Here is a 115,343-nt window from a genome sequence, read left to right on the forward strand (position 1 = left end):
CCGCTCCCACAGGCCGGTCGACCCCGGCGCGCCCCCCGCCGCCCCGGGCGCGGGCCGGCCGCGGGGGGCGGCGGGGCCGGGGGGGGGGGGGCGGGGGCCGGGGGGGGCCCCCCCCCCCCACCCCGGACCTCTTGCGTACCGAGTGCGTCCGAGCGGGACCGGCCGTTCGAGGACGGCTCGCGGGTGCGGGGTCCGGTGGACCTTGGATGATGGAGGGCGTGCCGCACACGCCCGCCACCCTCGCGCTGCGCCGCGCCGTCGCCGCGGTGCGCAGGTACGCGGACCGCGCTGCGGTGTCGTCGCGCGCCGTCGACGCCGTGACGGCGCTGAGCTGTTTCGCGCTGATGCTGCTCGACGTCCCCGGGGTCGCGGAGGCGGACAACTCACTGAGCCGGCTGAGCGCGACCACCGTTCTGGCGGCGGGGGCGGCGACGCTGCTGCTGCGGCGCCGGCTGCCATGGGCGCCGTACCTGGTCGGGCTGGCCTTCCTGGGCTGGCTGCACGAGCTGACGCTGATCCAGTTCGCGCTGTACTCGCTGGGACGCTTCCGGGGCCGCGCCGCGGGCATCGTGGGCACGCTGGGTTATGCGGCCCTCGCGTACACCCTGTTCAGCACGCCCCTGTGGCCGGCCCACCGAGGTGACTCGCTGAGCGACTTCCTGAGCCTCGTCCTACCCATCGGCGTGCTCGCGTCGGGCGTCGGGATCGCCGCGCACCGGCAGGACCTGCTGAGGGAGCTGGACGCGCGGCAGGCCGAGACGGCGGCGCTCCAGGCCGTGCAGCAGGAGCGCACCTCGGTGGCCCGGGACGTGCACGACCTGGTGGGCAGGGAGCTGACGGTGCTCGCGGTGCGCGCCGAGGTGCTGGCGTCCCGGGCACGTGGCGAGCGGCACGGTGCGGACTTCGAGGAACTGGCGGACACGGCGCGGCGGGCCCATCACACACTGAACGAGATCATCGTGCGGCGGGCCGACGAGCGGAACGCGACGCCCGGTCTCGAAGGGCTGCGGGCGCTCGCGGAGGAGGGCGCGCGGATCGGCAGCCCGGTGGAGCTGACGCTCGCCGACGAGGCCCGGGGCATCTCGCCGCTGCGGCAGACGGCGGTGTACCGGGTGGTGCAGGAGTGTCTGACGAACGCCGCGAAGCACGCGCCGGGGGAGACGGTGAGCGTGCGGATCGGCGTGGAGGGGCCCCGGCTGCGGATCGAGGTGCGCAATCCGCTGGGGGACGAGGACCCGGACCGGGAGCCCGTGTCCAGCGGTACGGGCACGCTCTCGATGAGGGAGCGGGTGGAGAGCATGGGCGGCACGCTGACGGCCGGCCCGCGGGACGGCTCGTACCACGTACGGGCGTTGCTCCCCGCCGGGCTCTGAGCCGGCGCGGCTCCCACGGGGCTCCGGCGGTCTCCCGCGGCAGTCCGGCCGGGTCTCGGTCAGGCTGTCGGCGGCGCTCCGTAAACTGGCATCGTGAGTGACCAGCAGCCAGAGCCCTTCGACGAGCGCGACGACGAGTTCGAAGCGATCGTCGACGCCGAGACCGACCGTGACCCCGATCTGGCGGTGATCGAGGCCGGGAGCCGTACGCTGCGCACCCAGGCCGGATCGCCGCTCGGCGACCAGGTGCCGAGCCGGCCCGCCGACCCGGAGGTGGACAAGGCACTCCGCGAGGTCGAGCAGGAGCTCGCCGGCCGCTGGGGCGAGACGAAGCTGGAGCCGTCCGTCAGCCGGATCGCCGCGCTGATGGACGTGCTGGGCGAGCCCCAGCGGGCCTATCCGTCGATCCACATCACCGGCACCAACGGCAAGACGTCCACGGCCCGCATGATCGAGGCGCTGCTCGGCGCCTTCGAGCTGCGCACCGGTCGGTACACCTCGCCCCACGTCCAGTCGATCACCGAGCGGATCAGCCTGGACGGCGCCCCCATCGACGCCGAGCGCTTCATCGAGACGTACCAGGACGTCAAGCCGTACGTGGAGATGGTCGACGCCGCCCAGGAGTTCCGGCTCTCCTTCTTCGAGGTGCTCACGGGCATGGCGTACGCCGCGTTCGCCGACGCGCCCGTGGACGTGGCCGTGGTCGAGGTCGGCATGGGCGGCAGCTGGGACGCGACCAACGTGATCGACGGCTCGGTGGCCGTGATCACCCCGATCGACCTGGACCACACCGACCGGCTCGGTACCACGCCCGCCGAGATCGCGGGCGAGAAGGCCGGCGTCATCAAGCAGGGCGCGACGGTGATCCTCGCGCAGCAGCCGGTGGACGCGGCGCAGGTGATGCTGAAGAAGGCCGTCGAGGTGGACGCGACGGTGGCCCGTGAGGGCATGGAGTTCGGCATCGGCTCGCGGGAGGTCGCGGTCGGCGGGCAGCTGCTGACGCTGCGCGGACTCGGCGGGGAGTACGAAGGAATCTTCCTTCCGCTGTACGGCGCCCATCAGGCGCACAACGCCGCGGTGGCCCTGGCCGCGGTGGAGGCCTTCTTCGGGATCGGCGCGCAGCACGCGCGGACGCTGGACCTGGAGACGGTGCGTACCGCGTTCGCGTCCGTCGTGTCCCCGGGCAGGCTGGAGGTCGTGCGCCGCAGCCCGACCGTCGTCCTGGACGCCGCGCACAACCCGGCGGGAGCGCGGGCGGCCGCCGAGGGCATCACGGAGGCGTTCGGGTTCTCGCGGCTCGTCGGTGTGGTGGGCGCGAGTGCCGACAAGGACGTGAAGGCGCTTCTCGAAGCCTTCGAGCCGATCTTCACGGAGATCGTCGTCACGCAGAACTCCAGCCATCGCGCGATGGACGCCGATGAGCTGGCCGCGATCGCCGTGGAGGTCTTCGGCGACGACGAGCGGGTGGTCGTCGAGCCGCGGCTCGACGACGCGCTGGAGGCGGCGATCACGCTCGCCGAGGAGGAGGCGGAGTACTCGGGCGCGGGCGTCCTGGTGACCGGCTCCGTGATCACGGTCGGCGAGGCCCGGCTGCTGCTGGGGAGGGGCTGAATCCCATGCGTACGCTCTGTGCGTCCACACTGATCGGCGAGTTCTTCGTGATCGGCTTCGCCGGCCTGGTGGCGATGAAGGATCCCGGTCTGTCGACGGCCACGGTCTGGACCGTGAGCGGTGTCGCGATGCTGCTGTCGGTCCTGTTGTGCGGGATGATCACCCGTCCCGGCGGGGTGCAGCTCGGCTGGGCCCTGCAGATCGGCCTGATCGCCAGCGGTTTCGTGGTGCCCACGATGTTCTTCCTCGGCGCGGTCTTCGCGGGCCTGTGGTGGGCGTCGGTCCACTACGGCCGCAAGGTCGACGAGGCGAAGGCGCGCTGGGCGGAGCAGCAGGCCGAGGAGGGTCCCGCAGAGCCTGACGCTGCGTGACAGACGACGCGGGACGCCCTGTAGCCTCTGGGACCAGTACGACCCGCTTTTCCTCCACACTTTCCCCACCCCACGATCTCGGGACCGGTCCCGGGAACGTGTCCCGAGACCCGCACTCGAAGGAGCCCCGCACGTGAGCCAGCGCACGCTCGTCCTGCTCAAGCCCGACGCCGTACGCCGCGGCCTGATCGGCGAGATCATCGGCCGTATCGAGCGCAAGGCCGGCTGGCAGATCACCGCTCTGGAGCTGCGCGAGCTGGACCAGGACACCCTGGAGCAGCACTACGGCGAGCACAAGGGCAAGCCCTTCTACGAGCCGCTCGTCGGCTTCATGGCCTCCGGTCCCGTCGTCGCCCTGGTCGTCGAGGGTGAGCGCGTCATCGAGGGAGTGCGCGCCCTGGCCGGCCCGACCGACCCGATCGCGGCCGCCCCCGGCTCCATCCGCGGCGACTACGGCACGATCGTCCGGGAGAACCTGATCCACGCCTCGGACTCCGAGGAGTCCGCGGCCCGTGAGCTGAAGATTTTCTTCCCCGGTCTTTCCTGATCGGCCATCAGCCATACAGCGCTCGTACCCTGGGGCGACCGAAGGAATTTCGGTCGCCCTTCGGCATACGTGTCGCGATATCGGGAACGCATCGCTCCGACTCGTCGTCACCCTTACTGAGGCGGGGCCCAGCGCGCGGAGTCCGTGCAGGCAGCACTACGATGAAAGCCTTCACGCCACAGCACCCGCGCAGCACCCTCCTCGCCGACCTAATAAGCCATCAAAGCTCGATTTGGGAAGGCCCGACGCATCCTCATGGGACACAAGGGGAACTCTATGTCGTTCATCGGCCGTGACATGGCTGTCGACCTCGGGACCGCCAACACGCTGGTGTACGTCAGGGGTCGGGGGATCGTCCTCAACGAGCCGTCCGTGGTCGCCATCAACACCAACACCGGCGGCATCCTCGCGGTGGGTGCCGAGGCCAAGAAGATGATCGGCCGCACTCCCGGCAACATCGTGGCGGTCCGCCCGCTGAAGGACGGCGTCATCGCCGACTTCGAGATCACCGAGCGGATGCTCCGCTACTTCATCCTCAAGATCCACAAGCGTCGCTGGGCGGCCCGCCCGCGCATCGTCGTGTGTGTGCCCTCCGGTATCACCGGGGTCGAGCGCCGCGCGGTCATCGAGGCATCCACCCAGGCCGGCGCGCGCCAGGTGCACATCATCGAGGAGCCGATGGCGGCCGCCATCGGAGCCGGCCTCCCGGTCCACGAGGCCACCGGCAACATGGTGGTGGACATCGGCGGCGGCACCACCGAGGTCGCCGTCATCTCCCTCGGAGGAATCGTCACGGCACAGTCGATCCGGGTCGCCGGCGACGAGCTGGACAACGCGATCATCCAGCACATCAAGAAGGAGTACAGCCTCCTCCTCGGTGAGCGGACCGCCGAGAACATCAAGCTCACCATCGGTTCGGCGTACGCGCTGGACAAGGAGGAGCACACCGAGATCCGCGGCCGCGACCTGGTCTCCGGCCTGCCGAAGACCGTCGTCGTCTCCGCCGCCGAGGTCCGCAAGGCCATCGAGGAGCCGGTCAACGCGATCGTCGACGCCGTGAAGACCACCCTCGACAAGTGCCCGCCGGAGCTGTCCGGTGACGTCATGGACCGGGGCATCGTCCTCACGGGCGGTGGCGCCCTGCTGCGCGGCCTCGACGAGCGGCTGCGTCGTGAGACCGGTATGCCCATCCATATCGCCGAGGACCCGCTGGACTCGGTGGCGCTCGGTTCGGGCAAGTGCGTCGAGGAGTTCGAGGCGCTCCAGCAGGTGCTGGACGCCCAGCCCCGCCGATAGCGCAGGGGTCGGCATCGGCCGTCCGGGTCACTCCGCCCCGTACGGCCGAGCGTTGGTATAACGGCACAAAGCAACGCAACAACAGGCAGCAACACGCACCACAGAGCACGGCATTCACATTCCGACGAGGAAGGCACGGCCGCCGCACGTGAGGGACACGAAAGAGAGCCGGCTGCTCCTGGTCCTGCTGGTCGCCATCGCGTTCGCGCTGATCACGGTGGACATCCGCGGAGGCGAGGAGTCACCGGTCGACGGCGCCCGGCAGGCCGCCGCCGCCGTCTTCGGACCGGTCGAGAACGGTGTCGCGGCCGCGGTGGACCCGGTCGGGAACGCCATAGGGGCGGTGCGTGACTCGGGCGAGCGCCACGACCGTATCGCCGTCCTGGAGCGGGAGAACGCGGCCCTCAAGGCGAGACTCGGCAGCGACGACCGCAACCGCAGCCGGCTCCGTCAGCTCGACGGCATGCTCAAGAAGGCGGCGACCGGCCAGTACGGGATCAAGGGTGCGGAGGTCATCGGGATAGGAGCCGCCCAGGGCTTCTCCTGGACGGTGACCATCGACGCCGGCTCCCGTGACGGCATCCAGCGCGACATGACCGTCCTCAACGGCGACGGCCTGGTCGGCCGCGTCACCACCGTCGGCCCGGGCACCTCGACCGTGCTCCTCGCCAACGACCCCGACTTCACGGTCGGTACGCGCATGGAGCGGACCGACGAGCTGGGCTTCGCCACCGGTCAGGGCGACCGGCCGCTGTCCGTGCAGCTCCTCAACGGCAAGGCCAAGGTGCGCAAGGGCGACCGGCTGGTCACCTTCGGCTCTCAGGGCGACAAGCCGTTCGTGCCCGGGGTGCCGGTCGGCGAGGTCGTCCGGGTCGACCCCGCGGGCGGCGCCCTCACGCGGAACATCTACGTCCGTCCGTACGCCGCCTTCACCAAGCTGGACATCGTCGGCGTCGTCGTCCAGGCGCCCCGTACGGACCCGCGCGACACGGTCCTGCCGGCGAAGCCGAAGCCGACGCCCACGCCCACGGTGACCGTCACGGTCACCCCGTCGGCGAACGGCGAAGGCCAGGCGCAGGGCGAGGACCAGACCGGGGATCAGACCCGGGACCAGCCCCAGGACCAGACCCGGGACCAGGCGCAGGATCAGGACCAGGATCAGGGCCAGGGCGATCCCCAGGCCACCAGCACCGCCGCCGTCACCGGCCGCGACGACGAGTAGCAGGAGGAGCTGAACCCATGCGCTTCAACCGGATGCTGCTCTCCACCACGCTCATCGTGGTCGCCCTCGTCATCCAGGTCACCGTCCTCGCCCGCCTCCAGCTCCCCGGAGCCGTACCCGATCTGCTGCTCCTCACCGTGCTGGCGCTCGCACTCGTGTACGGGCACACCAGCGGCGCCCTCATCGGCTTCGGCGCGGGACTGCTCGCCGACCTCGCCCCGCCCGCCGACCACGCCGCCGGCCGCTACGCCCTGGTGCTGTGCGTCATCGGCTATCTGGCCGGACTCGCCAAGCCCGAGAACGGCCGGCTGACGTCCGCGACCGGCCCCATGGTCGTGGTCGTCGCGGCGGCCATCGGTTCGACCCTGCTGTACGCGGGCGTCGGCGCCCTCGTCGGGGACACCGCCGCCCGCCATGTCGGCCTCGGCTCGCTGCTGTTCACCGCCGCCGTCTACGACCTGCTGCTCGCGCCGTTCACCGTGCCGCTGATCATGGCGCTGGCGAGACGGGCCGAGAACGATCCGCTCGCCGAGTCCCAGGGCGGCGGCACCGATGTCTCCAGCGGCTGGGCATCGACCGGCACCGGACTGCGCATCGGCCGCCAGCGCGGCGGGCTGCGGATCAAGGCGGCAAAGACGCGGGCCTCGCGTGCCGGCCGCATCAGGGGAGTCAAGCGACTGTGACCGAGGGGGTATCGGCAGCGTGAGCAACATTCCCGAGACCGGGCGGACTCCCCGCGTCCAGATCCGGCTCATCGTCATCCAGGTCCTGGTCTTCTCCCTCTTCGCCACGCTCGGCGGACGTCTGTGGTATCTCCAGATCCGCAACGGCGACGAGTACACCGACGAGGCGAAGAGCAACCACGTACAGCAGGTCGTCCAGCCCGCCGTGCGCGGCTCGATCCTGGACGCCCGTGGCGTCCCGCTCGCCGACAACGAGACCCGGCTCGTCGTCTCCGCGTCCCGCACCGAGCTGATGAAGATGAAGGACGACGGCAAGGGCGTCCTCACCCGGCTCGCCGCCGTCCTCGGCATGAAGCCGAAGGACGTCACGGACAAGGTCCGCCTCTGCGACTCCAAGACCCCGCAGCCCTGCTGGAACGGCTCGCCGTACCAGCCGATCCCCGTCACCGACGAGGCCACCACCCAGCAGGCCCTGAAGATCCGCGAGAGCGCCGAGGACTTCCCCGGCATCACCGCGGAGCCCACCGCCGTGCGCCGCTACGCCGCTCCCGGCAAGGCCAACACCTCGCAGGTCCTCGGCTATCTCTCGCCCGTCACGGACGAGGAGATCGAGAAGGCCAAGGACACGGACTCGCCGTTCCTGCGCTCCGACCAGGTCGGCCGCTCCGGACTCGAGCGCACGTACGACAAGGACCTGCGCGGCAAGGCCGGCGTCACCCGCTACGAGGTGGACAACCTCGGCCGGGTCATCGGCCTGGCCCAGGCCGACAAGGCCGAGCCCGGCGCCAACGTCGTCACCTCCATCGACGCCCGCGTCCAGGCGGTCGCCGAGTGGGAGCTCAACAACGCGATGAAGGAAGCCCGCAAGGTCTTCGACGACAACACCAACACCAACTACAAGGCCGACTCGGGCGCCGTCGTCGTCATGGAGGCGAAGACCGGGCGTGTCGTCGCCATGGCCTCCCAGCCCACCTACGACCCGAACGCCTGGGTCGGCGGCATCTCCGCCAAGGACTACGCGCGGCTCACCGGCAAGAAGTCCAACTTCCCCCTGCTGAACCGGGCCATCCAGGGACAGGCCGCCCCCGGCTCCATCTTCAAGGTCGTCCCCACCACCGCCGCGGTCAACGCCGGATACGACTTCAAGGGCCGCTACCCCTGCCCCAGCTCGTACTCCATCGGCAACCAGGTCTTCAAGAACTTCGAGTCCCAGGGCCACGGCAGCATCACCCTCGGCCAGGCCCTCGAGGTCTCCTGCGACACCGTCTACTACGCCCTCGCCCACCAGCAGTGGCGCAAGGACGGCGGCCTCAAGCCGAAGAAGAACGCGGCCGACTGGTTCTACCGCACCGCCCACCAGTTCGGCCTCGGCGCCGAGACCGGCATCGACCTGCCCAACGAGGTCACCGGCCGCATCCCGGACCGCCGCTGGAAGCAGAAGTTCTGGGAGGCGAACAAGGACTACTGGTGCAAGATCGGCAAGAAGGGCGGCGACTACATCCAGCAGCTCTCCTACGAGAACTGCCTCGAAGGCAATCTGATGCGCGCCGGTGACTCGGTCAACTACTCCATCGGCCAGGGCGACACGCTCGTCACCCCGATCCAGATGGCGACCATCTACGCGGCCATCTCCAACGGCGGCACGCTCTACAACCCGACCGTCGGCAAGGCCGTCATCGGTGCGGACGGCAAGAACGTCCGCGAGATCAAGCCGAAGTCGCACGGCAAGCTGCCGATGAACGCCAAGACGCGCGCGCTCATGAACGAGGCCCTCGCGGGCGTCGCCACCCGCGGTACCGCCGCCTGGCGATTCGGCGGCTGGCCGCAGGACAAGATCCCCATGCACGCCAAGACCGGTACGGCCGAGGTCCACGGCAAGCAGACGACCTCGTGGTTCGCCACGTACACCAAGGACTACTCGATCGTCATGACGATCTCCCAGGGTGGTACGGGTTCCGGCGCGTCCGGCCCCGCGGTGCGCAACATCTACAACGCGCTCTACGGACTGGACATGGAAGGCAAGCAGGACCTGAAGAAGGCCCTGCTGCCGCAGCCGGAGAAGGCGCTGCCGAAGATCCAGCCCGACGGCTCCATCGACGCGCCGCAGATCACGCCGTACGAGCCGGTGAAGCCGGAGCCGGAAGAGGACAAGACCCTCGCGGGCCCGCCCGCCGCCACGGGGCGGAGGGACTGACCCATGGCAGGGCCTCATGGCTTCTCGGTCTCGCGGTACGCACCCGAGCGCGGCGCCCTCGCGAAGCTCTTCGCCCGCGACTCGATGGTGCGCCGGCTGGACTGGCCGATGCTGGGCTCGGCGATCGCGCTGTCGCTCATCGGCTCACTGCTCGTCTGGTCCGCGACCCGCAACCGCACCGAGCTCAACCACGGCGATCCGTACTACTTCTTCTTCCGCCACCTCCTCAACACCGGCATCGGCTTCGCCCTGATGGTGGGCACCGTCTGGCTCGGGCACCGCACGCTGCGCGGCGCCGTACCGGTGCTGTACGGCATCTCCGTCGTTCTGGTGTCGCTGGTGCTCACCCCGCTCGGCGCGACCATCAACGGCGCCCACGCCTGGATCGTCATCGGCGGCGGATTCTCGCTCCAGCCCTCCGAGTTCGTGAAGATCACGATCATCCTGGGCATGGCGATGCTGCTGGCCTCCCAGGTCGACGCCGGCGACCATGCCCATCCGGACCACGGCACCGTCGCGAAGTCGCTCGGCCTGGCGGCCCTGCCGATGGCGATCGTCATGCTGATGCCGGACCTCGGCTCGGTCATGGTGATGGTGGTGATCGTGCTGGGCGTACTGCTCGCCTCCGGCGCCTCCAACCGCTGGATCTTCGGGCTGATCGGGGCGGGCGTCGGCGGCGCCGTACTGGTCACGGCGCTCGGACTCCTCGACGAGTACCAGCTCAACCGCTTCGCCGCGTTCGCCAACCCCGAACTCGACCCGGCCGGCGTCGGCTACAACACCAACCAGGCGCGCATCGCGATCGGCTCGGGCGGGCTGCTCGGCACCGGACTGTTCAAGGGATCCCAGACCACCGGCCAGTTCGTGCCCGAACAGCAGACCGACTTCGTCTTCACCGTCGCCGGTGAGGAACTCGGCTTCGTCGGAGCGGGCCTCATCCTCTTCCTGCTCGGCGTCGTGCTGTGGCGGGCCTGCCGCATCGCCCGCGAGACGACCGAGCTGTACGGCACGATCGTCGCCGCCGGGATCATCGCCTGGTTCGCGTTCCAGTCGTTCGAGAACGTCGGCATGACCCTCGGCATCATGCCGGTCGCCGGGCTGCCACTGCCGTTCGTGTCGTACGGCGGCTCGTCGATGTTCGCGGTGTGGGTGGCGGTCGGACTGCTCCAGTCGATCAAGGTGCAGCGGCCGATGTCGGCCTGAGCCGGCTCCGGCGGACTGACGTACGGTCGCCGGGGCGACTAGATTCGGTTCATGGCGGACACGAAGCGAGAGATCGAGCGGAAGTACGAAGCCACCACCGACACGAAGGTGCCCGACCTGACCCGCGTGGCCGGGGTCACGGACGTCATCGCCGAAGGCGTGACGGAGCTGGACGCCGTCTACTACGACACCACCGACCTGCGTCTCGCCGCCGACAGCATCACGCTGCGGCGGCGTACCGGCGGCGACGACGAGGGCTGGCACCTGAAGTTCCCGGTCTCCACCGGCATCCGGGACGAGATCCAGGCCCCTCTCAGCGACACCCTGCCCCGCGCCCTCGCCGGCCTCGTCCGCTCCCGCGTCCGTGACGCCTCGCTCGTCCCCGTCGTCCGGCTGTGGTCCTCCCGGGACGTGAGCCATCTCGTCGACGACAGCGGCGAACTCCTCGCCGAACTGTCCGTCGACTCCGTACGGGCGGAACGGCTGACACCGGGCGGCCGTACGGCGGAGTGGACCGAGATCGAGGTCGAGCTCGCCGACGACGCCGACCCCGCCCTGCTCGACGCGGTCGGCAAGCGCCTCCGCAAGGCGGGCATCAGCCCGTCGTCGTCCTCGTCGAAACTCGCACGGGCGCTCGGGGAGACGACGCCCGAGTACCCCGCACCCGGAGCGGCCGCGGCCGCCGGGACGGACGGCAAGCGCGGGAAGCGGGCGGCGACCGACGGTTCCGTGGAGAGCGTCGACGGATCGGCCCGCCCGGGCCGTGACACCGGTCCCGACGCGGAACAAGGCTCCTCGCGGTACGCCGATGCCTTCGGGCACCCCGGTGGCGAGCGTGCCCCGAAGGCGCCGCAGGCCGCGAAGGGCGTCAGGTCCCGCGGTGCACGACCCCGGAGCGAGGACGCGGGCGCGCACGTCCTCGCCTATCTGCGCGAGCAGCGGGACGCCATCGTCGCCCTCGATCCCGCCGTACGGCGCGACCTGCCCGACGCCGTGCACCAGATGCGCGTCGCGACCCGCCGGATGCGCAGTGCCTTCAAGACGTTCCGGAAGATCATCGACCGGCAGGTCACCGACCCGCTCGGCGACGAGCTGAAGTGGCTGGCCGGGGAGCTGGGCGTCGCACGCGACCAGGAAGTGCTCGCCGAGCGGCTGCGCGGCCGCATCGACGACCTGCCGAGGCCGGTGATCCTCGGCCCGGTCCGCAGCCGGCTGCGGATCTGGGCGACCGCGCACCGGGCCGACGCACGGCGCCGCTCCGTCGCCGTGCTCGACACCAAGCGCTATCTCGCGCTCCTCGACGCCCTCGACGCACTCCTCGACCAGCCGCCGTTGCTGGGTGCCGCCACCGCGAAGCCCGGCGACACCCTGCCCAAGGCCGTGATCAAGGACTACGGCCGGCTCGCGGGACGTGTCGGGCACGCGCTCGGCCTCCCCGCCGGGCATGACCGCGACCTCGCCATGCACGAGGCCCGCAAGGCCGCCAAGCGCGCCCGCTACGCGGCGGAGGCCGTCACCCCCGCCCTCGGCAAGCCCGCCAAGAAGTTCGCCAAGCGCATGAAGGCCGTCCAGACGGTCCTCGGCGACCACCAGGACAGCGTCGTCGCCCGCGACACCCTGCGGGACATCGGGATCCAGGCCCATGCCGCGGGGGAGACCTCGTTCACCTGGGGACTGCTGTTCGGGCACGAGGAGGCTTCGGCCGCCGAGCGCGAGCGTGAACTGCCGGGAGTCTGGGCCGAGGCCGCCGACCCCCGGCTGCGCGCCGCGCTCGCCGGCTGACCGCCGTCCGGACCTCTCCCGGGCGGGCGGGGGGTGCCTTCCGATCGGGTTACGCTTGAGAGTCGCTCCCTGCCCGCCCACAAAGGTTCCTGATGTCTGCCGAGTCGGTCTTCCCACAGCTCGAAGCTCTTCTCCCGCATGTGCAGAAGCCCATCCAGTACGTCGGTGGTGAGCTGAATTCCACGGTCAAGCCGTGGGAGAGCTGCGACGTGCGCTGGGCGCTCATGTACCCGGACGCGTACGAGGTCGGACTGCCCAACCAGGGCGTCATGATCCTCTACGAGGTACTGAACGAACGCGAGGGCGTGCTCGCCGAGCGCACGTACAGCGTCTGGCCGGACCTCGAGGCGCTCATGCGCGAGCACGACGTCCCGCAGTTCACCGTCGACAGCCACCGCCCGGTCAAGGCCTTCGACGTCCTCGGCCTGAGCTTCTCCACCGAGCTCGGCTACACGAACATGCTCACGGCCCTCGACCTCTCCGGCATCCCGCTGGAGGCCAAGGACCGCACGATCGACGACCCGATCGTCCTCGCGGGCGGCCACGCCGCGTTCAACCCCGAGCCGATCGCGGACTTCATCGACTGCGCGGTCATCGGCGACGGCGAGCAGGCCGTCCTGGAGATCACCGAGATCATCCGGGCCTGGAAGGCGGAGGGCCGCCCCGGCGGCCGCGAGGAGCTGCTGTTCCGCCTCGCGAAGACCGGCGGCGTGTACGTCCCGGGCTTCTACGACGTCGAGTACCTCCCCGACGGCCGCATCGGCCGGGTCGTCCCGAACAGGTCGGGCGTGCCGTGGCGGGTGTCCAAGCACACCGTCATGGACCTCGACGAGTGGCCGTACCCCAAGCAGCCCCTCGTGCCGCTCGCCGAGACCGTCCACGAGCGGATGTCCGTCGAGATCTTCCGCGGCTGCACCCGCGGCTGCCGCTTCTGCCAGGCCGGCATGATCACGCGCCCCGTGCGGGAGCGGAGCATCACCGGTATCGGTGACATGGTCGAGAAGGGCCTCAAGGCGACCGGCTTCGAGGAGGTCGGCCTGCTGTCGCTGTCCTCCGCGGACCACAGCGAGATCGGCGACATCGCCAAGGGCCTCGCCGACCGCTACGAGGAGGACAAGATCGGTCTGTCCCTCCCCTCCACCCGCGTGGACGCCTTCAACGTCGACCTGGCCAACGAGCTGACCCGCAACGGCCGCCGCTCGGGTCTCACCTTCGCCCCCGAGGGCGGCTCCGAGCGCATGCGCAAAGTCATCAACAAGATGGTCTCGGAGGAGGACCTGATCCGCACGGTCTCCACCGCGTACGGCAACGGCTGGCGCCAGGTGAAGCTGTACTTCATGTGCGGCCTGCCCACGGAGACCGACGACGACGTCCTCCAGATCGCCGACATGGCGACCAAGGTGATCCAGAAGGGCCGCGAGGTCTCCGGCGCGAACGACATCCGCTGCACGGTCTCCATCGGCGGCTTCGTGCCCAAGCCCCACACGCCGTTCCAGTGGGCGCCGCAGCTCTCCGCCGAGGGGACCGACGCCCGTCTGGAGAAGCTCCGCGACAAGATCCGCGGCGACAAGAAGTACGGCCGCTCCATCGGCTTCCGTTACCACGACGGCAAGCCGGGCATCGTCGAAGGTCTCCTCTCGCGCGGTGACCGCCGCACCGGCGCCGTCATCCGCGCCGTCTACGAGGACGGCGGCCGCTTCGACGGCTGGCGCGAGCACTTCTCGTACGACCGCTGGATGGCGTGCGCGGAGAAGACGCTGCCCGAGTTCGGCATCGACGTCGACTGGTACACGACCCGTGAGCGCACGTACGAGGAGGTCCTGCCCTGGGACCACCTGGACTCCGGCCTCGACAAGGAGTGGCTCTGGGAGGACTGGCAGGACTCGCTCGACGAGACCGAGGTCGAGGACTGCCGCTGGACGCCGTGCTTCGACTGTGGCGTCTGCCCTCAGATGGACACCCATATCCAGATCGGCCCGACGGGCAAGAAGCTCCTGCCGCTGACGGTCGTCGACAAGTAGGACGCCGGGACGACACGCACCGCGCAACGCCATCGGCCCTGTCGCACGACAGGGCCGATGGCGTTCCCGTACCACCAAGAGCCGCGGCCCGCCGACGGCCCCTCGTCACGCTCCTGCGACGACCCGGCCGGACGAGAACCCCTGGCCCGGCCTGTGCGTCTCCCTGCTCATGGACGTGGAGAAGCGTGAGCGGCAGCCGGCACCCGAAGGCTGTCTGACGGTGGCCATCAGGATCCCCGTGCGGATCGTGGTGCTGCTCGTCGTCGTTCCCGTGCGCATGGTCTGGGACGCGCTCGTCGTGTGCGCACGGGCGCTCCGGCGCGTGCTGCTGCGGCCTCTCGGCCGGGTCTGGGACTGGTTGTACGAGACGGTGCTCGCCCCTGTCGGGTGGCTGATCGGCCGGATCGCCGCGGCGGTCGCCGCGGGCATGGCGTGGCTGTTCAAGGCCGTCTTCTACTGGCCCTGGGCGGCACTGTGGCGGTACGTGGTCGTGCCGGTGGCCGTTCACGGTGTCGCGGCGCCGCTGGCGTGGCTGTACCGGGTCGTGCTGACGCCGGTGGGCCACGGGCTGGCCCTGGCCTTCGGATGGGTGTACGCCCGGCTGCTCACACCGCTCGCGAAGGGCGTCGGGTGGCTGCTGTGGGCCGTTCTCCTCTGGCCGTGGACCGCGCTGTACCGATGGGTGCTGACGCCGATCGGGCACGGCGTGACCTGGGCGTACGTGCACGGTGTCGCCCCGGTGTGCCGTGGTCTGTGGGCCGCGCTCGGATGGCTGTTCCGGGTCCTGGTCGTCGTGCCCGCCGGCTTCGGGTACCGCTGGGTCCTCACTCCCCTCGGACGTTTCCTCGCCGCCGTCGGCCGTGAGATCGCCGACGCCTTCGAGGTCGCCTGGCGCGTCGCCGGGTACGTCTCGCGGGCCGTCGGGCGCGCCCTGAAGTGGTGCGGCCGGAACCTGTTCGGACGTCCGGCCGCCTGGTTCTACCGGAGCGTCTGCACCCCGGTGGGCCACGTCGTCCGCGACCGGGTCTGGGCGCCGGCGAGGCGGGCCGCCGTCGAGGCCGGGCGGGCTGCGCGAGAGGCGCTCGCCTCCGCCCGGGAGACCGTGCGGCAGGCGCGCCGGGACGCCTGGCGGGCGCTGGTCGGCGGGACCCGTGAGCCCCGGGCCGTGGAACCGGCATCCGTCCGGGCGCGTAACCTGGAAGGCAGGCAACACCTACCGACTGTCCCCGGCGTGGCGCCCGGACCCGAGATCTCCCTGCACGAGCGGGGGTGAGCCGGACGGGCCGCCCTCCAGGGGTACCGCAGGCCACGAAGGGCGGCGCCCGCAGGCGCCCGCCCCGCACCGAGGAGAAGAACCACTGGGCAAGCGACAGCCCGAAGGCCCGCCGCCCGCACCCGCGGTGCAGCGCATCCGACTGCGCTACACCAAGCGCGGCCGCCTCCGGTTCACCAGTCACCGCGACTTCCAGCGCGCCTTCGAGCGTGCGCTGAGGCGCGCCGAGGTACCGATGGCGTACTCGGCGGGCTTCACCCCGCATCCGAAGGTGTCGTACGCGAACGCCGCGCCCACCGGCACGGGCTCCGAGGCCGAGTACCTGGAGATCGCGCTCACCGAGGCCCGCGACCCCGCGAAGCTGCGCGAGCTGCTCGACGAGTCGCTGCCGGCCGGGCTCGACGTCATCGACGCGGTCGAGGCCCGTACCTCCGGGCTCGCCGACCGGCTGACGGCGTCCGTGTGGGAGCTTCGGCTCGACGGCGTCGCCGTGGAGGAGGCCGAGAGGGCCGTGGCCGCCTTCGTCGCGGCGGAGACGGTCGAGGTCCAGCGCCGGACGAAGAACGGGCTGCGGACCTTCGACGCACGTGGCGCGGTGGCCGGCCTGCAGGCGAGTTGTCCACAGCCTGATAGGCCCGGGGAGGGGCCCTGTGCGATACTGCGGCTGGTTGTTCGGCACGTGACACCTGCCGTGCGACCCGACGACGTCCTGTCCGGTCTCCACGCTGTGGCCGACCTGGCGCCGCCGGTCCCCGCAGCGGTGACCAGGCTGGCGCAGGGGCTCTTCGACGAGGAGTCCGGCACGGTGACCGACCCGCTCGCGCCCGACCGCGAGGCAGTCACGGCCGCCCCAGCCGATCGCTCAGGGGTCGCCGGATCCGCCGCGACGGTGCCTGCGGGTACCGGTTCCGCGTAGGGAGCAGTCGTCGTAGCGCCGCCCTCGTACTCGGGAGCCACCTGGGTCGGGCAGCGCACTGACCAGGAGACTTTCGCCAGGCCGTGCGTATATCGCGTACGGAACCGGCGAGCCAGACATACAGCTCCCGTGCGGCGCCCGCGCCCCGGACGGAGGCCCCGCACTCATCAGGCGGGACGTGCCCTCCGGACCGGATCGAGGCTCGGCGCCCGGGAGCGTGACGGGAGAACCGCCCGCATGCTCGAGCCGAACGACCCCGGTACGACCGGGGACAACGAAGAGAACGAGAATTCCACCCCCAGCGACACGCTGCCCCCGCGCCGTCGCCGTGGTGCGTCCCGCCCCGCGGGCCCGCCGACGGCCGCCGCCGAGGTGGAGACCGTCGCCGATGTGACCGCCTCGCTCTCGGCCGCCATACCGGCCGCGGAGGCGCCGGCCGCCGAGGCCGCCGCCCCGGCCGTCGAAACCGTTGCCGAGGCCGCCGTGGAGGCGCCCGCGCCGCGTACCCGTCGCCGGGCCACGCGCAAGGTGACCGCGCCCGCGGGTCCGCCCGCGCCCGTCGAGGCCGCCGCTGAGCCTGCCGTACCGGTCGCCGAGCAGTCGGCCGCCGAGTCCACCGACGATCTGGCCGCCGAGGCCGCCGTGGAGGCGCCCGCGCCGCGTACCCGTCGCCGGGCCACGCGCAAGGTGACCGCGCCCGCCGGTTCGCCGGCTCCCGTCGAGGTCGTTGCCGAGCCCGCCTCCGTCGAGGCGCCCGCGACCTCGTCTGCTCCGGTGGAGGCGGCCGAGGCCGTCGCCGCCGACGAAGACATCGAGGAAGGTGCCGTGAGCGAGAACGCCACGGAGACCGGGGCCGCCAAGGCGCCCGCGCGCCGTACCCGCCGCCGGGCTACCGCCCCGGCGGGCACGCCGCAGCAGGCCGAGGCCGCCGCCGGGACCGAAGAGACCCGTGCCGAAGAGACCACGTCCGTAGCGACCACGACCGAGGGCACCACGGCCGAAGCGGCCGAGGAGGCCCCCCGCGGTCGTACGCGTCGCCGCGCCACGCGCCGGACGGCCGCTCCCGCCGAAGCCGAGGGCGACCGGCAGGAAGAGGCCGTGGAGGACCGCCCCGAGGCGGAGCCCGTCGCCGAGGAGGCCCCTCGCGGTCGTACGCGTCGCCGTGCCACCCGCCGGGCGGCAGCCCCCGCCGGGGCACCGGCCGCCCAGGAGGAGGAGACCGCGGCGGGCGAGGGCCTGCCCGCGGACGCCGCGGCCACGATCGCCGCCGACGAGGCCGAGGTCGAGGCCGCCGCGCAGGCCGCTTCGCGCGGCCGCGGCCGGCGCAGGACCGCCGCGCCGCAGGCCGCCGCCGAGCCCGAGCAGGCCGAGGAGCCCACCCGTGGGCGCCGTGCCACCAGGCCCGCCGTGCCCGTGTTCCAGGCGCCGGTCTTCGCCGAGCCGATGTTCCAGACCCCGGAGACCGCCGCCGCGGCTGCCGCGGCCGCCGCCGAGCCGGACGACGAGGAAGAGGCCGTCGAGCCCGCCCCGGTCGCCGAGACCACCACGCGTCGCCGTCGTCGCCGCCGTGGCGAGCCCGCCGCGGCCGTGGAGACCGTCGAGGCCGAGCCCGCCGACGAGGCCGAGGTCGAGGCGGAGGAGCCGGACACCGAGACCGAGACCGAGAGCGACGACTACGAGGACCGTCCGTCGCGCCGCCGCCGTCGTGGTGGCCGCCGTCGCCGCCGTGGCGAGTCGGCCGAGGCGGAGGACACCGAGTCCGCCGAGGAGGAGGGCGAGGGCGAGGAGGCCGCCGCCGAGCAGGAGGAGGACGAGGAGGAGGCCGAGCCCGGCACCCCGTCCGCCGCCGGCACCAGCAGCAGCCGTCGCCGTCGTCGCCGCCGCCGTCGCAGCGGTGAGGCCTCCGACACCGAGCCCGGCAACGACGAGCCGGAGCGTACGGTCGTCAAGATCCGTGAGCCCCGGCCCAAGGCGGAGCCGTCGGACGAGGTGCAGTCCATCAAGGGCTCCACCCGGCTGGAGGCGAAGAAGCAGCGCCGCCGCGAGGGCCGCGAGCAGGGCCGCCGCCGGGTGCCGATCATCACCGAGGCGGAGTTCCTGGCGCGCCGCGAGGCCGTCGAGCGCGTGATGGTCGTCCGGCAGAACGGCGACCGCACCCAGATCGGCGTCCTCGAGGACAACGTGCTGGTCGAGCACTACGTCAACAAGGAGCAGTCCAGCTCGTACGTCGGCAACGTCTACCTGGGCAAGGTGCAGAACGTCCTGCCGTCCATGGAGGCCGCCTTCGTCGACATCGGCAAGGGCCGCAACGCCGTCCTGTACGCGGGCGAGGTCAACTTCGAGGCGCTCGGCATGGGCAACGGCCCGCGCCGCATCGAGTCCGCGCTGAAGTCCGGCCAGTCCGTCCTCGTCCAGGTCACCAAGGACCCGATCGGCCACAAGGGCGCCCGGCTCACCAGCCAGGTCTCCCTGCCCGGCCGCTACCTGGTGTACGTGCCCGAGGGCTCGATGACCGGCATCAGCCGCAAGCTGCCCGACACCGAGCGCGCCCGGCTGAAGACCATCCTCAAGAAGATCGTCCCCGAGGACGCGGGCGTCATCGTCCGCACCGCCGCGGAGGGCGCCAGCGAGGACGAGCTGAGCCGTGACGTCGAGCGGCTGCAGGCGCAGTGGGAGGAGATCCAGAAGAAGGCGAAGAACGGCAACGCCCCGACCCTCCTCTACGGCGAGCCGGACATGACCGTCCGTGTCGTCCGCGACATCTTCAACGAGGACTTCTCGAAGGTCATCGTCAGCGGTGACGAGGCGTGGGACACCATCCACGGCTACGTCTCGCACGTGGCGCCCGACCTGGCGGACCGGCTGAACCGCTGGACCTCCGAGGTCGACGTCTTCGCGACGTACCGGATCGACGAGCAGCTGATGAAGGCGCTGGACCGCAAGGTCTGGCTGCCGTCCGGCGGTTCGCTGGTGATCGACAAGACCGAGGCGATGATCGTCGTCGACGTCAACACCGGCAAGTTCACCGGTCAGGGCGGCAACCTCGAGGAGACCGTCACCAGGAACAACCTGGAGGCGGCCGAGGAGATCGTGCGCCAGCTGCGGCTGCGCGACCTGGGCGGCATCGTCGTGATCGACTTCATCGACATGGTGCTGGAGTCCAACCGGGACCTGGTGCTGCGGCGACTGCTGGAGTGCCTGGGCCGGGACCGTACGAAGCACCAGGTCGCGGAGGTCACCTCGCTGGGTCTGGTCCAGATGACCCGTAAGCGGGTCGGCCAGGGTCTGCTGGAGTCGTTCTCGGAGACCTGCGTCCACTGCAACGGCCGCGGCGTGATCGTGCACATGGAGCAGCCGTCCACCGCCGGTGGCGGTGGCGGTGGCGGCGGCAAGCGCGGCAAGAAGCGCGGCCGCGGCGGCGCCGAGCACGTCCACGAGCACGAGCACGACCACGAGGTCGTCGTCGAGGCGCAGGGCGCCGAGGCCCCGCCGGCCGAGGTCGAGGAGAGCGAGGCCGAGGTCGCGGCGGAGACCGCCGCGCCCGTCGCCCTGCCCGAGCCCGACTTCGCCCCGGACGAGGAGCTGTACGGCAGCGCCGCCGAGGCCGAGGCCGCCGCGACCCGTGGCCGTCGCCGCCGGGCGACCCGCAAGGCGACAGCCCCCGCGGGTGCGCCGAAGCAGGCCGAGTCCAAGCGCGCCGAGTCCAAGCGGGCCGAGCCGGTGGAGGAGGCCGCCCAGGCACCCGCCCCGGCCGCCGAGCCCGTGGCCGCGCAGGAGCCCGCCCCCGCGGGCCGTACGCGCCGCCGGGCGACCCGCAAGGCGACGGCTCCGGCCGGTTCGCCGAAGGGGAGCGAGGCCGCCGAGATCGTCACCGAGGTGGGCGAGGCCGCCGGGATCCCGGCCGCCCCGGAGCCCGAGGCGCCCGCGGAGGAGACTCCGGTCGCCGCGCCGCCGCGCGCCCGCCGGCGTGTGACCCGCAAGGTCACCGCCCCGGCCGGTTCGCCGTCCGGTGCGGAGGAGGCCGCGGTCGTCGTGGTCGCCGCCGCGCCGCAGACGGAGCAGGCGGAGCAGTCCGGGCAGGAGCCCGGAGCCGAGGCCCCCGCTGAGGATGCCCCGGAGGCCCCGGCCAAGAAGGCGGCCCGCAAGACCGCGAAGAAGGCCACGGCGAAGAAGGCCGCCACGAAGAAGACGGTGGCCAAGAAGACCGCGGCGAAGAAGACGACCGCCAAGAAGGCCACCAAGTCGGCGGCCAAGAAGACCGCCGCGGCGGAGCAGCAGGCGCTGCCCACCGTGACGGCCTCCGCGGGCGGGTCCGCCGGAAGCTGAACAATCGGTGATCGCTCGTTGAACGTTCGTGTCCCGTCCCCCGGCGCCGGGGGGCGGGACACGGCTTTTGTTTCGCAATTGATGCCTGGGTCCGTTAACGGCCCAGAAATTGCCTAGGAAATCCCTGATAATGTGACGGCGGTTGCTGCCGTGCCGGTGCCCCGCCCGGAGACTACGGTCGGTGACCGGCCCGGTTAGGGACAGACCGGTCCCAGCATTCCTCGGTAGGGCGTCGGCCATCACGCCGGAGGGGTTCGCGCGGCCCACAGACGCCCCGCAGACCCCGGACCTCTGCCACAAAGAGCTCTCGCGGTGTTCAAGGAGGACGTCCAATGCCGAGCAGCAACGCGCAGCCCATTCCCGCTGCCCGCCCGGTCATCGGTGAGGAAGAGATCGAAGCAGCCGTACGCGTACTGCGCAGCGGCCGGGTAGTTCAGGGCCCTGAGGTGGCCGCGTTCGAGGAGGGCTTCTCGGAGCTCGTGGACGGCCGCCACTGCGTGGCTGTCAACTCCGGTACCTCGGCGCTGCACCTCCTTCTGATGGCTCTCGGTATCGGCCCGGGTGACGAGGTGATCGTCCCGTCGTTCTCGTTCGCCGCCTCGGCCAACGCGGTCCGCCTGGTCGGCGCCGACGTCGTCTTCGCCGACATCGAGGCCGACTCGTACTGCCTGTCGCCGGCCGCCGTCGAGGCCGCGATCACCCCGCGCACCGCCGCGATCATGCCGGTGCACCTGTACGGCCACCCGGCCGCGATGGACAAGATCATGGCCATCGCGGAGAAGCACAAGCTCGCCGTCGTCGAGGACGCCTGCCAGGCGCACGCGGCCGCGCTGAACGGAACCCCGGTCGGCGCCTTCGGCTCCGGCGGCACGTTCAGCTTCTACCCGACGAAGAACATGCACAGCCTCGAGGGCGGCATGATCTCCACGGCCGACGCGGAGATCGCCCGCACCCTGCGCCTCCTGCGCAACCAGGGCATGGAGCAGCGCTACGCCAACGAGATCGTCGGCGCCAACATGCGCATGACGGACGTCGCCGCCGCCGTCGGCCGCGTCCAGCTCGCCAAGCTGGGCGGCTGGACCGAGCAGCGCATCGCCAACGCCGCGTACCTGACGGAGCACATCACCACGGCCGGCGTCCTCACCCCGGTCGTCGCCGAGGGCGCGCGCCACATCTACCACCAGTACACGATCCGGGTCCGCGGAGACCGCGACGCCGCCATGGCGCAGCTCACCGAGGCGGGCGTCGGCAACGCCGTCTACTACCCGACGCCCATCCACCGGCTGAAGCCGTACTGGGAGCCGGACCAGAAGGCCGGCCGTCACTGGGACCTGCCGGAGACCGAGCGTGCGGCCGCCGAGGTCGTCTCGCTCCCCGTCCACCCCTCGCTGAGCGAGAACGACCTTGAGCGCATCGTCACCGCCGTGAACGCGCTGGGAGAGAAGCTGTGACTGCTGCTGGACTGCGGGCCGGACTGATCGGCCTGGGCTCCATGGGACGCCACCACGCCCGCGTACTGGCCGGGCTGGACGGCGTCGAGCTGGTCGCCGTCGTCGACCCGATGGGGGACAAGAACGGCTGGGCGCAGGGCGCCCCCGTGCTGTCCACCGTCGACGAGCTGATCACGCTCGGCATCGACTACGCCGTGGTCGCCTGCCCGACCGCGCTGCACGAGGAAGTCGGCCTGAAGCTGGCCGAGGCCGGCGTCGGCGCGCTGATCGAGAAGCCGGTCGCCGACACCGTCGAGGGCGCCCGCCGCCTCGTCGAGGCCTTCGAGTCGCGCGGCCTCGTCGCCGGCGTCGGCCACATCGAGCGCTGCAACCCGGCGCTGCGCAGCCTCCGCTCCCGGCTGGAGGCCGGCGAGCTCGGCGACGTCTTCCAGGTCGTCACCCGCCGCCAGGGCCCCTTCCCGCACCGCATCGCCGACGTCGGCGTGGTCAAGGACCTCGCCACCCACGACATCGACCTGACGGCCTGGGTCACCGGCCAGCAGTACACGTCGATCGCGGCGCACACCGTGTCCAAGTCGGGCCGCCCGCACGAGGACATGGTCTCGGCCGTCGGCAAGCTCTCCGACGGCACGATGGTCAGCCACCTCGTCAACTGGCTGAGCCCGCTCAAGGAGCGCTTCACCTCGGTCACCGGCGAGCGCGGCTGCTTCATCGCCGACACCCTCACCGCCGACCTGACGTTCTACTCGAACGCGGCCGTGACCACCGAGTGGGAGGCCCTCCAGGCCTTCCGCGGTGTCTCCGAGGGCGACATGATCCGTTACGCCATCCCGAAGCGCGAGCCGCTCCTGGTCGAGCACGAGCTGTTCCGGGACGCCGTCCTCGGCAAGTCGCGGGACATCTGCACGCTGCGCCAGGGTCTGCGGACCGTCGAGGTCGCCGCTGCCGTCATCGACTCGGCCAAGAGTGGTGCCACCGTGCAGCTGACGCCGGAGGACGTGGCCAGTTGACCACTCCCGACGTCACCGTCGTCGTCGCCGTCTACAACACGATGCCGTACCTGACCGAGTGCCTGAACTCGCTGGTGAACCAGAGCATCGGAGTGGACCGGCTTGAGGTCGTGGCCGTCGACGACGGCTCGACCGACGACAGCGGCCGGGAACTCGACCGCTTCGCGGAGCGGTACCCCGGCACCGTGAAGGTGATCCACCAGGCCAACTCCGGCGGCCCGGCTGCGCCCAGCAACCGGGCCCTGGAGGTGGCCACCGGCCGTTACGTGTACTTCATCGGCTCCGACGACTACCTCGGCAAGGACGCGCTGAAGCGCATGGTGGCCTGTGCCGACCAGCACGGCTCCGATGTCGTCGTCGGCAAGATGGTCGGCACGAACGGCCGGTACGTCCATCAGGCGCTCTACAAGAAGAGCGACCCGGACATCAGCCTGTACGACTCGGCGCTGCCGTTCACGCTGGCCAACACCAAGCTGTTCCGGCGCGAACTGGTCGAGCGGCACAAGCTGCGCTTCCCCGAGGACCTCCCCGTGGGCAGCGACCAGCCGTTCACGATCGAGGCGTGCGTCCGCGCGCGGAAGATCTCGGTCCTCGCGGACTACACGTACTACTACGCGGTGAAGCGCGGCGACGCGAGCAACATCACGTACCGCGCGAACCATCTGGCGAGGCTGCGCTGCACCGCCGAGATCATGAAGTTCACGGCCGGGCTCATCGAGGCCGGCCCCCAACGTGACGCGGTGTTCAAGCGCCACTTCACCTGGGAACTCGCCAAGCTGGTCCAGGACGACTTCCCGGCCCTCGACCACGAGACGCAGGTCCAGGTCTGTGCCGGGATCGCCGCCCTCGCCGACGACTACTTCACCGAGCCGCTGCGCGACTCGATGGACGTCAAGCGGCGGGTCCGGATCGGCCTCGCCCAGCGCGGCGCCGTCTCCGAGCTGATCCGCGCCATCAGCGACGAGGCCGCAGAAGGAGCGCCTCCGTTGCTGCTGGAGGACGGCCGCGCGTTCGTCCGCTATCCGGGCTTCCGCGATCCGGCCCTGGGCCTGCCGGACCGGCTCTTCGAGGTCATCGGCGAAGCGGTGCCCAGGCAGCTCGCCGACGGCACCGGACTCGTCTCCGCCCAGTGGGAGCAGCTGGGCCAGGACCTGACACTGGCCCTCGCGGTCCGCGTCCCGGTCGCCGGTGAGACCGGCTCCGCCGTGATCAGGCTCGCCAACAAGGCCATGCCGAAGAGCGCCGACAAGCCGGGTGCCCGCCGGCTGCCCGTCGGCACCGAACTGCCCGCCCCGGCGGGGGAGCTGAGCCGCACCGCCACCGCCGACGGCACGGGGACGGTGCTCACCGCCCGGATCCCCGTCAAGCCCGCGCGGGCCAAGCTCGGCGTCCGCGCCTACCTGGACGTGGCAGGCTCGACGTACGAGGTCCCGGTGAAGACCCTGGGCCTGCCGCTGCCCCTGGCACGGCGCTGGCGCGAGAAGGTCCCGTACCGTATCTCCGCCAACGCGAACGCCAAGGGACGGCTGGTGATCACCACGGCTCCGCTCTGGGAGTCCCCGCCGTCCGGCGAGGGCGGCCCGCTGCGCCACTTGATGTCCCGTGTGAAGAGGAAACTGACCCGATGAATATCTGTGTAGTCGCGCTCGGCAAGATCGGGCTTCCGCTCGCCGTGCAGTTCGCCGCCAAGGGCCACAAGGTCATCGGCGCCGACGTCAACGAGAAGGTCGTCGAGCTGGTCAACGCCGGCACCGAGCCCTTCCCCGGCGAGCACGACCTGGACGTCAAGCTGAAGCAGGCCGTCGACGCCGGACTGCTGTCCGCGACCACGGACACCGCGGCGGCCGTCGCGCAGTCCGAGGCCGTCGTGGTCGTCGTCCCGCTGTTCGTGGACGCCGAGGGCACCCCGGACTTCGGCTGGATGGACTCCGCCACGAAGGCCATCGCCAAGGGCCTCAAGCCCGGCACCCTCGTCTCGTACGAGACGACCCTGCCGGTCGGCACCACCCGCACCCGCTGGGCGCCGATGCTCCAGGAGGGCTCCGGCCTGGTCGCCGGCGAGGACTTCCACCTCGTCTTCTCCCCGGAGCGGGTCCTCACCGGCCGGGTCTTCGCCGACCTGCGCCGCTACCCGAAGCTCGTCGGCGGCATCGACGAGGCCTCCGCCAAGCACGGTGTGGAGTTCTACGAGCAGGTCCTCGACTTCGACGAGCGCGCCGACCTGCCGCAGCCGAACGGCGTGTGGGACCTCGGCACCGCCGAGGCCTCCGAGCTCGCCAAGCTCGCCGAGACCACCTACCGCGACGTCAACATCGGTCTGGCCAACCAGTTCGCCCGGTTCGCCGACAAGAACGACATCGACGTCAAGAAGGTCATCGAGGCCTGTAACAGCCAGCCCTACAGCCACATCCACCAGCCCGGTATCGCCGTCGGCGGCCACTGCATCCCGATCTACCCGCGGATGTACCTGTGGAACGACCCGGAGGCGACCGTCGTGCGCTCGGCCCGTGAGGCCAACGCCGCCATGCCGGAGTACGCCGTGGACCTGCTGGCCGCCGCCTACGGCGACCTGAAGGACGTGCAGGTGCTCGTGCTGGGCGCCGCCTACCGCGGTGGCGTCAAGGAGACCGCGTTCTCCGGTGTCTTCCCGACCGTCGAGGCGCTGAAGGCGCGCGGCGCGGTGCCGTTCGTCTCCGACCCGATGTACACGGACGAGGAGCTGTCCGCGCACGGCCTCACCCCGCACCGGGGCGAGCAGGTCACCGCCGCGATCCTCCAGGCCGACCACGCCGAGTACCGCGAGCTGGCCGCCTCCGACCTGCCGGACGTCACCGTCCTGGTCGACGGCCGCCGCACCACCGACCCGGCCCGCTGGGAGGGCGTCCGCCGCGTCGTCATCGGCGGCTGAGGACGGCCCGTCCCGTACGTAACGACCTGAGGCCCTGCCCCGCGCACCTGTGGGGCAGGGCCCGCTTGCAGGAGGGTTCCCCATGACCTGGTTGATCACCGGCGGCGCCGGATTCATCGGCTCCCATGTGGTGAAGGCGATGACCGACGGCGGTGAGCGCGTCGTCGTCCTCGACGATCTCAGCACGGGGCGGACCGAGCGGCTGCCCGCCGGTGTTCCGCTGGAGGTCGGCACGGTCCTCGACCGTGACACCGTGGACCGTGTCCTGCGCGAGCACGCCGTCACCGGCATCGTGCACATCGCGGGCAAGAAGCAGGTGGCCGAGTCCGTCGCGAAGCCCCTGTACTACTACCGGGAGAACGTGGAGGGACTGCGGGTCCTCCTCGACGCGGCCGTCGCCGCCGGAGTGAGCCGTTTCCTGTTCTCCTCCTCCGCCGCCGTGTACGGCATGCCCGACGTCGACCTCGTCACCGAGGAGACGCCGTGCGCGCCGATCAACCCGTACGGCGAGACCAAGCTCGCCGGGGAGTGGCTGGTCTCGGCCGTCGGCACGGTGCACCCGATGGCCACCGCCTCGCTGCGCTACTTCAACGTCGCGGGCGCGGCGACCCCCGAACTCGGCGACGACGGCGTCTTCAACCTCGTCCCGATGGTCTTCGAGCGCCTCACGGCCGACGAGTCGCCGCGCATCTTCGGCGACGACTACCCGACGCCCGACGGCACCTGCATCCGCGACTACATCCATGTCGAGGACATCGCCTCGGCGCACGTCGCCGCGGCCCGCCGGCTCGCCGCCGACCCGGACGCCCGGCTGATCCTCAACATCGGCAGGGGCGAAGGCGTCTCCGTCGCCGACATGGTCGGCATCATCCAGGACGTCACCGGTCACACCGACGTCAAGCCCGAGGTCGCCGGGCGCCGCCCCGGCGACCCGGCCCGGGTCGTGGCCTCGGCCGACCGTATCCGCCAGGAGCTGGGCTGGAGCGCGCACCACGAGGTGCGGGAGATGGTCGAGTCGGCGTGGGCGGGCTGGCAGTTGCGCCACCCCTGAGCCGGCGTGCGCCACGAGGAAGGGCCCCCGGGACGATGTCCCGGGGGCCCTTCCTCGTACGGCTCTCAGCTCTCGCCGAGGAACAGCTTCTCGAAGTGCTTGCGCACGACGGGCCAGTCCCACGCCGCCAGCGCGTGCTCGGCCGCAAGCTTGCCCGCGTCCCGCCAGGCATCCTCGGAGGCGGTGGCCTCCAGGATGCGCTTGGCCGCCTCCTCCGGGGAGCCGACGACCCAGCCCTCCGGGTAGAGCGTCCGGGCGCTGTTGGGCTTGCCCGCGTAGAACGGCCAGTCACGGGCGACCGGGACCGCGGCGCTCGCCGCACCCTCCATCAGACCCACGTGGCAGCCCTCACGGACCGAGGAGCTGATGATGGTGCCGATCTCCTCGAGCTTCGAGGGGACGTCGTCCGTCGGGCCGAGCCGGACGACCGCGCCGGACTCCTCCAGCGGAGCGAGCTCCTTCTCGAACTCGCGGCGGTAGTCGCGGGTCGCGCGGCTCGTCTTCGGGTCCATGTCGCCGCCGACCAGGATCAGCCGGTAGCGCTCGTCGTGCCGGCGTACCCGCTCCAGGACGTCCACGGCCCACTTCGGGTCCTTGGCGACCTGGCTTATCCCGATCAGGCCCAGGTTGAAACGCGCCTCGGCGGGCTTCGGACGGGCGAAGCCCGACAGGTCCATCGCGTTGTCGATGATGTGGAAGCGGGGCGCCTGCTCACCGCGCAGCTGCGGGACGAGCGAGGCGGCCAGGTCCTTGACGTGCGGGGCGACGAAGACGAGGTCGTCGATCCGCGAGAAGTCCGTCATGTGCGGCCAGCGGGTGAACGCCTCGTAGCTGTGCAGCCGGACCACGATCCGGGTGTCGCCCGGGTCGATGGTGGTGAGCATCGCGGCGGGACCCACCGACCAGTCCAGGAAGACCGTGTCGGCCCAGTCGAGGTGCGGGCGCATCAGCCGCTCCACCTCTTCCTGGTAGTCGCTGGTGCCGCCGGAGAGCCGGTCCTCCAGCATCCGCCGGCCCGCCCACGCGATCCGCTTCAGCGACTTCGTCGCGGCCAGGTCCAGATAGCGGAGCTCGACCCCGGGGTGGTTCCCGAAGTGCTCCAGGATGTGGCGGAGGAAGTTGTCGTTGGCGCTCGTCGTCACCAGCAGCCGCAGCGGACGGTCCTCGGGGGCCGCCGCCGCCGGGACCTTGCGGCCCTGCGGACGGCTCAGCGCCTGCATCGCCTTCGAGCGGTACAGCGGCGCGACGAAGCCCTCGGCGTCCTTCGCCAGCGGCGAGGACAACTGGTCGATGTGCAGGACCCGGTGGAAGTCCAGGAACAGCGCACGGTCCAGCGCACCGGCCGCCTTCTCGACGCGGCCCGCGGTGAACTCCCTGTCCGCGTGCGCGAGCTGGGCGGCGACCGCCCTGTCGAGGTGACGCGGGCTGATCCCCTTGGAGATCTCCTTCATCACGCCTTCGTCGAGCAGCTGCGCCTTGAGCCCGAGGTCCGGGATCTTCGACGCGGCGTCCGCGAGCGCTATGGCGGCGCCGCTGGTGCGGCCCGCCCACTGCATGCCCTCGGCGACGTAGCGGGACGTCACGGCGCGCACCTTGGTGGGCACACCGGGCGCGGTGACGGCGGTGCGCCACAGCCGGGCACCGACCGTGGACCGCATCACGGGACGGGCGGTCGCGGTCCGCAGCAGCGCGGCCGGCAGCCCGTCCACGGAGCGACGCACATCACGGGCGACGGCGTCGAGCGGCGGCAGTACCGAGCGGCGCTGGACGCTGCCGCCCTGCGGACGCAGACCCTCGACGGCCTTCAGCCCCGGCGCGAGACCGAACATGGCCTCGGCGCCGCGGTTGTACTGCGCCAGCCGCCACACGGTGTACACGGCGCCCGGGTCGAGCGCGACCAGCACATCCGCCTTACGGGCCTGGTTGCGCAGCCAGGAGTCACCCTTGGCCTGCATCCACACCCGCATGCCGAGCGGGGACGTACGGGCCTTGCGGCGCAGCGCCTGGCTGCGGTGCGCGACGCTCCGCGGCAGCTGGTGCAGCCCGGCCACCTCCAGGGAGGCGACCTCCTCGGCGGAGGACTCCAGGTGGAACGTGGCGCCCAGGTGCACCCGCGCGCCCAGGGCGTTGAACTTTCGCACCGAGTCGGCGAGGACGCCGAACTGCGGCTTGGCCGCGGCGATGAACAGGACTTCGGTCACGGGGTGGGTCCTCCGGCGACGATCGACTTCTCGGCGAGGGGCGCCACGTCCCCGGTGACCGGCGCCGTGTCGCCGCTCACGAGCTCCGCCGCGCCAGGGGCGGCGTACTTCGCCGTGAACTCCTCGACGAGGTTCTTCACGGCCACGGTCATCAGCGCCTCACGGGTGAACTGGTCCGCGTGCGCCATGGCCTCGGCGTGCACCTCGTCGCTCGTCTCCACCGCCATGTGCGCGGCCCTGACGAACGACTCGGTCAGGCCCTCCTCGTCGATGCCGACGGCGCCCGTCCACAGCGGGTGCCCGTCCAGCACGTTCGACGCGTCGTGCTCGACGACGTGCGCCGACACGATCGGGAGGCCGGTGGCCATGTACTCGTAGACCTTGCCGGAGGTGACGTAACGGCCGCCGATCAGGATCAGCACCATGGCGTCCCAGCCGGCGTAGATCGAGGCGACCTCGGCCTTGGCGGCGGGGCCGCCGAAGTGGACGCCGTCGGCCTCGGCCTGCTTGAGGATCTCCGTGTGCCGGTTCGCCTCACGGCCCGCGCCGTTGCCGATGTGGCCGCGCACCTCGAAGCGCGCGTTGGCCAGCAGCGGCTCCTTCTCCCGTGCCGCCTTCCAGGCGTTCAGCACCGTCTCCAGGTGCTGGGGGGTGAAGTTGACCGTACCGAGGTAGCCGAAGACCAGACCGGACTCGGTGTCCGGGGCGTGGGCGCGGCCGGGGGAGCTGTCGGCGTCGTAACCGTTGCGCACGACGTGCACCCGGTCGGCGAAGTCGGGGTAGCGCCTGCGGTAGTGCTCGGCGATCGGGTCGTTCACGACCCAGAGCGAGACCGCGTCGTCGAGGATCTTCTGCTCCCAGCGACCCTCTTCGGAGTCGCGGCCGAAGGCCTCGACGCCCTCGATGACGTCGATGGACCAGCCGTCGCGGAAGTCCACCGCGTACGGCACCTGCTTCTCCACCCACAGCTTCCAGGCCGCGGCGAGGTTCACGTACGGCACACAGCTGGCGAGCAGCAGATCGGCCGGGTGCTCCTCGTGGATCTTCAGGACGGCCTGCTCCAGATCGGTGCGCCACTCGCCGAAATTGGGCTCGGGGAACGGCTTCGTCTGGCGGCGGCGCAGCTTGGCGACCCAGCCGTTGGGGTTGAGCGCACGCGCCTCGTCGTAGAGGCGGATGTCCGTCTCGAGATCCTCGCGTGCCAGCGGCAGCTCGACGATCCTGACCTTGGGGTCGACCTGCTCCAGCAGGGTGAGGTCGATGCCGGAGTCCCGCTCCCAGGACTCCTGGGCGACGTTGACGACGGTGACGTCCCAACCCACGTTGATGAACTGGTTCGCGGTCTCGCGCATGCGGTACGCCGAGCTCTTGGCGGCCGGCGGGAATCCGATGGCGAGGTAGATCACATGAGGCCGCCTGCCTTCCGCGGGCAGCCCGGACCTGGGAGACGCTGACATAACCGGTGACGCTAGCACGGTGACATGTACGGATTCGGGCCACCTGTCGCCGCGTCGCCCCTCGCTGGGGGAGGGCGGCGCCCGGGCCCGTGCTCCGTCACGCGTGCCGGCTGCCCCCCTTCCACTCTTCCATGATCCGGACAACGTTCTGCGCGGCCCTGCCGTCGCCGTAAGGGGCGCCGGGGTCGGCGGTCGGCACGGCACGGGTGACCGTCGCGGCCCACTCCTCGGGGGAGAGGGAGTGCGGGTCGGGAACAAGGACGTTCCAGCCGGTGTCCACGGTTTCCACCCACTCGGTCTCGGGCCGGACCGTGGTGCAGATGCGCTCCAGCAGGAATGCCTCCTTCTGCAGACCGCCGGAGTCCGTCACCACACCGGTGGAGGCCAGCACGGCGGCGACCAGACCCGCGTACGGCAGCGGCCGGCCGACGTGCACGTTGCCCTGCGTCAGGTCGATGCCATGGGCATCGGCCCGCGCGACCAGACGCGGGTGGGCCAGCAGCGCCACCGGCACGGGAAGCTTCGCCATCGACTCGATGATCGCGGAGAGCCGCTCCGGGTCGTCCGTGTTGTCCGGGCGGTGCAGCGTCGCCAGGAGGAACGGCTGCGACGGGTCGATGCCCTCGGGCAGCGCGGGCGCGGGGTGCTCCCCGGCGCGCACGGCGTCCCGGATCCGCAGGCAGATGTCGACCATGACGTCACCGGCGAGCTGCGCGCGGTCGGCGAGACCCTCGCTCGCGAGATGGCGCATGGCCTCCTCGGTGGGGGCCAGCAGCAGGTCGGCGCAGTGGTCGGTGAGGACGCGATTGTGCTCCTCCGGCATCCGCCGGTTGAAGGAGCGCAGGCCCGCCTCCAGGTGCGCCACGGGCAGGTGCATCTTCACCGCCGAGAGCGCACCGGCGATGGTGGAGTTGGTGTCGCCGTACACGAGCACCCAGTCCGGCTTCTCACGCTCCAGGACCGGGTCCAGGGCGGAGAGGACGGAGCCCGTCTGCACGCCGTGGCTGCCCGAACCGACGCCGAGGTGGACGTCCGGGTCGGGGATGCCCAGGCCGTCGAAGAAGACGTCGGAGAGATCGGCGTCGTAGTGCTGTCCGGTGTGCACGATGAAGTGTTCGTGCTCGGTCTCCGCGAACGCCGCCGCGATGGGGGCGAGCTTCACCAATTGAGGACGGGCACCGACGATGCTGATGACTTTCACTGAGCACTCTTCTTCTCGGTCAGGGCGATGGCAGGCGTGTCACGGTCTCACACTGCTCGCAATGGTAGGCAATCCGCGAACTGACCAGGCCCGGGCGTCGGGGCCGCACCGGGCGGCGGTCGTGTGCATGCAATGGTCAGAACGCCGCTGCGGACATACACGGCAGCCGCATAACGATTTCGTGAACCGTATGCGTACTTCGGCCGAAAACGGGTCACCGGGGACCGTACGTGCGGCCCCTCGCCCCCGATGCTGCTCCAGCGGTGCCTCTGCGGTGCCTCTGCGGTGCCTCTGCCGTGGTCAGCGGCCGTCGGTGACGACATCGCCGGCGAAGACCCAGAAGCCCTTGAGGGCCCCGGCCGCGATCCGGCACATCGGTCTGCCGTCGACGACCGACCGGCGGTCGAAGGGCGCGCGGGACGGTTTGGCGAACGTCACAGTGCGCGTCGCCGCGACGGTCCGGTCCCGGCCGAAACGGCGGCAGACGACGCCGGTGCCCGCGGGGAAGACGAGCGAGCGCTGGGGCCGGTACACGGTGGGCAGGTACTCGCCGAGCAGATAGGACTTCGGGAAGGCCTCGCCCACCCACCAGCCGGCGTACGGGCCCGTGTCGATCCGGTACGCCACCCCACGGCCCATGATCCGCCGCCGCCGGCTCGCGGTGGCCCGGGTGGCCCGGGACAGGGACACGGTCCTGCGGGCGAGTTCCGTGTCGCCCTTGGAAGCGAGGAAGTCACCGTCGGTGTCCGTGTCGTACCGGTACAGGGTGTGCGTACCGGCGGCGAGGACGACGGGGGAGCCCTTGGGCAGCTGTCCCGCGGGGAAGTCGTCCGTCAGCAGGTCGCTCATGTGGGCGAAGCGGGGGCTGCCGGTCTGCCAGTGCAGCTGCCGGTACAGATTGATGTGGTGCTGGTGGTACGAAGGCGTCGGGATCCGGTGGGTGCGGCAGTAGTGCGAGGCCCACTGCCGGTTGCGCAGCGTCGGGAAGGAGCGGTCGACCGTGGTGCACGCCCCGTCGTAGAGCTGGGCCGCCAGTGCGTTCCCCGTGGCCCTGACGTAGTCCCACAGCCCGAACATGGCGAAGATCATGCCGTTGTACGTGCAGTCGGACGTGCCGGGCGCGTCGACCGGGTACTCCTGGATCCACAGGTGGCCCTCGCTGTCGCGGTTCACGACCCACGGGGCGGCGTCGTCCCCGCGCAGCAGCGAGGCGAAGGCGGCGTCGGCGGCCGTCCGGTAGAGCGTGCGCTCGGCGGCCGTGACTGCGTCGAGCTGGGACAGCTGGATGAAGAGGCTGATCGCCTCGCCCTGCGCCATGCCCGAGTACCAGGGGGCGCGGTAGGAGATCCCGCTGTGGGTGCTGTGCGTGAAGTCGAAGGGGTACGGGAAGTACCACGCGCCGCGGCTCTCCACCCGGTTGTCGATCAGGCGGTGCGCCTGGGCCTTGGCGCGCTTGAGGAAGAGCGCCTTGCGGGCCGGATCGCCGGCGGTGCGGTGGGCGGCGACGCAGCCGAGGCCGAACTGGATCTGGGTGACCGGCTGGTCGTACCCGGCGGCCGACCTGCTCGGGCGGTACATGATGACGCCTGCCGGATCGAGATAGGTGTGCGTGGTGTCCGGGGTGACACCGGCCCACGCCGTGGGCCGGTCGCGCCAGGGCCGTAGCTGCTCCGGCAGGTCCGCCGCCGTGTAGCCGGAGGTCCGGAACGTGAACGGCAGCGTGTCCGGGAGCGCCTCCCGGACGGCCGCCGGGGCGGGGGTGCCCTGGGCGTGCGGGACACGGAGGGACGGTGCGGGGGGAGTCACCTTGCCTCCCGAGAGCTGGTCGGGCAGTGGGGGCACGGGCGGAACCTGGGGCTGGTGGGGGCGTCCGAGGGGCGGCAGTGCCGGGGCGCCGATGACGGCCTGCGCGGTGCCGGCGCCGGCACCGGCCAGGGCGCTGCCCAGCACGGCGCTGCCCGCGAGCCGGACGAACCGTCTGCGGTCGAGCGTGGAACGGCTGTCCTCAGCCATGCCTGAGCCCCCCGGGGAAGATCAGCGATGGCTGCGGATCCTATGGGGAGCCCGGGGGTGGAGGCGGTCACGGACACGCGGAAGCGGGGACGGCCGACTCGATCGGATGCCTGAGCCGGCCTCCCGGCCTTCTCGGGGTGACGCGACGCGTCACCCCGCACGGGTCCGCGCGGCCCGTCAGCGCTCGGTCAGGACGCCGTCCTTCTCCTCGTACAGGGAGCCGGTCTGCGGGCACTCCCACACGCCCGGCTCGCCCGCGCGCTCGGTCAGGCGGACGCCGGTCCGGCCGACCCAGCCGATCCGCCGTGCCGGGACACCGACGACGAGGCCGAAGTCCGGCACGTCCTTGGTGACGACGGCGCCCGCGGCGACCATCGCCCAGCGGCCGATGGTGACCGGGGCGACGCAGACCGAGCGGGCACCGATCGAGGCACCGTCGGCGATCTTCACGCCTACGGCCTCCCAGTCGCCGCCGCGCTTCTGCTTGCCCTCGGGGTCGACGGAGCGCGGGTTGTGGTCGTTGGTGAGGACCACGGCGGGGCCGATGAAGACACCGTCACCGAGCTCGGCCGGCTCGTAGACCAGCGCGTAGTTCTGCAGCTTGCAGTTGTCGCCCATGCGTACGCCCGTACCGACGTACGCACCGCGGCCGATCACACAGCCTTCGCCGAGGCGGGCGCCCTCACGGATCTGGGCGAGCTCCCACACACTGCTTCCGGCGCCGATCTCGGCGGTCTCGTCGACCTGGGCGGTGGGCTGGACCCTGTAGTTCACTTCTGTGCCTTCCGGTGTCTGGCTTCCCGGCGAGCATACGGCCGCCCGCCTCCGGCTGTGCGGCCGGAGGCGGGCGGCCCGTACGTGCTCTGGGGGATGTGCGGAGGTGATCAGGCTCCGTCGGTGACGACCTGGTTCGCGGGGACCCAGTAGCCGGCGAGCTCACCGGCCGAGATACGGCACATCGCCCGGCCGTTCACGATGGACCTCCGGTCGAAGGTCGCCGTGGTGGCGGTCGCGTACTTGACGTTCTTGGTGGTGCCGACCACACCGTTCGTGCCGAACTGGTACACCGGGATGTCGGTGTTGGTGCGGAACGTCAGCGTGCGCTGCACCCGGTAGTCCGTCGGCAGGTACTCGCCGCGCAGGAAGGCGTTGGGGAACGCCTCGCCGATCCAGTAGCCCTTGTACGCTCCGGCGCTGATCTGGTACCAGATGCCGGCGCCCTTGATCCGTCGCCGCATGCTCACCGGGGCGCCGGTGGCCTTGGCGAAGGTGACCTTCTTCGTGGAGAGGATCTTGTCCGGCGCGGCCAGGTTCTTGTCGTAGGACCCGTCCGGCTTGGTGGCGATCTTGTAGAGCGTGTGCGTGCCCTTGGCGATCGCGATGCTCGCGCCGGCCGGCAGGACGTACGGCGGGAAGTCGTCGATCAGCAGGTCCATCTGGTTGGCGAAGACGACGCTGTTCGTCTGCCAGTGCAGCTGCCGCCACAGGGTGATGTGGTGCGGGTGGTACGAGTCCGTCGTGATCCGGTGCGTCTGGCAGTAGTACGAGAGCCCACGGGCGTTGCGCAGCAACGGGAAGTAGCGGGCCATGGTGGTGCAGGCGCCGTCGTACAGCTTGGCCGCGAGCTCGTTGCCGGTCGCCTGGAAGTAGTCCCAGAGGCCGAACATGGCGAAGACCATGCCGTTGTACGTGTAGTCACCCGTACCGGCCGTCTTGAACGGGTACTCCTGGATCCACAGGTAGCCCGCGCGGTCCTTGTTCACGCACCACGGAACCCCGTCGTCGCCCCGCAGCAGCGAGGAGAAGGCGCCGTGGGCGGCCGCCATGTAGAGGGTGCGCTCGGACTCGGTGATGCCTTCGAGCTGCGCGAGCTGGACGAAGAGGCTGATGGCCTCGCCCTGGGCCATGCCCGAGTACCAGGGGGCCTTGTAGTCGACGCCGCTGTGCACTTCGTGCTTGAAGCTGAACCCGTACGGGAAGTACCAGGCGCCACGTGCCTCGACGCGCTTGGCGATGAGGCGGTCGGCCTGGGCCTTGGCGCGCTGGAGGAAGACCGCCTTGCGGGTCGGGTCCTTCTCGATGCGGTAGCTGGTGATGCAGCCGAGCCCGAACTGGACCTGGCCGACGGGGTGGTCGTAGCCGGTGGCCCCGTTGTTGGGGTGGTACAGGTAGGCGCCCTGGGCGTTCAGCCGGTAGAGACCCGTGGGGGTTCTGTTCTCCCAGAGGGTCGGGCGGTTGCGCCAGGGGCGCAGGGCCTCAGGGAGGTCCGCCACCATCGTGAAGCCGCTCGTCTTGAACTCGAACGGCAGGGTGGTCGGAACGTCCTTCTCGACCGCCCGCGGGTCCGGCGCGGTGCGCGCGGACGGAATGTGCGTGGACGGGTCCGGCGCGTAGCCCGTGCCCCCGTCGTTCGGGTCCGGCAGCGGCGGGACCGGGAAGCCGCCGGGCGTCTGCGGCAGGCTCAGCGCGAGCGAGCGCGGCATGTTCGCGAACGGGTCGGGCTTCCCGTCGAACACCCCGGTCGCCATGGCGGTGAACGCGCCCCCGCCCGCTACCGCGACGCCGGCCGCGGTGCCGCCTGCGATCCGGATGAACCGTCTGCGGCCGACGTCGGCACGCCTCTTTCCAGCCATGGCGAAGTACCCCCCCAAGGGCATTGATCAGTGATGACGTGGATCGTATGTGAAAGGTGTGGAGTTCTGTAATGAGAGGAGGCGGCCAACTGAACAAGGCGGAGATGCCGTTGGTTCATACCAGAGGGTTGATGGGGGTTTGGGGGTATTTGCGTGGTGCTCGTGATGAAACCGTGACCAGTCGCTGCCTCTGAAGCGCATCGCTGACGCGGGTCCGTCCCGGTCGCGATACGCCGAACTCCGAGGCTTTCTGACGAACCGTCGAGCCGGATGCGTTCAGCGGACGCGGCGGTGGCGTTCCCTCGTCGCGGAGACGAGTTGTGCGGCGAAGACGAGGCTCAGCAGCGAGAACAAGAGGGAGCGCGGTGTGCTCACGCCGGGGGACCACCAGGCGTAGGCGGCCACTGTGGTGAAGAACACGAGCGCGACGACCCGGAGCAGCCACCACAGCTTCGGCCGGGGCGCCGGGCCTTCGCCCGAGGGCTGGACGAGCAGGCGGTCCGGGTCGTTCGTCAAGGTGTCGCGCAGGCCCGAGAGGATGCCGCGGCGCTCCAGCAGCCGGGTGCCGGGGACGCCGGCCAGGGCGTCGGGGTGCTCGCCGAAGCCCGCCGGGAGCGGCGGCAGGCCAAGGGCGGTGACCAGGTCCGCCTGGTGGCGGGCCGGGGCGGCCGAGGAGCGCAGCAGGCCGGTGAGCGGGCGCGGGTCGGGAAGGCCGTAGATCCGGGCGAGCGCGCCGGCGGTCGCGGCCGCCGAGGCGTGGTCGGCGACCGGCGCGGCCGGGTCCCAGGCGTGGGCCGCGATCTCCTTGCCCTTGTGCAGCAGCGTGAACCCGGCGAGGCCGCCGGTCCGGCGCAGCACCAGGGCCGGCCACTTCTCGCCAGTGGTGAAGGTGTCCGCCGCACCGGTGAGACGGTCCTCGCCGCCGCTCAGGGTCGCCCGCCGCCCGGGCGACCCGTCCGGGGCGAGCGCCACATAGCTGGCCGAGCCGCCGGCCGGGGCGATCCGCAGCGGGATCCCGCACATCAGCGCCGCCGCGGCCACCTGTGCGGGCGGTGCGGCGGCGATCGCCATCAGGTGGACCGCGGGCCCCGCCGGGGCGTCCGCCGCGGAGCCGGTCACCGACCGCGAGGGCCTGGAGAAGAAGGGGGTCGCGCTCGCGATCTGCATCCGTACGCCGGTGCGGAAGTCCAGGAACTCCTGACGCGCGTCCCCGAAGTACGTCCACGGGTAGGAGCGGGCCTGCACCCCGATCGCCCGGAAGACGTCCAGCGCCTCCTCGAATCGCTTGGCCAGGATCAGCATCAGGGCCAGCTCGTTGCGGAAGCCGGCCGCCTCGGGGTCGCCGGGCTCGTAGAAGGAGGACAGCTCCAGCGCGCGGTCCACCGCGGCGACGATCCGGGACCGCTCGATCGGCCCCTCTTTCCCGGCGTCGGCGACTTTCCCGGCGTCGGCGACGACGTCGTACTCGATCGCGGCCGCCAGCGGCAGCGCGCGGAGCTTCGAGCCGGGCAGAGCCTCGTCGGCCGCCCGTTCGGCGAAGTCGAACATCTCCCGGTGCGAGCCGTGCCACTTCTCGCACAGATACCGCAGAGCGGCGGCGTGGCAGCCGTAGTGGTGCGGGGCGCGGGCGGTGGCTTCGGCCCAGTACGCCTCGAAGAGCTCGCGCGGCGCCTGGATGCCCATGGCATGGGTGAGGGCGATCCGCCACGGCACCGGATCGTCGGGGTTGAGCTCGGCAGCCGCGCCGAGCACCGGGACGGCGTCCTCGAGCAGGGCGAAGAACGCCTTGAACCGGTCGGGCGACACCTGTCCGGCGCGGGCCCCGGTCCGTATCGCCCATGCCTGGTCCATGCACAGATCGGCCTTGACCAGCATCGCGTCCGGGTCCTGCGGCGACTCGGCGAGCCAGGCGTCCAGCCAGCCGGGACTGTGCAGGGCGGACGCGGCGAACGCCCCGACGTAGTCGCTGCGCCGTTCCCACTCGGCGCCCAGCCGCGTCGCCGCCAGCAGCTCCCGCGCGGGCCCGTGGTCACCGGCGGTCGCCGCGGCCACCGCGTCGCGCAGCGGCTGCGGCCGCTCGTCGAAGCGAACGGCCTCGTCCGGGGGAAGGTCGGCACCGACGGAAGGACCGTGCCGGAACATACGAGGCAGGGTGAGAAGGGAGCGCAGGGGCACGAGCGCACATTCAACAACCCTGGGCCGAGCGGCCACCAGCCCTGATCATCCGGAACGGCGTCCTCGCCTTCCCCGACGACCTGGTTTGACCCCCTGCGGCCCGCCCCGTAACCTTGACCGTCGGCGTGTTTCCATACGCGTCAGCTTCTGAGCACCTCCCTTCCGGCCCTCGGCCGGGAGAGGCCGTTCATCCACTGCGGACAGTCACAGGCCCTCGGTCTGTGGGGACGGCTGGCTTCAGGGGTTCCCGTTTCGAGCGAGAGAGAGATCCGCGTGTACGCCATCGTGCGCAGCGGTGGTCGCCAGCACAAGGTTGCTGTCGGCGACATCGTTGAGGTTGACAAGATTTCCACTGCCAAGGTTGGCGACACGGTCGAGCTCTCGACCCTGCTCGTTGTCGACGGCGACGCTGTGACCAGCGACCCGTGGGTGCTGGCCGGGATCAAGGTCGAGGCCGAGGTCGTGGACCACCACAAGGGCGCCAAGATCGACATCCTGCGCTACAAGAACAAGACCGGCTACCGCCGTCGTCAGGGCCACCGCCAGCAGTACACGGCGATCAAGGTCACGGCGATCCCCACGGCTGCGAAGTAAGGGACTGAGGAGAGATGGCACACAAGAAGGGCGCATCGTCCACCCGGAACGGTCGCGACTCCAACGCTCAGCGGCTCGGCGTGAAGCGCTTCGGCGGTCAGGTCGTCAACGCGGGTGAGATCCTGGTCCGTCAGCGTGGCACCCACTTCCACCCGGGCGCGGGCGTCGGCCGCGGCGGCGACGACACGCTGTTCGCGCTGCAGGCCGGTGCGGTGGAGTTCGGTACCCACCGCGGCCGCAAGGTCGTGAACATCGTTCCGGTCGCCTGAATCAAGGCCCCGTAGAACAGTTCTTCGCGAGGGCGGACCTCATTTCCCGTGACGGGAAGTGGGTCCGCCTTTCGCGTGTTACGCAGTAGACATTTCCGTACGTACTGGAGGCACACCCCATGACCACCTTCGTGGACCGCGTCGAGCTGCACATCGCCGCGGGTAACGGAGGCCACGGCTGCGCCTCCGTTCACCGTGAGAAGTTCAAGCCGCTCGGCGGACCGGACGGCGGCAACGGCGGCCGTGGCGGGGACGTCATCCTCACCGTCGACCAGTCGGTGACGACGCTGCTGGACTACCACCACTCGCCGCACCGCAAGGCGACCAACGGCAAGCCCGGCGAGGGCGGCAACCGTTCCGGCAAGGACGGCCAGGACCTGGTCCTGCCGGTGCCGGACGGCACGGTCGTCCTCGACAACGAGGGCAACGTCCTGGCCGACCTGGTCGGACACGGCACGACGTACGTGGCGGCCGACGGCGGCCGCGGCGGCCTCGGCAACGCGGCGCTGGCGTCGGCCCGCCGCAAGGCCCCCGGCTTCGCGCTGCTCGGCGAGCCCGGACGCACCGGCGACATCGTCCTGGAACTCAAGACCGTCGCGGACGTGGCGCTGGTCGGCTACCCGAGCGCGGGCAAGTCCTCGCTGATCTCCGTGCTGTCCGCCGCCAAGCCGAAGATCGCGGACTACCCCTTCACGACGCTGGTCCCGAACCTCGGCGTCGTCACCGCCGGATCGACCGTCTACACCATCGCGGACGTGCCGGGTCTGATTCCCGGCGCCAGCCAGGGCCGCGGCCTCGGCCTGGAGTTCCTGCGGCACGTCGAGCGCTGCTCGGTGCTGGTGCACGTCCTGGACACGGCGACGCTGGAGTCCGAGCGCGACCCGGTCTCCGACCTCGATGTCATCGAGGAGGAGCTGAAGCAGTACGGCGGACTGGACGACCGTCCCCGCATCGTCGTCCTCAACAAGATCGACATCCCGGACGGCAAGGACCTCGCGGAGATGATCCGCCCGGACCTGGAGGAGCGCGGCTACCGCGTCTTCGAGGCGTCGGCGGTCGCGCGTACCGGTCTGAAGGAGCTGTCCTTCGCACTGGCCGAGATCGTCGCCGCGGCGCGCGCGGCCAAGCCGCAGGAGGAGGCGACCCGGATCGTCATCCGCCCGAAGGCGGTCGACGACGCGGGCTTCACGGTCACGCAGGAGGAGGACGGCCTCTTCCGGGTGCGCGGCGAGAAGCCGGAACGCTGGGTGCGCCAGACCGACTTCAACAACGACGAGGCCGTCGGCTACCTGGCCGACCGCCTCAGCCGCCTCGGTGTCGAGGAACAGCTGATGAAGGCGGGCGCCCGCGCGGGCGACGGCGTCGCGATCGGCCCCGAGGACAACGCGGTCGTCTTCGACTGGGAGCCCACGATGATGGCCGGCGCGGAGATGCTCGGCCGCCGCGGCGAGGACCACCGCCTCGAGGCCCCGCGCCCGGCGGCCCAGCGCCGCAAGGACCGCGACGCAGAGCGCGACGAGGCCCAGCGCGAGTTCGACGACTTCGACCCGTTCTAGCAGGACCGGCCACACGCGAGGCCCCGACCTGACCTGCCGGGGCGCCGGCCCCGGGTGGTGAGAGCCGCCCGGGAGCCGGCCTCCGGCGGGTTCTGGACCTGGCCTCCGGGGCGGGGTAGGTCTGGCCTTGGTTCCGCCCGACCAGGGGGATCTCGCTGCCTTGGTCCGCCCTGCCGGGGGTCTTCCCGCCTTGGCGAGGCGGACCGGCCTTGCCTCCGTCGGACTACCGACGCCCCGGACCGGTCCCGCTTCGGCGGGGCCGGCCGGGCGATGGCTCTGCCTGACCCGGGAGGCTCCCGCCCTTTGGCACGCTCGCAGCTTCTCGTGGCTCCTGCACGTACCTCCGGCCGTGTGTGAGAAATCCGGTCCGTTCGGATCCGTGCGGTGGCACAACCTCTCGCCCGCTATCACCGTCTTGTACGCGGGGGTGGGGCAGCAAAGTGCCCCAGCACGGCTGAACGGAGCGTTGATGAAGGTCTCCTTCCTCATCCACACCATCTATGGCATCGGCGGCACCATCCGCACCACGCTCAACCTCGCGGAGGAGCTCGCCGGGCGCCACGACGTGGAGATCGTCTCCGTCTTCCGGCACCGGGACGAGCCGCTCTTCGCGATCGACCCCCGCATCACCGTCGTACCGCTCATCGACACCCGCCCCTCCTCCCCGGGCAACGAGAAGAAGCATCCGCTCGCGCTCCAGCCGGCCGAGCGCTTTCCGGCCCACGAGGCGCGCTTCGCCGAGTACAGCAGGCTCACCGACCAGCGCGTGCGTGAGCACTACACCGGCTCCGATGCCGACGTGGTGATCGGCACCAGGCCCGGACTCGTCGCGTACGTCGCCCAGTTCGCGCCCGGGCGCGCCGTGCTCATCGGCCAGGAGCACATGACGCACAATCACCACAAGCCGGAGCTGCGCGCAGAGATGCGTGAGCACCTCGCCGCGCTCGACGCGTTCGTGACCGTCTCCGAGGGCGACGCCGTGGTCTGGCGGGACCGGATGCCGCTGCCGGACACCCAGGTGCTGGCCATACCGAACAGCGTGCCCGAGCCCATGGTCGCCACCTCCGACCTGGGCGGGACCACCGTCGTCGCCGCCGGGCGGCTCGCCTCGGAGAAGCAGTACGACGTGCTGATCGAGGCGTTCGCCGAGGTCGTGGCCGTACGGCCGGACTGGACGCTGCGCATCTGCGGCTGGGGCAAGCAGAAGGAACGTCTCCGCAGACGTATCGACCAGCTCGGCCTCTACAACAGCGTCCATCTCATGGGCCCCCGCTCGCCGATCGAACCGGAGTGGGTGAAGGGCGCGATCGCCGTCTCCACCTCGCGCCACGAGTCCTTCGGCATGACGCTCGTCGAGGCGATGCGCTGCGGACTGCCCGTCGTCAGCACCGACTGCGACTACGGACCGCGCGAGATCATCGCGGACGGTGTGGACGGGCTGCTCGTCCCCGTCGGCGACACCGACGCCATCGCCGCCGCGCTGCTCCGGCTGATCGACGACGAGCCGCTGCGCCGCCGGATGGGCGCCGCGGCCCGCTCCCACGCCCGCCGCTTCGACCCGGGCCCGGTCGCGAAGCAGTACGAGGAGCTCTTCGCGGCCCTGGGCGCGGGCTCCCGGTCGCACCCCGAAACGCCTGCCACCCGCACGCCTTCAGCCACCGACGGCCTGGAGTGCACGAGCGAACGCGCCCCCGCCCCCGTACCGGCCCCCGCCCCCGTACCGGTCCCCGCCGCGGGCGACCCCCGCGTGGACTGCGTGGCCGAGGAAAGCGGCGCGCTCACCGTGACCCTGCTCGGGGAGCAGACGGGGGAGACCGTGCTCGTCTGCGCGCACCCCGACCCCGCCGCACCCGACCGGGTCTTCCCCTTCGACGCGAGCGGGCGCGCCACCGTCCCCGCGGACGCGCACCTCGCCGAGGGAATCTGGACGTGCCACGCCGTTCCCCAGGGCTACGACGGCGACCGCCCCCCGCTCGCCACCCGCGCCGTCGACCAGCGCGGGGCGATGCGGGCCGCTTCCCGTGTCCGCCCCGGCGTGCCCGTCCGCGCCCTCGTCCCCTATGTACGGCAGGGCGGGCTCACCCTGCGGTCGTGGGTGCGTCCGGTCCACGCCGAGTCCGGTGACGTCAACATCACTGCTCGGCACCTCACCATTTCCGGGCGTTTGCTGGGCGAGGCGCAACTGACCGCCGACCCGGTCCTGCTGCTGCGCCGCCGTGGTAAGGACACCGCTGCACTGGAGTTCCCCGGCGCCCGTGTCGGCGCGGACGGCTTCCGCTGCACCGTCCCGCTCGCCGCCCCCGCCAGGGTCCAGGCGTCCGCCCACGACGTGTGGGACCTCTGGCTGCGCCCCGCCGCCGGCGCCGAGCCCGTCCGCCTCGGCCGCTTCCTCGACGACGTGGTCGAGAAGGGCACGGTCTTCCCGTATCCCTCCGTCGACCTGCTCAAGAAGCGCCCGTTCGCGCAGGTACGCGCGGCGGTGCGGCGGCTGCGCTCCCTGCCTCGGGACGAGGTAACGGTGAAGATCTTCTTCAGCGCAGGCAACGAACTTGTACTCAACGTCGTCGACAAAGCGACGAAGTAACGCTCAGCCACAGCTCTCCCCTGTGGTATCAGTCACCCCTTCGTCCCGTTCTGCCCTCCCGAACTTCCCTGGCCAGCGGGTGAACAGCCGGTTTCTGCAGGGTGTGGAGCGTTCGATGTCCGCCTTGCGGGACGGTCACGGAGAGTGCGACCATCACACCGTCCCCCAGTCATCGCAAGGTAGAGGTTCGTCTGTGTCCGTGCCGCACGAAGCCAAGCCCCGCACCACAGCAGTCGTGCTCGCCGGTGGTACCGGCCAGCGCGTGGGGCTCGCGATCCCCAAGCAGCTGCTGAAGATCGCCGGCAAGGCCGTCATCGAGCACACGCTGACGATCTTCGAGCAGGCGGAGGCCATCGACGATGTGATCGTGCTGATGGCGCCGGGGTTCGTGCCCGATGTCGAGAAGATCATCGCGAAGGCCGGACTGACGAAGGTCCGCAAGGTCATCGAGGGCGGCGCGACCCGCAACGAGACCACCGAGCGCGCGATCCGGGCCCTCGGCGAGGGCCTCGCCGAGGGGGAGGACGCCAACGTCCTCTTCCATGACGCGGTGCGTCCGCTTCTGTCACAGCGAGTGATCACGGACTGTGTCGACGCCCTGGAGCGCTACCAGGCGGTCGACGTCGCCATCCCCTCCGCGGACACCATCATCGTGACCCGCACGCACGGCGAGGACGGCGAGTTCATCACCGACGTCCCGGACCGGTCCCGGCTGCGCCGCGGCCAGACCCCGCAGGCGTTCAAGCTCTCCACGATCCGCCGGGCCTACGAGATCGCGGCCGGCGACCCCAACTTCCAGGCCACGGACGACTGCAGCGTCGTGCTCAAGTACCTGCCCGACGTGCCGATCTACGTCGTCGCGGGCGACGAGTACAACATGAAGGTGACCCAGCCGGTCGACGTCTTCATCGCCGACAAGCTGTTCCAGCTCGCCTCCTCCACCGCCCCGCGCCAGGCCGACGAGGCCGCCTACCGCGAACTGCTGGCCGGCAAGACCCTCGTCGTCTTCGGCGGCTCGTACGGCATCGGCGCGGACATCGCCGCCCTCGCCGAGCGGTACGGTGCGAAGGTCTACGCCCTGGGCCGCTCCACCACCGGCACCCATGTGGAGAACCCGGAGCACGTGGACGACGCGCTGTCCAAGGCCTACGCCGAGAGCGGCCGCGTCGACTACGTCATCAACACCGCGGGCGTCCTGCGTATCGGCAAGCTCGCGGAGACGGACAACGCGACCATTCAGGAAGCACTGAACGTCAATTATCTGGCGCCCGTCCAGATTGCTCGTGCTTCATACAAGTATTTGGCCGAGACCAAGGGCCAGCTGCTGCTCTACACCTCCTCCAGCTACACCCGCGGCCGCGCCGAATACAGCCTTTACTCGTCCACCAAGGCGGCCATGGTGAATCTCACCCAGGCCCTCTCCGACGAATGGGCGGCCGACGGAATCCGTGTGAATTGCGTCAATCCGGAGCGCACGGCCACGCCGATGCGCACCAAGGCGTTCGGCCAGGAGCCGTCCGGCTCGCTGCTGTCCTCCGAGGCCGTGGCCCGGACCTCGCTGGACGTGCTGCTTTCCGAGCTGACCGGCCATGTCATCGACGTACGGCAGCAGGACCCGACCCGCGAGGCCAGCGAGGCCTCCGGATTCGAGCAGGCTCTGGCGTCCGTCCTGGACCGCCAGGAAGATGTGTAATACTTCTCCATCAATGTGTGAATGATCTTACTCGGGCCTCTGAGATCGCGTCCGCGATACAGAGGCCCGAGTGCGTAAGGCCCCGCCTTCACAATTTCCTTAAACGTGAATCAACCGGCACCTTTGGAGCAGGTTCTACGTGATTTCGACCGCCATTCGCCTGGCACGTGTGGGCAGCCGGTCAGAGCTGGCCGCCGCAGTCCTGATGGGACTGGGCTACCCCTGCGTCATGATCGCCGCGCTGATCCCGAACATCTGGATGTTCGCGGCAGCCGCGGCCGTGACCTATGCCGCGGACTGGTATCTGCACCAGCGCGGCAGCTACCTGGTCAACCGCCTCAACAAGGTCCGGGCCGGTCTGCCGATCCGCTTCCTGCTCCGTCAGCTGCTGCTGATCCTGCTGCTCGCCCGCGAGAACCTCGCCGATCAGCCACTGTTCTACGCCGCGGTCGCCTGCTTCCTGCTCTTCTACGGTCTCCAGGCGCCGCACGGCGCACTGACCACCCTGATCCGGCTGCGCCGGGTCATGCCGGTCGTCACCCGCAACGTCGACCTCAACGCCGTACGCATCCCTGACGCCCCGCCGCGCGCCCTGCTGCGCCGTTCCGGCGAGAAGATGCTGCACCTCGACCTCCCCGCGATGGCGGGCGTGATCATCGCGGCCGCCTCCGGGCGCGACATCATCGGATACGTCGGCGCCGCCGTCACCATCGGCCTCGGCCTGCTCTACACCGTCGCCCTCGTGCCGTATCTGCGCCGCAGGCGCCGTGTGCCGTCCGCGCCCGCCGTGCTGAAGGCGGTGCAGAAGTGGCTCGGCGAGTACCAGCCGACCGTCGCCCTGTACTTCTCCGGGTCCGAGGACTCCGCGTACCAGGTCAACATGTGGCTGGAGACGATGGAGCAGATCGAGGGCCGGCCGGTCATCATCATGCGTGAACGCGGTCTGGTCGCGAAGCTCAACGAGACCTCCGTGCCCGTGCTCTGCATCCCCGGCGGCCAGCACCTGATGGCGATGAAGCTCGACTCGGTCCGTGTCACGCTCTACCCGGCCAACGTGGGCAAGAACATCCACATGCTGCGTGTCCCGACGATGAAGCACGTCTTCATCGGCCACGGCGACAGCGACAAGCTCGCCAGCGTCAACCCGTTCTCCAAGGTGTACGACGAGGTGTGGACCGCGGGACGGGCCGGCCGCGACCGGTACGCCCTCGCCGACGTCGGCGTCCGCGACGACGACATCGTCGAGGTGGGCCGCCCCCAGCTGGCCCCCATCAAGACCTGGACCGGGGCGCCGAAGAACCCCGTCCCGACCGTCCTGTACGCCCCCACCTGGGAGGGCTGGGACAACGACCCCGGCAACACCTCCCTGCTGCTCGCCGGTGAGAACATCGTCCGGCGGCTGCTGGAGGCCGAGCGCCCGGTGCGCGTGATCTACAAGCCGCACCCCTTCACCGGCATCCGCAACAAGAAGGCCCTCGCTGTGCACGAGCGGATCACGGCGATGGTGCAGCGGGCCGCCGCCGAGCGGGCCGACGACCCCCGCTGGGCCGAGCAGGCCGCCGCCGCGCAGCCGGACCAGGCCGCGGCCCGCGCCGAGCTGACCCGTGTCGAGGCCCGGCTCGCCGAGCTCACCAAGCCCGGCCGCGCCGGGGGCGACGAGGCGGAGGAGTCGAGGGTCTCCCTCGCCGACCCGGTGCGGCTCGCCGAGATCAAGCGGCTCCGGGCCGAGTGGAACGACGCCTACTGGCGCTCGTCCGGCTGGTGGGAGCACAGGGTCGTCACCGGCTCCGAGCCGAAGCTCTACGACTGCTTCAACGAGTCCGACGCCATGGTCTCCGACATCTCCAGCGTCGTCTCGGACTTCATCGCCAGCGGCAAGCCGTACGCGGTGACCGACTCGGCGGAGCTCGGCGTGGACGAGTTCAAGCGGCAGAACACGGCCGTACGTGCCGCGGTGATCCTCTCCAACAGTGCCGAGGAGCTCGACCGGCTCCTGGCCGCCGTGGCCGACCCGGCGGCCGACACCCTCGCGGACGCCCGCGCCGAGCTGAAGAAGTATCTGCTCGGGCCCGACGAGCCCACGTCCATCGAGCAGTTCGACACGGCGGTGCGCGCCCTCGCGGCCGAGGCGGAGGTCCGCAACACCGGCGTGGAACAGCGCATCGGAGAGCAGGCCATCGGCGAGCTCGACCGAGAGTCGGACGCAGGCGGCGCCGGCGGCGACACGGAGGGCACTGGCGCCACGGAAGCCGACGGCGCACCGGCCACGGCCACCGCCGCCCGCTGAGCTCCGGCCGCCTGCCGCCACCACCGGCGGCGGCCACTGCCTGAACGGCCCGTAAGACGCCCCGACGAGGGCGGACTTACGGGCCGTCGTGCATGGCGTCGGCACTGTCCACGCGCCTGTCCAGCGAGTGGAACGGACGCGCGCCGATCGTCACCGCTGGCATAGATTCGCCACGTGACAGTGGCAAGGCAGTACGTAACGGAAGCACGCAGGATCGTCGTCAAGGTCGGCTCGTCCTCGCTCACCACGGCCGCCGGGGGCCTCGACGCCGACCGGGTGGACGCTCTCGTCGACGTACTGGCCAAGGTCCGCAGCGGCGGCGAGAAGGAGGTCGTGCTGGTCTCCAGCGGCGCCATCGCCGCCGGACTCGCACCGCTCGGTCTGGCCCGGCGCCCCAAGGACCTGGCCCGCCAGCAGGCCGCCGCCAGTGTCGGCCAGGGCCTGCTCGTCGCCCGCTACACCGCCTCCTTCGCCCGCTACGGCGTCCGCGTCGGGCAGGTGCTCCTCACCGGCGACGACACCAGCCGCCGCGCCCACTACCGCAACGCCTACCGCACCCTGGACCAGCTGCTCGCCATGGGAGCGGTCCCGATCGTCAACGAGAACGACACGGTCGCCACGGACGAGATCCGCTTCGGCGACAACGACCGGCTCGCCGCCCTCGTCGCCCATCTCGTACGGGCCGATCTGCTGGTGCTGCTGTCCGATGTGGACGGTCTCTACGACGGCGACCCGAGCAGGCCCGGCACCTCGCGGATCGCGGAGGTCCACGGGCCCGAGGACCTGGCGGGCGTGGAGATCGGCTCGGCGGGGAAGGCGGGCGTCGGCACGGGCGGCATGGTCACGAAGGTCGAGGCGGCGCGTATCGCCGCGGCGGCCGGCGTCCCCGTGGTTCTCACCTCAGCCAGCAGGGCGGCCGACGCCCTCGCCGGACGCGACACCGGGACCTACTTCCGCAGGACCGGCCGGCGCTCCGCCGACCGGCTGCTCTGGCTCGCCCACGCCTCCACCCCGCAGGGCTCACTCACCCTCGACGACGGAGCCGTACGAGCCGTCGTGCAGGGCAAGAAGTCGCTGCTGCCGGCCGGAATCGCGGCGGTGGACGGCGAGTTCAGCGCCGGCGACCCGGTGGAGCTGCGCGACGGCGAAGGCCGCGCCGTCGCCCGGGGGCTCGTCAACTTCGACTCCAAGGAGATCCCGCTCCTCCTCGGCCGATCCACCCGCGACCTGGCCAAGGAACTCGGCCCCGCGTACGAACGAGAGGTCGTACACAGAGACGATCTCGTCGTACTCCACCCCTGACGCCGCCCCTGAAACGGCTGAAAGTCCGGCTCCCCGGCAAGGACCTTTACCAAAACCGCCCCACGCCCCCTCGCGGACTGGTCAACTTTGTCAGGGGGATAGGCGGAGTTCGGCACCACAACGCATCAACAGGAGGCCGCCGGTGAGACGAGCGCGCCCCGGGGCTGCGCCCCGCGGGACACGGGGAACCACCCACGCCCGCAGGGCCGTTGGGGAGCAGCGTTCCCTGAGCAGTGTGGAAGCAGGGGCCGACTTCCAGGATCCCGACGGTATCGGCACACTGGACGAACTCGTCGACGCCGACGCCGGCACCGACGAACCCGGTGGCACGGACCGTGAGCCCGGACGGGACCCCGAGCCGCACGGCAGCGAGCGCGTGATGTCCAAGCTGTGGCACGTCACGCTCTGCGTCTCGGGCGCGGAAGCCCCGCTGAAGGAGGTCAGACGCGGCCTGGAGCAGCTCGCCCACGACCACCCCTTCCTGCTGACCAGCCGGTACGCCAACGACCACGCCGAGATCCGCTACTGGGAAGAGGCCCGGGACCTCCACGACGCGGCGGCCGTCGCGCTGCGCCTGTGGGGCGAGCACCGCTCCAGCGCCAGACTGCCACCGTGGGAGATCGTCGGCCTGGAGGTCATCGACCGCGAGACGTATCACCAGCGCATCGCCGAGGGGTACGGTCCGCCCCCCGCGGCTCCGGTCGGCGTTCACCCTTTCTGACGAAGCCCGGCCCGGACACGTACCAGGGCCCGGTCCATGGCGTCTCGTAGTGCGGAATACGTGAGGGATGCCCGCAGACGGCGCATTACCCTGCGGGCATGACCTCGCTCTCGCCGTACGACAACCTGACCCCGGTCACCCAGGCCGCCTACCGGTCCCGCGCGGCCGCCGCCGACATCGCGCCACTTCCGCGCTCGGTGAAGGACGACGCCCTGCTGGCGATCGCCGACGCCCTCGAGGTCCGTACGAGCGAGATCGTCGCGGCCAACGCCGAGGACATCGCCCGCGCCCGTGAGGCGGGCACCAGCGAGTCGATCATCGACCGGCTCACGCTGACCCCGGAGCGGGTCCGGGCCATCGCCGCCGACGTCCGGGACGTCGCCGCACTGCCCGACCCCGTCGGCGAGGTCGTCCGCGGCTCGACCCTCCCCAACGGGATCGACCTGCGCCAGGTCCGCGTCCCCCTCGGCGTCGTCGGGATCATCTACGAGGCCCGTCCGAACGTCACCGTGGACGCCGCCGCGCTCTGTCTGAAGTCCGGCAACGCCGTCCTGCTCCGTGGCTCCTCCTCCGCCTACTCCTCCAACACGGCCCTGGTCAGGGTCCTGCGCGACGCCGTGGGCGGCGCCGGGCTGCCCGCCGACGCCGTGCAGCTCGTCCCGGGCGAGAGCCGCGACTCCGTGCGCGAGCTGATGCGTGCCCGCGGCCTCGTCGACGTCCTCATCCCGCGCGGCGGTGCCTCACTGATCCGCACCGTCGTCGAGGAGTCCACCGTCCCGGTCATCGAGACCGGCACCGGCAACTGCCACGTCTACGTCGACGCCCAGACCGACCTCGACATGGCCGTCGACATCCTGATCAACTCCAAGGCCCAGCGGCCCAGCGTCTGCAACGCCGCGGAGACCCTCCTCGTCCACCAGGACGTCGCGGCCGACTTCCTGCCGCGCGCCCTGGACGCCCTGGCCGAGGCCGGCGTCACCGTCCACGCCGACGAGCGCACCCTGGCCCTCGCCGAGGGCTCCAAGGCCACCGTCGTGCCCGCCACGGCCGAGGACTGGGAGACCGAGTACCTCTCCTACGACATCGCCGCCGCCGTCGTGGACTCCCTCGACACGGCCGTCGAGCACATCCGTCTCTGGTCCTCCGGGCACACCGAGGCCATCGTCACCACCTCCCAGGCCGCGGCCCGCCGCTTCACCCAGCTGGTCGACTCCACGACGGTCGCGGTGAACGCCTCGACCCGTTTCACCGACGGCAGCCAGTTCGGCTTCGGCGCCGAGATCGGCATCTCCACCCAGAAGCTGCACGCCCGAGGCCCGATGGGTCTGCCGGAGCTGACCTCGACCAAGTACATCGTGACCGGAGACGGTCACACCCGGTGACGGGCGAGTGCGGGCAGTTGCCCGCACTCCCTGCCGAAAGCCCTCTCCCAGGTCTACCCTGAAGGCGTGCCGGACGACGTGGGGGGCAGGCCGTTCCCGGACGGCTGGGAGCCCGACGACGACCGCGGAGGCGCGGACGAGGACTTCGCCCCCGTGGTGTTCGACGAGGACTTCGTACGGGCCGCGGCGGTCCATGAGCCCAGCGCCGTCGAGCGCCTCCTCGCCGCCGCCCAGGCCCGTGCCGAGGCCGAGGCCGCCCGCGCCCGGGCCGGTGGTGGTCCCGCAGACGACGAGCTCTACGACGACGGCTACGGCGCCGCCGGCGAGTACGGCCGGGAGCACGGCTACGGCGACCCCGACGGCCTCGGCCGCGACCAGGACCCCTACGGACCGCACGGCGGCTCCTTGCGCCCCTATCGCGGCACGGCCCGCTGGCACCGCCCGGTCGCCTGGGTCCTCGCCCTGGTGATGGGCATCGGCATGGTCGCCCTGGCCTTCACCGCCGTCTACCGGGGAGCCGCGGCAAACCGCCAGGACCGTGTCCCCACGCCCGCCACGACCGGCGTCGACGCCCCGTCCAAGGGGTCCGTACCGGACCGGGTGACCGGCCCCTCGGCCTCCGCCGAGTACTCCGCACCCCCCGTCTCCGCGGTTCCCCGCACTCCCTGACGGAGTGCGTGAGAGCTTGTCAGAACTTGTCGCGCAGCCGCGCGTTTACGTGTGGTTCCCCAGACCTACTCTGAAGGTATGGCAGGGCGTGGAGACCCACCTGAGGGGACACCCGAGGGGCTCCCCGGCGGAGGTGAGGACGAGTACCGGTCCGTCGTCTTCGACGAATCGTTCGTCCGCGCTGCCCGCCTTCAGGAGTACTCCGCGCAGGAACGGATGGGCGACCACGCCAGGGCCGTCCGCAGCCGGCCCGGGTGGAGCGCCCGCACCGGCTCCAGGTACGTCCTGTGGCTGGTCCTGCTGATCGCCCTGGCCTTCGGCACCGCCATCTACATGGGCGTGCGCCATCCCTACCGGCCACCGGCCTCGCAGCCGGCCCAGCCACTGCGCAGCACCGTCGTACCGCTCGCCCCCAAGGACGCCGTGCCCGGCGGGGACCCGGCCGAGCTCTACGCCCGCAGCCCCGCCGCCCAGTTCCGCACCGGCGCCGCCGGCATCACCCTCCCGGGCGCCCGGCGCACGAGGAATTTCTCCGACAGCCAGGTCATGACCGCGCTGACCATTGCCAAGGACTACCTCGTGGAGTCCTCCCTCGACCCCGAAGTGCTCAACGGCGGCGTCGTCCGGCCCGTGCGGGTCCTGCTCGACCCGGACCAGTTCGACCAGTTCGACCGGTCCCTGGCCGCCTCCGCGGACGACGGACGGCATGCGGCGACCGGCTGGCTGGTCCGCTTCGACCCGGCCGAGGTCGCCCTGGCCGATCCCGACGTACGGGTCCGGGGAACGCTCCGGGTCACCGACGTCGGACCCAACGCCCTCGAAGTGATCTCGGACCACACCTTCGTCTACGCGGTCCGCCCCGCAGACCCGGGCCCCGGGGCGGTCGCAGCTACGGGCGAGCGGGCCGGAGACCAGGCTGCGTCCCTGTTCACCGTCCGGCGTGAGCTGCACTTCCGCTTCGACCGCGACGACCTGCGCACCCATCGCGCCGAACTGCTCCACAGCTATCTGCAGGCCGGTCCGATGGCGTGCTCGGCCGATGCCGCCTCGGCGCTACAGCCCCTGACGGCGGGCCGACGGGCGACCCCGGAGGGCCCGACGGGCACCGACCCCTACGAGACGGGCCGGGCCGCCGCCGCGGTCTGCGGAGCCCTCGCGCCCGGGTCTCAGCCCTCGCCCTGACCCGCGGCGCCCGAGCCGCCGTCCGCCGGCCCGCTGCCGTTGCCACCGCCCTTGGCGCCGCCGCTGCCGGCCGCGCTCCCCGTGAACTTGTCGCGAAGCCTGCCGCCCAGGTCGCCCGCGCCGCCGGCTATGTCACCGACCAGCTTCATCAGCGGATCCTTGCTGGTACGCACCGTGTCCGCGTAGTGCGAGGCGGACTCACGGAAGGAGTCCGTGACCGACGTGTCCTTGTCCTCCGTACGGCGCGGGTAGTGGCCGTCCATGATCCGCTGGAAGTCGCGGCTCTCGGCCCACTTCTTCAGCTCGGCGGCGCGCACCGTGGTGAAGGGGTGCGTACGCGGCAGCACATTGAGGATCTTCAGCACGGAGTCCCGCAGATCGCCCCCCGCCTCGTACTCCTCGGCCTGCTCCAGGAAGGCGTCCACATTCATCTCGTGCAGGTGATTGCCACCGGCGATCTTCATCAGGCCGCGCATCGACGCCTGAAGATCCTGCCCCACCAGCAGACCTGCCCGGTCCGCGGACAGCTCCGACTTGCGGAACCACTCGCGCAGTGCCGTCACGATCGCCATGATCGCGACATTGCCGAGCGGGATCCAGGCGACCTTCATCGCGAGGTTGGTGAGGAAGAGCAGGATCGTGCGGTACACGGAGTGGCCGGAGAGGGCATGGCCCACCTCATGTCCTACGACCGCCCGCATCTCCTCCTCGTCGAGGAGCTCCACGAGGCCCGTCGTCACCACGATGATCGGCTCGTCCAGGCCGATGCACATGGCATTGGGCTTCGGGTCCTGCGTGACGTACATCGGCGGGACCTTCTCCAGGTCCAGGATGTAACAGGCGTCGCGGAGCATCGTGTGCAGATGCGTGAACTGGGCATCGCTCACCCGCACGGAGTCGGAGAGGAAGAGCAGCCGCAGACTGCGCTCAGGCAGCAGCCCGCTCAGCGCCTTGAACACGGTGTCGAACCCGGTCAGCTTGCGCAGCGCGACCAGCGCCGAGCGGTCCGCGGGGTGTTCGTACGCCCGCGAGGAGATGGCGGGGAAACGCTTGCGCTGCCTGCTCGGCACATTCTCGGAACTGCTGTCGGTCATCGGGTGCCCCCTGTTCTCCACGAGTCCTTCGTGTCCTTGTGAGTCGTGACCCGTCCCCCTGACAGACCCCAGACTAGGCGCTGTGGTTGCGAGGCCGGGGAGCCTGTGGACAACTCCGCGGTCCCGTGGACACCGCCGGGTCGGCCGACCCGGCGCACCGTGCGACCGCCGTGAAATCCGCGGCGACGAAACCGACAACGACTGAGTCGGCGTGAGCGTGCCCGGAGCACCCGCATACGATGTGCCCGAAGTCTCCCTCCGACTCCGATCGATAGGTCCTGCAGAAGATGAGTCTCGCCAGCACCGCCGCCAACCTGGTCACTCTCGCCGAGGGCGCCGAGCACGGTGGCAACCACGAAAGCCTCAGCCCCTACCTCACCGGTTTCGGCGCCCTGGGCGCGCTGCTCCTGCTGCTGTGGATCACCACCCGCTTCAACCGCGACCGCTGAGGCGGGATCGAACCCCCGTACCAGTAGGCTCTGCACGCATGGGACAGCAGGAAGTGCCTACCGGCCGCGGCAAGCGCCGACTCGGCGTCATGGGCGGGACGTTCGACCCGATCCACCATGGACACCTGGTGGCCGCCAGCGAGGTGGCCGCCCTGTTCCACCTCGACGAGGTGGTGTTCGTGCCGACCGGGCAGCCGTGGCAGAAGAGCCACAAGGTGGTCACACCGGCGGAGGACCGCTATCTGATGACGGTCATCGCCACGGCGTCCAACCCGCAGTTCTCGGTGAGCCGCATCGACATCGACCGCGGCGGCCCGACGTACACGATCGACACCCTGCGGGACCTGCGGGCGCTCAACACCGACGCGGACCTCTTCTTCATCACCGGGGCCGACGCGCTCGCCCAGATCCTCACCTGGCGTGACGCCGAAGAGCTGTTCTCGCTCTCGCACTTCGTCGGCGTCACCCGGCCGGGCCACGACCTGACCGACGACGGGCTCCCCAAGGGCGGTGTCTCCCTCGTGGAGGTGCCGGCGCTGGCGATCTCGTCCACCGACTGCCGGGCGAGGGTGGCGCAGGGCGACCCGGTCTGGTATCTGGTGCCGGACGGTGTGGTGCGCTACATCGACAAGCGCCAGTTGTACCGCGGCGAGTGAGCCACGGAGAGGGGCACCGGTGAACGACCAGCAGAACCCGTACGACCCGTACTACCCGCAGCAGCCACAGATCATCGGCTACGACGAGTACGGGCAGCCGGTCTACCAGCAGCCCCAGCACACTCAGCAGTCCCACGGTTACGATCCGTACGCGCAACAGTCCCAGCAGCAGCAGCAGGGATACGGCTACGACCCGTATGCCCAACCGCAGCAACAGCCTCAGCAGCGGCCGCAGCAACAGCCCCAGCAGCAGCCGCAGGGGTACGACCCCTACGGCCGGCAGCCCCACACGCAGGGCGGCGGCTACGGCTACGACGGCTACGGCTATGACACCGGCCAGCAGGCCGCCGTCGACACCACGCAGCAGTGGAGCGCCCCGCCTCAGCCGCCGGCGGCCCCGGCGCAGCCTCAGCCCCGGGGGCAGCAGCCCCCCGCGCCACCCGCACCCGAGCGGGGCGCCGCCGTGCCCGGGCAGCGCCGGCCCGCCCCCGAGGGGACCGACCGGGGCACCGGCGCAGGCGGCGGCGACCGCGACTACGGCACCGAGCAGTTCTCGTTCGTCGAGGAGCCGGACGAGGACTCCGAGGACGTCATCGACTGGCTGAAGTTCACCGAGAGCCGCTCCGAGCGGCGCGAGGAGGCCAAGCGCCGAGGCCGCAACCGTGTCGTCGCGTTCGTCGTCGTCCTCGCCCTGGTCCTCGCCGGTGGCGTGGGTTACCTCTGGTACACCGGCAAGCTGCCCGGAACCTCCGAATCCGGCGGTGCGAAGAACACCGCTACGGGCCCGCAGAAGCGGGACGTGATCGTGCTGCACCTGCACAACACCAAGCAGAAGGGCACGTCGACCGCCCTGCTCGTCGACAACTCGACGACCAAGCAGGGCACCACCGTCCTGCTGCCCAACTCCCTCTCCGTGGCCAACGACGAGGGCACCTCCACCACGCTCGGCAAGTCCGTCGACGAGGACGGCACCACGGGCACCCGCGAGTCGATCAGCTCCCTGCTCGGCACCCGGATCACCGGCACCTGGCGGCTGGACACCCCGTACCTGGAGAACCTCGTCGAGCTGGTCGGCGGCATCGACATCACCACCGACACCGATGTGCCCGGCGCGAAGAAGGGCGAGGCGCCGCTGGTGAAGAAGGGCGAGAACCAGACGCTCAACGGCCGCATGGCCGTCGCCTACGCCACCTACCGCGCCCCCGGCGAGGCCGAGGCCCAGCAGCTGCAGCGCTTCGGACAGGTGATGTACGGCGTGCTGCGCAAGGTGCCGAGCGAGGCGAAGGCCGCCACGGTGACCGTCGAGACGCTGGCCCAGATCCTCGACCCGTCACTGCCCGAGAAGGACCTGGGCGCCTCGCTGGCGAAGCTCGCCGAGCACGCCAAGGGCGGCGACTACAAGACCGCGCTGCTGCCCGTCCAGCAGGACGGCAGGCTCAGCCAGGAGGCGAGCGACAGCGTCGTCAAGGACATCCTGGGCGGCAAGATCAGCGCTCCGGAGCAGGGCGCGGCGGTGCGGGTCGGTGTGCGCAACGCCAGCGGCGACGGCGACGCCACCGAGGACAGCAGGATCGTGCTGGTGAACGGCGGCTACGCGTTCGTCGACGCGGGCAAGGCGGATACGGAGTCGTCCTCGCAGGTCATCTACGGTGACGCGGCCCAGAAGCAGAACGCCGTGGAGGTCGCCAAGACCCTGGGTCTGAAGGAGAGCGCGGTCGAGAAGGGCAAGGCGGCCGCCAACGCCGACGTCCTGGTCGTCCTCGGCCAGGACTACGAGGCCCGCTGATCGGACACCGGCGCTCCCGCCCCGGCACCGGGGCGGGGGTAATGCCTGCAGGGGTTGTCGGCGGTCCGTGAGACCCTTGAAGGGTCCCGACCGCCGACGAAAGCCTGCTTGTGACCGCTACGGACCGTTCCATCGAGCTCATCAACGTCGCCGCACAGGCGGCCGCGGACAAGCTCGCGCACGACATCATCGCGTACGACGTCAGCGACGTGCTGTCGATCACCGACGCTTTTCTGCTCGCCTCCGCCCCCAGCGACCGCCAGGTCAAGTCGATCGTCGACGAGATCGAGGAGAAGCTGCTGAAGGACCTCGGCGCCAAGCCCGTACGCCGGGAGGGCGACCGCGACGCACGGTGGATCCTGCTCGACTACGTCGACATCGTCGTGCACGTGCAGCACAGCGAGGAGCGCGTCTTCTACGCCCTGGAGCGGCTGTGGAAGGACTGCCCCGAGCTGCCGCTGCCCGAGGACGCGCAGAAGACCCGTGGCAAGGCCGAGGAGCACGCCAAGCTCATGGGCGACGGCAGTGGGACGGACGGTGAGCTGAGCTGAGCGGCAGCGACGCCGGCAAGGGCAGGGGGCGCCGCATCGTCCTGTGGCGCCACGGCCAGACGGCCTGGAATCTGGAGCGCCGTTTCCAGGGCTCCACGGACATCGACCTCACCGAAACCGGCGTCGGTCAGGCCCGCCGGTCCGCCCGGCTGCTCGCCTCGCTGAAGCCGGACGCGATCATCGCCTCCGACCTGAAGCGGGCGGCGGCCACCGCCGGCCAGCTCGCCGCGATCACCGGTCACGAGATCACCTACGACGCCGCACTGCGCGAGACCTACGCGGGTGCCTGGCAGGGCCTCACCCACGAGGAGATCGTCGAGCTCTACGGCGAGCAGTACGCGGCCTGGAAGCGCGGCGAGCCCGTGCGCCGCGGCGGTGGCGAACTGGAGACCGAGGTCGCCGACCGGGCCGCTCCGGTCGTCGTCCGCCATGCCGACGACCTCCCCGACGGCGGCACGCTCGTCGTGGTCAGCCACGGCGGCACGATCCGCACCACCATCGGCCGGCTGCTCGGTCTGGAGGCCCACCACTGGGAGGGTCTGGGCGGCCTGTCCAACTGCTGCTGGTCCGTCCTCGGCGAGGGCGCCCGGGGCTGGCGTCTGCTGGAGCACAACGCGGGCACGCTCCCCGAGCCGGTCCTCGGCGACGACGACTGAGGGCCCTGCCGCCCGGGACCGGCCGGATTTCACTTTCCGGCTGGTCACAGGCTAAGGTTCTTCTTGTTCGCAGCGCGGAGCGCGAAGAACACAAGGGGCTATAGCTCAGTTGGTAGAGCGCTTGCATGGCATGCAAGAGGTCAGGAGTTCAATTCTCCTTAGCTCCACAGCATCATCATCCGGATCCCGTTCCCCTCAGGGGGGCGGGATTCTGTGTTTCTCGCCGTTTCCCCTGGCCAAGGGCGTCAGGGCGGGCTTCCTCAGCGCCGCGCGCGGGCGCAGGCGCCGTCCCGCACGCGGTGGGTGAGCGCCCTCACGCCGGTGGTCGTGGTGATCCCGGGAGCGATGTCCGGTCTCGTTCGCCGACGTCGATGACCACCTTGCCGGGCCATGGCAGAATCGGGACGGCTGGAGGGGGATGACGGCCTGAACGGGAGGAAGCGGCGATGCCCGGAGGCAGCATCGAGGAGGATGATGACCTGCTCGTCGCTGCAGAGGTTTCTGCCCGCCTCAGCTGCCCCTCTTGTGGTTCGTCCCATGTTGCCCAAGTGCTCGGCGACAACGGAGGTATCTCGTACGTGTGCACGGCCTGCGGCCACAGCTGGAGCTGAATGATGGGTGCACACAGGAGGAAGTGCGACTGGTGCGGCGGCGGTACACCCATCGTCCGTGACATGGACCCGGTCAACCCCGAGTACCAGTACTGGTGCGAGGAGTGCGCGCGAGCGCTGATCATAAAAGGCGACCCCATCGAGACCTACCGGGAACTCGAGGGGGAGCCGATCTACGGACGGCTGCTCGACGAGCACTGCACGCTCAAGCGCTTCTACTCCTTCGCGACGGCCTGACGCCCAGGACGGGCCCGCACCGCCACAACCCGGCCGGCGCGGCGACGCCGGCCGCACGTACGACGACCCCGGCAGCACGCACGACGCCGACAGCACGTTCGGCGGCGTCAGCACCATCACCCCGACGTCCAGTGTGAGTTCGGGCGGAGTGGACCATCATTGCGGTCACGATCACGAACAGGTGTGTTGCCGGTCATATCGGTGCGGACCGGAAACGATTTGGTGAACCCCCGGGGGGACCGTGTAATGTTCTCTCTGTCGCCGCGGGGGAAACCCAGAGAAGCAGGAAGCGGCGGACAGCACGGGGCTATAGCTCAGTTGGTAGAGCGCTTGCATGGCATGCAAGAGGTCAGGAGTTCAATTCTCCTTAGCTCCACAGCAGCTCGTCAGAGCACAAGAAGAGGGCCATCCGATCCGGATGGCCCTCTTCTGTGTCTCCCGTCAACCCCGGCCGCTGCCAAGGGCCTTACGGTCGCCGCCCGGAGGCAGCGCCGGCCGGCGCTCGGCGGGCGCCTGCTCGATACGGAGCGCGAGGGCCGGGCAGCGGCGTACAGCACGCTGTGCCCGCCCGCGCAGATGCATCGGAACCGAAGCCTCCGCCACCGACGGGTATCCGTCGGCGCCCATACGGATCAGCTCCGGCACGATCTCCGCGCAGATGCCGTGCCCCTGGCAGAGCGTCCAGTCCACGGCGAGCTTCTCACCGCTCGGGATGGACTCCTCCGCCTCCTGGTAGCCGGGACCGGGCAGCGGCAGCACACCGACCGTCTCGCGGCCGCAGCCGCCGTGCAGGACGTGCGCGGCGAGGTCGTCGGTGAACGCCGACAGAGTGGAGGCGAAGAAGCGCGCGGAGCCGTCGGGGTGCTTGCACGCGCCCCGGCCCTTGACCGCCTGGGTCACCTCGCGCAGCGCCTCCAGGGCGGCCGGTCCGCCGCCGTTGATCACGTCCGACAGCCCGCCGGCGGCCGCGGGCAGGCCCAGCTTGCAGGGGCCGCACTGGCCGGCCGTCTCGGCCGCGAGCCAGTTCGCCACGCGCTGCGCCTCTCCGAGCGGACAGGTCTCGGGACCGATCGGCAGGATCGCGCCCGCGCCGAGTGAGCCGCCCACATTGGCGAGCGACTCCCTCGAGATCACCGCGTCGTGCGTGGCCGCCGCGTCGATCCAGTTGCCGTGGTAACCGCCGGTGAGCACGCCCTGGGGGACCGGCGGCGCTCCCGCCAGCTGCAGCACGTACCGCATGGGAACACCGGTCGGCACCTCGATCACCATGGGGCGTGCGACCGCCCCCGAGACCGTCAGCATGACGGTGCCCGGCTCGTTCTCCAGGCCCGTGTGGCCGTACCTGCGGGCGCCGATCCGGGCGGCGATGGCGATCTGGGCGAACGTCTCCGCGTTCGACAGGAGTGTCGGCGCGCCGCCGACGCCCGTGTCCGACGCGCGCTCACGGCGCCCGGGCGGCAGCGCGGGTCCGCCACCGATCGCCCGGATGACCGCCGACGCCTCACCGGAGACCATGCGCTCGGGGTTGCGCTGCACCCGCGCACGCAGCTGCTGTCCGCGCCGGTCCGACAGCCCCCGCTCGGCGAGGGCGGCACGCATCGAGATCTCGGTGGAGTTGCGGGTCACCGCGACGATCAGGGTGCGTGCGCCCAGGGCCTCGGCGGCCAGCAGCGCGCCGTCCAGGATGAGGTGCGGTGCACGGTTGAGCAGCACGGTGTCCTTGCGGCACGCCGGCTCGCCCTCGCTGCCGTTGATCACGACGACGGGACGCACACCCCGCCGGATGGCCGACTTGGCCACGGCCCGGAGTTTCTGGGCGAACGGGAAGCCCGCGCCGCCACGGCCGCGCAGGGATATGTTCTCGGCGAGCTGCGCCAGCCGCTCCCCGCTCATGGGTTCGAGCGGGCCGTGCACCTTCAGATGCATGGAGAGGTCGAGCCGCTCGACCAGATCGAACCCCTGGGTCAGCTGGGGGAGGCCGACGACGCGGACTTCGGGGACATCGGGGAGGGGGGCGTTCACGGTCGGTCTCCTGCGGGTGTGTTCCAGGGTTCCCCGGCCGGGGGCTGATAGAGCGGGCCGGGCGACGGCTGTGTCTCGTCCAGCGGGCCCATGAGGGGGTCGCCGGGCGTCGTGCCGTCGTAGCCGCCTGTGGTGCCGGCGGTGCCGTACGGGGATCCGGGGTCGTACGCGGATCCGGTGGTGCCGTACGGGGAGCCCGTCGCCGTCGCGTACGCGTCGTTGTACGGGGAGGTGGCGCCGGTGTCGTACGGGGAGGACGTCGGCGGCTGAGGGAAGGCCTGCGCGGGCGGCGGCGGGGAGGGGGCCGGCCAGAGACCGGAGCGGGGCGCGGAATCGTCCACCACGGGCAGCTCCTCGGTCATGGGAATGCGCTCGGCGAACGGGATGTCGCCCGAGGGCGCTCCCGGGAAGGCCGGGCTCCCCGCGGCGGTACGCGCGGTGGCGTCACCGGCCAGGGAGACGGCGCGGTAGGCGGCGGAGATCCCCGTTCCGGGGCCGTCGCCGGACAGCGGCCCGCCGGGCACCGGGCCGGCTCCGGGGAAGGACCCCGCGGCCGCGGCCGGCTCGGAGGAGGGGGCCGGTGCGGCTTCGTAGAGCTGCTGCGTCGCCTCGTACAACGGCGGGGACGGGGCGGCGAGCCTGCGCGGCTCGCCGCGTGACGAGCCGAGCGGCTGCCCCATGGGCGAGCCGAGAGCCGATCCCATGGGCGGTCCGAGCGGGCGGCTCGGCGCATCGTCGCGTTCGGCGGTGGCGCGCTGGAACTCGCGCTCGTACCGCGGCTGTGCGGGAATGCCCGAGGCGCCGGGGAGGGGCGCCGTCGACGGGTCGCGCAGGCCCTGCTCCGCAGCCGCGGGGCCCTCACCGGTCGCGCCGGTCAGGATCATGATCCGCTCGACGAGCTGCCGCTTCACCGGGCGCGGCAGCAGCCGCAGGGACACGGCGGCGGCGACTCCGGCCAGCGACAGGGAGTACATGACGATCACCCAGACGGCCGCGGGGCGACCCGCGTAGAGCCCGTGCACGAGTGCCGAGCACCAGGCCGGGTAGGCCAGCATGTGCAGTGCCCGCCAGCGGCCGGCGATCCGGCTGTTGCCGGCGAGGGCGCTGCGCGCGGCGCCGGTCGAGGCGGCGATCACCATCAGCAGACCGGCGAGGGAGCCGAAGCCGATGAGGCCGGACGTACCGGTGATGCCGAGTCCGAACGGGACGAGGGCGCCGAGCAGTTCGACGTGTCCGAGCGAGACCTTGACCGTGGCGTGCAGCAGCAGAAAGCCGAGCGAGGCGACGGCGGTGGTCCGGTGGATGGCCTGGGCGAGCAGACGGTGGCGTGTGGAGAGGAACACGCGGTCGGTGGCGATGAGGCCCCAGGCGACCGAGGCGGTCAGGGAGACCAGGGACAGAACTCCGGTGGTGAAATCGAGCGCGGCGCGGAACGTATCACTGCCGGCTATGGCGAGCAGGGGTATGAGCACGAGAGCGGCAACGACAAGTCCGCCCTGTGTCTGCCTGCTCATGCCCGGTTCTCCGGGCGACGAACGGATCTTGCGACGAGGGTTCATGGGGGCGACTCCGAATGGTGCGGGAAAGCGGTCCCGTGGGTCGCACTCTAAGTCGCGTCATACCAATGGGTACCAGGTTTCGTTGTTTAGTGGTGAGGCTGACCGACAACTGACTCTGGGGTTGCCCCGGATAGGGGCGATACGCCGAGTAACTTCGATGCCCGGAACGGCTTCTCACTCGTACGGAGGACGTCCGCCAGTCTGGTGTCGGACGTTCTGCCGGACTCCGGACATCCGCGCGGAAGGCCTCGGATGCCTGGCAGACACCTCTTCAGAGACCCGCCCCTCCGCTTCCGGGTGGCACGGGCGCCGTACGGAGTGCCCGCCGGACGGATCCTCGATGCGGTCGCGAGGGGCCCTGCGGTACCCTGGCGTCATGCGTGCCGTACGCCTTCTGCTTAGCGAGCCGCGCTGATCAGTCCCGACCGGTGATCACAAGGTTGATCACACGCTCGGAATCGGCGCGGCGTCCCCTCCTGTGCGAGGGGATTTTTCGTTTCGGTATTCGCAGGCAGAGACGATCGATGGAGCTTTAAGGATCATGAGCGAGACGAATTCCTCCCCCGTGGCCTTCGGCGCGGGTGGGGCCCCCTCCGCCGAGGTGGCTGCACAGCACCGCTACACGGCGGCCATGGCCGCCGACATCGAGGCACGCTGGCAGGACTTCTGGGACCTCGACGGTACGTACGAGGCGCCCAACCCGAGCGGTGATCTGGCCGGGGACGAGGCCGTCGTCGCCCGCCCCAAGAAGTTCATCATGGACATGTTCCCGTACCCGTCCGGTGCGGGCCTGCACGTCGGTCACCCGCTGGGCTACATCGCGACCGATGTCTACGCCCGCCACCAGCGCATGACCGGCCACAACGTGCTGCACACCCTGGGCTTCGACGCCTTCGGCCTGCCCGCCGAGCAGTACGCGGTCCAGACGGGTACGCATCCGCGCGTCTCCACCGAGGCCAACATCGAGAACATGAAGGTCCAGCTGCGACGGCTGGGCCTGGGCCACGACAGGCGCCGGTCGTTCGCGACGATCGACCCGGACTACTACAAGTGGACCCAGTGGATCTTCCTGCAGATCTTCAACTCCTGGTACGACGAGGAGGCGAAGAAGGCCCGTCCGGTCGCGGACCTGGTGGCGCAGTTCGAGAGCGGGCAGCGCGCGACGCCGTCCGGGCGCCCCTGGGGTGAGCTGAGCGCCGTCGAGCGCGCCGATGTGCTGGGCGGCTACCGCCTGGCGTACGCGTCGGACGCCCCCGTCAACTGGTGCCCCGGACTGGGCACCGTCCTGGCCAACGAGGAAGTCACCGCCGACGGCCGCTCCGAGCGCGGCAACTTCCCGGTCTTCAAGGCGAATCTGCGCCAGTGGAACATGCGCATCACCGCCTACGCCGACCGGCTGCTGGACGATCTGGACGCGCTGGACTGGCCGGAGGCCATCAAGCTGCAGCAGCGCAACTGGATCGGCCGCAGCGAGGGCGCGCGCGTCGACTTCTCCGTGGACGGTCGCGACGGCGCGCGGATCACGGTCTTCACCACCCGCCCCGACACCCTGTTCGGCGCGACCTACATGGTCCTGGCGCCCGAACACGATCTGATCGACGCGATCCTGCCGGCCGAGTGGCCGCAGGAGGCTCAGGGCAAGGACGCCTGGACCGGCGGCGCGGCCACCCCGGCCGAGGCCGTCGCCGAGTACCGCAAGCAGGCGCAGACGAAGAGCGACGTCGAGCGGCAGACCGAGCACAAGGACAAGACCGGTGTCTTCACCGGCGCCTACGCCCTGAACCCGGTCACCGGCGCGCGCATCCCGGTGTTCGTCGCCGACTACGTCCTGATGGGCTACGGCACCGGCGCCATCATGGCCGTGCCAGGCCAGGACGAGCGCGACTGGGAGTTCGCCGAGGCCTTCGGCCTGCCCATCATCCGTACCGTGCAGCCGCCCGAGGGCTGGGAGGGCGAGGCGTTCACCGGTCAGGGGCCGGCGATCAACTCGTCGAACGACGAGGTCTCCCTGGACGGCCTGGACGTGACCGAGGCCAAGGCCCGCATCACCGAGTGGCTGGTCGCCAAGGGCATCGGCGAGGCGACCATCAACTTCCGGCTGCGCGACTGGCTGTTCAGCCGGCAGCGCTACTGGGGCGAGCCCTTCCCCATCGTCTACGACGAGGACGGCGTGGCCCACGCCCTGCCGGAGTCGACGCTGCCGCTGGAGCTGCCGGAGGTCGACGACTACTCGCCGCGCACCTTCGACCCGGACGACGCCGACACCCAGCCCGAGACCCCGCTGTCGCGCAACGAAGAGTGGGTCGACGTCGAACTGGACCTGGGCGACGGCGTCAAGCGCTACCGGCGCGAGACCAACACCATGCCGAACTGGGCCGGTTCGTGCTGGTACGAGCTGCGCTACCTGGACCCGCACAACGCCGACAAGCTGGTCGACCCCGAGATCGAGCAGTACTGGATGGGCCCGCGCGAAGGGCAGCCGCACGGCGGCGTCGACCTGTACGTGGGCGGCGCCGAGCACGCCGTGCTGCACCTGCTGTACGCCCGCTTCTGGTCCAAGGTGCTGTTCGACCTGGGCCACGTCTCCTCCGTGGAGCCGTTCCACAAGCTGTACAACCAGGGCATGATCCAGGCGTACGTCTACCGGGACGGCCGCGGCTTCCCGGTGCCGGCCACCGAGGCGGAGGAGCGGGACGGGAAGTTCTTCTTCGAGGGCGAGCCGGTCAAGCGCGAGCTGGGCAAGATGGGCAAGTCCCTGAAGAACGCGGTCACTCCGGACGAGATCGCCGCCGAGTACGGTGCGGACACCCTGCGTCTGTACGAGATGGCGATGGGCCCCCTGGACGTCTCCCGGCCCTGGGACACACGCGCCGTCGTCGGCCAGTACCGGCTGCTGCAGCGACTGTGGCGCAATGTCGTCGACGAGGCGACCGGCGAGGTCACCGTCGTGGACGAGGAGCCGGACGAGACGACGCTGCGTGCCCTGCACAAGGCCATCGACGGCGTCGGCCAGGACATGGCGGCGATGCGGTTCAACACCGCCATCGCCAAGATCACCGAGCTGAACAACCACCTGACCAAGACGGGCGGCCCGGTGGCCCGCTCCGTGGCGGAGCGCCTGGTGCTGCTGATCGCGCCGCTGGCGCCGCACATCGCCGAGGAGCTGTGGCGCAGCCTGGGCCACCCGGACTCCGTGGTGCACCAGGACTTCCCGGTCGCCGACCCGGCGTACGTCGTGGACGAGACCGTGACCTGCGTCGTGCAGATCAAGGGCAAGGTCAAGGCGCGCCTGGAGGTCTCCCCGTCGATCACGGACGCGGAACTGGAGGCGCTGGCCGTCGGTGACGCGGCGGTCGTCGCGGCGCTGGGCGGCGCGGACATCCGCAAGGTGATCGTGCGCGCCCCGAAGCTGGTGAACATCGTTCCCGCGTAGCCGTTGGAGCGCTGGGGCCGGGCCCTGACCCTGGTTCTTCCCCTACGGGCAGGTTGGGGGTTCCGATGGAACCCTCGGCCTGCCCGCTCCGTTTACGGTGGGAGGACACACTGCACATGACTCGGAGGGCGCCACATGGAAGCCGTCATCCTCATCCTGGCGCTGCTCTTCGTCGCCTTCGTGGCACTCGGGGTGTACGTGAGCGTCAAGGTGATCGGTGCGGCCAAGCGCGGAGTGGACCGCACGATCACCCAGGCGCGGCGCACCGTCGAGGACACGACGCTGCGGGCGAAGAGCCTCGGGCAGGTCGGTGTGTCCGGCGAGCTGGCCCAGCTGAGGCTCCATCTGCGTACGTCGATGAGGGCCACGCAGGACGCGCTGGCCGCGGGCGTGGCCGAGGACGCGTCGCTGAAGGAGTCGATCGGCCTCTTCGAGCGACTGAGCGCGCACGGACGGGAGCTCGACGAGGAGCTGAGGCGACTGGAGCGCGAGCCGGACCGGAGCAAGGTCGAGGAGCGGCTCCCACAGCTGCGTGAGCGGGTCGAGCGGATCACCCGTTCCGCCGAGTCGCTGCGCTGGGCTGCCCGGGACCGGGCGCGGTCGTTCGCGGAGGACGACCTCGAGGCGCTGAGCACGCAGATCGACGTGGAGGCGGGAGCCCTGCGCGACTGGGCGCGGGCGGAGCCGCTGTGGCCGGAGCCGGCCGCGGAGCCTTCGCAGGCCGCGCAGACCGCGCAGGATGCGCAGGGTCTGCGGGAGGCGGAAGACTCGCCGGAGGCGCACGACACGGGGGAGGCGCAGCCCGGGGACGGTGCGCAGGGCCCGCAGGCGATCACGGCGCGTGATCCGCGTCGGCCGATGACGTACTCGTGGGAGAAGACGGCCCGTCCGGAGACGACCAACTGACGTCGTGCGGCCCGTTTCGTGGCGGACGGTTCCCGGTGGGACGGGTCCGCGGCGAGGTCGTTTCGGCCAACCGGAATGCGTGCCGGCATCCGGCGTGGGGTGCGGGCGTGCACGGAATCCCGCTCGGCACCGGGCGTGGGTCCGGCTTTCGCGCCGGTCGCCGCACTACGCCCCGTCCTGGGTGACGGACCGCGAACCCGTCCCGGACGGAGGCGATCCGCGGACCGGAACCGATCAGTGGGGCGGGGTCGGGCTGCCGCGCGGGGGCCCCTGCGGGTAACCTCCCGCTCATGTCCCGCCATGTCGCGATCGTCACCGATACCACGGCCTACCTGCCGCCGCAGACGATGGAGTTGCATGGCATCACAGCGGTGCCATTGACCGTGGTGCTCGGTGATCAGGCCCTTGAGGACGGCACCGAGATCTCGGCACGCTCGCTCGCCGTGGCGCTGCAGAAGCGCCGCCCCGTGACGACGTCCCGGCCGAGCCCCGAGACGTTCGCGGCCGCCTATCGGGCGACGGCGGAGGCCGGAGCGACCGGAATCGTCTCCCTGCATCTCTCCTCGGAGTTCTCCGGGACCTATGACGCGGCGGTGCTGGCGGCCCGCGAGGCACCCGTTCCGGTGCGTGTGGTGGACACCGGCATGGTCGCGATGGCACTCGGATTCTGCGCGCTGGCGGCGGCCGAGGCGGTGGACGCCGGCGGCAGCCTCGACGAGGCGGTGGCAGCGGCCGAGAAACGGGCCGCGGGTACGTCCGCCTACTTCTACGTCGACACTCTCGACTATCTCCGCCGTGGCGGCCGTATCGGCGCCGCCCAGGCCCTGCTCGGCTCTGCGCTCGCGGTGAAGCCGCTGCTCCAGCTGGACGGCGGCCGCATCGAGCTCAAGGAGAAGGTGCGCACGGCTTCGAAGGCGATCGCCCGGCTGGAGGAGATCGTCGCGGAGCGGGCGGGTACGGGACGGGTGGACATCGCGGTGCACCATCTCGCGGCGCCGGAGCGGGCCGCGGCACTGGCGGAACGGCTGCGGGAGCGCGTGCCCAATCTCGCGGAACTGCATGTGAGCGAGGTGGGCGCGGTGATCGGCGCGCACACCGGACCGGGGCTGCTGGGGGCTGTGGTCTCACCGAAGTAGGGGGGCTGCCGGGCACTCCCGACACTCGTGAGGGTGGCGGAGTTTTCCACAACGGGCCGGCTGTCCACCGGAATTGAGGCGGTTCAGCGGGATCGGGCGGATGTGCCTACCGTCGGGTGCATGACTCTCCGATCACGCTCTGTGACCAGTGGTCCGGGCCGTGCGCCCGGCTCGGACGGCCGTGTCCGTGACCGCCGTCGGCGGTTGCGGACAGGGGTCCGTCCGGTATCCGCTTCATCATCCGCCCCGGCGCCCGCCTCACGGTCTTCCTCCGCGCCGGACCCACCGCCGTCGGCCTTGCGCCGACGGGCGGACGCGCTGTTCCAGCCCTCGCGCGCGGTGGCCACGGCGACAGGTTCGCGAGTGGTAGCTCCGCGGGCGGCGCCGAGGGGAGCGGCCCCCGATCCGCCCCCCGATCCGCCCCCCGATCCGGCCGCTGATCTGGCCGTTGATCCAGCCGTGCGGGACCGGTCGCCGCTCGAACCGCCCCTTCCCGTGCTGTCACTGCGGGAGCGTTGGCGGCTCGCCCTCTGGGAGCGCGTGCCGTCATGGGGCCGACTGCGATGGGGGCTGGAGCCGAGGACGCTGGCCGCGCTCGTGGTCGTGCTCGTCGTGGCCGCGGGATTCGGCGTGCAGCACTTCTGGAGCGGGCGGCCGGAGCCGGTGCGGGCGCCGCAACTGGTCCGAGACGGCCGCCCCATGCCGATCGCACAGGAGCCGAAGCCCTCAGCCGGGCCTCCACCCGCGCCACCCGCGGGGCGCATCGTCGTCGATGTGAGCGGCAAGGTCCGGCGGCCGGGCGTGCTCCGGCTGCCCGCGGGGTCGCGTGTCGGCGACGCGTTGCGCGCGGCGGGCGGTGTGCGGGCCGGGACGGACATCACGGGCCTCAACCGGGCGCGGGTGCTCATGGACGGAGAGCAGGTGGTCGTGGGTGTCGTGCCGCCGCCGGGCCTTCCCGCTCCAGGGGCGGTGGGTCCCGTAGGCGCCGGCTCGGCGGGCGGGGCTCCGGTGAGCCTCAACTCCGCGACGGTGGAGCAACTCGACACGCTGCCGGGAGTCGGCCCCGTGCTCGCCCAGCACATCGTCGACTACCGCACCGAGCACGGCGGTTTCCGCTCCGTGGACGAACTCCGCGAGGTGAACGGGATCGGCGACCGCCGGTTCGCGGACCTCCAGCCTTTGGTACGGCCATGACGCGCCCGGTAGTTCACACCGGGTCCGCACACCGGCTCGGCGCGGCCGATCCCCACCAGGAAGGCCCGCCCGACCTCCGCCTGGTGCTGCCCGCGTTGGCGGCCTGGGGCGCGGCGGCCCTCGCCCTGTCCGCACCACCGCCCTGGGCGGGCGTGGCCGTACTGGCCTGCCTCGCCGCGGCCGTCCTGCTTCTGGTGCCCCTGCTGGTGCGGGCGGTACGGCTGGGCTCATGGCGCGGCGCCGGAAACCGGATCGCCGCTGCCGCAGTGCTGCTGTGCGCCGCCGCGGGGGCGGGGGCGGGCGGACTGCGTGGCGCGGATCTGTACCGGGGGCCGGTGCCCGAGACGGCACGCCAATACGGGCGGCTGACCGCGGAGTTGACCGTCACCTCCGATCCGCGCAGGACCAGGCCGCAGGTATGGGGTGATCGGCTGACACGGACGGCGGTCGTGCTGGAGGCGGAAGTCGTCCGGGTGACAACGACGGACGGGCAGACGGTGGCGACCCGGGCGCCGGTCCTGGTGATCGTCCGGCCCGGTGCCGCGGCAGGGCAGTGGATGCGGCTGCTGCCCTCGACCCGGCTCACGCTGGCCGCTCGGTCGGAGCCGCCGCTGGAGGGGGAGAGCCGGTTCGCCGCCGTACTGAAGGCAAGAGGCAGTGGGCCGCCGCGGATCACCGGGCCGCCGACCGCGGTGCAGCGCACAGCCGGGGAACTGCGCGCGGGACTGAGACGCGCCACCGACGGGCTGGCGCCGGACGCCCGCGCACTGCTGCCCGGGCTGGTCGTCGGCGACACCTCCCGCATCGGGCCCGAGTTGCACGACGCCTTCCGCGCGACCGACCTCACCCATCTCCTGGCGGTCTCCGGCAGCAATCTCACCATCGTCCTGTTCCTGCTCATCGGCCCGCCCGGTACCGCGCTCCGGGCGGAGCGGGGCGGGCTGGCACCGCGGTTGGGCATCTCGCTGCGCGCGACGGCACTGCTCGGAGGCGCGCTCACCCTCGCCTTCGTCGTGGTGTGCCGGCCGGACCCGAGTGTGCTGCGGGCCGCGGCTTGCGGGCTGATCACGCTGCTGGCCATCGGCACCGGGCGCCGCAGGTCGCTCCTTCCCGCGCTGGCGGCGGCGGTGCTGCTGCTCGTGCTGTGGGATCCCCGGCTGGCCCGCACCTACGGCTTCCTGCTTTCCGTGCTGGCCACGGCCGCTCTGCTCACCCTCGCCCCGAGGTGGAGCGCCGCGTTGCGGCGGCGCGGGATGCCGGGACGACTCGCGGAGGCAGTGGCCGCGGCCGCCGCGGCGCAGGCGGTGTGTGCTCCTGTCGTGGTGGTGTTCGCCGCACAGGTCAGCCTCGTGGCGGTCCCGTGCAATCTCCTCGCCGAGCCGGCGGTCGCCGCGGCCACGGTGCTGGGGTTCGCCGCGCTCGCGATGGCGCCGGTGGCGATGCCGGCCGCGGAGGTGCTGGCTCGGTGCGCCGGGCTGCCCGCAGGGTGGATCGCCGCGGTCGCCCGTACCGGGGCCGGGCTGCCCGGCGCCCAGGTCGAGTGGCCGGGCGGCCGGCGGGGCGCGCTGCTGCTGGCCGTGATCACCGTCGTGGGCGTGCTCGTCGCCCGCAGGTTGGTGCGAAATCCCTGGCCGGCGGCCGGGTGTGCCCTGCTGCTCGTCCTCGCGGTGCTGCGGCCGCCGCAGGTCACGCGATTCGTGACCGGATGGCCGCCACCGGGCTGGTCGTTCGCCATGTGCGACGTCGGCCAGGGTGATGCGACGGTGCTCGCGGCGGGCGACGGCAGTGCCGTGGTGGTCGACGCCGGGCCCGACCCGGGGCTCACCGACCGGTGTCTGCGTGAGCTGGGTGTCACGAGCGTGCCGCTCCTGGTGCTGACGCACTTCCACGCCGACCATGTCGCAGGGCTGCCCGGCGCGATACGGGGCAGATCGGTCGGCGCCGTCCAGACGACGACCTTGGAAGAGCCGCGCGACCAGGCCGAGTTCGTGTACCGGACGGCCGCGGCCGCGGGAGTCCCCGTGATCCGTGCGGGGCAGGGGGAGCGGCGTCGTGCGGGACGGCTCACCTGGCAGGTGCTGTGGCCCGACCCGGGTCCGGGGCGCTCCCCCGGCACGGCATCGGAGGAACCGAACGACGCGAGCGTCACCCTGCTCGTCCGCACGGCGGAATGCATGTCGCTGCTGCTTCTCGGAGATCTGGAACCTCCCGCGCAGCAGGGGCTGATACGGGCCCATCCCGCGCTGCCGCCGGTGGACGTCCTCAAGGTGGCCCACCATGGCTCGGCCTACCAGCATCCCGCTCTGCTGGCCGGAGTCCGGCCGAGGCTGGCGCTCATCTCCGCGGGCCGGGACAACCCGTACGGCCATCCGGCGCCCCGGACCATCGCCGCGCTGCGATCCCAGGGGGCGCTGGTGCTGCGTACGGACCGGGACGGGGCGATCGCCGTGACCGGCGCCGGTGCGGAGCTCCGTGCCGTGGCGAGCGGGCCCCGGAGCCCCCGGGCGCCATGAGGCGCCGCGGTCCGGCGGCGTCGCGCCGCAGTCCGGCGTCGGCGCCGCAGGCGGGCGCTGGGTGCCGCGGGCCGCCGGTGGGGGCAGTGGTCGGCGGTGTCGCGCCGTCGTCCGGCGGTGGTGCCGCGGTCCGGCGGTGGTGCGCCGCAGGCCGGCGGTGGGGGCCGTGGTCGGCGGTGGTGCGCCGCAGGCCGGCGTCGGTGCCGCAGTCCGGCGCTGGGTGTCGTGGGTCGGCGGTGGTCCGCCGCAGCGGCGGTGGGGGCCGTGGGCCGCCGTGGGCGCGGGAGGGGGCCGAGGTGCCTCGGTCCACCGGTCCAGGACCAATGGAGCATGGCGCCGTCCTCCGCTTCCGGCCCAGACTGCCTTCATGGACGCCGCATCGCAGACTCTTCCGCCGGAGACCGTCGACGCCTACCTCAGCCGCATCGGGGCCACCCGGCCCCGGCTGCCGGACTCGGCGGCCCTGCGCGAGTTGCAGCTGCGGCATCTGCACTCCGTACCGTTCGAGAACCTCTCGGTCCATCTGGGTGAGAACCTGGTCCTTCAGGACGAGCTCCTCGTCGACAAGATCGTCGAAGCCGGCCGGGGCGGTTTCTGCTACGAACTCAACGGCGCGTTCGCGGCCCTGCTGAGGAGCCTCGGCTTCGGGGTCACCCTGTTCCAGGCACGGATCTTCACCACGGACGGGGGACTCGGCATTCCGTACGACCACATGACCCTGCGGGTGGAGACCGCCGACGCCACCGGCCCCTGGCTGGCGGATGTCGGATTCGGTGATCACACCCATCACCCCCTCCTCCTGGAGGAGCGGGGCGAGCAGAGCGATCCCGCCGGCACGTTCCGGATCGCCGTGGCGCCGGACGGGGACCTCGATGTGCTGCGGGACGGGAAGCCGCAGTTCCGGATGGACACGCGTCCGCGTGAGCTGGCGGACTTCGAGGCCGGAGCCTGGTACCACCGCACCTCGCCCGCCTCGCACTTCACCCGGTCACTGGTCTGCTCGCGGCTCACCGACGACGGCAGGATCACCCTGTCCGGCCGCAAGCTCGTCACGACGGCGCACGGCGAGAAGGAGGAGCGGCGGCTCGGGGACGACGCGGAGGTCCTGGCCGCGTACCGGGAGCACTTCGGGCTGGAACTGGACCGGGTGCCGGAGGTCGGGCAGCCGGGCGTCCGCCAGGCGGCACAATATGGCGGTGAGTGAGACGAGACATGTGCTGGTGCTGCCCGACCGCGACGCCGCCGAGGAGGTCATCGAGGCCATCGGCGACCATTTCGGCGTGGCCGAGGAGCCCCAGCTGGTACGTGATGCCCTGGCCGGGGAGGACGACGCCGAGGACGCGCAGTGGCTGGTCGTCGTCGAGGACCCGCAGAGCCGGCTGAGCGCGGTCGAGCTGGACGAGTTCGTGGCCGACTGGGACGGTTGGCGCGAGGAACTGTAGCGAAAGCGCCTGAGCAGCCGGCGGTGTCAGTGCCCCGTGCGATGCTGGACCGCGATGGCCACCAGGAAGAACACGAACGAAGACCCCCTCGCTCCCCTCACGCTCGCCGTGGGCCAGGAGGATCTGCTGCTGGACCGTGCCGTGCAGCAGGTGGTGGCGGCCGCGCGGGCCGCCGACGCCGACACGGACGTACGGGATCTCACCCCCGACCAGCTCCAGCCCGGCACGCTCGCCGAGCTGACGAGCCCCTCGCTCTTCGCGGAGCGCAAGGTCGTCGTCGTGCGGAACGCGCAGGATCTGTCCGCCGACACGATCAAGGACGTCAAGTCCTACCTCGACGCGCCGGTCGAGGAGATCACGCTGGTCCTCCTGCACGCCGGCGGTGCGAAGGGGAAGGGCCTGCTGGACGCGGCCCGCAAGGCCGGCGCGCGTGAGGTGGCCTGCCCGAAGACGACGAAGCCCGCGGAGCGGCTGACCTTCGTCCGGTCGGAGTTCCGGGCGCTGGGGCGCTCGGCCACGCCCGAGGCGTGCCAGGCGCTCGTCGACTCCATCGGCAGCGATCTGAGGGAACTGGCGAGCGCGGTGTCGCAGCTCGTCGCGGATGTCGAGGGCACGATCGACGAGGCTGTCGTCGGCCGCTACTACACCGGACGTGCGGAGGCCTCCAGCTTCACCGTCGCCGACCGCGCGGTGGAGGGGCGCGCCGCCGAGGCACTGGAGGCGCTGCGCTGGTCCCTCTCCACGGGCGTCGCCCCGGTGCTGATCACCAGCGCGCTGGCGCAGGGCGTGCGGGCGATCGGCAAACTCTCCTCGGCCCGCGGCGGGCGCCCGGCCGACCTCGCGCGTGAGCTGGGCATGCCGCCCTGGAAGATCGACCGTGTCCGCCAGCAGATGAGGGGCTGGACACCGGACGGCGTGGCTCTCGCCCTTCGCGCCGTCGCGGAGGCGGACGCGGGCGTCAAGGGCGGCGGCGACGATCCGGAGTACGCGCTGGAGAAAGCGGTCGTCACGGTGGCCCGGGCGGCCCGCCTGCGCCGCTGACGGCGACCGCGCCGAAAGCGCACGACGAAGGCCCCGGCCGTCACCCTGGGGAAGGGTGGTGGCCGGGGCCTTCGTCTACATCTGGTGCGCCGCACCCGCGTGGCGAACGCAGGCCGCGTGCGGCGCGGAGGTGCCGGTCAGGAGCGGATGAGAGGGCCCGCTGGATCCGTCCCGGCGATCAAATCGAGGGCTCAGCCCTGCAGGGAGGCAACCTTGGAGGCGATCGCCGACTTCTTGTTGGCGGCAGCGTTCTTGTGGATGACACCCTTCGAGACAGCCTTGTCGAGCTTGCGGGACGCCTCGCGAGCGGCCACGGTGGCCTTCTCGACGTCACCCGCGGCGGCAGCCTCACGGGCCTTGCGGATCGCGGTCTTGAGCGAGGACTTGACGGCCTTGTTGCGCAGGCGCGCCTTCTCGTTCGTCTTGTTCCGCTTGATCTGGGACTTGATGTTCGCCACGAAAGAGCCTTTTCAGGTTCGATGATCTATCAGAGACGTGTCCCGTAGCTGAGAGGGCACACGAGACACAGCCGCCTAGATTACCAGCCGCACTCCTACCGGCCCAAACCGAGCGCAGCCCGGCGGCCATGGGACCATGGAGGCTGCGTATCGATCCGACATCGACCCGAGACGAGCGCTCGGCGCTCAAGAATCAGGACCCTGCGTGCCCGCGACCCCCAGCCATGTGCCCGAGCCGAGCCGTACCGACCCGGCGCTGATCCGCAACTTCTGCATCATCGCGCACATCGACCACGGCAAGTCGACCCTTGCCGACCGGATGCTCCAGCTGACCGGTGTGGTCGATCAGCGGCAGATGCGCGCTCAGTACCTCGACCGTATGGACATCGAGCGTGAACGTGGCATCACGATCAAGTCCCAGGCGGTGCGGCTGCCCTGGTCGCCCACCACGGGCGAGGGTGAGGGCAAGACCCACATCCTCAACATGATCGACACCCCGGGCCACGTCGACTTCACGTACGAGGTGTCCCGGTCGCTCGCCGCCTGCGAGGGCACGGTCCTGCTGGTGGACGCCGCCCAGGGCATCGAGGCGCAGACCCTGGCCAACCTCTACCTGGCGATGGAGAACGAGCTCACCATCGTCCCGGTCCTCAACAAGATCGACCTGCCCGCCGCGCAGCCCGAGAAGTTCTCCGAGGAGCTCGCGAACCTCATCGGCTGCGACCCGTCGGACGTGCTGAAGGTCTCGGCCAAGACCGGCCTCGGCGTCGAGGCCCTGCTCGACCGGGTCGTCCAGGACGTGCCGGCCCCGGTCGGCGTCAAGGACGCCCCCGCCCGCGCGATGATCTTCGACTCCGTCTACGACTCGTACCGCGGCGTCGTCACGTACGTGCGAGTCATCGACGGCCAGCTCAACAAGCGCGAGCGCATCCGGATGATGTCCACCGGCGCCACGCACGAGCTCCTGGAGATCGGTACCAACTCCCCGGAGATGCTCCCGGCGGACGGCCTCGGCGTCGGCGAGGTGGGCTACCTCATCACCGGTGTGAAGGACGTCCGCCAGTCCAAGGTCGGTGACACCATCACGACCCTGCACAAGGGCGCCACCGAGGCCCTCGGCGGCTACAAGGACCCCAAGCCGATGGTGTTCTCCGGCCTGTATCCGCTGGACGGCTCGGACTACCCCGAGCTGCGTGACGCCCTCGACAAGCTGCAGCTCAACGACGCGGCGCTGGTCTACGAGCCGGAGACGAGCGCCGCCCTCGGCTTCGGCTTCCGTGTCGGCTTCCTCGGCCTGCTCCACCTCGACGTGATCCGTGAGCGCCTGGAGCGCGAGTTCGGCCTCGACCTCATCGCGACCGCGCCCAACGTGGTCTACCGGGTGGTCATGGAGGACGGCAGCGAGCACACCGTCACCAACCCGAGCGAGTTCCCCGAGGGCAAGATCGACGAGGTCTTCGAGCCGGTCGTCCGGGCGACGATCCTCGCGCCGAGCGAGTTCATCGGCTCGATCATGGAACTCTGCCAGAACCGTCGCGGTGTGCTGCTCGGCATGGACTACCTCTCCGAGGACCGGGTCGAGATCCGCTACACCCTCCCCCTCGCCGAGATCGTCTTCGACTTCTTCGACCAGCTGAAGTCCAAGACCCGCGGTTACGCCTCCCTGGACTACGAGCCCACCGGCGAGCAGGGTGCCCAGCTGGTGAAGGTCGACATCCTGCTGCACGGCGACAAGGTCGACGCCTTCTCCGCCGTCACGCACAAGGACGCGGCGTACGCGTACGGCGTACGGCTCGTCGCCAAGCTGCGGGAGCTCATCCCGCGGCAGGCCTTCGAGGTGCCGATCCAGGCCGCCATCGGGTCCCGGGTCATCGCCCGCGAGACCATCCGCGCCATCCGCAAGGACGTCCTCGCCAAGTGCTACGGCGGTGACATCTCCCGTAAGCGGAAGCTTCTGGAGAAGCAGAAGGAAGGCAAGAAGCGGATGAAGATGGTCGGCTCGGTGGAAGTGCCGCAGGAGGCCTTCATCGCCGTGCTCTCCAGTGACGACTCCGGCGGAGGCAAGGCGAAGAAGTAACGCGAACGCACCAGACACACCCGTTCGCCTGCTTTGTTGCACAGGCCCACGCGCCCCCGGCGCGTGGGCCTGTTCGTTATCAAGCGGCAGCCCGCAGCCTCTTACGTGGGGGAGCCTGGAGCTCTACCCTGATCAGGCTCGCTGGTTACTCGTGAGTTAAACAACTGTGACCAGTGAGGCAATCAGCCAGTCATGCAGCAATGCCGCAGCAGCAGGCCCGGAGGATGGCGTGAGCGACACACAGACCCAGATCGAGAACCGGCCGCCCTCCGTGGCGACGCTCTTCGTCCAGCGCGTGGCGGCCACTCCCGATGCGGAGGCGTACCGCTACCCGGTTCCCGCGGCCTCCGGAGAGGGTCCTGACGACTGGAAGTCGCTCAGCTGGGAGGAGGCCGCCGAGCGCGTCTACGCGATCGCGGCCGGGCTGATCGAGCTGGGCGTGCGGTCCGAGGAGCGGGTCGCGCTCGCCTCCTCCACCCGGGTCGAGTGGATCCTCGCCGACCTCGGCATCCTTTGCGCGGGCGCGGCGACGACGACCGTCTACCCGCAGACGAACGCCGAGGAGTCCGCCTTCATCCTCGCCGACTCGGAGAGCCGGGTGCTGGTCGCGGAGGACGCCTCCCAGCTCGCCAAGGCCCGCGAGAGGCGCGCCGAGCTGCCGAACCTCAAGCACGTCGTCGTGATCGACCCGGCCGGCGCCGAGCCGGCCGAGGGCGACCCCGACGGCTGGGTGGTCTCGCTCGCCGATCTGGAGGCGCGCGGCGCCGAGTACCTCGCCAAGCACCCGAGCGCGGTCAAGGAGCGGGTCGAGGCGATCACCTCCGAGCAGCTCGCCACCCTCATCTACACCTCGGGCACCACGGGCCGTCCCAAGGGCGTCCGGCTGCCGCACGACAACTGGTCGTACATGGCCAAGGCCACCGCCGCGACGGGTCTGATCACCAAGGACGACGTCCAGTACCTGTGGCTGCCGCTCGCGCACGTCTTCGGCAAGGTGCTGACGTCCGGCCAGATCGAGGTCGGGCACGTCACCGCCGTCGACGGCCGCGTCGACAAGATCATCGAGAACCTGCCGGTGGTCCAGCCGACGTACATGGCGGCGGTGCCGCGCATCTTCGAGAAGGTCTACAACGGCGTGGCGGCGAAGGCGCGGGCCGGCGGCGGTGCGAAGTACAAGATCTTCCAGTGGGCCGCCGGCGTCGCCCGCGCGTACGCCAAGGAGTCGCAGGACAACTTCCGCCGCACCGGTACGGCTTCGGCCTCCTTCGGCCTCACCGCCCAGCACAAGGTCGCCGACGTGCTCGTCTACTCCAAGCTCCGCGAGGCCTTCGGCGGCCGGCTGCGCGCCGCCGTGTCCGGCTCGGCGGCCCTCTCGCCCGAGATCGGCTTCTTCTTCGCCGGCGCCGGCATCCACATCCTGGAGGGGTACGGCCTCACCGAGTCCAGCGCCGCCTCCTTCTGCAACCCGGGCGAGGCGTACCGGACCGGCACCGTCGGCAAGCCGCTGCCCGGCTGCGAGGTGCGCATCGCGGACGACGGCGAGATCCTGCTGCGCGGCCCGGGCATCATGCAGGGCTACCACGGGCTGCCGGAGAAGACGGCCGAGGTCCTGGAGGGCGACGGCTGGTTCCACACCGGAGACATCGGCGAGCTGTCGGCAGACGGCTATCTGAAGATCACCGACCGCAAGAAGGACCTGATCAAGACCTCCGGCGGCAAGTACATCGCGCCGGCCGAGGTCGAGGGCCAGTTCAAGGCGGTGTGCCCGTTCGTCTCCAACATCCTGGTCCACGGCGCCGACCGGAACTTCTGCACCGCCCTCATCGCCCTGGACGAGCCGGCCATCCTCGGCTGGGCCAAGGACAACGGCCTCGACGGCAAGTCGTACGCCGAGGTCGTCGCCGCCCCGCAGACGGAGCAGCTCATCGAGGGCTACGTGCAGCGCCTCAACGAGGGCCTGCAGCGCTGGCAGACCATCAAGAAGTTCCGCCTGCTGCCGCGCGACCTCGACATCGAGCACGGTGAGCTGACGCCGAGCCTCAAGCTGAAGCGGCCGGTCGTCGAGCGCGAGTACAAGGACCTCATCGAGGCGATGTACGACGGGGCGCGCGAGGCGTAACCCGGCACGCACCGTCACGACCTGTCGGGTCCCTCACGTCTCGTCACGACCCGTCACGGCTTTCCACGGCCCTTCACCACCCGGCACTCCCGGCGGCCCGTGGCCCGGCTCCGTCCCGGCCGCGGGCCGCTGCCGTGTGCCGTGTGCCGACGGGCGGAGCGGCGAGGCCCGTTTCGCTCGAACAGCCCCTACTCGGCCATCACTTCGATGACTCCGTGCTTATGGGTGCGCTCCGTCTGTCACTCTGTCCGTGTGTCATCGGTTGTCCCGGATGACATAAAAACCGGACAGAAACGAACAGGCCGAACAAACCGGACAGGAGCCGTCGCGTGGGGTCCGTTCCGATGCAGCAGGAGACCACTCACCGCTCGGTGCACCTGCTCTCACAGCGTGGTGACGCACGCTCCACCGCCCGGACCAGCCTCCCCGGGAACCCGCTCGCCGCGTCGGCCGCACGCCGCTTCGTCCGGGCGGCGCTCGCCGACTGGACCCGGCTCGGGATGGTCACCACGCGCGGTACGGACCGGCTCGCCGACGACGCCGTCCTCGTCGTCAGCGAACTCGTCACCAACGCCGTCGTGCACGCGGGCACCAACGTCGAACTGCTCGCCCGGCTCGACGGCGCCACCGAGGACGACCCCGCGGCCCTCGTCATCGAAGTCTCCGACCACCATCCGACCCGGACGCTGCGCAGCGACGGCTCCGATCCGGGGGCCGTCCCCGGCGAGCCCGAGTACGGGCGCGGGCTGCAGCTCGTGGCCACGCTCGCCGCCTCCTGGGGGATCACCTACCGGCCCGGACTCAAGACGGTCTGGTCGCGCCTCCCGCTCGACGGCTGCGCCGCCGTGGGCGCGGTTCCCGGCGGCGAGGCCGCCCGGCAGCGGGGACTGCGGGCCGCCGAGATCCTCGCCCCGGCGCCCCGCAGGGCCGTGCGCGACGACCGGGAGTGGACCGGCCGCGGCGCCCTGTCCTTCCTCGCCGAGGCGTCCGATCTGCTGGCCGGGCAGCTCGACGAGGACATGGTCGCCGCGCTCGCCGGGCAGTTGCTGGTGCCGAGGCTCGCCGACTGGTGCGCGGTCTGGCTGGACGGCGAGGCGGGCCCCGCGCCACGACTGGCTCGGGTCTGGCACGCCGACGAGTCCGCCATCGAGGCCCTGCACGACGTCCTGCTCAAGGACCCGCCGCGGTTACCGGACGAGGTGCGTGGCGGAGCCGTACCGGTCCACGTCGCATGGCCGCAGGAGGGCGGGGACGGGAGCGCCGTCGCGTTCCGGCTGACCGTCGGCGCGCGGTCCCTCGGCACGCTGCTGCTCGGTCGCGAGTCGCCGCCCGGTGTCCCCGACGAGGCGACCGCCCTGCTGGAGGACTTCGCCCGCCGCGTCGGCCTCGCGGTCGGCGCCGCACGCCAGTACACCCGGCAGGCCACGATCAGCCGTGTACTGCAGCGCGGGCTGCTGCCCGCCCAGGTCGCGCAGATCCCGGGCGTCGACAGCTCACTCGTGTACGAGCCGAGCGACGAGGGCCTCGCGGGCGGCGACTTCTACGACATCTTCCCCGCGGGCAGCGGCGGCCGCTGGTGCTTCATGCTCGGCGACGTCCAGGGCAGCGGGCCGGAGGCCGCCGTCGTCACCGGCCTCGCCAGGCCCTGGCTGCGGCTGCTCGCCCGCGAGGGCTACCAGGTCGGCGAGGTCCTCGACCGGCTCAACGGGCTGCTCCTCGACGACGCGATGGAGGCGGCGGAGGCCGCGGCGCTCATGGTGGCCGGCACGGGCATCGCCACGGGAGCCGGCACCGGCTCCGGGGCGTCCCACGACGGACCGCAGTCGCGCTTCCTCTCGCTGCTGTACGGGGAGCTGACGCCGCTGCCCGGCGGCGGGGTCCGCTGCACCCTGGCGTGCGCCGGCCATCCGCTGCCCCTGGTGCTGCGCCCCGACGGCACCGTGCGGCCGGCCGCCGCCTCCCAGCTGCTTCTCGGGGTCGTCGAGGACGTCGCGTACGAGAGCCAGACCTTCGAGCTGAAGCCCGGCGACACACTGCTCTGCGTCACCGACGGGGTCACGGAGCGGCGCTCCGGACAGCGGATGTTCGACGACGCGGACGGCCTCGCGCGGGCGCTCGCCGACTGCACCGGGCTGACCGCGCAGGGTGTCGCCGACTGCATAAGGCAGGCGGTGCACACCTTCGCCGAGGCCCCGCCCGACGACGACCTGGCGCTGCTGGTGCTCCAGGCCAGGTGATCACCGTCCGGTGAACCGCGCGCGTACCGGACAATGGGCTCATGCCTTCCGCACTGCCTGATGGTGAGCCCATGCCCGTCGACGGGGCGCTGCCCGCGCACGCCCTCGCGGGCGCGGGTGACCGGCCCCTCGGGTTCTACCTGCACGTTCCGTACTGCGCCACGCGCTGCGGCTACTGCGACTTCAACACGTACACGGCGACCGAGCTGCGCGGCAGCGGCGGCGTGCTCGCCTCCCGCGACAACTACGCGGACACGCTGATCGAGGAGATCCGGCTCGCCCGGAAGGTCCTCGGCGACGATCCGCGCCCGGTCAGGACCCTCTTCGTCGGGGGAGGCACGCCGACGCTGCTCGCGGCCGGCGATCTCGTACGGATGCTGGCGGCGGTCCGCGACGAGTTCGGCATCGCGGACGACGCCGAGATCACGACGGAGGCGAACCCGGAGTCCGTCGACCCCGCGTACCTGGCGGAACTGCGGGCCGGGGGCTTCAACCGGGTGTCCTTCGGCATGCAGAGCGCACGGCAGCACGTGCTGAAGGTGCTCGACCGCACGCACACGCCGGGCCGGCCCGAGGCGTGCGTCGCCGAGGCACGGGCGGCGGGCTTCGAGCACGTCAACCTGGATCTCATCTACGGCACGCCGGGGGAGAGCGACGACGACTGGCGGGCCTCGCTGGACGCGGCGATCGGGGCCGCGCCGGACCACGTGAGCGCGTACGCGCTGATCGTGGAGGAGGGCACCCAGCTGGCCCGGCGGATCCGGCGCGGTGAGGTGCCGATGACGGACGACGACGTGCACGCCGACCGCTATCTGATCGCGGACGAGGTGCTGTCCGGGGCGGGCTTCGACTGGTACGAGGTCTCGAACTGGGCCACCTCGGAGGCCGGGCGCTGTCTCCACAACGAGCTGTACTGGCGCGGAGCCGACTGGTGGGGCGCCGGGCCCGGCGCCCACAGCCATGTGGGCGGCGTGCGGTGGTGGAACGTGAAGCACCCCGGCGCGTACGCGGCGGCGCTCGCGGAGGGACGCTCGCCCGGGGCCGGCCGGGAGGTCCTGCCGGACGAGGACCGGCGGGTCGAGCGGGTGCTGCTGGAGCTGCGGCTGCGGGAGGGCTGCCCGCTGTCCCTGCTGCGTCCGGCGGGCCTGGAGGCGTCCGGGCGCGCGCTGGAGGACGGTCTGCTGGAGCGGGAGGCCTACGAGCAGGGGCGGGCTGTGCTGACCCTGCGTGGGCGGCTTCTGGCCGATGCGGTCGTCCGGGACTTGGTGGACTGAGCCTCCACCGCGGCCCGGAGCGGCCCGGGGCCCGGCCCGCACGCGCGGCGTTCCGTGCGCCGACAGGTCGGCGCGGGTCGTCACGGAGCCGGGGCGGCCCTGGCCCTGCGGGCCCCGGCCCGGGCGGCTCGTGCGGGCGTCCTGGCCTTGCGGGCCCCGGCCTGGGCGTGCGGCGGGGCGTCGTGGTCTCCGGGCTCCGGCCCGGGGGAGCGGTGGCTTGCGCAGGAGTCCTGGCCTTGCGGGCCCCGGCCTGGGCGTGCGGCGGGGCGTCGTGGTCTCCGGGCTCCGGCCCGGGGGAGCGGCGGCTCGTGCGGGCGTCCTGGCCTTGCGGGCCCCGGCCTGGGCGTGCGGCGGGGCGTCGTGGTCTCCGGGCCCCGGCCCGGGCGTGCGGTGGCTTGCGCAGGAGTCCTGGCCTCGCGGCCCCGGCCCCTGCGCGCGGCGGCCCCTGCGTCGACAGGTCAGTGCGGGGCCGTCACGAAGTCGATCAGTTCCTCCACGCGGCCCAGCAGGGCCGGCTCCAGGTCCTTGTAGCTCGTCACGCGGGACAGGATGTGCTGCCAGGCGGCGCCGGTGTTCGAGGGCCAGCGCAGGGCGCGGCAGACGCCCGTCTTCCAGTCCTGGCCGTGCGGTACCGACGGCCACACCGGGATGCCCAGGGAGGAGGGCTTCACCGCCTCCCACACGTCGATGTACGGGTGGCCGACCACCAGGACGTGCGGGTCCGTCACCGACGCCGCGATACGGGACTCCTTGGACCCCGGCACCAGATGGTCCACCAGGACCCCCAGGCGGGCGTCGGCGGAAGGGCCGAAGTCGTCGACGATCGAGGGCAGGTCGTCGATGCCCTCCAGGTACTCCACGACGACGCCCTCGATACGCAGGTCGTCGCCCCACACCTTCTCCACCAGTTCGGCGTCGTGGCGTCCCTCCACGTAGATGCGGCCCGCCCGCGCCACCCTCGCACGGGCGCCGGGCACGGCGAGCGAGCCGGAGGCCGTACGGGTGGACCGGGCGGCGGGAGCGCCGGAGGGCGGCCGGACCAGGGTGACGACCTTGCCCTCCAGCAGGAAGCCCCGTGGTTCGAGCGGGAACACCCGGTGCTTGCCGAAGCGGTCCTCCAGCGTCACCGTCCCCGCCTCGCAGCGGATCACCGCACCGCAGAACCCCGTCGACACCTCCTCGACCACCAGGTCGGGCTCGGCGGGAACCTCCGGCACGGGAGCGGAGCGCTTCCACGGGGGCGTCAGGTCGGGGCTGTAATTGCGCACCGGGCAGACGCTACGACACCCCGAACCGCCGGGCCAGCTCATCGCGTTGGGCGCGGACGAAGCCGGCGTCCACCACCGCCCCGTGCCCCGGTACGTACACCGCGTCCTCCCCGCCCAGCGCGAGCAGCCGGTCCAGCGCCGCGGGCCAGCGGGACGCAATGGCGTCCGGACCCGCCTGCGGCTCGCCCGACTCCTCGACCAGGTCGCCGCAGAACACGACCTCGGGACTGCCCGGCACCAGCACGGCCAGGTCGTGGCCGGTGTGGCCGGGGCCGGCGTTCGCGAGCAGGACCTGGCGGCCGCCGAGGTCGAGGGTCATCTCGCCGGAGACGACGTGCTGCGGGGTGACGAGGACGTCGGTGGCCTGCGCGGCGTCCGCCGGCGCCATCCCGTGCCCGATCGCGTCGTCGCGCAGCGCGTCCCGTTCCCGCCGGAGCACGTCGTCGACGCCGACCGCCCCGTACACCTCGACCGCGGAGAACGCGGCCGTGCCGAGGACATGGTCGAAGTGCGGGTGGCTGAGCGCGATATGCGTCACACGGCGGCCGCCGAGGAGGGCCTCGGCCTGGGTGCGTACTTCGGCTCCCTCACGGAGCGTCGAGCCCGTGTCGATCATCAGCGCCGCGCTCCCGCCGACGACGAGGCCGACGGTCGCATCCCAGACGGGCAGGCGGCGCCGGCCGACGCCGTCGGCGAGGCGTTCCCATCCCGGCTCTTCCCAAGCGACGTCCATACAGTGACGCTATCCCGGGGCGACCAGCGGCGTCATGGCATGTCGTGGCGGGTGCCACGGAACGGTTGGGTGTTCGGTCGCCCTTGCTAGGGGTGTACCTCCCCGCCGTACACTGGGCCGGGGAAAGCTGGCACTCAAACAGGGTGAGTGCCAGGCAGGACCGCCGGACCGACGAGGAACACAGCTGGAGGTGTGCGGCCATGCTCAGCGAACGCAGACTCGAGGTGCTGCGCGCCATCGTCCAGGACTACGTCGGGACGGAGGAGCCGGTGGGCTCCAAGGCCCTCACCGAGCGCCACCGGCTGGGTGTCTCGCCGGCGACCGTGCGCAACGACATGGCGGTGCTGGAGGAGGAGGGGTTCATCGCCCAGCCCCACACCAGTGCCGGCCGGATCCCCACCGACAAGGGCTATCGCCTCTTCGTGGACAGGCTGGCGGGCGTCAAGCCGCTGTCGACACCCGAGCGGCGCGCGATCCAGAACTTCCTGGACGGAGCCGTCGACCTCGACGACGTCGTGGCGCGCACCGTGCGGCTGCTGGCTCAGCTGACCCGGCAGGTCGCGGTCGTCCAGTACCCGTCCCTGACCCGTTCGACCGTGCGGCACGTCGAGCTGCTGGCGCTGGCCCCGGCCCGTCTGATGCTGGTGCTGATCACGGACACGGGGCGGGTGGAGCAGCGGCACGTGGACTGCCCGGCGCCGTTCTCCGACACCTCGCTCGCGGATCTGCGGGCCCGGCTCAACAGCCGGGTCGTGGGGCGGCGCTTCACCGATGTGCCGCAGCTGGTGCAGGATCTTCCGGACTCCTTCGAGCCGGAGGACCGCGGCACCGTCACGACGGTCCTCGCGACCCTCCTCGAAACGCTCGTGGAGGAGACCGAGGAGCGGCTGATGATCGGCGGCACAGCCAATCTGACGCGCTTCGGCCATGACTTCCCGCTGACCATCCGGCCCGTGCTGGAGGCGTTGGAGGAGCAGGTCGTGCTGCTGAAGCTGCTCGGCGAGGCCAAGGATTCGGGCATGACCGTACGGATCGGGCACGAGAACGCCCATGAGGGGCTCAACTCCACGTCCGTCGTCGCGGTCGGCTACGGTTCGGGCGACGAGGCAGTCGCCAAACTCGGCGTGGTCGGACCGACCCGCATGGACTACCCCGGAACGATGGGAGCGGTACGCGCAGTGGCACGTTACGTCGGACAGATCCTGGCGGAGTCGTAAGTGGCCACGGACTACTACGCCGTACTCGGCGTGCGCCGCGACGCATCTCAGGACGAGATCAAGAAGGCTTTCCGGCGGCTTGCGCGGGAGCTTCACCCGGACGTGAATCCGGACCCGAAGACGCAGGAGCGCTTCAAGGAGATCAACGCCGCGTACGAGGTGTTGTCGGACCCGCAGAAGAAGCAGGTCTACGACCTCGGTGGTGACCCGCTGTCCGCGGCCGGCGGCGCCGGTGGCGCGGGCGGCTTCGGCGCGGGCGGCTTCGGCAACTTCTCCGACATCATGGACGCGTTCTTCGGGACCGCGTCCCAGCGTGGGCCGAGGTCGCGGACGCGGCGCGGCCAGGACGCGATGATCCGGCTGGAGATCGAGCTCAGCGAGTCGGCCTTCGGCACGACGAAGGACATCCAGGTCGACACGGCCGTCGTGTGCACGACCTGCTCCGGCGAGGGTGCCGCGCCGGGTACGTCGGCGCAGACGTGTGACATGTGCCGTGGCCGCGGTGAGGTCTCCCAGGTCACCCGGTCCTTCCTGGGCCAGGTCATGACCTCGCGGCCGTGCCCCCAGTGCCAGGGTTTCGGCACCGTCGTCCCGACCCCGTGCCCGGAGTGCGCGGGCGACGGCCGGGTCCGCTCGCGCCGCACCCTGACGGTGAAGATCCCCGCAGGTGTCGACAACGGCACCCGTATCCAGCTCGCCGGTGAGGGCGAGGTCGGCCCGGGCGGCGGTCCCGCCGGTGATCTGTACGTCGAGATCCACGAGCTGCCGCACCCGGTGTTCCAGCGCCGCGGCGACGATCTGCACTGCACGGTGACGATCCCGATGACGGCGGGCGCGCTCGGCACGAAGGTGCCGCTGGAGACGCTCGACGGCATGGAGGAGGTCGACATCCGCCCGGGCACCCAGTCCGGCCAGTCCATCCCGCTCCACGGTCGCGGCATCACCCATCTGCGCGGTGGCGGACGCGGCGATCTGATCGTCCACGTCGAGGTGCAGACCCCGTCGAAGCTGGACCCGGAGCAGGAACGGCTGCTGCGGGAACTGGCGAAGCTGCGGGGCGAGGAGCGACCGCTGGGTCAGTTCCAGCCGGGACAGCAGGGGCTGTTCTCCCGTCTGAAGGACGCGTTCAACGGTAGGTGAGCGGGCCCCGCTCACCAGGCGCCGCGGGGGTACGGGACATCGTCCCGTACCCCCGCGGCATGCCGGAGCCCTGTCCCCGCCGTGGTCGTGGTGGGCGGGATTCGGCCGCGGGGGCCGGACGTGGCACCATGCGGGACATGTCCTCCGCGCTCACCGATCTCTGCCGCTGTCCGATCGTGCAGGCCCCCATGGCCGGTGGTGCTTCCTGCCCCGATCTCGCGGCGGCCGTCTCCGAGGCCGGCGGGCTCGGGTTCCTGGCCGCCGGGTACAAGACCGCGGACGGCATGTACCAGGAGATCAAACAGCTGCGCGGTCTCACCGGCCGTCCCTTCGGCGTGAACCTGTTCATGCCGCAGCCCCAGTACGCGGACGCCGCGGCCGTCGATGTGTACCAGCAGCAGCTCGCCGGTGAGGTGAGCTGGTACGACACACCGCTCGGCGACCCCGACTCCGGCCGCGACGACGGCTACGAGGCCAAACTGGCGATCCTGCGGGACGACCCCGTCCCCCTGGTGTCGTTCACGTTCGGCTGCCCCGCCCCGGCCGCCGTCGCGTCGCTCAAGCGCGCCGGGACGCTCACCGTCGTCACCGTCACCACCCCCGAAGAGGCCCAGTCCGCCCAGCACGCGGGCGCCGACGCCATCTGCGTCCAGGGCATCGAGGCAGGCGGCCACCAGGGCACGCACCGCGACGACCCCGCCACCGACGGCGGCGGCATCGGGCTCCTCGCGCTGATCGCGCAGATCCGGGAGACCGTGCAGCTCCCGATCGTCGCGGCCGGCGGCATCATGCGGGGCAGCCAGATCGCCGCCGTCCTCGCCGCCGGGGCCGACGCGGCCCAGCTCGGCACCGCCTTCCTCGTCTGCCCCGAGTCGGGCGCGAACGCGCTGCACAAGCAGGCCATGACCAACCCGCTGTTCACGAGGACGGAGCTCACCCGCGCGTTCTCCGGCCGCCCGGCTCGTGGCCTCGTCAACCGGTTCATGCGCGAGCACGGACCGTACGCGCCGGCCGCGTATCCCGAGGTCCACCACCTCACCTCCGGTCTGCGCAAGGCCGCGGCGAAGGCCGGGGACCCGCAGGGCATGGCCCTGTGGGCCGGTCAGGGCCACCGGATGGCCCGTGAGCTGCCCGCGGGGCAGCTCGTCGAGGTGCTCGCCGCCGAACTGACCGCCGCGAGCGCCGCCCTGTCGCTGCGGGCCGCCTCATGACCGCCCCGGTCTTCGTCGTCGAGGACTTCGCCGCGGGCAGCGGCGGACGCTACGTACTGGACGGCCCCGAGGGGCGGCACGCGGTCTCCGTGAAGCGGCTGCAGCCCGGTGAGGGCGTCGTCCTCACCGACGGAGCGGGACGCTGGGCGGACTGCGTGGTGCTGGACACCGAGGGCAAGGACCGGCTCGTCGTGCAGATGGACTCGGTGCACGAGGAACCGGAGGAGACGCCCCGGATCACCGTCGTCCAGGCACTCCCCAAGGGCGACCGCGGCGAACTCGCCGTCGAGACCATGACCGAGACCGGTGTCGACGCGATCGTGCCGTGGGCCGCCGCGCGCTGCATCACCCAGTGGAAGGGCGACCGCGGCGCCAAGTCGCTCGCGAAGTGGCGTGCCACGGCCCGTGAGGCGGGCAAGCAGTCGCGCCGTGTCCGTTTCCCGGAGGTCGCGGACGCCGCCTCGACCAAGCAGGTCGCGCAGCTGCTCGCCGCGGCCGGCTTCGCGGCCGTGCTGCACGAGGAGGGCGCGGAGCCGCTCGCCACCGCCCAACTGCCGCCGTCCGGGGACATCGTGCTGGTCGTCGGGCCCGAAGGGGGCGTGTCCCCCGAGGAGTTGGCGGTCTTCGCCGAGGCCGGTGCGAAGCCCTACCGGCTGGGCAGGAGCGTCCTGCGCACCTCCACCGCGGGTACGGCCGCCTCCGCGCTGCTGCTGGGCCGCACCGGCCGCTGGTCCTGAGCCGGTCCCCCGCCGGCCGCCGCACCGATAGCATGCAGGTCCACTGATCGTCGGAGTCGTGAAGGGGCCCGGACCATGGCGGGAGAACCGCAGGCCGACTGCTTGTTCTGCAAGATCGTGGCGGGGGAGGTCCCGGCCACCGTCGTCCGTGAGTCGGAGACGACCGTCGCCTTCCGCGACATCAACCCGCAAGCACCGACGCATGTGCTCGTCATCCCGAAGGTGCACTACCCGGACGCCGGTACGCTCGCCGCCGCCGAGCCGGGCGTCGCGGCCGACATACTGCGCGAGGCGGCCGAGGTCGCGGCCGGGGACAAGGTGGACGAGAGCGGCTTCCGCATCGTCTTCAACACCGGCACCGGCGCGGGCCAGACCGTCTTCCACGCGCACGCCCATGTGCTCGGTGGCCGCGGCTTCAACTGGCCGCCCGGATAGACCGACAGGCCCACAGGTCTCCCGGCAGAACAGGCACGGAGCACATCTTGTCCGTACGTGAACTGGTCGTGCTCGGCACGGCCAGCCAGGTCCCCACCCGGCACCGCAACCACAACGGCTATCTGCTGCGCTGGGACGGCGAAGGCATCCTCTTCGACCCGGGGGAGGGCACCCAGCGGCAGATGCTGCGGGCCGGCGTCGCCGCGCACGACATCGACCGGATCTGCGTCACGCACTTCCACGGCGACCACTCCCTCGGCCTCGCCGGAGTGATCCAGCGCATCAACCTCGACCAGGTGCCGCACCCGGTCACCGCGCACTACCCGGCGAGCGGACAGCGCTTCTTCGAGCGGCTCCGGTACGCCACCGCCTACCGGGAGACCGTGCGGCTCGCCGAAGCTCCCGTCACCGCCGGCGGCATCCTGGCCGAGACGCCCTCGTACACCCTCGAAGCGCGCCGTCTCGACCACCCCGTCGAGTCCTTCGGCTACCGGCTGACCGAACCCGACGGCCGGCGCATGCTGCCCGAGCGCCTCGCCGCGCACGGCATCAAGGGCCCCGACGTGGGGCGCATCCAGCGCGAGGGAGCGCTCGGCGGCGTCACGCTGGAGGACGTCAGTGAGGTGCGGCGCGGGCAGCGGTTCGCGTTCGTCATGGACACCCGGCTCTGCGACGGGGCGTACGAGCTGGCCGAGGGCTGCGACATGCTCGTCATCGAGTCGACCTTCCTCGACGAGGACCTCGGGCTGGCCACGGACCACGGCCATCTCACGGCCGGACAGGCGGCTCGCGTGGCGCGCGATGCGGGCGTACGGCACCTCGTCCTGACACACTTCTCGCAGCGCTACAGCGAGCCCGAGGAGTTCGAGCGTCAGGCCCGGGCCGCGGGCTTCGAGGGTGAGCTGTCCGTGGCCCAGGACCTCGTCCGGGTCCCCGTCCCCAAACGCGAAGTCTGAACCGGCCGGTGCCCGATCCAGCCGGTGCGGACGCCGACTGCGAGCGAGCACCGATGTCACTCATCCCCAAGGCCGAACTGCATCTGCACATCGAGGGCACCCTCGAACCCGAACTCGCCTTCGCCCTCGCCGAACGGAACGGCGTCGACCTGCCGTACGCCGGTACGGAAGACCTCCGCAAGGCGTACCTCTTCAGCGATCTGCAGTCCTTCCTCGACCTGTACTACGGGCTGATGGCGGTCCTGCACACCGCGAACGACTTCACCGACCTCGCCGAGGCGTACCTCGCGCGCGCGGCGGCCCAGGGTGTGCGGCACGCCGAGATCTTCTTCGACCCGCAGGCGCACACCGCTCGGGGCGTCCCGATCGGCACCGTCGTCGAGGGGCTCGCGCACGCGCTGGACCGAGGCGAGGAGCGGCACGGCATCTCCACGCAGCTGATCATGTGCTTCCTGCGTGACCGGTCCGCGGAGTCCGCGATGGAGACGCTCGACGCCGCGAAGCCGTATCTGCACCACATCGCCGGTGTCGGCCTCGACTCCGCGGAGGTGGGGAACCCGCCGGCGAAGTTCCGCGAGGTGTACGCGGCCGCCGAGTCCCTCGGGCTGCGGAAGGTCGCCCACGCGGGCGAGGAGGGCCCTCCCGCGTACATCCGGGAGGCGCTGGACGTCCTCGGGGTCGAACGCATCGACCACGGGCTGCGCTCCATGGAGGACCCCGAGCTGGTCGAGCGTCTGGCCCGTGAGCAGGTGCCCCTCACCCTCTGTCCGCTGTCGAACGTGCGCCTGCGCGCCGTCGACACCCTGGAGGACCACCCGCTGCGGGCGATGATGGACGCCGGGCTGCTGGTCACCGTCAACTCGGACGACCCGTCGTACTTCGGCGGCTACGTCGGCGACACCTTCCACGCGGTGCGCGAGGCGCTGGCACTCGGCCAGGAACAGCTGCGCGAGCTGGCCCGCAACTCGTTCCGCGCGGCGTTCCTCGAGCACGACGAACCACGCCGTGAGCGGTATCTCGCGGCGGTCGAGTCGTACGACTTCGACAGGGACTGACAGCGCGCCGACGGGACCTGACCGGGACCGATGGGACGGGCGGGACGGCCGGACCGGACCGCCGCCCGCCCGGCCCTCAGGAAGCGAGCACCTTCGCGGTACGGGACGGCGCCGCGTCCGGCACGGGCAGGGGCACGGGCACCGGGCGCAGGCGACGTCCCGACGTGTGCACGGCCACCGCGGTCATCGGCACGGCCACCAGGAGCAGTCCCACGCACAGGACGAGACCCATGCCGGGGTAGCCGGTGTACTCGGACAGCAGGCTGCCCGCGAGCGGTCCGCACGCCACGCCCAGGGACGACGCCGAGCCCGCGAGGACCGCCCACCGCCCGTGCCGGTCGAGGGATGCGGCGAGGCCGAGCAGGTACGACAGGACCACCGGATAGAAGACGTTCCACAGGATCTCGCCCGTGGCGAAGCTCATCAGGTCCCGCGCCGACGAACTGACGACGATGCAGCCGGCGATGAGCACGGTCCCCACGCCGATCGGCATCGCCCGCCCGAGCCGCGCCCCCAGCGCCCCGGCCGCGATCACGCCCGTGAGCCCGGCGCCCAGCGCCACGGCGAACACCGCCCCGACGGTGACCTCGCTCAGTCCGGCCTGGGTGACGCCGATCCGGCCGCTGACGCCCCACAGCGCGTTCTGCGCCATCGACCAGCAGAGCATCGTGACCGCGAGCACGGCACCGGATCGCCGCCGGGGCAGCGGGGCGACCGGAAGGCGAGCCTCGGGTGCGCCCGTCAGGCCCGCCCGCGTCCCGGCACCGTCCAGCCGCCGCGTCGCGGGCCACATCACGAGCGCGGCCGCCGCCAGCGCCGCGAACGGCAGCGCGTGACCGCCCCCGAGGCGCGGGATCGTCAGGTACAGCGCGCCGGCGCTCGCCGACACCGCGAGCAGGCCGAGTGCCGACACCCGGTGCGGATCACGCTGGGCGGCGATCCCCGCCGCGGCGACCGCCGCCGCCGTGCCCGAACCGAAGCCGCCCACCACGGTGCCCACGACGACCACGGGCACCGCCGAGGTCGCCGCGGCGGCCCCGTACCCCGCCGCGGCGGCCCCGTACCCCGCCGCGGCGAGCAGCAGCCCCAGCCGGGCGAGCCGGCGGGGAGCGTGGCGCTCACCGCGCGGCGCCCGTGCTGCGTGGGCGACCCGGGCGGTGGCACCGACCCGGAACGGCAGCCGGACCGGCATGCTGAGGAAGGCCTGGCCGAATCCCGCCGTCGCCGAGCTCAGCAGGAGCGCCGAACCGACGAGACCGGCCTGGGCGGGCGTGAGCCCGAGTCCGGTGGAGAGACGGCCGACGACGGTCGGCAGGAGGTAGGCGGCAAGGTGGCCGACGGTGAAGACGGCGACGAGCGGCCACGCGGCGCGCAGGCGCGAGGACATGGGCGTTCCCGGGAAACAAAGGGCTGAAAACGGGGAGGAGCGCCCGGTGTTGCACGGGAACGCGCGCCAATTTGTATCAAGCGTGCCCGGCAACGGAGAAGGCGAGAACGTGTGATGCGGGACACATTTGGTTTGTGCGGGAGTCCGGCGGGTAGCAGCGGGCCTTTCCTGTGGTCCGTCACCCGTGAGCAAGAGGGCGGATCAGGCACACTGGCTTGATTCGCACCGCTCTTGCACCGCACTGCACGGCATTCCGGGAGCCACCGTGATCACGACCGACGGAGAGCAGCACAGGCCACATCACACGCCACACCACGCGCCGCAGCACACACACCAGCAGGCGCAGCAACACACCGCGGACATCGACCCGTTGGGCGGCCTGCGCACCGGAGGGGACCCGCAGTGCGACGTGTTCCTCACCGGCACGGTCTTCCTCGACATCGTCTTCACCGGACTGGACAGCGCGCCGGTGCGGGGCACCGAGTCCTGGGCGCGCGGGATGGGCCAGAGTCCCGGCGGCGTCGCCAACATGGCCACCGCACTCGCCCGGCTCGGTCTGCGCACCTCGCTCGCCGCCGCCTTCGGCGACGACTTCTACGGCGACTACTGCTGGGACGCCCTGGAGCAGGGCGAGGGCATCGACCTGACCCGGTCGCGGACCGTGCCGGGCTGGCACTCCCCGGTGACGGTCTCGATGGCGTACGAGGGCGAGCGGACGATGATCTCGCACGGCCACGAGGCGCCGCCCGCCGACCGGCTCCCGGCGGGAACGCCACGCGCCCGGGCCGCCGTCGCCTCCCTGGCGCCCGACCGCAGCGAGACCTGGATCGCGGAGGCCGCGGGCCGCGGCGCCCGGATCTTCGCCGACGTCGGCTGGGACGAAACCGGCCGCTGGGACCTTGCGGCGCTGCACGACCTGGGGCTGTGCGAGGCGTTCCTGCCCAACGCGCAGGAGGCGATGCGCTACACCCGCACGGACTGCCCCCGCGCGGCCGCCAGGGCGCTGGCGGACCGGGTGCCGGTCGTCGTCGTCACGCTCGGCGCGGAGGGCGCGTACGCCGTGGACGGCGCCACCGGCGAGACCGCGGAGGTCCCGGCGATCGAGGTGGAGGCGCTGGATCCGACGGGGGCGGGAGACGTCTTCATGGCCGGTTTCGTCATGGGCACCCTCGCCGGCTGGCCCCTCGCGGACCGGCTCGCCTTCGCCGGGCTGACCGCCGCGCTCTCCGTGCAGGAATTCGGCGGCTCCCTGTCCGCGCCCGGCTGGTCCGAGGTGGCGACCTGGTGGCAGTACGTGCGGACCTGCGCGGACCAGGACCCGGAGGCACTGGCCCGCTACGGCTTCCTGGCCCGCCTCCTGCCCGCCCCGGACCGCCCCTGGCCGCTGCGCCGCGCCCTCCCCACCATCGGCTTCCGCCGCCCCGCCTGACCCCCGGGGGCCCCGGGGCGAGTGCGTGAGGAAAAGCGCTTCAGGACTGTCAGTGCGGGGTCGTACGCTGGTATCCAGAGGTTGTCGAGCAGCGAGAACCCTGCAACGGGAGGTATGTGCAGGCCACAGAGCCGGCCCATGACTCAGACACCCAACGCCCAGACCCGCCCCCTACGCCCCGCGGGCGTGGAGGCCACCCCAGCGCCGGGGCAGGCACGAGCCCAGTTCACCGTCCCCGCCAAGCACCCGATGGTGACCGTTCTCGGTTCGGGCGACGCCCTGCTGCGCGTGATCGAGAAGGCCTTCCCGGCGGCCGACATCCATGTCCGGGGCAATGAGGTCAGCGCGGTCGGCGACGAGCGGGAAGTCGCCCTCATCCAGCGCCTGTTCGACGAGATGATGCTGGTGCTCCGCACCGGACAGCCGATGACGGAGGACGCAGTGGAACGCTCGATCGCCATGCTCAGGGCGAGCGAGAACGGGACCGGGCCGGACGAGACCCCGGCCGAAGTTCTCACGCAGAACATCCTCTCCAGCCGCGGCCGCACCATCCGCCCCAAGACCCTCAACCAGAAGCGCTACGTCGACGCGATCGACAAGCACACCGTCGTCTTCGGCATCGGCCCCGCCGGCACGGGCAAGACGTACCTCGCGATGGCCAAGGCCGTCCAGGCGCTCCAGTCCAAGCAGGTCAACCGGATCATCCTGACCCGGCCCGCCGTCGAGGCCGGCGAGCGCCTCGGCTTCCTGCCCGGTACGCTCTACGAGAAGATCGACCCGTATCTGCGGCCGCTCTACGACGCACTGCACGACATGATCGACCCGGACTCGATCCCCCGCCTCATGGCGGCGGGCACGATCGAGGTCGCGCCGCTGGCGTACATGCGAGGCCGCACGCTCAACGACGCGTTCATCATCCTCGACGAGGCGCAGAACACGAATCCGGAACAGATGAAGATGTTCCTGACCCGTCTCGGCTTCGAGTCGAAGATCGTCATCACCGGTGACGTCACCCAGGTCGACCTGCCCGGCGGCACCAAGAGCGGTCTTCGCCAGGTCCGGGACATCCTGGACGGGGTCCCGGATGTGCACTTCTCCCTGCTGACGTCACAGGATGTCGTCCGGCACAGGCTCGTCGGCCGTATCGTCGACGCGTACGAGGAGTACGACAGCCGTAACGGCACCAACGGGAAGTGAACCGGTCAGCACCATGTCGATCGACGTCAACAACGAGTCCGGCACCGAGATCGACGAGCAGGCGATCCTCGACATCGCCCGCTATGCGCTCGCCAGGATGCGTATCCACCCGCTGTCCGAGCTCTCGGTGATCGTTGTGGACACCGACGCCATGGAGCAGCTCCACATCCAGTGGATGGACCTGCCGGGCCCCACGGATGTCATGTCCTTTCCCATGGACGAGCTGCGCCCGCCGGTCAAGGACGACGAGGAGCCCCCGCAGGGGCTCCTCGGCGACATCGTCCTGTGCCCCGAGGTGGCCCAGAAGCAGGGCGAGGAAGCACCCACCCAGCACTCCATGGACGAGGAGCTCCAGCTCCTCACCGTCCATGGAGTGCTGCACCTGCTCGGTTACGACCACGAGGAGACCGACGAGCGCGCCGAGATGTTCGGTCTGCAGGCCGCGATCGTCGACGGCTGGCGGGCGGAGAAGGGCCTGACGGGTCCGTCCCCGGCGCCGACCGTCTCATGAGCGCCCCACTCGTCATCGGCGCGGTCGCGCTCGTCATCGTCGCCTGGCTGGCGGCGTGCGCCGAGGCCGGTATCGCCAGGGTCTCCAGCTTCCGCGCCGCCGAGGCCGTGCGCTCCGGACGGCGCGGCGCGGACCGGCTCGTGCAGGTCGCCTCCGACCCCACCCGCTATCTCAACGTGGCCCTGCTGGTGCGGGTCTCCTGCGAGATGGCGGCCGGCGTGCTCGTCACCTACGCCTGTCTGAAGGAGTTCCCCGAGACCTGGGAGGCGCTGGCCGTCGCCATCGGCGTGATGGTCCTCGTGTCCTTCGTCGCCGTCGGTGTCTCCCCGCGCACCATCGGCCGCCAGCACCCGCTGAACACGGCGACCGCAGCCGCGTACGTCCTGCTGCCGCTCGCCCGGATCATGGGCCCGGTCCCGCAGCTGCTGATCCTCGTCGGCAACGCGCTGACCCCGGGCAAGGGCTTCGCGAAGGGCCCGTTCGCGAGCGAGGCCGAGCTGCGCGCCATGGTCGACCTCGCCGAGCAGGAGTCGCTGATCGAGGCCGACGAGCGCAAGATGGTGCACTCCGTCTTCGAACTCGGCGACACCCTCGTGCGGGAAGTCATGGTGCCGCGGACGGACCTCGTCTGCATCGAGCGCTACAAGACCATCCGCCAGGCCCTCACCCTCGCCCTGCGCTCCGGCTTCTCCCGCATCCCCGTCACCGGGGAGAACGAGGACGACATCGTCGGCATGGTGTATCTCAAGGACCTCGTCCGCAAGACGCACATCAAGCGGGACGCCGAGGCCGAGCTGGTCTCCACGGCCATGCGCCCGGCCACCTTCGTCCCCGACACCAAGAACGCGGGCGACCTCCTGCGCGAGATGCAGCAGGAACGCAACCATGTCGCGGTCGTCATCGACGAGTACGGTGGCACGGCGGGCATCGTCACCATCGAGGACATCCTGGAGGAGATCGTCGGCGAGATCACCGACGAGTACGACCGCGAACTGCCTCCCGTCGAGGAGCTCGGCGACTCCCGCTACCGCGTCACCGCCCGTCTCGACATCGGCGACCTCGGGGAGCTGTTCGGTCTCGACGCCTTCGACGACGAGGACGTCGAGACCGTCGGCGGACTGCTCGCCAAGTTCCTCGGCCGCGTCCCGATCGCCGGCGCGAGCGCGTTGGTCGACCTGCCCGACGGCCGCTCCCTCCGGCTGACCGCCGAGTCACCGGCCGGCAGGCGGAACAAGATCGTCACGGTGCTGGTGGAGCCCGCGTGAGGCCCGACCGGCTCAAGGCTCTGTGTCTCGCACAGAACGCGGCGGTGGAGGAGTTCCCGTTCGGGCCCGAGTACTCGGTCTTCAAGGTCGAGGGGAAGCTGTTCGCCATCACCGACCTGGAGGCTACTCCGCTGACGGTCTCGCTCAAGTGCGATCCGGACGAGGCGGTACGGCTGCGCGCCGAGCACCCGGCGATCGTCCCCGGCTACCACCTCAACAAGCGCCACTGGAACACGGTGTCGGTGGGCGAGCTCCCGGCCCGGATGGTCCGCGAGCTCATCGAGGACTCGTACGACCTGGTCGTGGCGGGCCTGACGAAGGCGCAGCGGCTGCGTCTCGACCGCCCCTGACCTGCGGCCGGTGACCCGCGCCGACCGGCCCTGACCGGCGGCGGGGCCGGTGCCCTGGCCTATGCTCGGGCCATGACGCAGAGCACCGACCCCCAGAGCGCCGGACTCGGCCCCGAGGACCGCAAGATCGTCACCCTGGCCCGTTCCGCCAGGGCCCGCAACGGTGTGCCCGAGGGCGCCGCCGTGCGCGACGAGACGGGTCGTACGTACGTCGCGGGCACCGTGGACCTCAGCTCGCTGAAGCTCAGCGCCCTGCAGACCGCGGTCGCGATGGCGGTGGCGAGCGGCGCGAAGTCCCTGGAGGCCGCGGCGGTCGTCACCGAGGCCGAGGCCGTGCCGGAGGCGGACCGCGCGGCGGTGCGCGACCTGGGCGGCCCGGACACCCCGGTCGTGCTGGCGGGCCCGGACGGCACGGTGCGGCTCTCGGTCCAGGCCGGCTGACGGGCCGCCGCCGGTGCCGTCGGGACGCGTCCGCCTACCCACCGGTCAGTAGCAAACGTCTCTCAAGTCCCTGAAGAAACCAGGGGACTTTCCCTTGCAATCGCCGCTCGGCTGCGTATCAATGAACAGCAGTTATCCGACGGACCGTCAGATACGCCGGGCGGCCGGGTGCGGGGCGCGAGCCGCAGTCCCGTACCGTCTCGGCCGTCCTCCCCTCCGTGCGGCGCGCACCCCCGCCCACGGACGGTCCGCGCACACCTTCCACGCAGCCCCTGCAGAGCCGTGCCCGCATGCCCGTAGACCGGTCGGCGGGTCCGGTGGGACCCCACTGCGCGGATCGGTGCGCCCTCGTGCGGCATACGACAACTCCCTGACAAGGGAAGGGGAACCGAATGAGACGCAGCAGGTTCGGTATCGGTACGGCGCTGGCCGTGGGGGCTCTGGCCGTGAGCGGCCTGGCGTTCGCCCCGGCGGCGATGGCGGTGCAGCCGGCGGACGCCACGGCGGACTACGACTGCGGTGGCTTCGGCGGTGGCGACGCCAACCTCCACGCCGTGCAGTCGGGCGGCAGCATCACCATCACGGTGGCCACGTCCGTCGTGACACCGCTGCCCATCGGGGCGGGCGACGCGACCACCACACTCGTCCTGTCCCTCAACGGCTCGGGAACCGCCACGTTCTCGGGCAGCTCCAACCCGGCGATCCCGGCGTTCAGCCCGTTCAACAGCGGGCCCCTGACGAGCACCGCGAGCTTCGCTCCCGGTGACTCCCTGGACTCGTACTTCGGCGGTCCCGGCCTCACGCTGGAGATCTTCGGTACGACGGTTCCCTGCGAGGCGGTCACATCGCAGTCGCCCGGCCCGTTCGTCGCCGACTGATCCGGAACCGAAACGCAACGGCCGCTGCCGCCGCACCAATCGGCGGCAGCGGCCCCGCGCCGGTTTTCTGTCATCCGGTGAGTGTCATCGTCCCGCAGGCGCGGCGAAGTTAACAGTATCTGATGGGCCATCAGTTGGGACATTTCGATTCCATTGACTTCTTCCGCCCACCGGCCGTCAATGGCCGCCCGAAGGCGCGGACGTACGGAAGAGCTGCCGCGCCCACACCTTCAGGAGGGGGTAACCATGGCAACAGCAGGTCCGTCGAGCCGAAGATCTGCCGACCGAGGATCCGCCGGGCGAAGACGCCGCTGGGCCGCAGCACTGGGGGTGACCGCGCTCGCGGTCGCCGGCGCGGGAGTGACGGCACCGTCGGCCGGCGCCCTGGCGACGGCGTCCGCGACGGCATCGGTGTCGGTGGACTTCCCCACGCACTGCGTGCCGCCGCCCATCGCCGGCATCCCGCCGATCGACGGCACCACCACCGCCCAGATCACCGTCGACAACGCCGCCCCGAAGGTCGGCGACACCGTCACGGTGACCTACAAGGTCACCAAGCCGGCGGCAGGCAACCCCGTCAACATCGCGCTGCCCGCCGACATCATGACCCCGACCGGCAAAGTGACCCTGACCGGCGCCCAGTCCGGCTCCGTCACGGTCACCGGGCCCAAGAAGAACCCGCCCGTGCCGGGCCTGGGCGAGTTCCCGCCGTTCGAGATGACCGGCACCTTCACGGTCACCGCGCCCGGCGAGATCAAGCTGTCGCCCGGCGACTACAACATCCACACCAGCTACGTCCTCGAGCTGGACACCCCCTGCACGGTGACGAATCCGCCGGCGCCCGTCTCCGAGACGGTCGTCGCGACGGACGACGGCGGCCCGGTGAACGAGCGCACCATCACGCTCGGCACGGCCTCCGGGAAGCCCGGTGACCGGGTGACCGTCACCGGCGCCGGGTTCACGCCGAACACCGATGTCACCGTCGCCGGCTGGAACGGCTCCGCGCCGACCGCCGACAAGCTCACCTCCAAGTCGACGGCCACGGGCGGCTTCACCTTCCGGCCGAAGATCAACGATCCGGCGACCGTCGGCATCGTGGCGTTCGAGGGCTCGGGCTGGGATCCGGCGAAGGGCGCGGGCCCGGCCGCGTACACCCTCGTCGGGGACGTTCCCCCGCTCAGCCAGCAGCTCAACACCCTCGTGGCGAGCGGCACCCTGTCCATGACCCAGGCCGGCGACAGCGTTCAGCTGACATCCGTCGACTTCGGCCAGGGCGGCTCCTCGACCGGGGACCTGAACGCGGTCACGGTCAAGGACTTCCGCGGCGGCCCCGCGGGCTGGTCCCTGACCGGCAGGGTCACCGACTTCAGCGGGCCCGGCGGAAAGATCGACGCCGGCAAGCTGAGCTGGACCCCCTCCTGCAGCACCAAGGCGGGCAGTCCCAGTACCTGCGCGGCGGGCTCCGCGGGCGTCGTCGGCAGCGCCGGAGCGACCCTGGCGGCCACGCCCAACGGGGCGATGACCGGCGGTGAGTTCACCGTCGGCGCGAAGGTGGCACTGGACGTCCCGGCGTTCACGGCCCCCGGCGCCTACACCGGTGTGCTGACCCTCACCCTCACCTGACAGCCACGGCGGGTCGGCCCGCACCGGCCGACCCGCCCCTACCCCGGGGGTTCCGCACCGTGCGAAGACCGTCCGCACCGCTCCTGGCCGTGATCGCGCTCCTGCTCCTGTACGCCGCACCGGGCACCTCCCACGCCGCCGACAACGGCGAGTGGTCCGTCGAGCCCGCCGCCTCCGCGCTCGGCGGCCGCCCGTACTTCTATCTCTCCGCCGACCCCGGCACCAGGCTCACCGACAAGGTCACCGTCACCAACAAGACCGCCACCCCGCTCACCTTCCGGCTCTACGCCGCCGACGCGTACAACACGGCACGGGACGGCGGCTTCGCCGTACGCACCCAGGACGAGCGGCAGCGCGGCGTCGGCGCCTGGGCGAAGCCGGAACGCGACCGGGTCACCGTCCCCGCGCGCTCCTCCGTCACCGTCCCCTACACCCTCACCGTCCCCGAGAACGCCGAGCCCGGTGACCACCCGGGCGCCCTGGTCGCCCTCGACGAGCGCGTCGCGGCCGGATCCGGATCCGTCGCGGTCGGCGTCCGGCGGGCGGTCGGCGCGCGCGTCTACCTCCGGGTGAACGGCCCGACCATGGCCGCGCTGTCGGTCGAGGACGTGACCTACGCCCCGGACACACCGCTCGTGCCCGGCACCGGCGACAGCAGCGCGCTCGTCTCGTACACGCTGCACAACCGCGGCAACGTCACCCTCAACCCGAAGGTCGCCCTCCGTGCCGAAGGCCTGTTCGGCCGCACGCTCCTGGCCCGCGAGCTGAAGCGGATCCCCGGCGAACTGCTGCCGCGCCAGAAGATCCGGCTCACCGAGAGATGGGCGGGCGCACCGCAGCTCGACTGGGGCGAAGTGACCCTGACGGCGAGCGCACGCGACGTCCGCGAGTCCGGTGCGGTGTCCTTCTTCGCCCTGCCCTGGCTGGTCGCGGTCGTCCTGCTCACGGGGGGTGCCGGCGCGTTCGTGTGGCTGCGGCTGCGGGCCCGGACGGCACGCGGTACGTGAGAGCCCCGCGGATCGGGGAGAATGTCCCGCATGAGCGTTCACACCCCTGGATCCGAGGCCCCGCACCGCGCCGGCTTCGCCTGCTTCGTCGGCCGTCCCAACGCGGGCAAGTCCACCCTCACGAACGCTCTGGTCGGGCAGAAGGTGGCGATCACCTCGAAGAAGCCGCAGACCACGCGCCACACCGTCCGGGGCATCGTGCACCGCCCCGATCTCAACGCCCAGCTCGTCCTCGTGGACACGCCCGGTCTGCACAAGCCGCGCACCCTGCTCGGTGAGCGGCTCAACGACGTCGTACGGACCACCTGGGCCGAGGTCGACGTGATCGGCTTCTGCCTGCCGGCCGACGAGAAGGTCGGCCCGGGGGATCGTTTCATCGCCAAGGAGCTGGCGGGGATCAAGAAGACCCCGAAGGTCGCGATCGTGACGAAGACCGACCTGGTGGACTCCAAGACCCTCGCCGAGCAGCTGATCGCCGTCGACCAGCTCGGCAAGGAGGTCGGCATCGAATGGGCGGAGATCGTCCCGGTCTCGGCCGTCGGCGACAAGCAGGTCGCGCTCCTCGGTGACCTCCTCGTCCCGCTGATGCCCGAGAGCCCGCCGCTCTACCCGGAGGGCGATCTCACCGACGAGCCCGAGCAGGTCATGGTCGCCGAGCTGATCCGCGAGGCCGCGCTCGAAGGCGTACGGGACGAACTGCCGCACTCCATCGCGGTCGTCGTCGAGGAGATGCTGCCGCGCGAGGACCGCCCGGCGGACAAGCCGCTCCTCGACATCCACGCCAACGTCTACATCGAGCGCCCCAGCCAGAAGGGCATCATCATCGGCCCGAAGGGCAGCCGCCTCAAGGAGGTCGGCACCAAGTCCCGCAAGCACATCGAGGCGCTGCTGGGTACGCCCGTCTTCCTCGATCTGCACGTGAAGGTCGCGAAGGACTGGCAGCGGGACCCGAAGCAGCTGCGCAAGCTCGGTTTCTGACCGTCTCCGCGTCGCTCACGGTGCCGCCGGGTCCGCCCGGCGGCACCGTTGCGTCACGGGGCCCGGCGGACCGCTACGCCCCCTGCTTCAGCACCATCGAGATCAGCGTGCGCTGCTCCTCGGTGAGCCGTGGATCGGCGCAGTACACCGTCCTCCCGTCGACCGTCAGCTGGTACTGGAATCCGTCCGGCACCCCCACCGGCGGCGTGCCCCGGCCGCTCTTCACGGCCGCTTCGGCCAGGGCGTGCCACTCCTGGGCATCGGGCCGGCCGGCGGTGTCCACCTCGGCGACCTTCTCGATGCCGGCGAATCCACCGGTGCGTCGCACTCGAATGCGCATGCGTCCTGTCCAGCCCCTCCCGGGCCGATCCGCCTCAGCCGGTCACCACGCCCACCTGGGACCAGGCCTTGACGACCGCCTCGTGCTCCGTGCCCTGACCGTAGCGGGCCGCCGCGGCCGCGACCGTCTCCTTGGCGAAGTCCGTGAACGACGCGTCGACCTGCAGCTTCCCCGAGGTCATCGTGTCGTACCAGATCTGCCCGGCCCGCTCCCACGCCTTGCCGCCGAGCTGGGTGGCGAGCAGGTGGAAGGCGTGGTTGGGGATGCCGGAGTTGATGTGGACGCCTCCGTTGTCCCGGCCGGTGCGGACGTAGTCGTCCATCGTCGCGGGCTGCGGGTCCTTGCCGAGCACATCGTCGTCGTACGCCGTGCCCGGTGCCTTCATCGACCGCAGCGCCACCCCGCTGACCTGGGGTGCGAGCAGCCCGGCGCCGATCAGCCAGTCGGCCTCGTCGGCGGTCTGGTCGAGGGTGTACTGCTTCACCAGCGAGCCGAAGACGTCGGAGACGGACTCGTTCAGGGCGCCCGGCTGGCCGAAGTAGGTGAGGTTCGCCGAGTGCTGGGTGAAGCCGTGTGCCAGCTCGTGGGCGATGACGTCGACGGCCACGGTGAAGTCGAGGAAGATCTCCCCGTCCCCGTCGCCGAACACCATCTGCTCGCCGTTCCAGAAGGCGTTGCCGTAGTTCTCGTCGTAGTGGACGGTCGCGTCGAGCGGCAGCCCGCCGCCGTCGATCGAGTCGTGTCCGTACGCGGTCAGCAGCAGCTCGAACGTCGCGCCGAGGCCCGCGTACGCGCGGTTGACCGTGGCGTCCCGGACGGGCTCGCCGCCTTCGGAGCGCACCTTGGTGCCGGGCAGCACCGTCCTGTGCTGGGCGTCGTAGACGGTCCGCTGCGGGCCCTCCTCGACGGCCTGCGCGGGGGCGGGGGCGCCGACGACGGTGGTCAGCCGGCGGCCGGTGCGGTGGGCGGCGTCCGCGACCAGGGTGCGGCGGGCCGCGGCGGCGACGGCCGGGTCACCGGCCCGGGCGAGCTTGTCGAGCAGGTGCGGAGGCACGATGCCGCAGAAGACGGGCATGAAGGAGTCCATGTCTGGCAATGTGGCACCGAGTCATGTGGCTGTCACTGGAAGCGACGATGATTAGGTAAATTGGGTGATCTGTCACATTTGCCCGTTACTGATCGGTCATCCCGCATACTGAAACGGGACCGGCGCTCACGCCGAAGCTCAGCTAGGCTCGTCCGCATCATGCGTTTCGGGCTGCTTCTTCTTAGCTGCCGCGGCGAGGGCCTGTAGTCGTAGGCCGACCCCCTCCCCGCGGAGTCAGGTGCTGCTTCGACACAGAGCGACCCAGTCGGCCGTCCCCACAGAGGACCCCGAGGAGCCCTACGCAATGTCTCAGTCGCAGTGGATCGGCCGGCCCACGCCGATCACGAACACGACGCACAGCCAGAAGCCGTCCGGTATGCCGGTCCACAAGTACGGCAGGTACGAGGCCGTGGACATCCCGGACCGCACCTGGCCCGAGAAGCGGATCACCAGTGCGCCGCGCTGGCTGTCCACCGACCTGCGTGACGGCAACCAGGCCCTCATCGACCCCATGTCGCCCGCCCGCAAGCGCGAGATGTTCGACCTGCTGGTCCGCATGGGCTACAAGGAGATCGAGGTCGGCTTCCCCTCCTCCGGCGACACGGACTTCGCCTTCGTCCGCTCGATCATCGAAGAGGGCGCGATCCCGGACGACGTGACCATCTCCGTGCTGACCCAGGCCCGTGAGGACCTGATCGAGCGGACCGTCGAGTCGATCGTCGGCGCCGAGCGCGCCACCGTGCACCTGTACAACGCGACGGCCCCGACCTTCCGCCGCGTCGTCTTCCGCGGCTCCAAGGACGACATCAAGCAGATCGCCGTCGACGGCACCCGGCTGGTGATGGAGTACGCGGACAAACTCCTGGGCGAGGAGACGGCCTTCGGCTACCAGTACAGCCCGGAGATCTTCACCGACACCGAGCTGGACTTCGCCCTGGAGGTCTGCGAGGCCGTCTGCGACGTGTGGCAGCCCGGACCCGGCCGCGAGATCATCCTGAACCTGCCCGCCACCGTGGAGCGTTCGACGCCGTCCACCCATGCGGACCGCTTCGAGTGGATGGCCCGCAACCTGACCCGCCGCGAGTACGTCTGCCTGTCCGTGCACCCGCACAACGACCGCGGCACGGCCGTGGCCGCCGCCGAGCTGGCGATCATGGCGGGCGCCGACCGTATCGAGGGCTGCCTGTTCGGCCAGGGCGAGCGCACCGGCAACGTCGACCTGGTCACCCTGGGCATGAACCTGTTCTCCCAGGGCGTCGACCCGCAGATCGACTTCTCGCAGATCGACGAGATCCGTCGCACCAGCGAGTACTGCAATCAGATGGAGATCCACCCGCGCCACCCCTACGCGGGCGATCTGGTCTACACCTCCTTCTCCGGCTCCCACCAGGACGCCATCAAGAAGGGCTTCGACGCCATGGAGGCCGACGCGGCCGCTCAGGGCCGGACGGTCGACGAGATCGAGTGGGCCGTCCCGTACCTGCCGATCGACCCCAAGGACGTCGGCCGCTCCTACGAGGCGGTCATCCGCGTCAACTCGCAGTCGGGCAAGGGCGGAATCGCCTACGTCCTGAAGAACGACCACAAGCTGGACCTGCCGCGCCGGATGCAGATCGAGTTCTCCCGCATCATTCAGGCCAAGACCGACGCCGAGGGCGGCGAGGTCACGCCGAAGGAGATCTGGTCGGTCTTCCGCGACGAGTACCTGCCCAACCCGGACAACGCGTGGGGCCGCATCCAGCTGCGTTCCGGCCAGACCACGTCCGACACCGACGGCACCGACACACTGACCGTCGAGGCGGTCGTCGACGGTACCGACACCGTCCTGACCGGTTCCGGCAACGGACCGATCTCGGCCTTCTTCGACGCGCTGAACGCCATCGGCGTCGACGCCCGGCTGCTGGACTACCAGGAGCACACGATGAGCGAGGGCGCGTCCGCGCAGGCAGCCTCGTACATCGAGTGCGCCATCGACGGAAAGGTCCTGTGGGGCATCGGCATCGACGCCAACACCACACGCGCCTCGCTGAAGGCGGTCATCTCGGCCGTCAACCGCGCCGCCCGCTGACGACCCCGCCGCCCGCGGCACCGAACCCCGCCCCTGCCGAGGGGCGGGGTTCGGCCATGTCCGGGTGATGTACCGCCGGGGTACTGACGTCACCTCACCGATGTGGCTAACATCACGTCAACGCGGCAATGTTGCCGAAGGCTACGGAGGTGCGAAGTGCGGCCAGTCCGAGGACAGAGCGGCCGAAAACCGCGCATCCACGGCCATCGTCGCCGTCGTGTCTTCGGTGTACGCACGTCATGGAGCACGATCGGTGACGGCGAGTTCTTCTGCCCCGACTGCGGAGGCGACCGCAACTACCGCCGCCGCACCGGCCGCCGCCGCTTCACCTTCCTCGGCGTCCCCGTCCTGCCGCGCGGCCACGCCGGCCCGGTCGTCGAATGCGCCGCCTGCCACACCCACTTCGGCACCGAGGCCCTCGACCACCCCACCACCGCCCGCTTCTCCGCGATGCTCCGCGACGCCGTGCACACGGTCGCCCTCGCCGTCCTCGCCGCCGGCGGCACCTCGTCCCGCACGGTCCGGCAGACCGCGGTCGCCACGGTCCGCGCCGCCGGGTTCAGCGACTGCACCGAGGACCAGCTGACCACGATGGTCGAGGCCCTCGCCGCCGACACCGGGCGCTTCATCACCGACGCCGGCCCGTGCGGCGCCGCCCTCGCCATCGAACTCCACGAGGCGCTGGAGCCGCTCACCCCCCATCTCGCCCCGTCGGGACGGGAGTCGATCCTGCTGCAGGGAGCGGGTATCGCCCTCGCCGACGGGCCCTACATCCCGGCGGAACGGGACGTACTGACCACGGTGGGGAACGCGCTGCAGCTGCGCGCCGACGACACGGCGCGGCTGCTGGCTGCGGCCCGCACACCGTCGCCGTAGTACCGCCGCAGTACGCCACTACTCCCCGGGGAGCAACGGCACGCCACCGCCCACCCCGGCAGTAGCGCACAGCTCGCCCCTCAGCGCGACGCATCGACCTTCCCCCGACGGGAGTCTGGATCCGTCCAGACCACCTCGCCGGAGGGAGGCCCGAGATGGGGGCCCCGACCACCACGCACGACGCGGCACCGCCGCCCGCTCCCGGGACGGTGGAGCGCCGCCGCGGCCGCCCGGTGCTGCCCTGGGCCGTCCTCGCCCTGTGGGTCGCGGTCCTCGCCGTCGCGACACCCTTCGCGGGCAAGCTCGGCGACGTGCAGCGCGACAACATCGTGGACTACCTGCCGGCGGGCGCGGACTCCACCCAGGTCGCCAGGATCCAGCAGGACCTCCCCGGCGGCGAGAGCACCCAACTCGTCCTCGTCTACCAGCGCGAGGGCGGCCTGACCGCCGCCGACCGGAGGACCGCGCAGGACCAGGCCGCCAGGATCGCCGCGGCGCACGAACTGACCGCCGAACCCAGGGGCGTACCCGCGGCCGACGGCGCCACCCTGATGTTCCCCGTGTCCTCGACCGAGCCGGGCAACGACGAGAAGGCCCGGGCCGCGTTCGTCGAGGACGTACGGGCCGAGGTCTCCGGTGGTGAAGGACTGACCGTCGAGGTCGGCGGACCGAGCGCCCTGCAGACCGACATGGAGGACGTCTTCGAGACCATCGACGGCACCCTGATGATCGCGACCGTCCTCGTCGTCGCCGTCCTGCTGGTCCTCACCTACCGCAGCCCGTTCCTGTGGCTCGTCCCGCTGCTCGTCGTCGGCGCCGCCGCCGTCACCAGCCGGGCCGTCGTCCACGGTCTGGTCCAGGGTTTCGGCCTCACCGTCACCAGCCAGAGCGGCGGCATCATGACCGTCCTCGTCTTCGGCGCGGGCACCGACTACGCGCTGCTCCTGGTCGCCCGCTACCGAGAGGAACTCCGGCGCGTCCCCCACCCGTACGACGCCATGCGCGCCGCGCTGCGCGGCTGCGGCCCCGCCGTCCTCGCCTCCTGCGGGACCGTCGCCGCGGGCCTGCTGTGCCTGCTCGCCGCCGACCTCAACAGCGCCCGCGGACTCGGTCCCGTCGGCGCGGTCGGCGTGGTGTGCGCGCTCGCCGCGATGCTGACGCTGCTGCCCGCCGTCCTCGTCCTCCTCGGCCGCCGGGTGTTCTGGCCGCTGGTCCCCCGTCACGGGAGCGAGGCCACGCGGCGCCGCAGCCTGTTCGCCGTGATGGGCAGCTCCGCCGGCCGCCGCCCGCTCGCCGTCCTCATCGCCGGCGCGGCGCTCCTCGGGGCACTCTCGCTCGGCGCGTTCAACCTGCCCGGCACCCTCAAGAACGAGGACGGCTTCACCGACCGCCCCGAGTCCGTCTCCGCCATGCAGAAACTGGCCGGCGCCTTCCCCGACCGCAGCAGCCAGCCGATCAGCGTCGTCACACCCACCGCCACCGCCGACCGGGCACTCGCCGAGGCCCGCGCGACCGACGGGGTGGCGACGGCCGAGCGCGGACGCAGCGCCGACGGATGGACGGAGCTGTCGGTCTTCGCCGAGGACGCGCCGGAGACCGCCGGCGAGACAACGACGATCAAGGCCCTGCGTGCCGCACTGGACGGCGCCCACGTCGGCGGGACGAGCGCCCAGCAACTCGATCTGGAGGACACCAACGAGCGTGACCGGATCGTCGTCGTCCCGCTGGTCCTCGCGGCCGTCCTGATCGTCCTCGTCGCCCTGCTGCGCAGCATCGTCGCCCCGCTGATCCTCATCGTCGCGGTCGTCGCCGTCTGGGGCGCCGCCATGGGCCTCGGCGGGCTGGTCTTCGGGCCGCTCCTCGGCTTCGAGGGCTTCGACCCCAGCCTGCCGCTGCTGTCCTTCGTGTTCCTCGTCGCCCTCGGCGTCGACTACGGCATCTTCCTGATGCACCGGATGCGGGAGGAAGCCCTCCTCGGCGCGGACCCCACGGCCGCGGCCCTGACCGCGCTGCGGACGACGGGCGGCGTCATCGCCTCGGCGGGCCTCGTGCTCGCGGCCACCTTCGCGGTCCTGATGAACCTGCCCCTGGTCGCGCTCGTCGAGATGGGCTTCATCGTCGCCGTGGGCGTCCTGCTGGACACCTTCCTCGTACGGACCTATCTGGTGACGAGCGCGAGCCTGTTGCTCGGCCGCGCGGTGTGGTGGCCCGGAAGGCTGTCCCGGAAGTAGGGCCGTCCGGAAACAGAGCCGCCCCGGGAACGACGAACGCCTCCGGCGGGGGCCGTGCCCGCCCGCGCCGCCGCCCACCCCCGCCGGAGCCGCCCGATGTCCCCATCCCGGAGGATGACCCCGTGGACCAGCACGAGAAGAGCAACCCGCCGAGGCTCGGGTACCGCGTGCTCGCCGCCGTCAGCCGTGACCCGCTCACCGCCCCGCACCGGCTCCGCAACGACGCCCTCATCGCCGCCGCCACCGGCGCCCTCGCCGTCGCGCTCGTGCTCGTCGTGCGCGACGGACGGGCCCCCGACGCCCTCGGCTGGGCCCTCCTCGCCGGCAGCGTCGTGCCGCTGGCGTGGCGCCGCAGCCGTCCGCTGCTCGTCCTGTTCGCCGTGATCGCGTGCATCGTGCCGTACCACGCGCTCGACAACACCCATGCCGCACCCGTTCCCGGATCACTGCTGGCCCTCTACACCGTGGCCTCCACCGCCCGCCCCCGGCACACGTTCCTCGTCGGGGCCGGCGTCATCGGCACCGCCCTGACGGTGATGTTCGGCGTCGGCGCCCACGAGGGCCTGGAAGCGCTGCGCACCACCGGCTGGATCCTCGCCGTGCTGATCTTCGGTGTGGACGTCCGCGTCTACCGCCGCTACATCGCCTCCGTCGTCGAACGCGCCGAACGAGCGGAACGCACCCGTGAGGAGGAGGCCGCCCGCCGCGTCGCCGAGGAACGCCTCCGTATCGCACGCGACCTGCACGACCTCCTCGCCCACAGCATCACCGTCATCGGCGTGCGCACGTCCGTCGCCGCGCACATCCTCACCGTCGACCCGGAACGGCTCGACCGCGACGCCGTCGCCGCCGCGCTCGACGAGATCGCGGAGACCTGCCGTACCGCGCGCGGTGAACTGCGCGCCACGCTCCAGGTGCTCCGGGCGAGCGAGGACGGTGACGAGGACGAGGACCCGTCGCACGGCCCGCTGCCCGGACTGGACGCGCTGCCCGCGCTCGTACGGGCCGCCGGGGCCGAACTCGCCATGCCCGCCACGGACATCGGCGTCCCGCCCGCCACCGGCGCCGCCGTCTACCGCATCGTCCAGGAGTCCCTCACCAACGCCGTGCGCCACGCGGGTCCGGGCGCGAACGTCACGGTCACCCTCGCACCGGACCCGGCCGCCGGACGTCTCCTCGTCCGCGTCACCGACGACGGCAACGCGCCCGGCGGAACCGCCGGTTCGGGCTACGGCGTACCCGGCATGCGCGAGCGTGCCCGCAGCGCGGGAGGCACACTGTCGGCGGGCCCGCGCGACGGAGGCGGGTTCGAGGTCGCGGCGGACCTGCCGCTCACCGCACGGGAGGCCCTGGCGTGACCGGCCCGATCCGCGTCCTGCTCGCCGACGACCAGAACCTCGTCCGCGCCTCGTTCGCCATGCTCGTCGACTCCGACCCCGGCATGGAGGTCGTCGGCCAGGCCGGGACCGGCCGCGAGGCCGTCGAACTCGCCCGCTCCGCACGGGCCGACGTCGTCGTCATGGACATCCGCATGCCCGAACTCGACGGTATCGAGGCCACCCGCCTCATCGCCGCCGACGACGACCTCGCCGGCGTCAAGGTCCTCGTCCTCACCACGTACGACACCGACGACCACATCCTGGAGGCCCTGCGCGCGGGCGCCTCCGGCTTTCTCGTGAAGGACATCAGACCGGCCGATCTGCTCGCCGCGATCCGGACCGTCGCCGCGGGCGAGGCCCTGCTCTCGCCGGGCCCCACCGCCCGACTCATCGCCCGCGTCCTCGCCGCCCCGGCCACCCCGGCCGCCCTGACGGCGGGCGGCCCGGACGGTCTGTCCGGACGTGAACGCCAGGTCCTCGCCCTGGTCGCCCGCGGCCTGGGCAACACGGAGATCGCCGAGTGCCTCGGCCTCAGCCCGCTCACCGCGAAGACCCACGTCAGCCGCATCATGGGCAAGCTCGGCGCCCGCGACCGGGCCCAACTCGTCATCGTCGCCTACGAGTCGGGCCTGATCGTTCCCGGGGTGTAACCGATCGGGCCGCAGCCGCATCCTGAACAGTGACCAGGTCGCCGGAAGGAGAACGAATGCGGAAGGGGAACACACCCATGGAATCCGTACGAGCCCTACGCGCACAGCGGACCCGTCGAGCGCTGCTGGCCGCCGGCGCCGGGGCGGCGCTGGCCGTCGCGCTGCCTCCGGGCGCGACGGCGGCCCCGTCCGCGCGCGGCGACGACGCGCCTGCCCGCGCAGGCGCCTCCCGGCGGCGGGGCGAGGGGCGGACCGAGGAGTTGAGCGAGCAGCTGTCCGCGCTCGAACGGGAGCACTCCGCCCGGCTCGGGGTGTTCGCGCGCAACCTGAGAACGGGCGCGACCGTGCTCCATCGCGCCGACGAACGCTTCCCGATGTGCTCGGTGTTCAAGACGCTCGCCGTCGCGGCCGTCCTGCGCGACCTCGACCGCGACGGCGAGTTCCTCGGCAAGCGCCTGCGGTACACCGCCGAGGAGACCGAGAAGTCGGGCTACGCCCCGATCACCGGCAGGAGCGAGAACCTCGCCCACGGCATGACCGTCGACGAACTGTGCGACGCCGCCATCCGCCACAGCGACAACGCCGCCGCCAACCTGCTGCTCCGCGAGCTCGGCGGCCCGAGGGCGATCACCGGCTTCGCCCGCTCGCTCGGCGACGGCGTGACCCGGCTCGACCGGTGGGAACCCGAGCTGAACTCGGCCGAGCCGTGGCGCGTCGAGGACACCACCGACCCGCGTCACATCGCCGGTACGTACACGCGTCTCGTCCTCGGCGACGCTCTCGTACGGCGGGACCGGCAGCGGCTGACCGGGTGGCTGCTGAACAACACGACCAGCGGGGCACGTTTCCGTGCCGGGCTCCCCAAGGACTGGACCCTCGCGGACAAGACCGGCGGCGGCTCGTACGGCACCAACAACGATGTGGGCATCGCCTGGACCCCGGACCGGGTGCCGGTCGTGCTGGCCGTCCTGACGACCAAGCACGTCCCCGACGCTCCGGCGGACGACCCGCTCGTGGCGAGGACGGCCGAGCTGCTGGCGGCGGCACTGGCCTGACGTCCGGGCCTTGGTCCCCGGTCCCGGCCGCTCCCCGTTCGCCCGGTCCCGGTCGCCCGGCCCCGCTCTCCGTGGCGCGGTCGTCCGTGGCGCGGTCTTCGATCCCGGGCTCCCGATCGGGGTCCGCGGGGCCGGGGCGGGGGCAGAATGGGCGAACACGTACGGCGTGAGCGGGGACCAGGGCGCCGGGCGGGCGGAAGGACGGAACGGGGAAGCGGGACCGGGACGGGGGAACTGTGCTGCGTACTCACGCGACTGCCGCGATGGTCACCGGATCGACGCTGCTGCCGGTGCTGCTCGCCGCCGCCGTGACCACGCTCCTCGCCGTACGGCAACGGCGGTCGAGGGCCCCGGCGCCGAGCGTGCCAGGCCCTTCGGGCCCGGATCCCGGATCGTTCCAACTCCCTTTGCCCATAGGTGACTTCGCCGGTCGCCTCGCCGAGATCGACAGCCTTCTGCGTCTCGTCCACGAAGGCCGGCGCGCCATCGCCGTCACCGGCGCCCCCGGCCTCGGCAAGTCCACGCTCGCGATCCGTCTCGCACACGAGTTGCGGCCCCTCTTCCCGGACGGCCAGGTGTACGCCGACCTCGGCGCCGGCTGCGGCGACCCGGCCGCGCCCGCCGCCGTACTGGCCCGCCTCCTCGGTGCCCTCGGCGCGCCCGCGGAGGAGCGGACCGGCGACCCCGCCGCCCTGGCCGCCCGCCTGCGCAGCCGCACCGCAGGCCGCCGCGTCCTGCTGCTCCTCGACGACGCCGCCGACGCCGCACAGGTCCGCCCGCTGCTGCCCGGCGGGGAGCACTGCCTCGCCCTGATCACCAGCCGCGACGCCCTCACCGGCCTTCCCGAAGCGACCCCGGTCCGCCTGGGCGCCCTCGCCGAGCCGGACGCGGTCGCCCTCCTCGCGAGCGTGGCCGCAGGGGAACGGACAGCCTTCGCGCGGGACAACGGGCCTCCACCCGGGCGAAGCCGGGGCGATGGCGGGCGGATCCCGGCCCCCGGACCGCACCGGGCCGACGCTCTCGTTCGCGCGTGTGGCGCGGTGCCCCTCGCCGTGCGCATCGCCGCCGCGGCAGGCGGCCGGCCGCGCGAAGCAGCCGTCCGGATCGTCCGCGAACGCGCCCGCCTCGACGCTCTGCACATCGGCGACGTCGCCGTCCGCGCCGCCTTCGAAACCGGCTTCGACGCGCTCGCCACCGCCGACCGCCATCTGCTGCGGAGCCTCGGCGCCCACCCCGGCGCCCGGTTCACCGCGCGCATCGCCGCCGCGGCGGCGGCCTGGGACCTGCCCGCCGCCCACACGGGACTCGAGCGCCTCACCGCTGCCCAACTCCTCCTCCCCGCAGGCCCGGACGGCTACCGCTTGCACGACCTGGTCCGCCGCTTCGCCGCCGAACGGCTCGAACGCGACACCGCTCCCGGCGACCGCCGCGCCGCCCTCGAACGCATCCTGGACGCGTACACCGACGACGCCTGCGAGCCCGGCACCCGCCCGTGGGGCTGCGCCGAACAGTCCACCATCTCCCTCCTCGTACGGGCGGGCGTCCGCGAAGGGCTGCACCGCCCCGCCCATCGACTCGCCGTCGCCGCCGACCGCCGGCTGTGGGACCACCCCGGTCAGCTCCCGCGCATCGCCATGTGGGCCGCCGTCCTGGACGCCGCCCGCCGCTGCGGCGAACAGGGCTGGACGGCCGACGCCCTGCGCGGCCTGGGCGCCGCCTACGCGCACGAAGGACGGCTCGACCAGGCCGTGGACCATCTGCGGATGGCGCTCGCCGTGCGGCGCCGCGCGGCCACTCGCGCCGAGCGGGCCGAGCAGATCCGGACCCGCCGCCTCCTGGGCAGCGCGCTGCGCAGCGCGGGCCGATACGAGGAGGCGCTGCGGGAGTTCCGCACCGCCCTGGACGGCTGCCGCGAAGCGGGCGACACGACGGGCGAGGCGGAGGTCCTGTGCGGCCTCGGCGCCCTGCATCTCGACCGGCGCCGCCCCGACGAGGCGATCGACTGCCTGGAGCGGGCACTGCCCCTGCTCGCCCAGCGCGGCGACGACCCCGTTTACGTCGCCGACGCCCGCCGGCACCTCGGCTCGGCCTACGTCCAGGCCGGCAGTCTCGTCCCCGCAGAGCGCCATCTGCACTCCGCCCTCGCCGTCCACCGCACCCGGCCGCGCAACGACCGTGACACGGCGGGGGAGGGGTGGACCCTGCGCGAGCTGGGCTTCCTGGAGGAGCACCGCGGCGCGTACGGAGCCGGTGCCGAGCTGCACCACGCGGCGCTGGCCGCCTTCGAACGCGCGGGCCACGCCATGGGTGTGGCGGCCGCGGCGGAGGCGATCGGCGACAACCTGCTGGCACAGGGCGAGCAGCCGGGCGCCGACACGTGGTACCGGCGGGCGGCCGCGGTCCACACCGCACTCGGCGACCACGTCCGCGCGGCCGGGACACGACGCAAGTTCACCACTTGATCAATCCCTCAACCATCCCTCTTCGCAAGGGTGTTGGGGCTACGGCGATTGTGAACGGCCCGTGCGCGCGTGGCATGATGCCTCCGCTGTTACTCGCGAGTAAGAACGAGTGGCGGCAACCACCCCCCTCACCCTTCATTCGCCGGAGGACACCCCCGTGCGTCATTCCACCAGGAGACTCCTGGCCCCCGCGCTGACCGCGCTCGCGATCACGATCGCCGCGAGCGGCTGCTCGGCCGGCCCCGACACCGCCGACCACCCGGCCGCCGGGCCCACCCCCGCCGCCGCCACGGCAACAGCGGGCGACGGAAGCGAACAGCTCGACGTCGAAGCCGCGCCCGAAGGAAAGCCCACCCCGACGGCCGTGGCCCGCCGCAGCTCCGACGGCGGCAACAGCGCGAAGAAGAGCACCCTGAAGGTCGCCTCCTACGACAAGCGCACCCGACGCGCCGTCATATCCACCCCGCGCCGGGACGAGACCCCGTCGGCCACACCCACCGCGTCACCCACGGCCGACGCCCCGGTCAAGACCGGCGACGTCATCGCCAGCGCCCCCGCACCCGGCGCCCCCGAAGGACTGCTGGCCCAGGTCACCGAAGTCGTTGGCACCACCGACAAGGGCACCGAGGTCCGCACGAAGCCCACCACCCTCAACACCCTCCTCGCCGACGACAAGGCCGACGGACAGGTCCCCGTCGACCCCTCCACCTTCGACGTCGAACCCCTCGTCAAGGGCGTCAAGATCTCCTGGGCCAAGAACGGCGGCGCC

89 protein-coding genes and 2 tRNA genes (1 of these 91 running past the window's edge) are annotated in these 115,343 nt (G+C 71.6%); 75 read left to right on the forward strand and 16 right to left on the reverse strand.

Going from position 1 to position 115,343, the window contains the following annotated elements; all coding sequences use genetic code 11:
• The first annotated feature begins 209 nt into the window (after positions 1 to 209).
• From ACIQMR_RS00005 to galE, 19 genes are all read left to right on the forward strand, one after another.
• On the forward strand, positions 210 to 1,373 hold the full coding sequence (locus tag ACIQMR_RS00005) for a sensor histidine kinase (protein ID WP_401382589.1): 1,164 nt from the start codon (positions 210 to 212) through the stop codon (positions 1,371 to 1,373).
• A gap of 93 nt (positions 1,374 to 1,466) precedes the next feature.
• On the forward strand, positions 1,467 to 2,984 hold the full coding sequence (locus ACIQMR_RS00010; protein WP_401380985.1) for a bifunctional folylpolyglutamate synthase/dihydrofolate synthase: 1,518 nt from the start codon (positions 1,467 to 1,469) through the stop codon (positions 2,982 to 2,984).
• A gap of 5 nt (positions 2,985 to 2,989) precedes the next feature.
• Entirely contained in the window at positions 2,990 to 3,355 is a 366-nt protein-coding gene (locus ACIQMR_RS00015; RefSeq protein ID WP_401380988.1) for a DUF4233 domain-containing protein, read from the forward strand.
• Between the two features lie 133 nt (positions 3,356 to 3,488).
• Positions 3,489 to 3,902 (forward strand): nucleoside-diphosphate kinase, encoded by a 414-nt coding sequence (gene ndk / locus ACIQMR_RS00020; RefSeq protein WP_328725239.1) that lies wholly within the window; start codon positions 3,489 to 3,491, stop codon positions 3,900 to 3,902.
• A gap of 276 nt (positions 3,903 to 4,178) precedes the next feature.
• Positions 4,179 to 5,198: a rod shape-determining protein gene (locus ACIQMR_RS00025; protein ID WP_266374222.1), complete on the forward strand. Its 1,020-nt coding sequence runs from the start codon at positions 4,179 to 4,181 to the stop codon at positions 5,196 to 5,198.
• A gap of 148 nt (positions 5,199 to 5,346) precedes the next feature.
• Complete coding sequence (gene mreC, locus ACIQMR_RS00030) at positions 5,347 to 6,420, forward strand: rod shape-determining protein MreC (RefSeq protein ID WP_401380990.1); 1,074 nt, start codon at positions 5,347 to 5,349, stop codon at positions 6,418 to 6,420.
• Between the two features lie 17 nt (positions 6,421 to 6,437).
• Positions 6,438 to 7,103 (forward strand): rod shape-determining protein MreD, encoded by a 666-nt coding sequence (mreD, locus tag ACIQMR_RS00035; RefSeq protein WP_401380993.1) that lies wholly within the window; start codon positions 6,438 to 6,440, stop codon positions 7,101 to 7,103.
• A gap of 19 nt (positions 7,104 to 7,122) precedes the next feature.
• Positions 7,123 to 9,297: a penicillin-binding protein 2 gene (mrdA, locus tag ACIQMR_RS00040; RefSeq protein WP_401380995.1), complete on the forward strand. Its 2,175-nt coding sequence runs from the start codon at positions 7,123 to 7,125 to the stop codon at positions 9,295 to 9,297.
• 3 nt (positions 9,298 to 9,300) lie between these two features.
• Positions 9,301 to 10,500: a rod shape-determining protein RodA gene (gene rodA, locus ACIQMR_RS00045; protein ID WP_266374228.1), complete on the forward strand. Its 1,200-nt coding sequence runs from the start codon at positions 9,301 to 9,303 to the stop codon at positions 10,498 to 10,500.
• 51 nt (positions 10,501 to 10,551) lie between these two features.
• Positions 10,552 to 12,282, forward strand: coding sequence for a CHAD domain-containing protein (locus tag ACIQMR_RS00050; RefSeq protein ID WP_401380998.1), 1,731 nt, complete (start codon positions 10,552 to 10,554; stop codon positions 12,280 to 12,282).
• A gap of 92 nt (positions 12,283 to 12,374) precedes the next feature.
• Entirely contained in the window at positions 12,375 to 14,303 is a 1,929-nt protein-coding gene (locus ACIQMR_RS00055; protein ID WP_401381001.1) for a TIGR03960 family B12-binding radical SAM protein, read from the forward strand.
• 169 nt (positions 14,304 to 14,472) lie between these two features.
• Positions 14,473 to 15,576 (forward strand): hypothetical protein, encoded by a 1,104-nt coding sequence (locus ACIQMR_RS00060; protein WP_401381004.1) that lies wholly within the window; start codon positions 14,473 to 14,475, stop codon positions 15,574 to 15,576.
• Positions 15,577 to 15,703: 127 nt separating this feature from the next.
• The gene (locus ACIQMR_RS00065) at positions 15,704 to 16,492 is read left to right on the forward strand and encodes a TIGR03936 family radical SAM-associated protein (RefSeq protein WP_401381006.1); all 789 of its coding nucleotides are present in this window, start codon (positions 15,704 to 15,706) and stop codon (positions 16,490 to 16,492) included.
• A 237-nt stretch (positions 16,493 to 16,729) separates the two neighbouring features.
• Positions 16,730 to 20,818, forward strand: coding sequence for a ribonuclease E/G (locus ACIQMR_RS00070; RefSeq protein ID WP_401381009.1), 4,089 nt, complete (start codon positions 16,730 to 16,732; stop codon positions 20,816 to 20,818).
• A 332-nt stretch (positions 20,819 to 21,150) separates the two neighbouring features.
• The gene (locus tag ACIQMR_RS00075) at positions 21,151 to 22,269 is read left to right on the forward strand and encodes a DegT/DnrJ/EryC1/StrS family aminotransferase (RefSeq protein ID WP_401381011.1); all 1,119 of its coding nucleotides are present in this window, start codon (positions 21,151 to 21,153) and stop codon (positions 22,267 to 22,269) included.
• Complete coding sequence (locus tag ACIQMR_RS00080) at positions 22,266 to 23,279, forward strand: Gfo/Idh/MocA family protein (RefSeq protein ID WP_401381013.1); 1,014 nt, start codon at positions 22,266 to 22,268, stop codon at positions 23,277 to 23,279. Before ACIQMR_RS00075 ends, ACIQMR_RS00080 begins: the two co-directional genes overlap by 4 nt.
• A complete protein-coding gene (locus ACIQMR_RS00085) occupies positions 23,276 to 24,907 on the forward strand; it encodes a glycosyltransferase family 2 protein (RefSeq protein ID WP_401381015.1) in 1,632 nt (543 codons plus the stop codon). Before ACIQMR_RS00080 ends, ACIQMR_RS00085 begins: the two co-directional genes overlap by 4 nt.
• Complete coding sequence (locus ACIQMR_RS00090) at positions 24,904 to 26,187, forward strand: nucleotide sugar dehydrogenase (protein WP_401381018.1); 1,284 nt, start codon at positions 24,904 to 24,906, stop codon at positions 26,185 to 26,187. Before ACIQMR_RS00085 ends, ACIQMR_RS00090 begins: the two co-directional genes overlap by 4 nt.
• An 82-nt stretch (positions 26,188 to 26,269) precedes the next feature.
• Positions 26,270 to 27,238: a UDP-glucose 4-epimerase GalE gene (galE, locus tag ACIQMR_RS00095; RefSeq protein ID WP_401381020.1), complete on the forward strand. Its 969-nt coding sequence runs from the start codon at positions 26,270 to 26,272 to the stop codon at positions 27,236 to 27,238.
• A gap of 65 nt (positions 27,239 to 27,303) precedes the next feature.
• Here the strand turns inward: galE and ACIQMR_RS00100 are convergent, their stop codons facing one another.
• The 7 genes from ACIQMR_RS00100 to ACIQMR_RS00130 form a co-directional block, all read right to left on the reverse strand.
• Complete coding sequence (locus ACIQMR_RS00100) at positions 27,304 to 29,439, reverse strand: glycosyltransferase family 1 protein (RefSeq protein WP_401381022.1); 2,136 nt, start codon at positions 29,437 to 29,439, stop codon at positions 27,304 to 27,306.
• Entirely contained in the window at positions 29,436 to 30,845 is a 1,410-nt protein-coding gene (locus ACIQMR_RS00105; protein ID WP_401382592.1) for a glycosyltransferase, read from the reverse strand. The genes ACIQMR_RS00100 and ACIQMR_RS00105 overlap by 4 nt, the downstream gene beginning before the upstream one ends.
• A gap of 148 nt (positions 30,846 to 30,993) precedes the next feature.
• Complete coding sequence (gene wecB / locus ACIQMR_RS00110) at positions 30,994 to 32,097, reverse strand: non-hydrolyzing UDP-N-acetylglucosamine 2-epimerase (protein ID WP_401381024.1); 1,104 nt, start codon at positions 32,095 to 32,097, stop codon at positions 30,994 to 30,996.
• Positions 32,098 to 32,397: 300 nt separating this feature from the next.
• Positions 32,398 to 34,110, reverse strand: a complete 1,713-nt coding sequence (locus ACIQMR_RS00115) for a D-glucuronyl C5-epimerase family protein (RefSeq protein ID WP_401381025.1) — start codon at positions 34,108 to 34,110, stop codon at positions 32,398 to 32,400.
• A gap of 177 nt (positions 34,111 to 34,287) precedes the next feature.
• Positions 34,288 to 34,884: an acyltransferase gene (locus ACIQMR_RS00120; protein WP_401381028.1), complete on the reverse strand. Its 597-nt coding sequence runs from the start codon at positions 34,882 to 34,884 to the stop codon at positions 34,288 to 34,290.
• Positions 34,885 to 34,994: 110 nt separating this feature from the next.
• Positions 34,995 to 36,743, reverse strand: coding sequence for a D-glucuronyl C5-epimerase family protein (locus ACIQMR_RS00125; protein ID WP_401381029.1), 1,749 nt, complete (start codon positions 36,741 to 36,743; stop codon positions 34,995 to 34,997).
• Positions 36,744 to 37,019: 276 nt separating this feature from the next.
• Positions 37,020 to 38,885 carry a hypothetical protein gene (locus ACIQMR_RS00130; RefSeq protein ID WP_401381032.1) on the reverse strand — a complete coding sequence of 622 codons (1,866 nt, stop codon included), beginning with the start codon at positions 38,883 to 38,885 and terminating at the stop codon, positions 37,020 to 37,022.
• A 306-nt stretch (positions 38,886 to 39,191) separates the two neighbouring features.
• Between ACIQMR_RS00130 and rplU the strand changes: the two genes are divergently transcribed.
• From rplU to ACIQMR_RS00185, 11 genes are all read left to right on the forward strand, one after another.
• Complete coding sequence (gene rplU, locus ACIQMR_RS00135; protein WP_030211179.1) at positions 39,192 to 39,512, forward strand: 50S ribosomal protein L21; 321 nt, start codon at positions 39,192 to 39,194, stop codon at positions 39,510 to 39,512.
• Positions 39,513 to 39,526: 14 nt separating this feature from the next.
• Positions 39,527 to 39,781, forward strand: a complete 255-nt coding sequence (gene rpmA, locus ACIQMR_RS00140; RefSeq protein WP_023550764.1) for a 50S ribosomal protein L27 — start codon at positions 39,527 to 39,529, stop codon at positions 39,779 to 39,781.
• A 119-nt stretch (positions 39,782 to 39,900) separates the two neighbouring features.
• Positions 39,901 to 41,337: a GTPase ObgE gene (gene obgE, locus ACIQMR_RS00145; protein WP_401381036.1), complete on the forward strand. Its 1,437-nt coding sequence runs from the start codon at positions 39,901 to 39,903 to the stop codon at positions 41,335 to 41,337.
• A 469-nt stretch (positions 41,338 to 41,806) separates the two neighbouring features.
• Entirely contained in the window at positions 41,807 to 43,921 is a 2,115-nt protein-coding gene (locus tag ACIQMR_RS00150; RefSeq protein ID WP_401381039.1) for a glycosyltransferase family 4 protein, read from the forward strand.
• A 193-nt stretch (positions 43,922 to 44,114) separates the two neighbouring features.
• Complete coding sequence (locus ACIQMR_RS00155; protein WP_401381041.1) at positions 44,115 to 45,614, forward strand: SDR family NAD(P)-dependent oxidoreductase; 1,500 nt, start codon at positions 44,115 to 44,117, stop codon at positions 45,612 to 45,614.
• Between the two features lie 139 nt (positions 45,615 to 45,753).
• Positions 45,754 to 47,901 (forward strand): hypothetical protein, encoded by a 2,148-nt coding sequence (locus ACIQMR_RS00160; protein ID WP_401381043.1) that lies wholly within the window; start codon positions 45,754 to 45,756, stop codon positions 47,899 to 47,901.
• 174 nt (positions 47,902 to 48,075) lie between these two features.
• On the forward strand, positions 48,076 to 49,203 hold the full coding sequence (gene proB, locus ACIQMR_RS00165; RefSeq protein ID WP_401381046.1) for a glutamate 5-kinase: 1,128 nt from the start codon (positions 48,076 to 48,078) through the stop codon (positions 49,201 to 49,203).
• A 142-nt stretch (positions 49,204 to 49,345) separates the two neighbouring features.
• Entirely contained in the window at positions 49,346 to 49,924 is a 579-nt protein-coding gene (locus ACIQMR_RS00170) for a hypothetical protein (protein WP_401381048.1), read from the forward strand.
• A 98-nt stretch (positions 49,925 to 50,022) separates the two neighbouring features.
• Complete coding sequence (locus ACIQMR_RS00175; RefSeq protein ID WP_401381051.1) at positions 50,023 to 51,306, forward strand: glutamate-5-semialdehyde dehydrogenase; 1,284 nt, start codon at positions 50,023 to 50,025, stop codon at positions 51,304 to 51,306.
• 66 nt (positions 51,307 to 51,372) lie between these two features.
• Positions 51,373 to 51,975 (forward strand): hypothetical protein, encoded by a 603-nt coding sequence (locus ACIQMR_RS00180; protein WP_401381054.1) that lies wholly within the window; start codon positions 51,373 to 51,375, stop codon positions 51,973 to 51,975.
• A 78-nt stretch (positions 51,976 to 52,053) separates the two neighbouring features.
• Complete coding sequence (locus ACIQMR_RS00185; protein WP_401381056.1) at positions 52,054 to 53,157, forward strand: hypothetical protein; 1,104 nt, start codon at positions 52,054 to 52,056, stop codon at positions 53,155 to 53,157.
• On the opposite strand, the gene ACIQMR_RS00190 is transcribed toward ACIQMR_RS00185, so the two are convergent.
• Positions 53,142 to 54,251 carry a M48 family metallopeptidase gene (locus tag ACIQMR_RS00190; RefSeq protein WP_401381059.1) on the reverse strand — a complete coding sequence of 370 codons (1,110 nt, stop codon included), beginning with the start codon at positions 54,249 to 54,251 and terminating at the stop codon, positions 53,142 to 53,144. The genes ACIQMR_RS00185 and ACIQMR_RS00190 overlap by 16 nt on opposite strands.
• A 287-nt stretch (positions 54,252 to 54,538) precedes the next feature.
• Between ACIQMR_RS00190 and ACIQMR_RS00195 the strand changes: the two genes are divergently transcribed.
• The 8 genes from ACIQMR_RS00195 to ACIQMR_RS00230 all read left to right on the forward strand — a co-directional run bounded on the left by ACIQMR_RS00195 (position 54,539) and on the right by ACIQMR_RS00230 (position 59,573).
• Positions 54,539 to 54,700 (forward strand): hypothetical protein, encoded by a 162-nt coding sequence (locus tag ACIQMR_RS00195; RefSeq protein ID WP_340369463.1) that lies wholly within the window; start codon positions 54,539 to 54,541, stop codon positions 54,698 to 54,700.
• A gap of 38 nt (positions 54,701 to 54,738) precedes the next feature.
• The gene (nadD, locus tag ACIQMR_RS00200) at positions 54,739 to 55,356 is read left to right on the forward strand and encodes a nicotinate-nucleotide adenylyltransferase (protein ID WP_266374263.1); all 618 of its coding nucleotides are present in this window, start codon (positions 54,739 to 54,741) and stop codon (positions 55,354 to 55,356) included.
• A gap of 19 nt (positions 55,357 to 55,375) precedes the next feature.
• Positions 55,376 to 57,142 (forward strand): LCP family protein, encoded by a 1,767-nt coding sequence (locus ACIQMR_RS00205; RefSeq protein WP_401381062.1) that lies wholly within the window; start codon positions 55,376 to 55,378, stop codon positions 57,140 to 57,142.
• Between the two features lie 110 nt (positions 57,143 to 57,252).
• Complete coding sequence (rsfS, locus tag ACIQMR_RS00210) at positions 57,253 to 57,693, forward strand: ribosome silencing factor (protein WP_401381065.1); 441 nt, start codon at positions 57,253 to 57,255, stop codon at positions 57,691 to 57,693.
• Positions 57,690 to 58,349: a histidine phosphatase family protein gene (locus ACIQMR_RS00215; RefSeq protein ID WP_358667504.1), complete on the forward strand. Its 660-nt coding sequence runs from the start codon at positions 57,690 to 57,692 to the stop codon at positions 58,347 to 58,349. Before rsfS ends, ACIQMR_RS00215 begins: the two co-directional genes overlap by 4 nt.
• 94 nt (positions 58,350 to 58,443) lie before the next feature.
• Positions 58,444 to 58,516: transfer RNA gene (locus ACIQMR_RS00220), tRNA-Ala, on the forward strand.
• Positions 58,517 to 58,963: 447 nt separating this feature from the next.
• Entirely contained in the window at positions 58,964 to 59,197 is a 234-nt protein-coding gene (locus ACIQMR_RS00225) for a hypothetical protein (protein WP_147986417.1), read from the forward strand.
• Between the two features lie 303 nt (positions 59,198 to 59,500).
• A tRNA-Ala gene (locus tag ACIQMR_RS00230) sits at positions 59,501 to 59,573 on the forward strand.
• A gap of 65 nt (positions 59,574 to 59,638) precedes the next feature.
• Here ACIQMR_RS00230 and ACIQMR_RS00235 read toward each other — a convergent pair.
• Positions 59,639 to 61,219, reverse strand: a complete 1,581-nt coding sequence (locus tag ACIQMR_RS00235) for an NADH-ubiquinone oxidoreductase-F iron-sulfur binding region domain-containing protein (RefSeq protein ID WP_358667457.1) — start codon at positions 61,217 to 61,219, stop codon at positions 59,639 to 59,641.
• Positions 61,216 to 62,733: a hypothetical protein gene (locus ACIQMR_RS00240; RefSeq protein WP_401381069.1), complete on the reverse strand. Its 1,518-nt coding sequence runs from the start codon at positions 62,731 to 62,733 to the stop codon at positions 61,216 to 61,218. Before ACIQMR_RS00240 ends, ACIQMR_RS00235 begins: the two co-directional genes overlap by 4 nt.
• 586 nt (positions 62,734 to 63,319) lie before the next feature.
• Between ACIQMR_RS00240 and leuS the strand changes: the two genes are divergently transcribed.
• From leuS to holA, 8 genes are all read left to right on the forward strand, one after another.
• Positions 63,320 to 66,211, forward strand: coding sequence for a leucine--tRNA ligase (leuS, locus tag ACIQMR_RS00245; protein ID WP_401381071.1), 2,892 nt, complete (start codon positions 63,320 to 63,322; stop codon positions 66,209 to 66,211).
• Positions 66,212 to 66,346: 135 nt separating this feature from the next.
• On the forward strand, positions 66,347 to 67,117 hold the full coding sequence (locus ACIQMR_RS00250; protein WP_401381073.1) for a hypothetical protein: 771 nt from the start codon (positions 66,347 to 66,349) through the stop codon (positions 67,115 to 67,117).
• Positions 67,118 to 67,407: 290 nt separating this feature from the next.
• Positions 67,408 to 68,253, forward strand: coding sequence for a DegV family protein (locus ACIQMR_RS00255; protein WP_401381075.1), 846 nt, complete (start codon positions 67,408 to 67,410; stop codon positions 68,251 to 68,253).
• 459 nt (positions 68,254 to 68,712) lie between these two features.
• Entirely contained in the window at positions 68,713 to 69,447 is a 735-nt protein-coding gene (locus ACIQMR_RS00260) for a helix-hairpin-helix domain-containing protein (protein WP_401381078.1), read from the forward strand.
• A complete protein-coding gene (locus tag ACIQMR_RS00265; protein ID WP_401381080.1) occupies positions 69,444 to 71,960 on the forward strand; it encodes a ComEC/Rec2 family competence protein in 2,517 nt (838 codons plus the stop codon). Before ACIQMR_RS00260 ends, ACIQMR_RS00265 begins: the two co-directional genes overlap by 4 nt.
• A gap of 367 nt (positions 71,961 to 72,327) precedes the next feature.
• Positions 72,328 to 73,164 (forward strand): arylamine N-acetyltransferase, encoded by an 837-nt coding sequence (locus tag ACIQMR_RS00270; protein ID WP_401381083.1) that lies wholly within the window; start codon positions 72,328 to 72,330, stop codon positions 73,162 to 73,164.
• Entirely contained in the window at positions 73,157 to 73,402 is a 246-nt protein-coding gene (locus tag ACIQMR_RS00275) for a hypothetical protein (protein WP_401381086.1), read from the forward strand. Before ACIQMR_RS00270 ends, ACIQMR_RS00275 begins: the two co-directional genes overlap by 8 nt.
• 54 nt (positions 73,403 to 73,456) lie before the next feature.
• Positions 73,457 to 74,443 carry a DNA polymerase III subunit delta gene (holA, locus tag ACIQMR_RS00280; protein ID WP_266374276.1) on the forward strand — a complete coding sequence of 329 codons (987 nt, stop codon included), beginning with the start codon at positions 73,457 to 73,459 and terminating at the stop codon, positions 74,441 to 74,443.
• Positions 74,444 to 74,634: 191 nt separating this feature from the next.
• Here holA and rpsT read toward each other — a convergent pair whose 3' ends face one another.
• Positions 74,635 to 74,901, reverse strand: a complete 267-nt coding sequence (rpsT, locus tag ACIQMR_RS00285) for a 30S ribosomal protein S20 (protein ID WP_266374277.1) — start codon at positions 74,899 to 74,901, stop codon at positions 74,635 to 74,637.
• Positions 74,902 to 75,106: 205 nt separating this feature from the next.
• Between rpsT and lepA the strand changes: the two genes are divergently transcribed.
• The 4 genes from lepA (at position 75,107) to hemW (ending at position 82,608) form a co-directional block, all read left to right on the forward strand.
• Positions 75,107 to 76,978 carry a translation elongation factor 4 gene (gene lepA, locus ACIQMR_RS00290; RefSeq protein WP_401381089.1) on the forward strand — a complete coding sequence of 624 codons (1,872 nt, stop codon included), beginning with the start codon at positions 75,107 to 75,109 and terminating at the stop codon, positions 76,976 to 76,978.
• A 229-nt stretch (positions 76,979 to 77,207) separates the two neighbouring features.
• Positions 77,208 to 79,097 (forward strand): AMP-dependent synthetase/ligase, encoded by a 1,890-nt coding sequence (locus ACIQMR_RS00295; protein ID WP_401381091.1) that lies wholly within the window; start codon positions 77,208 to 77,210, stop codon positions 79,095 to 79,097.
• Between the two features lie 344 nt (positions 79,098 to 79,441).
• A complete protein-coding gene (locus ACIQMR_RS00300; RefSeq protein ID WP_401382596.1) occupies positions 79,442 to 81,334 on the forward strand; it encodes a SpoIIE family protein phosphatase in 1,893 nt (630 codons plus the stop codon).
• A 41-nt stretch (positions 81,335 to 81,375) separates the two neighbouring features.
• A complete protein-coding gene (gene hemW, locus ACIQMR_RS00305) occupies positions 81,376 to 82,608 on the forward strand; it encodes a radical SAM family heme chaperone HemW (protein ID WP_401381093.1) in 1,233 nt (410 codons plus the stop codon).
• 458 nt (positions 82,609 to 83,066) lie between these two features.
• On the opposite strand, the gene ACIQMR_RS00310 is transcribed toward hemW, so the two are convergent.
• Complete coding sequence (locus ACIQMR_RS00310) at positions 83,067 to 83,876, reverse strand: DUF3097 domain-containing protein (protein ID WP_401381095.1); 810 nt, start codon at positions 83,874 to 83,876, stop codon at positions 83,067 to 83,069.
• A gap of 10 nt (positions 83,877 to 83,886) precedes the next feature.
• Positions 83,887 to 84,609 carry an MBL fold metallo-hydrolase gene (locus ACIQMR_RS00315; RefSeq protein ID WP_401381098.1) on the reverse strand — a complete coding sequence of 241 codons (723 nt, stop codon included), beginning with the start codon at positions 84,607 to 84,609 and terminating at the stop codon, positions 83,887 to 83,889.
• A 200-nt stretch (positions 84,610 to 84,809) separates the two neighbouring features.
• Here ACIQMR_RS00315 and hrcA point away from each other — a divergent pair, with 200 nt between their 5' ends.
• The 7 genes from hrcA to ACIQMR_RS00350 all read left to right on the forward strand — a co-directional run bounded on the left by hrcA (position 84,810) and on the right by ACIQMR_RS00350 (position 91,360).
• The gene (hrcA, locus tag ACIQMR_RS00320) at positions 84,810 to 85,826 is read left to right on the forward strand and encodes a heat-inducible transcriptional repressor HrcA (protein ID WP_266374283.1); all 1,017 of its coding nucleotides are present in this window, start codon (positions 84,810 to 84,812) and stop codon (positions 85,824 to 85,826) included.
• Positions 85,827 to 86,966: a molecular chaperone DnaJ gene (gene dnaJ / locus ACIQMR_RS00325; RefSeq protein WP_358667433.1), complete on the forward strand. Its 1,140-nt coding sequence runs from the start codon at positions 85,827 to 85,829 to the stop codon at positions 86,964 to 86,966. It begins immediately after the preceding gene.
• 137 nt (positions 86,967 to 87,103) lie between these two features.
• On the forward strand, positions 87,104 to 88,177 hold the full coding sequence (locus ACIQMR_RS00330) for a nitronate monooxygenase (protein WP_401381101.1): 1,074 nt from the start codon (positions 87,104 to 87,106) through the stop codon (positions 88,175 to 88,177).
• The gene (locus ACIQMR_RS00335; RefSeq protein ID WP_401381103.1) at positions 88,174 to 88,914 is read left to right on the forward strand and encodes a 16S rRNA (uracil(1498)-N(3))-methyltransferase; all 741 of its coding nucleotides are present in this window, start codon (positions 88,174 to 88,176) and stop codon (positions 88,912 to 88,914) included. Before ACIQMR_RS00330 ends, ACIQMR_RS00335 begins: the two co-directional genes overlap by 4 nt.
• A gap of 75 nt (positions 88,915 to 88,989) precedes the next feature.
• Positions 88,990 to 89,349, forward strand: coding sequence for a histidine triad nucleotide-binding protein (locus ACIQMR_RS00340; RefSeq protein ID WP_401381104.1), 360 nt, complete (start codon positions 88,990 to 88,992; stop codon positions 89,347 to 89,349).
• 47 nt (positions 89,350 to 89,396) lie between these two features.
• A complete protein-coding gene (locus ACIQMR_RS00345; RefSeq protein WP_401381107.1) occupies positions 89,397 to 90,305 on the forward strand; it encodes a ribonuclease Z in 909 nt (302 codons plus the stop codon).
• A gap of 53 nt (positions 90,306 to 90,358) precedes the next feature.
• Positions 90,359 to 91,360 (forward strand): adenosine deaminase, encoded by a 1,002-nt coding sequence (locus tag ACIQMR_RS00350; RefSeq protein ID WP_401381110.1) that lies wholly within the window; start codon positions 90,359 to 90,361, stop codon positions 91,358 to 91,360.
• Positions 91,361 to 91,436: 76 nt separating this feature from the next.
• Here ACIQMR_RS00350 and ACIQMR_RS00355 read toward each other — a convergent pair whose 3' ends face one another.
• On the reverse strand, positions 91,437 to 92,747 hold the full coding sequence (locus ACIQMR_RS00355) for an MFS transporter (protein ID WP_401381111.1): 1,311 nt from the start codon (positions 92,745 to 92,747) through the stop codon (positions 91,437 to 91,439).
• Positions 92,748 to 93,108: 361 nt separating this feature from the next.
• Between ACIQMR_RS00355 and ACIQMR_RS00360 the strand changes: the two genes are divergently transcribed.
• From ACIQMR_RS00360 to era, 10 genes are all read left to right on the forward strand, one after another.
• Positions 93,109 to 94,176 carry a PfkB family carbohydrate kinase gene (locus ACIQMR_RS00360; protein ID WP_401382599.1) on the forward strand — a complete coding sequence of 356 codons (1,068 nt, stop codon included), beginning with the start codon at positions 93,109 to 93,111 and terminating at the stop codon, positions 94,174 to 94,176.
• A 138-nt stretch (positions 94,177 to 94,314) separates the two neighbouring features.
• Positions 94,315 to 95,373: a PhoH family protein gene (locus ACIQMR_RS00365; protein WP_401381113.1), complete on the forward strand. Its 1,059-nt coding sequence runs from the start codon at positions 94,315 to 94,317 to the stop codon at positions 95,371 to 95,373.
• Positions 95,374 to 95,386: 13 nt separating this feature from the next.
• Positions 95,387 to 95,884: an rRNA maturation RNase YbeY gene (ybeY, locus tag ACIQMR_RS00370; protein ID WP_358667420.1), complete on the forward strand. Its 498-nt coding sequence runs from the start codon at positions 95,387 to 95,389 to the stop codon at positions 95,882 to 95,884.
• The gene (locus tag ACIQMR_RS00375) at positions 95,881 to 97,149 is read left to right on the forward strand and encodes a hemolysin family protein (protein ID WP_401381115.1); all 1,269 of its coding nucleotides are present in this window, start codon (positions 95,881 to 95,883) and stop codon (positions 97,147 to 97,149) included. The genes ybeY and ACIQMR_RS00375 overlap by 4 nt, the downstream gene beginning before the upstream one ends.
• Complete coding sequence (locus ACIQMR_RS00380) at positions 97,146 to 97,499, forward strand: MmcQ/YjbR family DNA-binding protein (protein WP_401381118.1); 354 nt, start codon at positions 97,146 to 97,148, stop codon at positions 97,497 to 97,499. The genes ACIQMR_RS00375 and ACIQMR_RS00380 overlap by 4 nt, the downstream gene beginning before the upstream one ends.
• Positions 97,500 to 97,571: 72 nt before the next feature.
• Positions 97,572 to 97,940, forward strand: coding sequence for a cytidine deaminase (locus ACIQMR_RS00385; protein ID WP_401381120.1), 369 nt, complete (start codon positions 97,572 to 97,574; stop codon positions 97,938 to 97,940).
• 392 nt (positions 97,941 to 98,332) lie between these two features.
• Positions 98,333 to 98,818 (forward strand): hypothetical protein, encoded by a 486-nt coding sequence (locus ACIQMR_RS00390; RefSeq protein ID WP_401381122.1) that lies wholly within the window; start codon positions 98,333 to 98,335, stop codon positions 98,816 to 98,818.
• A gap of 246 nt (positions 98,819 to 99,064) precedes the next feature.
• Positions 99,065 to 100,441 (forward strand): beta-xylosidase, encoded by a 1,377-nt coding sequence (locus tag ACIQMR_RS00395; RefSeq protein ID WP_401381125.1) that lies wholly within the window; start codon positions 99,065 to 99,067, stop codon positions 100,439 to 100,441.
• Positions 100,442 to 100,500: 59 nt separating this feature from the next.
• Complete coding sequence (locus ACIQMR_RS00400) at positions 100,501 to 101,448, forward strand: WxL protein peptidoglycan domain-containing protein (protein WP_401381128.1); 948 nt, start codon at positions 100,501 to 100,503, stop codon at positions 101,446 to 101,448.
• 21 nt (positions 101,449 to 101,469) lie between these two features.
• Positions 101,470 to 102,426 (forward strand): GTPase Era, encoded by a 957-nt coding sequence (gene era / locus ACIQMR_RS00405; RefSeq protein WP_358667414.1) that lies wholly within the window; start codon positions 101,470 to 101,472, stop codon positions 102,424 to 102,426.
• Between the two features lie 73 nt (positions 102,427 to 102,499).
• On the opposite strand, the gene ACIQMR_RS00410 is transcribed toward era, so the two are convergent.
• Together ACIQMR_RS00410 and ACIQMR_RS00415 are read right to left on the reverse strand one after the other, a co-directional pair.
• On the reverse strand, positions 102,500 to 102,766 hold the full coding sequence (locus ACIQMR_RS00410; RefSeq protein WP_401381130.1) for a protealysin inhibitor emfourin: 267 nt from the start codon (positions 102,764 to 102,766) through the stop codon (positions 102,500 to 102,502).
• 34 nt (positions 102,767 to 102,800) lie between these two features.
• A complete protein-coding gene (locus ACIQMR_RS00415; RefSeq protein WP_401381132.1) occupies positions 102,801 to 103,853 on the reverse strand; it encodes a M4 family metallopeptidase in 1,053 nt (350 codons plus the stop codon).
• Positions 103,854 to 104,157: 304 nt separating this feature from the next.
• On the opposite strand from ACIQMR_RS00415, the gene leuA reads away from it, so the two are divergent.
• The 8 genes from leuA to ACIQMR_RS00455 form a co-directional block, all read left to right on the forward strand.
• Entirely contained in the window at positions 104,158 to 105,921 is a 1,764-nt protein-coding gene (gene leuA / locus ACIQMR_RS00420) for a 2-isopropylmalate synthase (protein WP_401381135.1), read from the forward strand.
• Positions 105,922 to 106,077: 156 nt separating this feature from the next.
• Positions 106,078 to 106,797 (forward strand): TerB family tellurite resistance protein, encoded by a 720-nt coding sequence (locus ACIQMR_RS00425; RefSeq protein WP_401381137.1) that lies wholly within the window; start codon positions 106,078 to 106,080, stop codon positions 106,795 to 106,797.
• A gap of 155 nt (positions 106,798 to 106,952) precedes the next feature.
• Positions 106,953 to 109,028, forward strand: a complete 2,076-nt coding sequence (locus ACIQMR_RS00430) for an MMPL family transporter (RefSeq protein ID WP_401381139.1) — start codon at positions 106,953 to 106,955, stop codon at positions 109,026 to 109,028.
• 122 nt (positions 109,029 to 109,150) lie between these two features.
• Positions 109,151 to 110,386: a sensor histidine kinase gene (locus ACIQMR_RS00435; RefSeq protein ID WP_401381142.1), complete on the forward strand. Its 1,236-nt coding sequence runs from the start codon at positions 109,151 to 109,153 to the stop codon at positions 110,384 to 110,386.
• On the forward strand, positions 110,383 to 111,057 hold the full coding sequence (locus ACIQMR_RS00440; RefSeq protein WP_401381145.1) for a response regulator: 675 nt from the start codon (positions 110,383 to 110,385) through the stop codon (positions 111,055 to 111,057). The genes ACIQMR_RS00435 and ACIQMR_RS00440 overlap by 4 nt, the downstream gene beginning before the upstream one ends.
• A 77-nt stretch (positions 111,058 to 111,134) precedes the next feature.
• Positions 111,135 to 112,112, forward strand: coding sequence for a class A beta-lactamase (gene bla / locus ACIQMR_RS00445; RefSeq protein WP_401381147.1), 978 nt, complete (start codon positions 111,135 to 111,137; stop codon positions 112,110 to 112,112).
• A gap of 236 nt (positions 112,113 to 112,348) precedes the next feature.
• Positions 112,349 to 114,574, forward strand: coding sequence for a tetratricopeptide repeat protein (locus ACIQMR_RS00450; protein WP_401381150.1), 2,226 nt, complete (start codon positions 112,349 to 112,351; stop codon positions 114,572 to 114,574).
• A 157-nt stretch (positions 114,575 to 114,731) separates the two neighbouring features.
• Positions 114,732 to 115,343: the beginning of a hypothetical protein gene (locus tag ACIQMR_RS00455; protein WP_401381152.1), read on the forward strand. The gene runs 816 nt beyond the window's last position; only the first 612 of its 1,428 coding nucleotides appear in the window; its start codon is at positions 114,732 to 114,734; its stop codon lies off the right edge, out of view.

This window comes from Streptomyces sp. NPDC091376 (assembly GCF_044757085.1).
In the GTDB taxonomy this organism is placed as follows: Bacteria; Actinomycetota; Actinomycetes; order Streptomycetales; family Streptomycetaceae; genus Streptomyces; species Streptomyces pratisoli.

Excerpts from the sequence above, each read along its gene's own strand:
- ACIQMR_RS00005 (WP_401382589.1), top strand. The coding sequence starts at position 210 with ATGGAGGGCGTGCCGCACACGCCCGCCACCCTCGCGCTGCGCCGCGCC.
- ACIQMR_RS00015 (WP_401380988.1), top strand. The coding sequence starts at position 2,990 with ATGCGTACGCTCTGTGCGTCCACACTGATCGGCGAGTTCTTCGTGATC.
- ACIQMR_RS00025 (WP_266374222.1), top strand. The coding sequence starts at position 4,179 with ATGTCGTTCATCGGCCGTGACATGGCTGTCGACCTCGGGACCGCCAAC.
- mreD (WP_401380993.1), top strand. The coding sequence starts at position 6,438 with ATGCGCTTCAACCGGATGCTGCTCTCCACCACGCTCATCGTGGTCGCC.
- rodA (WP_266374228.1), top strand. The coding sequence starts at position 9,301 with ATGGCAGGGCCTCATGGCTTCTCGGTCTCGCGGTACGCACCCGAGCGC.
- ACIQMR_RS00050 (WP_401380998.1), top strand. The coding sequence starts at position 10,552 with ATGGCGGACACGAAGCGAGAGATCGAGCGGAAGTACGAAGCCACCACC.
- ACIQMR_RS00055 (WP_401381001.1), top strand. The coding sequence starts at position 12,375 with ATGTCTGCCGAGTCGGTCTTCCCACAGCTCGAAGCTCTTCTCCCGCAT.
- ACIQMR_RS00060 (WP_401381004.1), top strand. The coding sequence starts at position 14,473 with ATGGACGTGGAGAAGCGTGAGCGGCAGCCGGCACCCGAAGGCTGTCTG.
- ACIQMR_RS00070 (WP_401381009.1), top strand. The coding sequence starts at position 16,730 with ATGCTCGAGCCGAACGACCCCGGTACGACCGGGGACAACGAAGAGAAC.
- ACIQMR_RS00075 (WP_401381011.1), top strand. The coding sequence starts at position 21,151 with ATGCCGAGCAGCAACGCGCAGCCCATTCCCGCTGCCCGCCCGGTCATC.
- ACIQMR_RS00090 (WP_401381018.1), top strand. The coding sequence starts at position 24,904 with ATGAATATCTGTGTAGTCGCGCTCGGCAAGATCGGGCTTCCGCTCGCC.
- galE (WP_401381020.1), top strand. The coding sequence starts at position 26,270 with ATGACCTGGTTGATCACCGGCGGCGCCGGATTCATCGGCTCCCATGTG.
- ACIQMR_RS00115 (WP_401381025.1), bottom strand. The coding sequence starts at position 34,110 with ATGGCTGAGGACAGCCGTTCCACGCTCGACCGCAGACGGTTCGTCCGG.
- ACIQMR_RS00125 (WP_401381029.1), bottom strand. The coding sequence starts at position 36,743 with ATGGCTGGAAAGAGGCGTGCCGACGTCGGCCGCAGACGGTTCATCCGG.
- ACIQMR_RS00130 (WP_401381032.1), bottom strand. The coding sequence starts at position 38,885 with ATGTTCCGGCACGGTCCTTCCGTCGGTGCCGACCTTCCCCCGGACGAG.
- rpmA (WP_023550764.1), top strand. The coding sequence starts at position 39,527 with ATGGCACACAAGAAGGGCGCATCGTCCACCCGGAACGGTCGCGACTCC.
- obgE (WP_401381036.1), top strand. The coding sequence starts at position 39,901 with ATGACCACCTTCGTGGACCGCGTCGAGCTGCACATCGCCGCGGGTAAC.
- ACIQMR_RS00150 (WP_401381039.1), top strand. The coding sequence starts at position 41,807 with ATGAAGGTCTCCTTCCTCATCCACACCATCTATGGCATCGGCGGCACC.
- ACIQMR_RS00175 (WP_401381051.1), top strand. The coding sequence starts at position 50,023 with ATGACCTCGCTCTCGCCGTACGACAACCTGACCCCGGTCACCCAGGCC.
- ACIQMR_RS00185 (WP_401381056.1), top strand. The coding sequence starts at position 52,054 with ATGGCAGGGCGTGGAGACCCACCTGAGGGGACACCCGAGGGGCTCCCC.
- ACIQMR_RS00190 (WP_401381059.1), bottom strand. The coding sequence starts at position 54,251 with ATGACCGACAGCAGTTCCGAGAATGTGCCGAGCAGGCAGCGCAAGCGT.
- ACIQMR_RS00195 (WP_340369463.1), top strand. The coding sequence starts at position 54,539 with ATGAGTCTCGCCAGCACCGCCGCCAACCTGGTCACTCTCGCCGAGGGC.
- nadD (WP_266374263.1), top strand. The coding sequence starts at position 54,739 with ATGGGACAGCAGGAAGTGCCTACCGGCCGCGGCAAGCGCCGACTCGGC.
- ACIQMR_RS00225 (WP_147986417.1), top strand. The coding sequence starts at position 58,964 with ATGGGTGCACACAGGAGGAAGTGCGACTGGTGCGGCGGCGGTACACCC.
- ACIQMR_RS00240 (WP_401381069.1), bottom strand. The coding sequence starts at position 62,733 with ATGAGCAGGCAGACACAGGGCGGACTTGTCGTTGCCGCTCTCGTGCTC.
- leuS (WP_401381071.1), top strand. The coding sequence starts at position 63,320 with ATGAGCGAGACGAATTCCTCCCCCGTGGCCTTCGGCGCGGGTGGGGCC.
- ACIQMR_RS00250 (WP_401381073.1), top strand. The coding sequence starts at position 66,347 with ATGGAAGCCGTCATCCTCATCCTGGCGCTGCTCTTCGTCGCCTTCGTG.
- ACIQMR_RS00255 (WP_401381075.1), top strand. The coding sequence starts at position 67,408 with ATGTCCCGCCATGTCGCGATCGTCACCGATACCACGGCCTACCTGCCG.
- ACIQMR_RS00265 (WP_401381080.1), top strand. The coding sequence starts at position 69,444 with ATGACGCGCCCGGTAGTTCACACCGGGTCCGCACACCGGCTCGGCGCG.
- ACIQMR_RS00270 (WP_401381083.1), top strand. The coding sequence starts at position 72,328 with ATGGACGCCGCATCGCAGACTCTTCCGCCGGAGACCGTCGACGCCTAC.
- holA (WP_266374276.1), top strand. The coding sequence starts at position 73,457 with ATGGCCACCAGGAAGAACACGAACGAAGACCCCCTCGCTCCCCTCACG.
- ACIQMR_RS00300 (WP_401382596.1), top strand. The coding sequence starts at position 79,442 with ATGCAGCAGGAGACCACTCACCGCTCGGTGCACCTGCTCTCACAGCGT.
- hemW (WP_401381093.1), top strand. The coding sequence starts at position 81,376 with ATGCCTTCCGCACTGCCTGATGGTGAGCCCATGCCCGTCGACGGGGCG.
- ACIQMR_RS00315 (WP_401381098.1), bottom strand. The coding sequence starts at position 84,609 with ATGGACGTCGCTTGGGAAGAGCCGGGATGGGAACGCCTCGCCGACGGC.
- hrcA (WP_266374283.1), top strand. The coding sequence starts at position 84,810 with ATGCTCAGCGAACGCAGACTCGAGGTGCTGCGCGCCATCGTCCAGGAC.
- ACIQMR_RS00330 (WP_401381101.1), top strand. The coding sequence starts at position 87,104 with ATGTCCTCCGCGCTCACCGATCTCTGCCGCTGTCCGATCGTGCAGGCC.
- ACIQMR_RS00335 (WP_401381103.1), top strand. The coding sequence starts at position 88,174 with ATGACCGCCCCGGTCTTCGTCGTCGAGGACTTCGCCGCGGGCAGCGGC.
- ACIQMR_RS00340 (WP_401381104.1), top strand. The coding sequence starts at position 88,990 with ATGGCGGGAGAACCGCAGGCCGACTGCTTGTTCTGCAAGATCGTGGCG.
- ACIQMR_RS00350 (WP_401381110.1), top strand. The coding sequence starts at position 90,359 with ATGTCACTCATCCCCAAGGCCGAACTGCATCTGCACATCGAGGGCACC.
- ACIQMR_RS00355 (WP_401381111.1), bottom strand. The coding sequence starts at position 92,747 with ATGTCCTCGCGCCTGCGCGCCGCGTGGCCGCTCGTCGCCGTCTTCACC.
- ACIQMR_RS00365 (WP_401381113.1), top strand. The coding sequence starts at position 94,315 with ATGACTCAGACACCCAACGCCCAGACCCGCCCCCTACGCCCCGCGGGC.
- ybeY (WP_358667420.1), top strand. The coding sequence starts at position 95,387 with ATGTCGATCGACGTCAACAACGAGTCCGGCACCGAGATCGACGAGCAG.
- ACIQMR_RS00375 (WP_401381115.1), top strand. The coding sequence starts at position 95,881 with ATGAGCGCCCCACTCGTCATCGGCGCGGTCGCGCTCGTCATCGTCGCC.
- ACIQMR_RS00385 (WP_401381120.1), top strand. The coding sequence starts at position 97,572 with ATGACGCAGAGCACCGACCCCCAGAGCGCCGGACTCGGCCCCGAGGAC.
- ACIQMR_RS00390 (WP_401381122.1), top strand. The coding sequence starts at position 98,333 with ATGAGACGCAGCAGGTTCGGTATCGGTACGGCGCTGGCCGTGGGGGCT.
- ACIQMR_RS00395 (WP_401381125.1), top strand. The coding sequence starts at position 99,065 with ATGGCAACAGCAGGTCCGTCGAGCCGAAGATCTGCCGACCGAGGATCC.
- era (WP_358667414.1), top strand. The coding sequence starts at position 101,470 with ATGTCCCGCATGAGCGTTCACACCCCTGGATCCGAGGCCCCGCACCGC.
- ACIQMR_RS00410 (WP_401381130.1), bottom strand. The coding sequence starts at position 102,766 with ATGCGCATTCGAGTGCGACGCACCGGTGGATTCGCCGGCATCGAGAAG.
- ACIQMR_RS00415 (WP_401381132.1), bottom strand. The coding sequence starts at position 103,853 with ATGGACTCCTTCATGCCCGTCTTCTGCGGCATCGTGCCTCCGCACCTG.
- leuA (WP_401381135.1), top strand. The coding sequence starts at position 104,158 with ATGTCTCAGTCGCAGTGGATCGGCCGGCCCACGCCGATCACGAACACG.
- ACIQMR_RS00430 (WP_401381139.1), top strand. The coding sequence starts at position 106,953 with ATGGGGGCCCCGACCACCACGCACGACGCGGCACCGCCGCCCGCTCCC.
- bla (WP_401381147.1), top strand. The coding sequence starts at position 111,135 with ATGGAATCCGTACGAGCCCTACGCGCACAGCGGACCCGTCGAGCGCTG.